This is a genomic window from Paraburkholderia sp. RAU2J, assembly GCF_003634845.1.
Classification (GTDB): Bacteria; Pseudomonadota; Gammaproteobacteria; order Burkholderiales; family Burkholderiaceae; genus Paraburkholderia; species Paraburkholderia fynbosensis.
In genome coordinates this window covers 1,948,945-2,060,983 of sequence record NZ_RBXG01000002.1, presented here as the reverse complement: position 1 = coordinate 2,060,983, position 112,039 = coordinate 1,948,945, and the positions used below count along the sequence as shown (strand labels likewise).

The 112,039-nt window shown below is 64.5% G+C and carries 104 protein-coding genes, 3 pseudogenes and 1 riboswitch (2 of these 108 running past the window's edge); of the genes and pseudogenes, 63 read left to right on the top strand and 44 right to left on the bottom strand.

Features of this window, described 5'->3' with window-relative positions; translation table 11 throughout:
• The 3 genes from B0G69_RS26665 to B0G69_RS26655 all read left to right on the top strand — a co-directional run.
• A protein-coding gene (locus B0G69_RS26665; RefSeq protein WP_121322539.1) for a chemotaxis protein CheB crosses the window boundary here: on the top strand, positions 1-12 show its end. Its footprint begins 615 nt before the window's first position; the window shows 12 of its 627 coding nt (coding positions 616-627); its start codon lies beyond the left edge, outside the window; its stop codon occupies positions 10-12.
• Positions 13-21: 9 nt separating this feature from the next.
• The gene (locus tag B0G69_RS26660) at positions 22-1,146 is read left to right on the top strand and encodes a hybrid sensor histidine kinase/response regulator (RefSeq protein WP_121322537.1); all 1,125 of its coding nucleotides are present in this window, start codon (positions 22-24) and stop codon (positions 1,144-1,146) included.
• Positions 1,147-1,255: 109 nt separating this feature from the next.
• Positions 1,256-2,074 (top strand): helix-turn-helix transcriptional regulator, encoded by an 819-nt coding sequence (locus tag B0G69_RS26655; RefSeq protein WP_121322535.1) that lies wholly within the window; start codon positions 1,256-1,258, stop codon positions 2,072-2,074.
• A 59-nt stretch (positions 2,075-2,133) separates the two neighbouring features.
• Here the strand turns inward: B0G69_RS26655 and B0G69_RS26650 are convergent, their stop codons facing one another.
• On the bottom strand, positions 2,134-3,081 hold the full coding sequence (locus B0G69_RS26650; RefSeq protein WP_121322533.1) for a LysR family transcriptional regulator: 948 nt from the start codon (positions 3,079-3,081) through the stop codon (positions 2,134-2,136).
• A gap of 238 nt (positions 3,082-3,319) precedes the next feature.
• On the opposite strand from B0G69_RS26650, the gene B0G69_RS26645 reads away from it, so the two are divergent.
• From B0G69_RS26645 to B0G69_RS26635, 3 genes are all read left to right on the top strand, one after another.
• Positions 3,320-4,519, top strand: a complete 1,200-nt coding sequence (locus B0G69_RS26645) for an amino acid aminotransferase (RefSeq protein WP_121322531.1) — start codon at positions 3,320-3,322, stop codon at positions 4,517-4,519.
• A 74-nt stretch (positions 4,520-4,593) separates the two neighbouring features.
• Positions 4,594-5,385 (top strand): class II aldolase/adducin family protein, encoded by a 792-nt coding sequence (locus tag B0G69_RS26640; RefSeq protein WP_121322529.1) that lies wholly within the window; start codon positions 4,594-4,596, stop codon positions 5,383-5,385.
• Between the two features lie 50 nt (positions 5,386-5,435).
• Entirely contained in the window at positions 5,436-6,419 is a 984-nt protein-coding gene (locus B0G69_RS26635; RefSeq protein ID WP_121322527.1) for a 2-dehydropantoate 2-reductase, read from the top strand.
• A 69-nt stretch (positions 6,420-6,488) separates the two neighbouring features.
• Here the strand turns inward: B0G69_RS26635 and B0G69_RS26630 are convergent, their stop codons facing one another.
• The 4 genes from B0G69_RS26630 to B0G69_RS26615 all read right to left on the bottom strand — a co-directional run bounded on the left by B0G69_RS26630 (position 6,489) and on the right by B0G69_RS26615 (position 12,133).
• Positions 6,489-6,680: a hypothetical protein gene (locus B0G69_RS26630; RefSeq protein WP_121322525.1), complete on the bottom strand. Its 192-nt coding sequence runs from the start codon at positions 6,678-6,680 to the stop codon at positions 6,489-6,491.
• Positions 6,681-6,701: 21 nt separating this feature from the next.
• Positions 6,702-8,441 carry an FAD-dependent oxidoreductase gene (locus B0G69_RS26625; protein WP_121322523.1) on the bottom strand — a complete coding sequence of 580 codons (1,740 nt, stop codon included), beginning with the start codon at positions 8,439-8,441 and terminating at the stop codon, positions 6,702-6,704.
• Positions 8,442-8,743: 302 nt separating this feature from the next.
• Positions 8,744-10,696: an AI-2E family transporter gene (locus tag B0G69_RS26620; protein ID WP_121322521.1), complete on the bottom strand. Its 1,953-nt coding sequence runs from the start codon at positions 10,694-10,696 to the stop codon at positions 8,744-8,746.
• A 156-nt stretch (positions 10,697-10,852) separates the two neighbouring features.
• Positions 10,853-12,133 carry a DUF445 domain-containing protein gene (locus tag B0G69_RS26615; RefSeq protein WP_121322519.1) on the bottom strand — a complete coding sequence of 427 codons (1,281 nt, stop codon included), beginning with the start codon at positions 12,131-12,133 and terminating at the stop codon, positions 10,853-10,855.
• Between the two features lie 248 nt (positions 12,134-12,381).
• On the opposite strand from B0G69_RS26615, the gene B0G69_RS26610 reads away from it, so the two are divergent.
• Positions 12,382-13,524, top strand: a complete 1,143-nt coding sequence (locus tag B0G69_RS26610) for a DNA repair exonuclease (protein WP_121322517.1) — start codon at positions 12,382-12,384, stop codon at positions 13,522-13,524.
• Positions 13,521-16,145, top strand: coding sequence for an AAA family ATPase (locus tag B0G69_RS26605; protein ID WP_121322515.1), 2,625 nt, complete (start codon positions 13,521-13,523; stop codon positions 16,143-16,145). Before B0G69_RS26610 ends, B0G69_RS26605 begins: the two co-directional genes overlap by 4 nt.
• A 266-nt stretch (positions 16,146-16,411) precedes the next feature.
• On the opposite strand, the gene cobJ is transcribed toward B0G69_RS26605, so the two are convergent.
• From cobJ to B0G69_RS26585, 4 genes are read right to left on the bottom strand one after another with little or no spacing between them, the layout of a single operon-like run.
• Positions 16,412-18,181, bottom strand: coding sequence for a precorrin-3B C(17)-methyltransferase (gene cobJ, locus B0G69_RS26600; RefSeq protein WP_121322514.1), 1,770 nt, complete (start codon positions 18,179-18,181; stop codon positions 16,412-16,414).
• A complete protein-coding gene (locus tag B0G69_RS26595) occupies positions 18,178-18,909 on the bottom strand; it encodes a precorrin-2 C(20)-methyltransferase (RefSeq protein WP_121322512.1) in 732 nt (243 codons plus the stop codon). The genes cobJ and B0G69_RS26595 overlap by 4 nt, the downstream gene beginning before the upstream one ends.
• Positions 18,910-19,536: a precorrin-8X methylmutase gene (locus B0G69_RS26590; RefSeq protein WP_121322510.1), complete on the bottom strand. Its 627-nt coding sequence runs from the start codon at positions 19,534-19,536 to the stop codon at positions 18,910-18,912. It abuts the gene before it with no gap.
• A complete protein-coding gene (locus B0G69_RS26585; RefSeq protein ID WP_277873564.1) occupies positions 19,529-21,214 on the bottom strand; it encodes an oxidoreductase in 1,686 nt (561 codons plus the stop codon). Before B0G69_RS26585 ends, B0G69_RS26590 begins: the two co-directional genes overlap by 8 nt.
• A gap of 89 nt (positions 21,215-21,303) precedes the next feature.
• A riboswitch (cobalamin riboswitch) is annotated at positions 21,304-21,483 on the bottom strand.
• Between the two features lie 84 nt (positions 21,484-21,567).
• Between B0G69_RS26585 and cbiE the strand changes: the two genes are divergently transcribed.
• The 4 genes from cbiE to cobM are packed head-to-tail and all read left to right on the top strand — an operon-like array spanning position 21,568 to position 25,583.
• The gene (cbiE, locus tag B0G69_RS26580; RefSeq protein WP_241991556.1) at positions 21,568-22,986 is read left to right on the top strand and encodes a precorrin-6y C5,15-methyltransferase (decarboxylating) subunit CbiE; all 1,419 of its coding nucleotides are present in this window, start codon (positions 21,568-21,570) and stop codon (positions 22,984-22,986) included.
• Complete coding sequence (locus B0G69_RS26575) at positions 22,986-24,074, top strand: cobalt-precorrin-5B (C(1))-methyltransferase (RefSeq protein ID WP_121322508.1); 1,089 nt, start codon at positions 22,986-22,988, stop codon at positions 24,072-24,074. The genes cbiE and B0G69_RS26575 overlap by 1 nt, the downstream gene beginning before the upstream one ends.
• Complete coding sequence (locus tag B0G69_RS26570) at positions 24,071-24,838, top strand: cobalt-precorrin-6A reductase (protein ID WP_121322506.1); 768 nt, start codon at positions 24,071-24,073, stop codon at positions 24,836-24,838. Before B0G69_RS26575 ends, B0G69_RS26570 begins: the two co-directional genes overlap by 4 nt.
• 16 nt (positions 24,839-24,854) lie before the next feature.
• Entirely contained in the window at positions 24,855-25,583 is a 729-nt protein-coding gene (gene cobM, locus B0G69_RS26565) for a precorrin-4 C(11)-methyltransferase (RefSeq protein ID WP_121322503.1), read from the top strand.
• A 55-nt stretch (positions 25,584-25,638) separates the two neighbouring features.
• Here the strand turns inward: cobM and B0G69_RS26560 are convergent, their stop codons facing one another.
• Positions 25,639-27,132: an MDR family MFS transporter gene (locus B0G69_RS26560; protein ID WP_121322501.1), complete on the bottom strand. Its 1,494-nt coding sequence runs from the start codon at positions 27,130-27,132 to the stop codon at positions 25,639-25,641.
• Positions 27,133-27,315: 183 nt separating this feature from the next.
• Here B0G69_RS26560 and B0G69_RS26555 point away from each other — a divergent pair, with 183 nt between their 5' ends.
• The 3 genes from B0G69_RS26555 to B0G69_RS26545 all read left to right on the top strand — a co-directional run bounded on the left by B0G69_RS26555 (position 27,316) and on the right by B0G69_RS26545 (position 29,246).
• Positions 27,316-27,576 (top strand): DUF1488 domain-containing protein, encoded by a 261-nt coding sequence (locus B0G69_RS26555; protein ID WP_121323900.1) that lies wholly within the window; start codon positions 27,316-27,318, stop codon positions 27,574-27,576.
• 313 nt (positions 27,577-27,889) lie between these two features.
• On the top strand, positions 27,890-28,198 hold the full coding sequence (locus B0G69_RS26550; protein ID WP_121322499.1) for a DUF4148 domain-containing protein: 309 nt from the start codon (positions 27,890-27,892) through the stop codon (positions 28,196-28,198).
• 412 nt (positions 28,199-28,610) lie between these two features.
• On the top strand, positions 28,611-29,246 hold the full coding sequence (locus B0G69_RS26545) for a carbonic anhydrase (RefSeq protein ID WP_121323899.1): 636 nt from the start codon (positions 28,611-28,613) through the stop codon (positions 29,244-29,246).
• 145 nt (positions 29,247-29,391) lie between these two features.
• Here the strand turns inward: B0G69_RS26545 and B0G69_RS26540 are convergent, their stop codons facing one another.
• The gene (locus B0G69_RS26540; protein WP_121322497.1) at positions 29,392-29,973 is read right to left on the bottom strand and encodes an alpha-ketoglutarate-dependent dioxygenase AlkB; all 582 of its coding nucleotides are present in this window, start codon (positions 29,971-29,973) and stop codon (positions 29,392-29,394) included.
• A 132-nt stretch (positions 29,974-30,105) separates the two neighbouring features.
• On the opposite strand from B0G69_RS26540, the pseudogene B0G69_RS42105 reads away from it, so the two are divergent.
• Positions 30,106-30,693, top strand: a pseudogene (locus B0G69_RS42105) (class I SAM-dependent methyltransferase); the annotation flags it as partial.
• Positions 30,694-30,750: 57 nt separating this feature from the next.
• Here the strand turns inward: B0G69_RS42105 and B0G69_RS26530 are convergent.
• Together B0G69_RS26530 and B0G69_RS26525 are read right to left on the bottom strand one after the other, a co-directional pair.
• Positions 30,751-30,999: a DUF1488 domain-containing protein gene (locus B0G69_RS26530; protein WP_121322495.1), complete on the bottom strand. Its 249-nt coding sequence runs from the start codon at positions 30,997-30,999 to the stop codon at positions 30,751-30,753.
• 17 nt (positions 31,000-31,016) lie between these two features.
• Positions 31,017-31,202: a hypothetical protein gene (locus B0G69_RS26525; RefSeq protein WP_121322493.1), complete on the bottom strand. Its 186-nt coding sequence runs from the start codon at positions 31,200-31,202 to the stop codon at positions 31,017-31,019.
• 502 nt (positions 31,203-31,704) lie between these two features.
• On the opposite strand from B0G69_RS26525, the gene B0G69_RS42100 reads away from it, so the two are divergent.
• The 3 genes from B0G69_RS42100 (at position 31,705) to B0G69_RS26515 (ending at position 33,138) form a co-directional block, all read left to right on the top strand.
• Positions 31,705-31,971 carry a transglutaminase N-terminal domain-containing protein gene (locus B0G69_RS42100; RefSeq protein WP_241991475.1) on the top strand — a complete coding sequence of 89 codons (267 nt, stop codon included), beginning with the start codon at positions 31,705-31,707 and terminating at the stop codon, positions 31,969-31,971.
• Complete coding sequence (locus B0G69_RS42095; protein WP_241991474.1) at positions 31,895-32,191, top strand: transglutaminase-like domain-containing protein; 297 nt, start codon at positions 31,895-31,897, stop codon at positions 32,189-32,191. The genes B0G69_RS42100 and B0G69_RS42095 overlap by 77 nt, the downstream gene beginning before the upstream one ends.
• Before the next feature lie 137 nt (positions 32,192-32,328).
• Entirely contained in the window at positions 32,329-33,138 is an 810-nt protein-coding gene (locus B0G69_RS26515; RefSeq protein ID WP_121322491.1) for a transglutaminase family protein, read from the top strand.
• 134 nt (positions 33,139-33,272) lie between these two features.
• On the opposite strand, the pseudogene B0G69_RS26510 reads toward B0G69_RS26515, so the two are convergent.
• From B0G69_RS26510 to B0G69_RS26495, 4 genes and pseudogenes are all read right to left on the bottom strand, one after another.
• A pseudogene (locus tag B0G69_RS26510) lies at positions 33,273-34,079 on the bottom strand (LysR substrate-binding domain-containing protein); the annotation flags it as partial.
• Between the two features lie 38 nt (positions 34,080-34,117).
• Positions 34,118-35,386, bottom strand: coding sequence for a DUF6596 domain-containing protein (locus tag B0G69_RS26505; protein WP_121322489.1), 1,269 nt, complete (start codon positions 35,384-35,386; stop codon positions 34,118-34,120).
• Entirely contained in the window at positions 35,383-35,751 is a 369-nt protein-coding gene (locus tag B0G69_RS26500; RefSeq protein WP_121322487.1) for a YciI family protein, read from the bottom strand. Before B0G69_RS26500 ends, B0G69_RS26505 begins: the two co-directional genes overlap by 4 nt.
• A gap of 220 nt (positions 35,752-35,971) precedes the next feature.
• Positions 35,972-36,289 (bottom strand): hypothetical protein, encoded by a 318-nt coding sequence (locus tag B0G69_RS26495; RefSeq protein WP_241991555.1) that lies wholly within the window; start codon positions 36,287-36,289, stop codon positions 35,972-35,974.
• Between the two features lie 180 nt (positions 36,290-36,469).
• On the opposite strand from B0G69_RS26495, the gene B0G69_RS26490 reads away from it, so the two are divergent.
• Genes B0G69_RS26490 through B0G69_RS26480 form a run of 3 tightly spaced genes read left to right on the top strand, consistent with a single transcriptional unit; the run spans position 36,470 to position 38,152 of the window.
• Positions 36,470-37,048 carry a sigma-70 family RNA polymerase sigma factor gene (locus B0G69_RS26490; RefSeq protein WP_199731406.1) on the top strand — a complete coding sequence of 193 codons (579 nt, stop codon included), beginning with the start codon at positions 36,470-36,472 and terminating at the stop codon, positions 37,046-37,048.
• A 12-nt stretch (positions 37,049-37,060) separates the two neighbouring features.
• Positions 37,061-37,387, top strand: a complete 327-nt coding sequence (locus B0G69_RS26485) for a hypothetical protein (protein WP_121322481.1) — start codon at positions 37,061-37,063, stop codon at positions 37,385-37,387.
• A gap of 48 nt (positions 37,388-37,435) precedes the next feature.
• Positions 37,436-38,152 carry a class I SAM-dependent methyltransferase gene (locus tag B0G69_RS26480; protein WP_121322479.1) on the top strand — a complete coding sequence of 239 codons (717 nt, stop codon included), beginning with the start codon at positions 37,436-37,438 and terminating at the stop codon, positions 38,150-38,152.
• A 177-nt stretch (positions 38,153-38,329) separates the two neighbouring features.
• On the opposite strand, the gene B0G69_RS26475 is transcribed toward B0G69_RS26480, so the two are convergent.
• Positions 38,330-40,642, bottom strand: coding sequence for a PA14 domain-containing protein (locus tag B0G69_RS26475; protein ID WP_241991473.1), 2,313 nt, complete (start codon positions 40,640-40,642; stop codon positions 38,330-38,332).
• A 349-nt stretch (positions 40,643-40,991) separates the two neighbouring features.
• Here B0G69_RS26475 and B0G69_RS26470 point away from each other — a divergent pair, with 349 nt between their 5' ends.
• Both B0G69_RS26470 and B0G69_RS26465 read left to right on the top strand, forming a co-directional pair.
• Positions 40,992-41,891, top strand: coding sequence for a DMT family transporter (locus tag B0G69_RS26470; RefSeq protein ID WP_121322477.1), 900 nt, complete (start codon positions 40,992-40,994; stop codon positions 41,889-41,891).
• A 327-nt stretch (positions 41,892-42,218) separates the two neighbouring features.
• Positions 42,219-43,205, top strand: coding sequence for a hypothetical protein (locus B0G69_RS26465; RefSeq protein ID WP_147440776.1), 987 nt, complete (start codon positions 42,219-42,221; stop codon positions 43,203-43,205).
• 113 nt (positions 43,206-43,318) lie between these two features.
• On the opposite strand, the gene surE is transcribed toward B0G69_RS26465, so the two are convergent.
• Entirely contained in the window at positions 43,319-44,098 is a 780-nt protein-coding gene (gene surE / locus B0G69_RS26460) for a 5'/3'-nucleotidase SurE (RefSeq protein WP_121322473.1), read from the bottom strand.
• 264 nt (positions 44,099-44,362) lie between these two features.
• A complete protein-coding gene (locus B0G69_RS40735; protein WP_147440775.1) occupies positions 44,363-44,617 on the bottom strand; it encodes a hypothetical protein in 255 nt (84 codons plus the stop codon).
• Positions 44,618-44,637: 20 nt separating this feature from the next.
• On the opposite strand from B0G69_RS40735, the gene B0G69_RS26455 reads away from it, so the two are divergent.
• Positions 44,638-45,783 (top strand): porin, encoded by a 1,146-nt coding sequence (locus B0G69_RS26455; RefSeq protein ID WP_121322471.1) that lies wholly within the window; start codon positions 44,638-44,640, stop codon positions 45,781-45,783.
• A gap of 53 nt (positions 45,784-45,836) precedes the next feature.
• On the opposite strand, the gene B0G69_RS26450 is transcribed toward B0G69_RS26455, so the two are convergent.
• Positions 45,837-47,165, bottom strand: a complete 1,329-nt coding sequence (locus tag B0G69_RS26450) for an IS4 family transposase (protein WP_121322469.1) — start codon at positions 47,163-47,165, stop codon at positions 45,837-45,839.
• 284 nt (positions 47,166-47,449) lie between these two features.
• Between B0G69_RS26450 and B0G69_RS26445 the strand changes: the two genes are divergently transcribed.
• Positions 47,450-48,613 carry an epoxide hydrolase family protein gene (locus B0G69_RS26445; RefSeq protein ID WP_121322468.1) on the top strand — a complete coding sequence of 388 codons (1,164 nt, stop codon included), beginning with the start codon at positions 47,450-47,452 and terminating at the stop codon, positions 48,611-48,613.
• A 133-nt stretch (positions 48,614-48,746) separates the two neighbouring features.
• Here the strand turns inward: B0G69_RS26445 and B0G69_RS40730 are convergent, their stop codons facing one another.
• Entirely contained in the window at positions 48,747-48,953 is a 207-nt protein-coding gene (locus B0G69_RS40730; RefSeq protein WP_147440774.1) for a hypothetical protein, read from the bottom strand.
• 145 nt (positions 48,954-49,098) lie between these two features.
• The gene (locus B0G69_RS26440) at positions 49,099-50,184 is read right to left on the bottom strand and encodes a TIGR03118 family protein (protein WP_121322466.1); all 1,086 of its coding nucleotides are present in this window, start codon (positions 50,182-50,184) and stop codon (positions 49,099-49,101) included.
• Positions 50,185-50,566: 382 nt separating this feature from the next.
• Between B0G69_RS26440 and B0G69_RS26435 the strand changes: the two genes are divergently transcribed.
• From B0G69_RS26435 to B0G69_RS26400, 8 genes are all read left to right on the top strand, one after another.
• On the top strand, positions 50,567-50,902 hold the full coding sequence (locus B0G69_RS26435) for a metalloregulator ArsR/SmtB family transcription factor (protein ID WP_121322464.1): 336 nt from the start codon (positions 50,567-50,569) through the stop codon (positions 50,900-50,902).
• Positions 50,902-51,357: an SRPBCC domain-containing protein gene (locus B0G69_RS26430; RefSeq protein WP_121322461.1), complete on the top strand. Its 456-nt coding sequence runs from the start codon at positions 50,902-50,904 to the stop codon at positions 51,355-51,357. The genes B0G69_RS26435 and B0G69_RS26430 overlap by 1 nt, the downstream gene beginning before the upstream one ends.
• Positions 51,358-51,554: 197 nt before the next feature.
• Positions 51,555-51,719 (top strand): hypothetical protein, encoded by a 165-nt coding sequence (locus tag B0G69_RS41490; RefSeq protein ID WP_199731347.1) that lies wholly within the window; start codon positions 51,555-51,557, stop codon positions 51,717-51,719.
• Positions 51,720-51,815: 96 nt separating this feature from the next.
• A complete protein-coding gene (locus tag B0G69_RS26425) occupies positions 51,816-52,454 on the top strand; it encodes a glutathione S-transferase family protein (RefSeq protein WP_121322459.1) in 639 nt (212 codons plus the stop codon).
• Between the two features lie 406 nt (positions 52,455-52,860).
• Positions 52,861-53,856 carry an aldo/keto reductase gene (locus B0G69_RS26415; protein ID WP_121322455.1) on the top strand — a complete coding sequence of 332 codons (996 nt, stop codon included), beginning with the start codon at positions 52,861-52,863 and terminating at the stop codon, positions 53,854-53,856.
• Positions 53,857-54,435: 579 nt separating this feature from the next.
• Positions 54,436-56,601, top strand: coding sequence for a M1 family metallopeptidase (locus B0G69_RS26410; RefSeq protein ID WP_121322453.1), 2,166 nt, complete (start codon positions 54,436-54,438; stop codon positions 56,599-56,601).
• Positions 56,602-56,789: 188 nt separating this feature from the next.
• Positions 56,790-57,734 (top strand): metallophosphoesterase, encoded by a 945-nt coding sequence (locus B0G69_RS26405; RefSeq protein WP_121323896.1) that lies wholly within the window; start codon positions 56,790-56,792, stop codon positions 57,732-57,734.
• Between the two features lie 44 nt (positions 57,735-57,778).
• Positions 57,779-58,123 (top strand): cupredoxin domain-containing protein, encoded by a 345-nt coding sequence (locus tag B0G69_RS26400; RefSeq protein ID WP_121322451.1) that lies wholly within the window; start codon positions 57,779-57,781, stop codon positions 58,121-58,123.
• A 24-nt stretch (positions 58,124-58,147) separates the two neighbouring features.
• Here B0G69_RS26400 and B0G69_RS26395 read toward each other — a convergent pair whose 3' ends face one another.
• Positions 58,148-59,215, bottom strand: a complete 1,068-nt coding sequence (locus B0G69_RS26395; protein ID WP_121322449.1) for an FUSC family protein — start codon at positions 59,213-59,215, stop codon at positions 58,148-58,150.
• A 484-nt stretch (positions 59,216-59,699) separates the two neighbouring features.
• Between B0G69_RS26395 and B0G69_RS26390 the strand changes: the two genes are divergently transcribed.
• Together B0G69_RS26390 and B0G69_RS26385 are read left to right on the top strand one after the other, a co-directional pair.
• Positions 59,700-60,569 carry a hypothetical protein gene (locus B0G69_RS26390; RefSeq protein WP_121322447.1) on the top strand — a complete coding sequence of 290 codons (870 nt, stop codon included), beginning with the start codon at positions 59,700-59,702 and terminating at the stop codon, positions 60,567-60,569.
• 43 nt (positions 60,570-60,612) lie between these two features.
• Positions 60,613-61,689: a GGDEF domain-containing protein gene (locus B0G69_RS26385; protein ID WP_241991472.1), complete on the top strand. Its 1,077-nt coding sequence runs from the start codon at positions 60,613-60,615 to the stop codon at positions 61,687-61,689.
• A 7-nt stretch (positions 61,690-61,696) separates the two neighbouring features.
• Here B0G69_RS26385 and B0G69_RS26380 read toward each other — a convergent pair whose 3' ends face one another.
• On the bottom strand, positions 61,697-61,903 hold the full coding sequence (locus B0G69_RS26380) for a DUF1289 domain-containing protein (protein WP_121322442.1): 207 nt from the start codon (positions 61,901-61,903) through the stop codon (positions 61,697-61,699).
• A 310-nt stretch (positions 61,904-62,213) separates the two neighbouring features.
• On the opposite strand from B0G69_RS26380, the gene B0G69_RS26375 reads away from it, so the two are divergent.
• The gene (locus B0G69_RS26375) at positions 62,214-63,089 is read left to right on the top strand and encodes a phytochelatin synthase family protein (RefSeq protein WP_121322440.1); all 876 of its coding nucleotides are present in this window, start codon (positions 62,214-62,216) and stop codon (positions 63,087-63,089) included.
• A gap of 319 nt (positions 63,090-63,408) precedes the next feature.
• Here B0G69_RS26375 and B0G69_RS26370 read toward each other — a convergent pair whose 3' ends face one another.
• Both B0G69_RS26370 and B0G69_RS26365 read right to left on the bottom strand, forming a co-directional pair.
• Positions 63,409-64,881, bottom strand: a complete 1,473-nt coding sequence (locus B0G69_RS26370; RefSeq protein ID WP_121322438.1) for a sodium:solute symporter — start codon at positions 64,879-64,881, stop codon at positions 63,409-63,411.
• Positions 64,878-65,093: a DUF3311 domain-containing protein gene (locus B0G69_RS26365; protein ID WP_121322436.1), complete on the bottom strand. Its 216-nt coding sequence runs from the start codon at positions 65,091-65,093 to the stop codon at positions 64,878-64,880. Before B0G69_RS26365 ends, B0G69_RS26370 begins: the two co-directional genes overlap by 4 nt.
• A 372-nt stretch (positions 65,094-65,465) precedes the next feature.
• On the opposite strand from B0G69_RS26365, the gene B0G69_RS26360 reads away from it, so the two are divergent.
• From B0G69_RS26360 to B0G69_RS26350, 3 genes are all read left to right on the top strand, one after another.
• On the top strand, positions 65,466-66,143 hold the full coding sequence (locus B0G69_RS26360; RefSeq protein WP_121322434.1) for a MarC family protein: 678 nt from the start codon (positions 65,466-65,468) through the stop codon (positions 66,141-66,143).
• 228 nt (positions 66,144-66,371) lie between these two features.
• Positions 66,372-67,205, top strand: a complete 834-nt coding sequence (locus B0G69_RS26355; protein ID WP_121322432.1) for a class II glutamine amidotransferase — start codon at positions 66,372-66,374, stop codon at positions 67,203-67,205.
• Between the two features lie 146 nt (positions 67,206-67,351).
• A complete protein-coding gene (locus B0G69_RS26350) occupies positions 67,352-68,212 on the top strand; it encodes an MBL fold metallo-hydrolase (RefSeq protein WP_121322430.1) in 861 nt (286 codons plus the stop codon).
• Between the two features lie 22 nt (positions 68,213-68,234).
• Here the strand turns inward: B0G69_RS26350 and B0G69_RS26345 are convergent, their stop codons facing one another.
• Together B0G69_RS26345 and B0G69_RS26340 are read right to left on the bottom strand one after the other, a co-directional pair.
• Positions 68,235-69,998, bottom strand: coding sequence for a cobalamin biosynthesis protein CobT (locus tag B0G69_RS26345; RefSeq protein ID WP_121322428.1), 1,764 nt, complete (start codon positions 69,996-69,998; stop codon positions 68,235-68,237).
• A 14-nt stretch (positions 69,999-70,012) separates the two neighbouring features.
• Entirely contained in the window at positions 70,013-71,251 is a 1,239-nt protein-coding gene (locus B0G69_RS26340; protein ID WP_121322426.1) for an AAA family ATPase, read from the bottom strand.
• 468 nt (positions 71,252-71,719) lie between these two features.
• Between B0G69_RS26340 and B0G69_RS26335 the strand changes: the two genes are divergently transcribed.
• A complete protein-coding gene (locus B0G69_RS26335; RefSeq protein WP_121322423.1) occupies positions 71,720-72,826 on the top strand; it encodes a porin in 1,107 nt (368 codons plus the stop codon).
• 228 nt (positions 72,827-73,054) lie between these two features.
• Here B0G69_RS26335 and B0G69_RS42090 read toward each other — a convergent pair whose 3' ends face one another.
• Positions 73,055-73,351: a hypothetical protein gene (locus tag B0G69_RS42090; protein ID WP_241991471.1), complete on the bottom strand. Its 297-nt coding sequence runs from the start codon at positions 73,349-73,351 to the stop codon at positions 73,055-73,057.
• 183 nt (positions 73,352-73,534) lie between these two features.
• Between B0G69_RS42090 and B0G69_RS26325 the strand changes: the two genes are divergently transcribed.
• Positions 73,535-73,780, top strand: a complete 246-nt coding sequence (locus B0G69_RS26325; RefSeq protein ID WP_121322421.1) for a DUF6723 family protein — start codon at positions 73,535-73,537, stop codon at positions 73,778-73,780.
• 100 nt (positions 73,781-73,880) lie between these two features.
• Here B0G69_RS26325 and B0G69_RS26320 read toward each other — a convergent pair whose 3' ends face one another.
• Complete coding sequence (locus B0G69_RS26320; protein ID WP_121322419.1) at positions 73,881-74,117, bottom strand: hypothetical protein; 237 nt, start codon at positions 74,115-74,117, stop codon at positions 73,881-73,883.
• Positions 74,118-74,293: 176 nt separating this feature from the next.
• On the opposite strand from B0G69_RS26320, the gene B0G69_RS26315 reads away from it, so the two are divergent.
• The 4 genes from B0G69_RS26315 to tkt all read left to right on the top strand — a co-directional run bounded on the left by B0G69_RS26315 (position 74,294) and on the right by tkt (position 78,073).
• Complete coding sequence (locus B0G69_RS26315) at positions 74,294-74,557, top strand: hypothetical protein (protein WP_121322417.1); 264 nt, start codon at positions 74,294-74,296, stop codon at positions 74,555-74,557.
• A 68-nt stretch (positions 74,558-74,625) separates the two neighbouring features.
• Positions 74,626-74,796 (top strand): hypothetical protein, encoded by a 171-nt coding sequence (locus B0G69_RS41485; RefSeq protein ID WP_199731345.1) that lies wholly within the window; start codon positions 74,626-74,628, stop codon positions 74,794-74,796.
• A gap of 311 nt (positions 74,797-75,107) precedes the next feature.
• Entirely contained in the window at positions 75,108-75,653 is a 546-nt protein-coding gene (locus tag B0G69_RS26310; protein WP_121322415.1) for a cupin, read from the top strand.
• Positions 75,654-75,988: 335 nt separating this feature from the next.
• Positions 75,989-78,073: a transketolase gene (tkt, locus tag B0G69_RS26305; RefSeq protein ID WP_121322413.1), complete on the top strand. Its 2,085-nt coding sequence runs from the start codon at positions 75,989-75,991 to the stop codon at positions 78,071-78,073.
• 150 nt (positions 78,074-78,223) lie between these two features.
• Here the strand turns inward: tkt and B0G69_RS26300 are convergent, their stop codons facing one another.
• The 5 genes from B0G69_RS26300 to B0G69_RS26280 form a co-directional block, all read right to left on the bottom strand.
• Positions 78,224-79,318, bottom strand: coding sequence for a hypothetical protein (locus B0G69_RS26300; protein WP_121323894.1), 1,095 nt, complete (start codon positions 79,316-79,318; stop codon positions 78,224-78,226).
• A 518-nt stretch (positions 79,319-79,836) separates the two neighbouring features.
• Positions 79,837-80,928 carry a cell division protein ZapE gene (gene zapE / locus B0G69_RS26295; RefSeq protein ID WP_121322411.1) on the bottom strand — a complete coding sequence of 364 codons (1,092 nt, stop codon included), beginning with the start codon at positions 80,926-80,928 and terminating at the stop codon, positions 79,837-79,839.
• Positions 80,929-81,080: 152 nt separating this feature from the next.
• Positions 81,081-83,411 (bottom strand): PAS domain S-box protein, encoded by a 2,331-nt coding sequence (locus B0G69_RS26290; protein WP_121322409.1) that lies wholly within the window; start codon positions 83,409-83,411, stop codon positions 81,081-81,083.
• 4 nt (positions 83,412-83,415) lie between these two features.
• The gene (locus B0G69_RS26285) at positions 83,416-84,219 is read right to left on the bottom strand and encodes an alpha/beta hydrolase (RefSeq protein ID WP_121322407.1); all 804 of its coding nucleotides are present in this window, start codon (positions 84,217-84,219) and stop codon (positions 83,416-83,418) included.
• A gap of 170 nt (positions 84,220-84,389) precedes the next feature.
• On the bottom strand, positions 84,390-85,292 hold the full coding sequence (locus B0G69_RS26280) for a YihY/virulence factor BrkB family protein (RefSeq protein WP_121322405.1): 903 nt from the start codon (positions 85,290-85,292) through the stop codon (positions 84,390-84,392).
• Positions 85,293-85,547: 255 nt separating this feature from the next.
• Between B0G69_RS26280 and B0G69_RS26275 the strand changes: the two genes are divergently transcribed.
• The 3 genes from B0G69_RS26275 (at position 85,548) to B0G69_RS26265 (ending at position 89,242) form a co-directional block, all read left to right on the top strand.
• Entirely contained in the window at positions 85,548-86,630 is a 1,083-nt protein-coding gene (locus tag B0G69_RS26275; RefSeq protein ID WP_121322403.1) for a ligase-associated DNA damage response exonuclease, read from the top strand.
• Positions 86,627-88,321: an ATP-dependent DNA ligase gene (locus B0G69_RS26270; protein WP_121322401.1), complete on the top strand. Its 1,695-nt coding sequence runs from the start codon at positions 86,627-86,629 to the stop codon at positions 88,319-88,321. Before B0G69_RS26275 ends, B0G69_RS26270 begins: the two co-directional genes overlap by 4 nt.
• A 480-nt stretch (positions 88,322-88,801) precedes the next feature.
• The gene (locus B0G69_RS26265; RefSeq protein WP_199731404.1) at positions 88,802-89,242 is read left to right on the top strand and encodes a response regulator; all 441 of its coding nucleotides are present in this window, start codon (positions 88,802-88,804) and stop codon (positions 89,240-89,242) included.
• Between the two features lie 277 nt (positions 89,243-89,519).
• Here B0G69_RS26265 and B0G69_RS26260 read toward each other — a convergent pair whose 3' ends face one another.
• Positions 89,520-89,924, bottom strand: coding sequence for a PRC-barrel domain-containing protein (locus B0G69_RS26260; protein WP_199731343.1), 405 nt, complete (start codon positions 89,922-89,924; stop codon positions 89,520-89,522).
• Between the two features lie 317 nt (positions 89,925-90,241).
• On the opposite strand from B0G69_RS26260, the gene glgX reads away from it, so the two are divergent.
• The 3 genes from glgX to B0G69_RS26245 all read left to right on the top strand — a co-directional run bounded on the left by glgX (position 90,242) and on the right by B0G69_RS26245 (position 95,089).
• Entirely contained in the window at positions 90,242-92,458 is a 2,217-nt protein-coding gene (gene glgX / locus B0G69_RS26255; protein WP_121322399.1) for a glycogen debranching protein GlgX, read from the top strand.
• A 167-nt stretch (positions 92,459-92,625) separates the two neighbouring features.
• Positions 92,626-92,805 (top strand): DUF2934 domain-containing protein, encoded by a 180-nt coding sequence (locus tag B0G69_RS26250; protein WP_121322397.1) that lies wholly within the window; start codon positions 92,626-92,628, stop codon positions 92,803-92,805.
• A gap of 259 nt (positions 92,806-93,064) precedes the next feature.
• Entirely contained in the window at positions 93,065-95,089 is a 2,025-nt protein-coding gene (locus tag B0G69_RS26245; protein WP_121322395.1) for an AI-2E family transporter, read from the top strand.
• 135 nt (positions 95,090-95,224) lie between these two features.
• Here B0G69_RS26245 and B0G69_RS26240 read toward each other — a convergent pair whose 3' ends face one another.
• Together B0G69_RS26240 and B0G69_RS26235 are read right to left on the bottom strand one after the other, a co-directional pair.
• Positions 95,225-95,407, bottom strand: a complete 183-nt coding sequence (locus tag B0G69_RS26240) for a hypothetical protein (RefSeq protein ID WP_121322393.1) — start codon at positions 95,405-95,407, stop codon at positions 95,225-95,227.
• A gap of 21 nt (positions 95,408-95,428) precedes the next feature.
• Positions 95,429-97,030 carry an FAD-dependent oxidoreductase gene (locus tag B0G69_RS26235; protein ID WP_121322391.1) on the bottom strand — a complete coding sequence of 534 codons (1,602 nt, stop codon included), beginning with the start codon at positions 97,028-97,030 and terminating at the stop codon, positions 95,429-95,431.
• A gap of 341 nt (positions 97,031-97,371) precedes the next feature.
• Between B0G69_RS26235 and B0G69_RS26230 the strand changes: the two genes are divergently transcribed.
• The 3 genes from B0G69_RS26230 (at position 97,372) to B0G69_RS26220 (ending at position 101,242) form a co-directional block, all read left to right on the top strand.
• On the top strand, positions 97,372-99,516 hold the full coding sequence (locus B0G69_RS26230; protein ID WP_199731341.1) for an ATP-binding protein: 2,145 nt from the start codon (positions 97,372-97,374) through the stop codon (positions 99,514-99,516).
• Between the two features lie 143 nt (positions 99,517-99,659).
• Positions 99,660-99,959: a hypothetical protein gene (locus tag B0G69_RS26225; protein WP_121322389.1), complete on the top strand. Its 300-nt coding sequence runs from the start codon at positions 99,660-99,662 to the stop codon at positions 99,957-99,959.
• Between the two features lie 260 nt (positions 99,960-100,219).
• Positions 100,220-101,242, top strand: a complete 1,023-nt coding sequence (locus B0G69_RS26220) for an alpha/beta hydrolase (protein ID WP_121322388.1) — start codon at positions 100,220-100,222, stop codon at positions 101,240-101,242.
• Between the two features lie 95 nt (positions 101,243-101,337).
• Here B0G69_RS26220 and B0G69_RS26215 read toward each other — a convergent pair whose 3' ends face one another.
• Together B0G69_RS26215 and B0G69_RS26210 are read right to left on the bottom strand one after the other, a co-directional pair.
• On the bottom strand, positions 101,338-101,757 hold the full coding sequence (locus tag B0G69_RS26215; protein ID WP_121322387.1) for a secondary thiamine-phosphate synthase enzyme YjbQ: 420 nt from the start codon (positions 101,755-101,757) through the stop codon (positions 101,338-101,340).
• 152 nt (positions 101,758-101,909) lie between these two features.
• A complete protein-coding gene (locus tag B0G69_RS26210) occupies positions 101,910-102,230 on the bottom strand; it encodes a thioredoxin family protein (protein ID WP_121322385.1) in 321 nt (106 codons plus the stop codon).
• A gap of 241 nt (positions 102,231-102,471) precedes the next feature.
• Here B0G69_RS26210 and B0G69_RS26205 point away from each other — a divergent pair, with 241 nt between their 5' ends.
• From B0G69_RS26205 to B0G69_RS26185, 5 genes are all read left to right on the top strand, one after another.
• Positions 102,472-102,768 carry a DUF2628 domain-containing protein gene (locus tag B0G69_RS26205; RefSeq protein WP_121322383.1) on the top strand — a complete coding sequence of 99 codons (297 nt, stop codon included), beginning with the start codon at positions 102,472-102,474 and terminating at the stop codon, positions 102,766-102,768.
• Between the two features lie 116 nt (positions 102,769-102,884).
• A complete protein-coding gene (locus B0G69_RS26200) occupies positions 102,885-103,370 on the top strand; it encodes a hypothetical protein (protein WP_121322381.1) in 486 nt (161 codons plus the stop codon).
• Positions 103,371-103,563: 193 nt separating this feature from the next.
• Positions 103,564-104,910 carry a sugar efflux transporter gene (locus tag B0G69_RS26195; RefSeq protein WP_121322379.1) on the top strand — a complete coding sequence of 449 codons (1,347 nt, stop codon included), beginning with the start codon at positions 103,564-103,566 and terminating at the stop codon, positions 104,908-104,910.
• 460 nt (positions 104,911-105,370) lie between these two features.
• Entirely contained in the window at positions 105,371-106,411 is a 1,041-nt protein-coding gene (gene gnd, locus B0G69_RS26190) for a phosphogluconate dehydrogenase (NAD(+)-dependent, decarboxylating) (protein ID WP_121322377.1), read from the top strand.
• A 71-nt stretch (positions 106,412-106,482) separates the two neighbouring features.
• Positions 106,483-107,175 carry an HAD family hydrolase gene (locus tag B0G69_RS26185; protein ID WP_121322375.1) on the top strand — a complete coding sequence of 231 codons (693 nt, stop codon included), beginning with the start codon at positions 106,483-106,485 and terminating at the stop codon, positions 107,173-107,175.
• Positions 107,176-107,289: 114 nt separating this feature from the next.
• Here the strand turns inward: B0G69_RS26185 and B0G69_RS26180 are convergent, their stop codons facing one another.
• Positions 107,290-107,826, bottom strand: coding sequence for an ankyrin repeat domain-containing protein (locus B0G69_RS26180; RefSeq protein ID WP_199731339.1), 537 nt, complete (start codon positions 107,824-107,826; stop codon positions 107,290-107,292).
• A gap of 94 nt (positions 107,827-107,920) precedes the next feature.
• A complete protein-coding gene (locus tag B0G69_RS26175; RefSeq protein WP_121322373.1) occupies positions 107,921-108,490 on the bottom strand; it encodes a hypothetical protein in 570 nt (189 codons plus the stop codon).
• 40 nt (positions 108,491-108,530) lie between these two features.
• Between B0G69_RS26175 and B0G69_RS26170 the strand changes: the two genes are divergently transcribed.
• Positions 108,531-110,924, top strand: a complete 2,394-nt coding sequence (locus B0G69_RS26170; protein WP_121322371.1) for a phosphoketolase family protein — start codon at positions 108,531-108,533, stop codon at positions 110,922-110,924.
• Positions 110,925-110,936: 12 nt separating this feature from the next.
• Positions 110,937-111,230 (top strand): annotated as a pseudogene (locus B0G69_RS26165) (acetate kinase); the annotation flags it as partial.
• A gap of 30 nt (positions 111,231-111,260) precedes the next feature.
• Here B0G69_RS26165 and B0G69_RS26160 read toward each other — a convergent pair.
• On the bottom strand, positions 111,261-111,554 hold the full coding sequence (locus B0G69_RS26160) for a BON domain-containing protein (protein WP_121322369.1): 294 nt from the start codon (positions 111,552-111,554) through the stop codon (positions 111,261-111,263).
• Between the two features lie 177 nt (positions 111,555-111,731).
• On the opposite strand from B0G69_RS26160, the gene B0G69_RS26155 reads away from it, so the two are divergent.
• Positions 111,732-112,039, top strand: partial view of a PaaI family thioesterase gene (locus B0G69_RS26155; RefSeq protein ID WP_121322367.1) — the 5' portion only. Its footprint extends 88 nt past the window's final position; 308 of the gene's 396 nt are visible here — the first part of the coding sequence; it begins with the start codon at positions 111,732-111,734; its stop codon lies beyond the right edge, outside the window.

Here is a 112,039-nt window from a genome sequence, read left to right as displayed (position 1 = left end):
GCCTCTCTCTGATTCGATGCCATGACGAACTCACCTGTGAACATCCTGATCGTCGACGACATCGTCCACAACATTACCGCGCTCGAAGCGTTGCTCGCGCGGCCGGACATTGCCGTGCTGGTGGCCGATTCGGGAACCGCGGCGCTCGACCTGCTGCTCAAGCACGAGGTCGCGCTCGCCATTCTCGACGTCAACATGCCCGGCATGAACGGCTTCGAACTCGCCGCGCTGATGCGTGGCAGCCCGCGCACGTCGCACGTGCCGATCATCTTCCTGACGGCGACCGCACAGGACGCCTCGCGCACGTTTCGCGGCTACGAAGCCGGCGCGGTCGACTTCCTGTACAAGCCATTCGATCCGCGCATTCTGCAATCGAAGGTCGACGTGTTCGTTCAGCTCGAACAGCAGAAGCGCCAGCTTGCCGCACAACTCGTCACCACGCGGCAGATGCTGGAAGCCAACGAAATGCTGATGGCGGTGCTGAGCCACGATTTGCGCACGCCGCTCGGCGCGGTGCTGGCGTCGGCGGAATACCTGATGCGCACGGCGGCCGACGAACAGTCGGTCACGGTGGCGGCTCGTGTGAAAAACAGCTCGCTGCGCATGGCGCGCATGGTCGATCAGCTGCTCAACCTCGCGCGACTGCAGGGTGGCCGTCTGCCGTTGCAGCCGCGCTCGATCGAACTGGCGACGCTGTGCCGCTCGGTGATCGATGAATTCGCCTCGCAAAAGAGCGGCAAGCGGATCGTGTTCGAAAGCCGTGGCAACACGGCCGGCGCGTGGGATACGGACCTGGTCTGGCAAGCCGTGTCGAATCTGGTCAGCAACGCGCTGCATCACGGCGCGCCGGATGGCGACATCGGCGTCGAGGTGGACGGCGACGCGGTCGAGTCGGTACGTCTGAAGGTCTCCAATCGCGGCACGATTCCGGCCGAGGTGTTTCCGCATCTGTTCAAGGCGTTTGGGTCGAACGGCAGCGGGCGTTCGCGCGAAGGCCTGGGGCTCGGGCTGCATATCGTGCAGGAGATCGCGCGGATGCATGGCGGCAACGTCAGTGTCGATTCGAACGAAGCGACCGGGACCCTGTTCACGATCGAATTGCCGAGGATGGTGACCTTGCAGCGCGGCTCGTTCACGCGCAAATAAAGGCGCGCTGCGGCGCGTGAATCGCCGTGCCGCGCGAACGGCCGGCTCCCGGTCCCGCTCTGCTACGCTTGCCGGACCCGACTCCACGCAGCGCGACCCGAATCCCATCATGCGTTCCTGGCGCATCGCTCCACCTCACCGAAGCGGACAGATCAGCACCGCGCGCGCGACCGAGCTAGTCATGTCGATCTCGCAGCCCGACGCGGATGCGCTCGCCGCGAGCATGCTGAAAACCGTGGGCGATGCGCTACCGGTTTCGCAGTGCACCATCTTTGCATACGAATTCGACGCGCGTCCGCGCACCGTGTCGGCCGCGGATCATCGCGGCGGCCGCTTTCTGCGCGACGTGGCCGACCGCTACGCGACGCATTTCTACGCGCTCGACGGCAATCGCGCGATTATCGGCCGCGCGCCGCGTGCGCAGGCTCGCGACGCGCTGGTGCTGCATCAGCAGCGCAGCGAAGAGATCGAAAACGAAGCCTACCGCGCGGCCTGCTATGCGCAGCCCAACGTGTCCGACCGCCTGTCGTTGCTGATGCGGCCGGTGGACAGCGTCTGGCTGTCGATCAATCTGTATCGCGACAGCGCGTACGGCAGTTTTGCGGCGGGCGAGCTGGAGTACGTCGAGAGCGTCGCGCATCTGTTCGCCCATGCGGCGAAAAGCCATTACGCGCTTAACGGGCAGCATCAGCAAGGCCCGGCTGCCGCGATGCTGGCGCGCGTTCGGCGCGCATGTCCGCAACTCACCCCGCGCGAACTCGACGTGCTGCGCGGCACGCTCGAAGGCGCGAGCGCCGTGGAAATCGCGGCGCGGATGGGCGTGAAGCCCGCGAGCGTCGTCACGTATCAGAAGCGCGCTTATGCACGGCTCGGTATCTCCAGCCAGCGGCAGTTGTTCGCGTTGTGCATGCAGCCGGAACGGGCCTGAGCCGCCCTCGGTTCGTCCTGCGTCGGCGCATGTCGACGAGATCACAGCCCCGGCCATGCTCAGCGCGCTGCGCGCTTTGCACGCGCATCGGCCTGAGTTTCGCGGTCCCAGCGTTTCAGCCAGGACATGAGGAAGTCCGCGAAACCGTCGGCGGGCGGTGACAGCGCGCGTTCCGTCGAACGGTACACGCAAACCTCGCGAATCGTTTCCGGATCGACGATGCGCTTCATCACCAGCCCGAACGTGCGCGCGAGCGGCGCGACGTAGGCCGGCGCGAGCGTGACGGCGAGCCCTTGCGACGCGAGGCCGAACGCGGTGGTGACGTTGTCCACCACGTCCACCGGAATGATGCGGGCTTCGACCGGCAGGTTGGCGAGCATCTGCCCGACGGCGCGCTCGTGGTCGCGGCCAGTGGCGACGATCGGCACGTCGCGCAGATGCTGCCACTGCACGCGGCGCCGCGAGCTCAGTGGATGGCTCGGCGCGCACCACATCACCCACGGGCTCGCGAACGCGGGCTCGCAGCGCACGCGCGTGCCGCTTTGCCGGTCCGGGCCGATGGCGAGGTCCACGTCGCCGCTCTCGACGCGCTCCACCAGTTGCTCGACCACGGTGTCGCAAATCCGCACGACCACCTTCGGCTTGTCGTGCGCATAGTCGGCGATGGCCGCGGGCAACGCGGTGGCCGCGAGCACCAGCGGCGCGCCCACTCTGACGATGCCGGCGGCGCGGTTGCGGATGTCGTCGGCAGATTGCGCGGCCGCGCGCACGTGGCGCAGCACCGATTCGGCCGACGACAGAAAATCCTGCCCCGCGCTCGACAGATTGACGCGCCGCGTGGTCCGGTCGAACAGCCGGAAGCCGAGTTCCGTTTCGAGTTCCGCGAGCAACTGGCTGACGGCGGACGACGTGAGCCCGAGCCGTTCCGCCGCCGCGCCGATGCTATGCAGATCGACGATGGCGAGAAACGCTTCGAATTGCCGGAGAGTGACGCGTGTGAGTGGCATCTGGCGATTCTAAAGAAAAACTTACGAATCGTGAAAAATCGATTGATTGTGCGTAGCGGCCTCGTGACCGACACTTGCCGGATCGACGCACGAACCGAAAGCCGCTTAGACTTCCGTTTGACCCTGTCGTGCGCCACGCGGCGCATCATCCGTATCGGATCAGGCCACATCGAGGCCATTCGAAGAGCATTCGAAGCGCATTCGAAGCGCCATTCGAGGCCGCATTCAAGGACTTGCCATGTTCGACCACATTCCGCCCTACCCAGGCGACCCGATTCTCAGCCTGAACGAAGATTTTCAACTGGACCCCCGCCCCAACAAGGTCAACCTGAGCATCGGCATCTATTTCGACGACGCCGGCAAGCTGCCGGTGATGGACGCCGTGCGCCGCGCCGAAACCGCGCTGCTCGACTCGATCGGGCCGCGCTCCTATCTGCCGATGGCGGGCCTGCCGCAGTATCGCGAGGCGGCGCAGGCGCTGGTGTTCGGCGCCCGGAGCGAGGCGCGCGCGGCGGGCCGGATCGCGACGTTGCAGACCATCGGCGGGTCGGGTGCACTGAAGGTCGGCGCCGATTTTCTGAGGCGCTATTTCCCCGCCTCGCAGATCTGGATCAGCGACCCCAGCTGGGAAAACCATCGCGTGGTGTTCGAGGGCGCGGGGCTGACCGTCAACACCTATCCGTACTACGACGAGCAAACGGGCGGCTTGCGTTTCGCCGACATGATCGACACGCTTGGGCGCCTGCCCGAGCGCAGCGTCGTGCTGCTGCATGCGTGCTGCCACAATCCGACCGGCGTCGATCTGAACCCTGCGCAATGGGCCGAACTGGTGCCGGTATTGCAGCGCCGCAAGCTGATCGCGTTCGTCGACATGGCCTACCAGGGTTTCGGCGCGGGTCTCGAAGAAGACGCCGCGTGCGTGCGTTTGCTGGCCGACGCGGGTGTGCCGTTGATCGCCGCGAATTCGTTCTCGAAGAACTTCTCGCTGTATGGCGAGCGCTGCGGCGCGTTGAGCGTGGTGTGCCAAAGCGCGGACGAGGCGACGCGCGTGCTCGGCCAACTGATGTCGGCGGTGCGCGCGAACTACAGCAATCCGCCCACGCACGGCGCGCGTGTGGTGGCCAATGTGCTCGCCGATGCGTCGTTGCGCGCGTCGTGGGAAGCCGAACTCGCCACCATGCGGGAGCGGATTCTCGCGATGCGCGGCACGATCCACGCGGGACTCGCGGGCCGTGTCGATGACGTGATGCGCGCGCGTTACGTCGCGCAGCGCGGCATGTTCACCTATACGGGTTTGAGCGAAAGCCAGGTCGAACGTCTGCGCGGCGAATTCGCGGTCTATGTGCTGCGCTCGGGACGCATGTGCGTGGCGGGCCTGAATGAACGCAACGCCGGTTATGTGGCGTCGTCGATCGCGGCGGTGGTGGCGGGCGCATAACGGCGACGGCATCACGGCAATTGCATCACGGTGTGACTGCACGCACCGGCAGAACGACAACCATGGAGACCCTGATGACGACCGTTGAACAGCAGTCGGCCAGTCCGTCGAAGACCCCTGTCATGCATCCGGACGAGTGGCACGCGCGCGTGCAACTCGCCGCGTGCTACCGGATCTTCGACATGCTCGGCTGGACCGAGATGATCTACAACCACATCACGCTGCGTGTGCCCGAGAGCGTGAGCGGCGGCGAGCGGCAGTTCCTGATCAATCCGTTCGGGCTGCACTACGGCGAAGTGACGGCCAGCAATCTCGTGAAGATAGATGCGCAGGGGCGCGTGCTCGACCGCTCGCCGTATCCGGTGAACCCGGCCGGGTTCGTCGTGCATGCGGCGATTCACCAGGGCTTACCCGGTGCGCACTGCGTGATGCACACGCACACCACGGCGGGCGTCGCGGTGGCATGTCTGGAAGATGGCCTGCAGCAAACCAACTTCTACAGCGCGCAGTTGCATGAGCGCGTCGCGTATCACGACTTCGAAGGCATCACGGTGCACGCCGAAGAAGGTCCGCGCCTCATCGAACATATCGGCGACAAACAGGCGGTGATCCTGCGCAATCACGGCCTGCTTGCGTGGGGCCACGCCTTGCCGCAAACTTTCGCGGTTCTGTGGACGCTCAATCGCGCGTGCGAAATCCAGATGGCGACGTTTGCGATGGGCCGCGCGCGGCCGGTGCCGGAAGCGGTGGCAATCCGCTGCTCGCGCGATGCGTTGCAGTTCGATCCGAAGCACGGCGCGGGGCAGGATGTGTTCGACGCGCTGGTGCGGCGGGTGGATCGCATCGACGCGAGCTACAAGGATTGATGCGGGACCGGTCCACGAACTCATGCACGACTAAATCAGGAATCGAAGCGATGAAAGTTGTTATCTACGGCGCAGGCGCGATCGGCGGATGGATGGGCGTCAAGCTCGCGCAGGCCGGCCACGACGTCGGCGTGGTGGCGCGAGGCGCGACGCTCGCTGCGTTGCGCGAACAAGGCTTGCGTCTGATGGAAGCGGGCGTCACGCATACGGTGAAGGTCACCGCGAGCGACACGCCGGCCGACCTCGGCGCACAGGATCTCGTCGTGGTCGCCGTGAAAGGACCGGCGATGGCGTCGGTCGCCGCGCAGATCGCGCCGCTGCTGGGCCCGCAAACGATCGTGCTGACGGCGATGAACGGCGTGCCGTGGTGGTTCTGCGCAGGCCTCGGCGGCGACTTCGCCGGTCGGCGGCTCGAGTCGATCGATCCGGACGGCGCGATCGCCGCCGCGATTCCGACCGCGCAGACCGTGGGTTGCGTGGTGCATGCGAGCTGCCTCGTCGAAGCGCCGGGCTTGATCCGGCATCACCAGGGTAATGGCTTGATCGTCGGCGAGGCGAGTGGCGAGGCGAGCGAGCGCGTCGCGGCGCTGACCGAAACGCTGGTCGCGACGGGCTTCAACGCGTCGATGTCGGCGCAGATTCAGCGCGACGTCTGGTACAAGCTGTGGGGCAACATGACGATGAATCCGGTCAGCGCGATCACCGGCGCGACGACCGACCGGATTCTCAGTGACGAACTGGTGCGCGGTTTCGTGACGAGCATCATGCTGGAGGCGAAGGAGATCGGCGCGCGGTTTGGTATTCCGATCGATCAGGCGCCAGCGGACCGCCACGAAGTCACGCTGAAGCTGGGCGCGATGAAAACGTCGATGTTGCAGGACGTGCAAGCGGGGAAGGCGGTCGAACTCGACGCGCTGGTGGGGGCCGTGCGCGAACTGGGGCAACTGACGGAGGTGCCGACGCCCTACACGGATGCACTGCTCGGTCTCGCGCGCCTGCATGCGAGCACGTTGGGTCTGTATCCGCGGAAGTGACGCGGCGCGCTTGAAAATCAGGCCGCCGTGCGTCTGGCGCACGGCGGCTTTTTTGCGTCTTGCCGCGCGTTATGCGGCGACCGTAGAAGAGACCGGCAGGCGCGCCGCTTCGATCAGCGACAGCGCGCGCCGCGGGTCGTCGAGTTCGGTCATGCACAGCAGCACGAGCCGCGCCAGATAAAGCGGCGTCTGCGCTTCGCCTTCGGCCGCGAGGGTTTTGCAGAGCGTCGTGTAGACGAGGTCGAGATCGCTATCGGTCATGATGATGTCGTTCCTGCTTCGTTAGATCGTCAACACCGCGCCCAGCGCGCGCTGCGTGTCAGCCGCGCTGCCGTCGCGCCAGCGCGCCAGCACGTGGCCGTCGGGGCGGATCAGATAGACGGTGCCGGGCCGCGCGTCGAGCATGTCGTGCAGATGGCCGGTTGGATCGATCGCGCACGGCTCGGCTGAACACGGCGCGTCGCTCCTGTCCAGCGTGATCGTCCCGAACGGGATACGCCGTTCAGCGAGCGTGCGTTGCAACTGCTGCCACGCGTCGTCTTGCGCCGGGTCCGGGCCAAAGCGCAACGCGGTGAAGCCGGGTTCGAGCAGATCGGTCAGATGGATCGCCACGCTTGCGCCGTCGCCGGTGCGCTTGAGCAAGCGGCATTCGGGTAACACCGTACCGGGTGCAGGACCACGGCTGAACGAGTCGGACGCGGCGTTGCCTGCGGCGTCATTAAGCGGTGAGCGCAGATACGCAATCGCGTGCGTCTGCCGTGGATTGATCAAGGGCCGCACGGCCGCGTGCTGATCCGCGAGACCAAGCACGGCAGTACGCATCAGATCGAATGCGAACGACGGCGGCGCCATGAATTCGGTGCTCTTCATCCCATAGCTGAGATTCTCGCGCGCGGCGAATACGCGTTCATCGCTATAGCTGTCGAGCAGATCCGGCGCCGCCATACCGTTCACCACGCAGCCGAGTTTCCAGCCCAGATTATCGGCGTCGTCGATGCCGGAATTGGCGCCACGCACGCCGAAGATCGGCACGAGATGCGCGGCGTCGCCCGCGAATAGCACCGAGCCGTGCCGATAGCGTTCGAGCGTCAGTGCGTTAGCCTTGTACACGGTGATCCAGATCGGCGACCACGCGCCCGTTTCCCCCATCGCGTCGAGCACACTCTGCACGCGCGGCATCACGTTCTCGGGCTGCACGGCGGCGTCGGGGTCTTCGTCGTCGCGCAGTTGATAGTCGATGCGCCAGACGTTGTCCGGCTGCTTGTGGACCAGCACCGTCGATCCCGGATTGGACGGCGGGTCGAAATAAGCGAGACGCTCGGTGGCGCGAGCGCTGTCGAGTTCGATATCGACGATGACGTAGCGGCCTTCATACGTGGTGCCGGTGAGCTTCAAGCCGAGCGCCTCGCGAATCGTGCTGCGCCCGCCGTCGCAGGCGGCGACCCAGTCCGCGCGCATTTGCCAGGCCGTGCCGGTGTCGCCGGTGTCGCCGGTCTGGCCGGTGCGCAGCGTGAGCAGGGCGCCCCCGTCCGGCAACTGTTCGATAGCCGTCACGCGGGTTTGCCAGCGAACCTCGATCAGATCGGCGTGCCGTTCAATCTCGTCGAGCAGCAATTGCTCGATTTGATATTGCGCGATGTTGATCATCGGCGGCAGGGACTGCTCGTCGTCCTGGTGCATCGTGAAGCGGAATACTTCGGTGTCGCGGTAGAAGCTGCGGCCGCCGGTCCACGGCAAGCCTTTTTGCAGGAAACCCTCGACGACGCCGAGGCGCTTGAAGATCTCCAGGCTGCGTCGCGAAATGCAGATCGCCCGGCTGCCGGTGCACACGCTGTCGTCGGCTTCGATCAGCACCGAGCGTACGCCCTGTCGCGCGAGAGCCAGCGCCAGCGTCATGCCGACCGGGCCACCACCGACGATGGCCACGGCTTTCGTTGCAGGGTCGCGTCCGTCGACGAGCGCAGGCACTTCGCCTGGGTAGTGGCGAGGCGAGAACGGATAGGGGGCGAAAGGGCGGGTCATGCGTGTCTCCTTGCTCGGGTCCCATGCAAGCTGGCTGCTGGGGCTTCAATGCCGGCAGATTGCCCGCCGCGGCTGGTTGGCTCTGCAAAGGCGGTGCGAATCGATACGGAAGTATGCAGGAGGGCGCGCGTGAGGCTGTCCTCATTTTGGGTACAACCCGTGCGGGCTGACGACCTCGGCCGCGCCGCAAAAAGCGGCGCAACAAAACAAGCCGCGAGGCGCTCACGCGCCCCACGGCTTCATTCATTCATTGCCTCACGTGCTCACGCACCTGCTTCACCCGCCGTGGTATGTCTCGCCCCTCACTCCGCCCGCGCCACATGCGCCGGCTGACGCATATGCTGCGTGCTCAACGCGGCCTGGCATTCCTCGATCATCGCGCGGAAGGTCGGCGACGTGTGCGACGCGCCGGTCGCACCGAGCTCCGTGCCGCCCTCCGGCAGGCCGCCGACGCCCAGCACCAGCGTCGCCCGCGGCCGCCATTCGCGCGTGCGCCGCAACATATTGCGCAAGTACGGCGGTGACTCGGGCGCGTCGAGCGAGACGATGCAAATGATCGGCGCGTCCTTGAAGCTCGGTTCGTCGGCGCGTGCGCTGCGGTAGCCTGAGTGCGTCGCCATCATCGGGGCGAAGCCGTGGCGGCCGAGCAATTGCACGGCGATCGCGGTCGTCACTTCGTCGAACGCGCCGCGTCCGGGCACGCACAGCACGGACGTTCTGTCGATCTCCTGCGTCTCCCGCTGGCGAGTCGACACGTGGCTGTCGTGGCGCTCCGAAAGATCCGCCGACGCCGACGCGAGCAACGCGCTGGCGCTGTCGGCCGCTTCGGCGCGCGACAGACGGTCTGGCAGGCCGTCCGCGATTTCGAGGTTCTCGACGATATCGACCAGCGCCTCGTTGACCCGCTGCAACTGCTCCGGCATCAGCACGCCGCGCATCGCATCGTTGCGCGCGAGCTTGAGGCCCTCGAGCGCGACCTTGTCGTAGTAGTCGATCAGCGACATCTCGCGCAGCAGGCGCTCCGCCTGCACGATGGCCTCATGCGGATCGTCCGCGAGCAAGCGCTGATAGAAAGTCTGCGCGGGTGTCAGCGCGGGCTGATCGCCGAGCAGCACGGTCAGGAAGTTCAGCCGGTCGGCGTAGCGTCCGAGCGTGACGACACACAACGTGAGCGGCGTCGAGAGCACGAGGCCGACCGGTCCCCACAGCCAGCTCCAGAAGATCGCCGCGACCACCACCGCGAGCGGCGACAGACCCGAGCGATGACCGTACAGCAGCGGCTCGGCGATCTGCCCGGCCACCACGTCGACGACGATGAAGAGGATCAGCGTATAGACCGCCATGGTCCATTGCGGCTGGATCGCGGCGGCGAGGAACACCGCAAGGATCGCGGCGATCCAGATCCCGATGTACGGCACGAAGCGCAGCAACGCCGCGATCACGCCGAACAGCAGTGCGCCCGGCACGCCGATGATCGCGAGCCCGATCGCGATGACGCCGCCCGCGCTGAGATTCACACCCAGTTGCGCGACGAAATAGCGGCTCAGCCGCACGGCCGCGTCGTTGATCGCGGTGGTGGTGCGGTGCAGATCGCGCGAGCCGAACAGGCTGATCAAACGGTCGCGCAAATCCTCGCGCTGCAGAAGAATGAAGATGGTCACCACCAGCACGATGAAGGTGGTCTCGATCGGCGCGATGGCCGGCGACAGCGCGCGCTGCGCCAGTTGCATCGGCGTGGGTGATGGCTCGTGCACCTCGACCGGTTGCGGCACGGCGGGCGCGTTGCGCGCGGCGCGGCCGGTCGGGCGCGGCGGGTTCGGCTTGGACGGCGCAACCCGCTGCAGCGTCGCGGCGGCGCGGCTCATCAGCGAGTCCGCGCGGCCGATGGTCTTTTGCTGCACGGTTTCGATCTTCTGCTCGATCGCCTCCTGATACTGCGGCAGGTCGCCGGCCAGCTGCACCAGTTGCGCGCCGATCAGCGCGCCGATCGCGAGCAGCGAAGCGAGCGCGAACAGCACGGCGATGAAGATCGACGGCAGTTGCCCCATATGCAACCGCCGCAGCGTCTGGACGAGCGGGGCGAGCAGGAAACTCAGCAGCACCGAGAGCGTAATCGGGATCAGCACCGCGCGGCCGAAGTACAACGCGCACACCACCACGACACCGGTAATCACCGAGGCGAGACCATGCAGAGTCGGCGTGCCCGGCGGGTAGACGCGGTTCGGCCGCGCAGGCGGCGGTAACGATATTTTCATGAACAGACTTTCCCGGTGAGAAGCGCTGTCTTTTTTGCAGGCCGCGAGATGACGCCCATCGTGTTGGATGACGTGGGATTGCGTCGACGGCGCACAGCGCTTCAGCAAGACACATGCCCGAATTGTAGGCGTTTTGGCGGCCCGCGACCCGATTCTCTAGCCGATGTGCAACCGCAGCAACTCGAACAGTTGCGAACTCGCATAGAGCAGCAGGCCGATGAAGCCGCCGACGATCGTCCCGTTGATGCGGATGTACTGCAGGTCCTTGCCGATGTTCAGCTCGATCTGCCGCGACATCTCGCGCGAGTCCCAGTTCTTGACGGTGTCGCTGATATGACGTGTGAGGAATCGGGCGAAGTCCGGCGCCATGCTGCGCGCCGCTTCTTCGAGGTGATCGTTTAGCGATTGACGCAGCGCCGGATCGTTCGCGAGCTCGCGGCCCACCCATTGACCCATGGCGGCGACGCGCGCATGCAACGCGGAGTCGGCGCTCTGCAGATCACGCTTGAGCCACGCGCGCAATTCGCCCCACATGTCCTTTACATAGTTGCTGAACGCGTCGCCTTCCACCAGATAGCGTTTGAGCTCCTCGCCCTGTTGCAGGAACGCCGGGTCGCTCTTGAGTTTGACGATCAGCTTCTGCGCGGCCTCGTCGAACTTGTTGCGCAGCTGATGTGTGGGGTTTTCGCTGATCTGTTCGAGCACGCGGTTCACCGCGTTGGCGATCGCGTCGGCGCCTTTCTCGCCGAGCCAGGCGGACGGCAGGATCTTCTCCATCTTCGGATACTCGCCCTTCACCCACTCGACGATGCGCTCGGCGATGAACTCGCGCGCGGGCGGTTCGCGCAGCAGCGTTACCACCTGATGGATGCCCGCGTCGAGCAACTCCTGATGACGGCCGTCACGCGTGAGCGTGTCGAGAATGGCGCCGAGCGATTGCGACAGGTCCACTTTCGCGAGCACGTCGCGCAGCGCGTCCTTGATGAAGACCTGGACGCGCACGTCGTCGGTCAGTTCGAGAATGCCGCTCGTCAGCCTCACGACGTAGTCGCCCAGACGCGCGGTATTGGCCGGCTCGCTCAGCCAGCCGGTGATGCTGCGCGCCGGGTCGTGCTTCTGGATCAGACCGACCAGCGACGGCACGTCGAGGAACTTGTCCTGCACGAAGACGGCGAGGTTGTCGGCGATCTTGTGCTTGTTCTTCGGAATGATCGCGGTGTGCGCCGAAACGAGCGGGATCGGCACCCGGCGAAACAGCGCGGCCACCGCGAACCAGTCGGCGAGCGCGCCGACCATCGCGGCCTCGGCGACCGCCTTGATGCCATCGACCCAGAGGCCGCGCGGCATGAACGCGGTGATCACGAAAACGCAGGCGGCCGCGAGCAGCAATAGCAAGGGCGTGCGCTTGGCCTTCTTCAGTTCGACGGTCTTGTTCATCGGGGGCGGGCGATGGGTTCGGTTCGATTGAAACGATGCGGTGCGCTTACGGCGCTTTGGGCGCGCGATCAGCAACCGCGAGTGTAGCGCCGCTGACCGGGCGGCGCGCCGTGCAGATAGATGAGGCTCGCTTTAGCGCGCCCGCGCGGTAACATCTACGGTTAGACTGCGAAGCCGCGCCTCGCGCGCGCAGTGGCAATGAACCGCAACACCATGGTAATGAGCGCAATGAACACATTGGAGGCGCAGTGATCAGGTTTCTGCACACAGCGGACTGGCAGATAGGCACGCAATTCGGCCAGTTCGAGCCGGACGAGGCGGCGCATCTCGCGCAGGCGCGCTTCGACACCGTGCGCCGCATCGCCGACGAAGCGGCTGCGCGCAAGGTCGACGCCGTGCTGGTCGCGGGCGACGTGTTTGATCTGCAAACCGTCTCCGACACGGTGATCCGCCGTTTGTTCGCCGCGTTGCAGGCGTTCTCCGGGCCGTGGATCATGTTGCCGGGCAATCACGACGCCGCGCTGGTCGAAAGCGTGTGGACGCGCGCGCAGCGGCTGAACTGCATCGGCCCGAACGTGCGGGTCGCGCTCGAACCCGGCGTCGTGCTGCTCGACGCGTGCCGCATGGCGCTGCTGTGCGCGCCGCTCACGCAACGCATCACCTACGACGACACGACCGGCTTCTTCGATAGCGCTGAAACGCCGCCGGGCTATCACCGCATCGGTCTCGCGCACGGCAGCGTCAGCGGAATTCTGCAGGAAGGCATCGACTCGTCGAATCCGATCGCGCCCACGCGTGCGCTCAGCGCGCGGCTCGACTATCTTGCGCTGGGCGATTGGCACGGCCACCTGCGTGTCGACGAACGCACGTGGTATGCCGGCACGCACGAGCAGGACCGCTTCCGCGCGAACGATCCGGGTTTCATGCTCGACGTCACGCTCGGTGAGCCGGGCGCGTTGCCGCAGGTCGAAGCGGTGCGGGTCGGTCAATATCAATGGCATCGCTGGGATGAAACGATCTCGGTGCCGACCGATGTGGACGCGCTCAAGGCGCGGCTCGCGGCACTGAGCCATCGCGACGTGCTGCGTGTGAGCGCGAGCGGCACGGCCGCGTTGGCCGATGCCGAAGCGCTGCACGTCGCGGTCGAGGAAACCCGCGCGCGCGTGCGGGCGCTGCGCGTCGATCTGAGCGGCCTGCAGGTGCTGCCCACCGCCGACGACCTCGCCGAACTCGGCGCGCAAAGCGGCTACCTCGCGAAAGTGGTGGCGCGGCTGCGCGGCTTGCAGGAAGACCCGCAAGCCGACCCGCAGGAGGTCAGGCGCGCGGCCGAGGCGCTCTTGCTTCTGGCGCGTTTTCAACGTGAATTGCCGCGCGAAGCGAGGTCCGCATGAAGTTGCAAAGCATTGCGATTCAGGAGTTCAAACAGTTCAGCGAACGGCTCGTCATCGACGATCTGCAGCCCGGGCTCAATCTGTTCACCGGGCCGAACGAGGCGGGCAAGAGCACCGTCGCCGAAGCGGTGCGCGCCGTGTTTCTCGAACGCTACAAGGCCTCGCATCTGAAGGATCTGCTGCCTTGGGGCAAGGCGAGCGGGCAGCCGTCGGTCGAGGTGAGCTTCGAGCTGGACGGCGTTCAATGCAGGTTGTCGAAGCAGTTCGTCACACGGCAGCGCTGCGAGTTGCGAATCGGCCAGACTGTCTTCGGCGAAGATGAAGCCGAGGACAAGCTCGCGGCCCTGCTCGGTTTTTCGCGCGCCGCACGCGGGCCGCTGAAGGCCGAGAACGCGGGCGTGCCGGGGCTTTTGTGGGTGCAGCAAGGCGGCACGCACGAGGTGCGCGACTCGACGGGGCACGCGGCGCAGTATCTGCGTGATGCGCTCTCGCAATTGTCGGGCGGCAGCGAATCGGCCGGCGAGGACGCGCTGATCGCCGCCGTGCAGCGCGAGTTGCGGCAACTGCTGACGGCGCGCACACAGAGATCGACTGGGCCGCTCGCCGAAGCCGAAACGACGCTGGCCGCGTTGATTGCCGAGCGCGACGAACTCGAGCAGCAGCGCCAGCAGTTCGATGAAAACATCGCGCGGCTCGCCTCGCAGCAGGAGGCCTTCGACGATACGCAGCGCAAGCGTCCCTGGGAACTCCACGAACAGAAGGCCGTGCTCGCGCAGCAGCGCGCCGATGCCGCGGCGGAACTCGAACGCAGTCTGCAGGGGCTCGCGCAGTCGTTGCAGGTGAGCGAGGCGGAACTCGCGCTGTCGCTGCAACAGGAGCAGAGCGCGGCCGAACTGGAAGCGGCCGTCGCCCGTGAGCGCCAGCAACTCGATGCGGCGCGGGCCAATGTGTCGGCGGCGCAGACCGAGCATGCGCAAGCATCGAGCAGCGTCGCGCAGTTCGAGCAGGCCTTTGCCGACGCAAGCCGTGCGCTCGAACTGGCGAACGCGGCGGTGACGGCCGCCGATTTGCGTAGCCAGATCGGCCTCTATCGTGCCGAGAGCGAGCGGCTCGAAGCGGCGATCGCCGCCGCGGGCAAGGCGAACGACGCGGTGCTCGACGCCGCGCGCGACGCGGCCGCGATCGAAATCGACGAGACGACACGCAAGCGCCTCGCCGCGCTCGATGGCGAGCTGACCTTGTTGCGCGCGCGCACCGAGGCGGCGATGACGCGCATCGAGTATCGGTTGAGCGGCGTGCTGACGGTCGATGGCGAGCAGATCGCGGGCGAGGGCGTGCTGCGCGTCGACGACGAGAAGCGGATCGGCCTCGGCGAACTCGGCGAATTGCGCGTGATTCCGGGCGTGTCCGATCTGTCCGCGCAACTGGCCGAACTCGCGTCGCTCGAAGCGCAGCATGCGCAGTTGTTGCAGGCGCTGGGCGTCGCATCGCTCGGTGAGGCCGAAGCCCGCTACGAAAAGTGGAAGACGCTGGTCGCGCAGCAGAAGAGCCAGGCAAAGATTCTCGACGTGCATGCGCCGCAGGGCATCGATGCGTTGCGTGCGGCGTTGGCGTCAGCGTCGGCGCGTTTGCAGGCATCGAACGAACGGCTCGCGGGCTTGCCCGATGTGTCCGCGGCGCCCCCGCTCGACGAAGCGCGCCGCAACGCGGATATCGCGCGCGACGCGTTGGAGGCCGCGAGAAAAGTGCTAACCCAGGCCGCCGAGAAAAGGTCGAGCGGCATGGCGACCGCCGACTCGCTCGCCGCGCAGTTGCAACGCAAGGAAGCGCAATTGAACGACGAAGCCTACCGTCGCAACCGCGCGCAGTGGCAGACGAAAATCGTCGAACAGCGCGTGCAGGTAGACGCGTTGAGAAAGCAGCGCGAGGGGCGCGAGCGCGAACTGGAAGCGGCGCGTCTCGACGATCCGGCGGCGGAGGCAAAGCGTTATCGCGCGTCGGCGGAACTCGCGCGCAGCGAGCAGCATGAGCGGCAGGTGCGCATCGCGCACCTGCGCAGCCAACTGGAGACGGTCGGCGCGTCAGGGCTTGGCGAACGTCTCGCGGCGCTCGACGCGCGGGTCGAGCAGGCGACCCGCCGCAAGGACGAACTCGGCTTGCGGGCGAGCGCGTTGAGCCTGCTCGACGAAGTGCTGGTCGACGAACGCGACGAGGCGGTAGCGCAACTGCGCGCGCCGCTGACCGAGCGGCTAGGGCAGTATCTGAAGCGGATTTTCCCGCAGTCGACGATTGCGCTCGGCGACGATCTGAGTCCCGCGACGCTGGATCGTCATGGCCGCGCGGATACGCTCGACGCGTTGAGTTTCGGTACGCGTGAACAGCTCGGCATCCTGACGCGGCTCGCTTATGCGGACCTGCTGAAGGCGTCGGGGCGGCCGACGTTGCTGATGCTCGATGACGCCGCCGTGCATACCGATGCGGCGCGGCGTGATGCGATCAAGCGCGCGTTGATCGATGCGGCGACGCGCCATCAGATTCTGGTGTTCACGTGTCACCCGGAGTTGTGGGACGACCTGGGGGTGAGGCAGAGGGCGATTGGGGATTTGAGGGTGGGGGGATAAGAGGTGCTGCGAGACGGGAGTGGCTAACGCAAGTCAAACAGGATCGCCGGCTCGCGCACAACGTTATCTCCGCTCCGGCGGCCTTTTTTTGGAAATTCCATTCACGAGACTCAATGGTCCGGAAATTCCATGAAGGAAGTCCGTACTGGTATGAGCCGCGGGAGGGTGGAGGATTGCTTAAGATGACGCACGCCGCCGACTATATAGGAGATTCCAGATGGCTTCTGGTGGATCTGCAAGTTGAAGCAGCTTTCAGTCATCACATCTCACTCATACCACCGCGGCGTATACACCCACTCAGCACCGCCGCTACCACGCCCAAATCTGCGCGTCATCGACGACCCCACGATCACCATCGTCCGCCTATCCACATCGGACGATTTCAGCTCACCCAGCGTGAGCGTGCGCAGCGTGCCGCCAGACCGGCCGATGTCGCGCCCCAGCACCACCTGAGTCGTGGCCGCGCGATATTCCCGCACGATGTCCAGCGCTTTGTCCAGTTGCCACGGACGTGCGCGCGAAACCGGGTTATAGAACGCCATCACCAGATCGGCTTCGGCCGCGTGCCGCAGACGTTTTTCGATGATCGTCCACGGCTTCAGGTTATCGGACAGCGACAGCATGCAGAAGTCGTGACCGAGCGGCGCTCCCGCTTGCGCGGCGGTCGCGAGCGCCGCCGACACGCCCGGCACGATCGTCAGTTCGACCGCAGCCCATGCCGCGTCTTGCGATGCGTCGAGTGCCTCGAGCACCGCGGCCGCCATCGCGAACACGCCAGGGTCCCCCGACGACACCATCACCACCGACCCTCCCGCGCCCGCCAGTTCGAAAGCGTGCCGCGCGCGTTGCATTTCCTCGCGATTATCGGTGCCGTGAACACGTTGATTGGCGCGCAACGGGCCGGCCATTTTCACGTAGGTGTCGTAGCCCAGAATATCGGTGGCTTCGTCTAGCGCCGTGCGGGCGGCGGGCACCATCAGGTCGGCACGGCCCGGGCCGAGGCCGATCACCGTCAGACGGCCGCGCGCGCGGCCAATCGTGCCGGGGTCGATGGCGAGCGGCGCCAATGCCAGGGCAACGCCTGCGGAGGTGTCGTTGTGCAGCGTTTCGCAGGGGATGCGCAGTGCGGCATGTAACAGGCCGGCAGGCGACTTGTCACCGTCGGGACCGGTTTGCGCGAAGCGCAACGGCACGTTGAAACTTGCGGCGGCTTCGGCAAGCGCCGGGTCCGTCATGTCGTCGGATGAGGCGAGCAGCGCCGCGAGCGACAGCGGAGCGAGACCGTGGGCACCCAGTGCCTCGCGCACGCATGCGACGATCTGCGCACCCGCACCCGCACCCGCACCCGCACCCGCACCCGCACCCCTCACCGCCGCGACCACGCAACGCGGATGAATCACCAACTCGTCCTCACGCCCATCCCACGCGTGCGGCGTCACGCGAATCGCGAGCCGCGCCGAAGCGGAACGCGGCAAATGCGCATCATCGAGCCAAGGCGCATCGCCTTCGATGCGCGTGCTTTCGCCCGCCAGCAGATCCGATACGAAACGCTTGCCTTGCCCGATATCGGCCAGCATGTAGCCGTCGGGCGGATTGAGTACGCAGGTGCCGAAGCGCAACTCGCCGCTCGTCGTGATCGCGGGCGGCACCGCCAAAACGGCGGCGATCTCGCGGGCCATCACGTTGGCGCCCGTCAACCCGCCGAGCAATGGCACGACCGCGCTGCCGTCCTCGGCGACGGCCAGCACGGGTGGCTCGACGCCCTTGTTCGACAGCAGCGGCGCAACGCAACGAATCACGATGCCGGCCGCGCACAACGCGACGATCGGCGTGCCGCGCGCATACAGTTCACGCAGATGCGCGCCGAGTTCGGTGTAGGACACGTCGGCTTCGACGCGTGCGTGCAAGCCGTGCACCTGGCAGCCTGCGCCAGCGGCACGATCCACAGCAGCCGCACCCTCGGCATACAACGCCTGAATCCTTCGCGCGGTGTCCAACGCCCCCGCGCCGAGAATCACGATCGCGGGCGCGCTCATCCTTGCCATTTTTTCCCCGGCACGACGAGCAGCGAAAAATACGGTGACGCCATCGGGTCCACTTCGGCGAGCGGCACGATGCGTTGATTGCCCATCGTCGCGCGTTCGACGTACAGGGCGCGCTGTGCGAGGCCGAGTTCGCCGAGCACGCGCCGCACCTTGTCGAAATTGCGGCCGAGCTTCATCACGACGGCGGCGTCGGCATCGGCGAGACGGCGGCGTAACTCGTCCTCGGGCAGCACGCCCGACAGCACCGACAAACTCTGATTGCGATACACGAGCGGCGCGCCGAGCACCGCAGCGCCGCCGAGCATCGAGCACACGCCGGGCACCACTTCGCTCTCGTAGCGCGCCGCGAGCCGGTCGTGCAGATACATGTACGAGCCGTAGAAGAACGGATCGCCTTCGCAGATCACGGCGACGTCGCGGCCCGCATCGAGATGGCCGGCGACGATCTCGGCGGCGGTGTCGTAGAAGTCGGCGATGATCGCCTCGTACGAGAGCGGCGGTTCGAGCGCTTCGGTCGTGACCGGATAGACGAGCGGCAGATGCGCCTGAGCCTCATGCAAATGCGCCTCGATGATGCCGAACGCGTTGCCTTTCTTGCCCTTCGCGACGAAGTACGCGACCACCGGCGCCGCCTTCAGCAGACGCAGCGCCTTCAGTGTGATGAGTTCGGGGTCGCCGGGGCCGACGCCGAGTCCGAGCAGTCGTCCTTGCACGCTCATTTATTCGACCTCCGTGGCCAGTGCGTTGACGGCGGCGGCGGCCATCGCGCTGCCGCCGCGCCGGCCGTGCACCACCACGTAAGGCACGCCGCGGCTGTCCGCGGCGAGCATCGCTTTCGATTCGGCCGCCCCGACGAAGCCCACCGGAAAACCGAGAATCAACGCGGGTTTCGGTGCGCCGGCATCGAGCATGTCGAGCAGATGGAACAGCGCGGTCGGCGCATTGCCGATCACGACGACACTGCCGGCGAGTTGCGGACGCCACAATTCGAGCGCGGCGGCCGAGCGCGTATTGCCGATTTCGCGCGCGAGCGCCGGCACGTCCGGATGCGTGAGCGTGCAGATCACGTCGTTGTTCGCGGGCAGCCGCGCGCGTGTGATGCCCTGCGCGACCATGCCGGCATCGCACAGAATCGGCGCGCCTTGCGCGAGCGCCGTGCGGCCTGCCGCACCTGCGTGCGCGGAAAACTGCAGCGCGTCGATCACGTCGACCATCCCGCACGCGTGGATCACGCGCACCGCGAGTTTTTCGAGGTCAGCGGGGATGCGCGACAGGTCGGCTTCCGCGCGGATCGTCGCGAAAGATTGGCGATAGATCTCCTGACCGTCGCGAATGTAATCAAGCATCTGTGTCACTCCGGGACAGGTGGGCGAGCAGGTCGGCGGCCTGTGCGATCGTTAGTTGGTGCGCGACGCAGTGGCCGAAGCCGGCGCCGCCGTTGCGTCGATAAAGGTCATAGAGGCCGGGCGCGGCGGCCAGCAGCGTGTACGGCGCGCAATGCGCGGCGGCGCACGAGCGCATGCAGCCGCTCAGGTGCACGTCGACATTGGCGGGCAGGCGGGCGGCGAGGCGCAGCGCGTCGGCTTTGGTGTCGGCGAGGCTCTTTGCGCAACCGCTCGAACCGGCGCACGCGATCAAACGCGTGATGGGTTGTGCGGGATCGCAGGCGAGCCCGAGGGCGCTCAGTTCGGCCAGCGCGGCGGGCAGTGCGTGCGTCGGGATGTCGGGCAGCAGCACGCTTTGCCAGGGTGTGGCGTGCAGCGTGCCGTTGCCGTGGCGTTGCGCGAGCGCGGCGAGGCCGTGCAGCGCGGCGGCGTCGAGGCGGCCGAGCGGCGGCTGGCCGCCCACGTGCCACATGCCGGCCTCGCGTTGAGCGTGCGCGCCGAGACGTAGCGCGGCATCGGCTGTGGTACTGCGGCGCCATTCGGTGAGCAGGGCGTCGCGTGACAGCGGGAAGTCGACGTAGCGTTGGGCGTGCTGCAACAGCGCGTCGGCGGAATGCGTGGCGAGCAGGTCGCGCATGCGGAGGGCGTCGGCTGGTGCGAGGTCGAGGAACGTGTGCAGCAGCGCGCGCACGAGCGCGGGGACTTGTGAGGGGAGGACGGTGGCTAAGGGGCGGTGGTCGTGGGTGTGCGTGGAGCGGGTGCGTGAATTCCGCATGACCGTGCTGCCGGTCAGCGTAGCCGAAAGTGCATGGGCAGCAACGACAACAGCCGCAGCCGCGGTGGTTCGCACGTTCGTAGCCGCGTTCGCTTTTACGCCAACATCAGCACCAGCACCAGCATCGTCGTCCGTAACCGCGTTTGCGTTCTCCTCCACCTCGACACAAGGACACCCCGCCAACCCGAACACGAACCGCACACCGTCACGGCTCGAAGTCGCCGCGAGCCACACATCGTGTGGATGATCGACCCTCGCCAGACGTTCGCCGCCATCCAGCAGCAGCGCGAATTTCGGCGACAGCGCCGTAAAGCGCGTCTCGCTTTGTAGCAGCGTGAGCAATTCCGCGCATAGCGGGGCGGTGTCGATCAACGCGAACGGATCGCGTCCCGCTGCGGGGCTGATCATCACGTTGCGCACGTCGTCCGCGGCGCTCACGGCCACGGCATTCAAAGCGTCGGTGGCGTTCGGTGCATCTGATATGTCGGCGACACTCGCCGTAGCGGTGTTCGAAATCTCGGCTGCGTCCACAGCGTTGGCTGCGTTCGCGCCTGCCCGAGGCTTCGTCATCGGCCCAAGCCCGGCCTCGACCAGCGCCGCGATCAACGCGGCTTCATGCCCCGTGCGCACGCCACGCACCTGCAGGTTCGCCCGATTGGTCAGCTCGATCACGCCGGCCGCGTGCCGCGTGCTCGCATCGGCGATCACTCGCGCCTCGTCCGCGCTCAACTCGCCACCTGGCAGCTTGATCCGGCAGATGCCACCATCACGCGCGGCAACGATGCGCAGCAGCCCCGGACACGCCGAGGGGCGCGGTGTCGAAGCCGCGTGGGGCAAAGCAGTGGAGGGCGAAGCTTGAGTCAAGACGGACACCGGTTTAGCGTCGCGCGACGGCCCGAGCAAGCCGCGAGGCGGATTGCTGCGGCATCGGTACACCCCGCCCGATGTTGGCTGGCACGAACAGTCTCGCCGGCAGGTCTCCTGGCTGGCAGGTCATCGTCCACCGCAGCCTTCCCGGTCAAACCAGTGGCGCGTAGCGCAGGCGGACTCGCTGCATACAGTTGCGGGGGCAGCCACAGTGGCACTGTGTTCCCTCTTCGGCCCGGAAGGGCACCGGCGGCTGTATTATGCCTTTTTTCGAACCGCGCAACGAGGCTGGACGCTTTGACCGGCGTGGCGCGGCGCATTGATTGAAGACTCAGAATGAGGATGGTGGCATGCCGGCGTGGCTGACCGTGGTGGGCATTGGCGATGACGGCTTCGCCGGTTTGGGACGGCCCGCGCGGCGTGCGTTGCTGACGGCGTCGGTGGTGTACGGCGGCGAGCGTCATCTGGCGATGCTGCCCGCGCGCCTCGCCGCGCGCCGCGCCGCGTGGCCGCGTCCGTTCGATCTCGCCCCGCTGCTCGCCGAACGCGACGGTGCCGTGTGCGTGCTGGCGAGCGGCGATCCAATGCTGTTCGGCGTCGGCGCGATGCTGGCGCGGCAGTTGCCCGCGGAGCAATTGCGCGTGCTGCCTGCGCCGTCGTCGTTGTCGCTGGCGGCTGCGCGGCTCGGCTGGCCGTTGCAGGACGTCGCGACGGTGTCGCTGGTGGGCCGTCCGTTGGCGGCGCTGAACGCGTATCTGCACGACGGCGCGCGCGTGTTCGTGCTGAGCGCGGACGGGCGCACGCCCGCGGCGCTTGCCGGTGTGCTGAACGCACGCGGCTTCGGCGCGACGCGCATGAGCGTGCTCGAACATCTTGGCGGCGAACGCGAGCGCCGCATCGACGGTCGCGCGGATCAGTGGAGCGCGGGCGAGGTCGCCGCGCTGAATCTGATCGCGCTCGAATGCCGGGCGACGGCAGGCGCGCCGCGTCTGCCGCTGACCTGCGGCTTGCCCGACGACGCATTCCGTCACGACGGTCAGTTGACCAAGCGCGACGTGCGCGCGATCACGCTCGCGCGCCTCGCGCCGACGCCCGGCGAATTGCTGTGGGACGTGGGCGCGGGCAGCGGCTCGATCGGTATCGAATGGATGCGCGCGCATCCCGCTTGCCGCGCGATCGCGATCGAAGCGCATGCGGAGCGGCAGCGCTTCATCGAACACAATCGCGATGCGCTGGGCGTGCCTGGGCTGCAACTCGTCGCGGGCCGCGCGCCTGCTGCGCTGGATGGGTTGCCGGTGCCGGATGCGGTGTTCATCGGCGGTGGGGTGACGGTGCCCGGTGTGCTGGACGCGTGTTGGGCCCGATTGCGTGACGGTGGACGACTGGTGGCCAATGCCGTCACGTTGCAGGGCGAGGCGGCGCTGGTTGGGTGGCGCGAGCGGTTTGGCGGCACGCTCACGCGTATCGCGCTCGCGGACGCGCAACCGCTCGGCGGCTTCGATACGTGGCGGCAGACGTTGCCGATCACGTTGCTCGAAGTGACCAAGGCGGCTTGCGGCAATGGCGAGGCAAACGGCCTGCGGGCAACGGAGAGTGGCAGCGGTGAAATTGCAATGAAGGATGCGAAGGTCGAAGACAGCACGAACAGCACGAACAGCACGAACAGCACGAACAGCACGAACAGCACGAACAGCACGAACAGCACGAACAGCACGAACAGCACGAACAGCACCGCCGCCCATCACTCCGCTTCACCCCACCAACCGTAATGCGCGAAGAATCTCCCGAACACGTCGCGCCGCTGCGTAGCGGCTACACGACCGGCAGTTGCGCCACGGCGACGTCGCTCGCGGCGGCGCGTCTGCTGCTCGCGGGCGTGGTCAGCGAGGTCGCGGAGATCGTGTTGCCGAAAGGCCAGCATGTGCCGATGCCGCTCGTGTTCTGCCGCCTGCTCGCCGACGGTGCTGAGGCCGGCACCATCAAGGATGCCGGCGACGACCCCGACGTGACCCACGGCGCGCTCGTGTTCGCTCGCGTGCGCCTCATCCCCGAGCCGGGCGTCATTTTTCGCGCCGGACCGGGCGTCGGCACGGTGACGCGCGCAGGCCTCACGCTGCCGGTCGGCGAGCCCGCGATCAATCCTGTGCCGCGCAAAATGATGGCCGAGCATCTGACCGACCTCGCTGCGGAGCACGCGTATGGCGGCGGCTTCGAAGTGACGATCGGCGTCGAAGCCGGCGAGGAGCTCGCGCTGAAAACGATGAACCCGCGCTTGGGCATACTCGGCGGCCTGTCGATTCTCGGCACTACCGGCATCGTGCGGCCGTTCTCGTGCTCCGCGTATATCGCGTCGATCCATCAGGGCATCGACGTTGCGCGCGCGAACGGCTACACGCATCTGGCCGCCTGCACGGGCAACGCGAGCGAAGACGCGATGCGCGCGCGTTATGCTCTGCCGGATATCGCGCTGATCGAGATGGGCGACTTCGTCGGCGCGGTGCTCAAGCATATGAAACGCGCGCCCGTCGACCGGCTCAGCGTGTGCGGCGGCTTCGGCAAACTCAGCAAGCTGGCCGCGGGCCATCTCGACTTGCATAGCCGCCATTCGAGCATCGATCTCGAACGGCTCGCGACATGGGCCGCGGAGCAGGGCGCCGATGCCGCACTGCAGGCGGCGATTCGCGCGGCCAACACGAGTCAGCAGGCGGTGGCGCTCGCACACGCGCAGCAGGTGCCGCTTGCCGATATCGTCTGCGGGCATGCGTTGGCAGTGGCGCGCGCGATCGTGCCGCCGCAGGTGAATGTCGAGATGTTCGCGATCGACCGTCAGGGCAATGTGATTGGAGCGGCGCGATGATGCGGCTCCTGTTGCTCGGCGGCACCGGCGACGCGTTGAAGATCGCGCGCCAACTCGGCACCGCGCACGTGTACAGTCTCGCGGGTCTCGGCAAGGTGCCGGACGATCTGTCGTGCACGCTGCGCGTCGGCGGCTTCGGCGGCAGCGAGGGCCTCGCACGTTACATCGCAAACGAAGGGATCGGCCTCGTGATCGACGCGACGCATCCGTACGCCGCGCGCATCAGTGCGAACGCGGTCGACGCGTGCCGCGCGGCACGCGTGCCATGCTGGGCGCTGCGTCGTCCGGGCTGGCGCAGCCAAGCCGGCGACGACTGGCGCATGGTCGACGACTGGAACGAACTGATCGGCGCGCTCGCGCCGTTCAGGCGGCCGCTCTTCACGCTAGGCCGCGAGCCGCTCGCACATCTCGACGAGATTCCGCCGCGGCAGTTCTGGACGGTGCGCTGTCTCGATGCGCAGCCGGACACCGCACGCTCGCGCATCCTCGCGGCGCGCGGGCCGTTCACACTCGACGGAGAGCGCGCGCTCTTCGCACTGCAAGCGTTCGACGTGGTGGTGAGCAAGAACAGCGGCGGCAACGCGACCGAAGCGAAGCTGCAGGTGGCGCGTGAACGCGGCTTGCCGGTCATCATGCTGCGTCGTCCGGCCTTGCCGGGGGTCGATCGGGAATTCGACAGCATCGCCGGTTTGCTGGATGCGTTACGCGCTCATCAGGTGGAGCTGCGGGCCGAACAGCACGCCCCCGGCACGACGGGTAATTGAATCTCTGGAGTCTTGAATGACGGTGTTTTTTATCGGCGCCGGTCCTGGCGACCCGGAACTGATCACGGTAAAAGGGCAGCGTCTCGTGCGCAGTTGTCCGGTGATCCTGTACGCGGGTTCGCTGGTGCCGGCCGCGGTGCTCGAAGGGCACAGCGCGGAGCAGGTCGTCAATACGGCCGAGCTCGACCTCGATCGGATCGTCGCGTTGCTGCAGGCCGCGCACGACAAAGGGCACGACGTGGCGCGCGTGCACTCGGGCGATCCGTCGCTGTACGGCGCGATCGGCGAACAGATTCGCCGCTTGCGCGAGTTGCGCATTCCATACGAGATCGTGCCAGGCGTGACCGCGACGGCCGCATGCGCGGCAGCGCTCGGTTGCGAACTTACGCTGCCCGATGTGTCGCAGACGCTGATCCTCACGCGCTACGCGAGCAAAACGACGATGCCCGAAGGCGAGCAACTCGCCGACCTCGCCCGGCACCGCGCGACGATGGCGATTCATCTCGGTGTGCGGCATCTCGCGCGCATCGTCGATGAATTGCGGCCGCATTACGGCGGCGCGTGTCCGGTCGCGGTCATCTATCGCGCGAGCTGGCCGGATGAGGAAAAACTCACCGGCACGCTCGACGACATCGTGAGCAACGTGCAATCGAGCGCGATCGAGCGGACCGCGCTGATTCTGGTCGGCGAGGTGCTCGCCGCCGAAGGTTTCGCGGACTCGACGCTGTACGCGAAGGGCGGTTGAACAGCGGCGTGTGCAAGCCCATCCGTGGATGGGTTGCATCACTTTCACCAACTCGTCAATCCTCGAGCGGCGACAACACCTCGACCGGCATCTTCTTTTCCGAGCCGATGTGAATCGCCGGCACGAACGCGAGCAACGCCACCACGAAGAGCGCGATCACGAAGATCGAAACGAACGTCAGATGCAGCGACTGATGCAACACCAGACGGATCATGTCGCTATCACCGAGGCTCGCTACCTGATTCTGCAGCAGCGCTTTCAACTGGTCCGACGTGACCACCGCCATGCCCTGCGAATGACTGAGCCCGAAGTTGAGCACCGCGCCGAACAGCGTCGCGCCGAGCGTGCTGCCGAGATTGCGCGAAAAAATATTCGACGCGGTCGCGCTGCCGCGTTCATCCGTCTTGACGATTTCCTGGATCAGCACCAGCGAACTGACGCTCGACGTGCCCATGCCGAAGCCCATGATCAGCGAGCCGAACGCGGCGATCAACGGCGAGCCGCCAGGCGACAGGAACAACAGCAGCGCAGCGCCGAGCGGCACGAACGCGCTGCCGCCGATCAGGATGCGGCGCAAGCCGAGGCGGTGGAACGACTTCGCCGCGAGCGTCGCGCCGGTGGGCCAGCCGACCATCATCATCGTGAGCGCGAGACCGGCGACCACCGGCGAGCGATGCAGCACGCCCTGCACGTACATCGGCAGGAAGGTGGTCGCGCCCATCAGGATCATGCCCGACAACAGGGTCGAGCCGTTGCACGCGGCAATCGGCCGGCGGCTCCAGAGCGCGAACGAGATCATCGGCTCGGCGGCGCGCCGCTCCTGCAGCACGAAGAACAGCACGCACAGCAGGAAGGCACCGCCTGCGAGCGATGCCATGGCGAGCGCGTCGTCGCCCGCATAAGTCAGCGCCATCATCAACGCGGCGATCGCCGCCATGAACAATGCCGCGCCGCCAAAGTCGATCGACGGGCGCGCGTGCCGCTCCGATTCGCGCAGGAACGCGATGAAACCCGCAGCCGATGCGAGGCCGATCGGTACGTTCATCCAGAAGATCCACGCCCACGACAGGTTGTGAATGATGAAGCCGCCGACCATCGGCCCGACCACCGCCGACACCGCCCATACGCTGGCGAGATAGCCTTGCACCTTGCCGCGTTCGCGCGCCGGATAGAGATCGGCGACGATGGTCAGCGTGACCGGCTGGATCGCGCCCGCGCCGACGCCTTGTATCAGGCGGAACACGATCATGGCCGGCATCGACCACGCGAAGCCGGCGAGCACCGAGCCGAGCAGGAAGATCGCGATGCCCACGAGCATCACCGGTTTGCGTCCGTACAGGTCGGCGAGTTTGCCGAACACCACGGTCATCGCCGTTTGCGTAAGCAGGAACGACGAGAAGACCCAACTGTACAGATGCAGGTCGCCGAGTTGCGTGACGATCTGGGGCATCGCGGTGGAGACGATGGTGGCTTCGATGGCGACCATCGCCATGGAAGCCATGACGGCGGCAATGACTAAAGCACGCGACGATTGAGGGCTGCGGGACATGGAGGCGTTAGTATCGGGGTGTTGGGCGCGTCTGACGGCTTTGCAGGGGGGCTTGCCGCGACGCATCAGCGCGGCCGCACGTGGCGGCCGATGTGGAGTATGCACCTCGCGGAGAATGCGCGCTCGCAGCGTGGCACAGGGTTTGCGCGTTCGAAGTTCACTGTCGACACATGGAGGATCATTATGAGGATCGAATTCACCGGACGCCGCGAAGTGGTGGCGGCGGCACGCGTCGCCTTCGAGGCCAATGTGGACGGGACGGACGTCTGGTGCAGCGTGTCGCTGGATGCGCTGAACGACCATTTCGGCAACCTGGGCCCGTCGGCCCACGATCTGGTGGGCACCTTCGAGGCGAACCGTGCGCGGATTGAAAATGCTACGCGGCGGGTCCTCGAAAAGAACGGTGGTCGCTCGGTTGAACTCGAGACCGGCGATTTTAATTAGGTTTCGATGAGGCCGTGGCGGTTTCCGTAAGCCGTCGCGGCAGGCCGGATAGTGAGAGCCCGGCGCCTTGCGCGCCGGGCTTTTCTATCTGGTGAGCCTGCAACCTCGTATGCGCTGCGGGCGCGCATCTCTACGGCCGTCGCGGCAGCCTTCGAACGGCGAACCCATCGGCGACTTCTCCAGATCCAAGAACAATCCCTTCGACACGTGGCCATTATTCTATGAAGACGCGGCGCCTATATTGAGTCCAGCGGTCGCGCAATAGGTCATTCGCAGCACCGCCGACCATCAATTACTGGAGCTTGTTTTTATCATGAAGTCCTTGATCAACGCTGTTGTCGTCGTCGCTTCCATCGCCGCATCGGCCACGGTGTTTGCGCAATCGAATACCCGCATCACGCGCGAACAGGTACGCGCAGAACTCGTTCAGCTCGAACAGGCGGGCTACCACGTCGGCGACGGCGATCAGACCCATTACCCCGAGGCGGTGCAAGCGGCGCAAGCGCGCATTGCCGCGCAAAACAGCAGCGCGAGCGCCTACGGCGGCAGCGTCGCCGGTTCGTCGCAAAGCGGCCGGCCGGCGGTGTCGGCGGCTGACTGGAACGCGATGTATAGCCGTTGATTCAATGCGCTGCGCCATGCAGCGCTTCGGCGACCGGCGCAACGTGTCCGGCTTCGCGCCGTGGTGCAACGGACCCTTCCAGCGCAACGTCTATATCCGCTTCGTCGACGCAGGTACAGTAGTCATGCACGCACGACTTCCGGTGTGCGAGCGAGAGAGTTGGCCCCGGCTGGAAACAGCCGGGGTTTTTTTTCAAGTGCCGCGAACGGCGCGCAGGATTCATCATGAAGGCGCGCCAGTTCGGGATTCTTTTTCTGTTCTTCACCTCGGATATCCGCCGCAGGCATTCATGTCGGCTGGGCGCAGCCCGCCGCGCGCGGCTACGGTATAGTCACGCCAATCGATAGCACGCATGCCGCGGCTCGCCCGCACATGCATGGCGAACGTAGTCCCCGATTGTCTGGAGAACATCGTGCAGGAAATCATCAAAGGGTTCATCCGCTTTCAACGCGACGTCTTTCCGCAGCAGATCGCGTTGTTCAAGCGTTTGTCGGCGGCGCAAAGTCCGAGCACGCTTTTCGTGACCTGCTCGGACAGCCGCGTGGTTCCCGAGTTGCTTACACAGGTCGAGCCAGGCGCGCTGTTCGTGATTCGAAACGCCGGCAACATCGTGCCGTCCTATGGTCCGGAACCGGGCGGGGTGTCGGCCACCGTCGAGTACGCGGTAGCGGTGCTGGGCGTGCGCGATATCGTGATATGCGGCCACTCCAACTGCGGCGCAATGACGGCGATCTCGACCTGCATGAATCTCGATCATCTGCCGGCGGTGGCAGGCTGGCTGCGTCACGCGGATGCGGCCAAGGCGGTCAATGCCTCACGCACCTATGCTTCGGACGCCGAACGTCTCGATGCGCTGGTCAAGGACAACGTGATCGCGCAGCTTGGCAATATCCGCACGCATCCTTCTGTGGCCGTCGGACTCGCCAATAAGACCTTGCAATTGCATGGCTGGATTTTCCAGATCGAAACCGGCGTAATGCTCGCGCTCGATGGGCGCACTGGGGAATTCCTGCCGCTTGTCGACAATCCGGAAATTTACGCGGGCTGAGGCGTGGATGGCGTGTGAGGTTCCGATGCTGAGTCGGAGCCGCGGGTGCAGACACATCCGGCGATGAGGTGGCATCGAAAACCTCTTAGCGGCCGCTAGCGTCGCGGGAATTCATCCCTGCTGCGAGGCACGCCTGAAGTCCCCTTCAATCGACGAAGCACTGGAACGCCAGGCTGATGCGTGGCTCGCTCTCGCCCAGCCGCTTGGGAATGCCGTGCTCATGCGTGAACTGCGCCGCATAGCTCATGACGAGGCAACTGCCCGCTTCCAGTTCGACATGGAGCACCCGGCCTGCGCCCACCTTCGGACGGATCGACATGCGGCGGCTCGCGCCGAGCGAGATGATCGCGATCGGCTGCGCAGGCACTAGCCGATCGGTCTTGTCGCTGTGGAGCGCGACGCTGTCGCTGCCGTCGCGATACAGATTGAGGCCGACCCGATTGAACGGCGCGCCGACGAGTGCGCGCACGGCCTCGAATGCCTCGGCTAACGGCGCGGGCAGGTCGGCGGATTCGCGCGAAAACGTGGCAAGCAGACGCGGTACGGCGACTTCGCGCTCGTACATCATGCGTTGCTGGCTGATCCAGCCGATGTTCTGACGCGCCTCGTCGAACCAACGCTGCGCGATGGCGGCCGGCACTGCCTCGGGCAGGTAGCGGATGCCGCCCTCCCGGTCGTGGAGAACGGACACGGGCTCTGGGGCGAACAGGCTTGGCTGGGACACCATGGCGAGGTTGGCGGCGCGGAACGGTCAGGGCATTTCATTATACTGTGTTTTTATACAGTATTTTGAGGCTGCCTCGCCGAACGGCTTACCGGCACCGGTCGCTCGCGCGGGCAGTGGCACGCCTGAACGAGGCAGCCCATGCTCGATCGTGCCGCAACGATCGGCACCCGGAGGCCGGTGGCGTGGCAACAGGCGGACGCGACCCGCCTACTTTCGAAGACGCGCGTTTCGACATCGTCGCTTGTCAGTTCGGTGTCATGTTCTTCGCGGACAATGCGCGAGCGTTTTCGAAGCTCGGCGCGTACTTCGGCGCGGTGGCGTGCTGCTGTTCAACGTCTGGGATCGCATCGAGGAAAACGAATTTGCCGATACCGTCACGACGGCGCTCGCGGGTCTCTTCCCAACGAACCCGCCACGTTTCATGGCGCGCACGCCGCATGGCTATGTCGACAGGCAAGTGATTCATGCGATCTCGCGGAGGCGGGCTTTGGTGCGGCGCCGCGCTTCGAGACGATCGCGGCGCGCAGCCGCGCGGCATCGGCTCGCGAGCCGGCCGTCGCCTACTGTTAGGGAACGCCCCTGCGCAATGAGAGTGAGGCCCGTTTTGGCGGCGGTGTGAAGGAGGCGATGTCAGCGTGCGCGACGGCGATCGCCGAGCGATTCGGCACGGGGCCGGTTGAAGGGAAGGTTCAGGCGCACGTGGTTGTCGTGGAGCACTGATGGCAGATGGTAAAGGGCGGACACTGGCAGATCCAATCGGCCGTTAGCCGCCAGGATTCACGAGATCGTGTACCTGCTCTGCGTGCCGCCGTTGTAGAGGTTTCTGGCGAATTCCAGAATCTGGATGCGGTTGCGGTCGAACGCGGCCAGCAACGCGAGCTCATCCTCAAGTATGTCTGGATTAAGCTTCTTGAGCATTTTGTCGTCGACCAGGAAGGCAACCTCGCGGGAATTGTCGTAGCCCCAGAAGCACACACCGTGTCTGGAAGCGTCATAGACTCGACTGGGATTAGGAAAGTTAAGCATTACGCCGTCTTTCCACGCTATTCACCGATGCGGGTATATCGCCACTTGCTCGCGTTGACGTCGATGCGAGCGTCGTTTTCGCACCGCTTCTGGGCGCGCTCGCTTTCCGCTTTCGCCAGTGCGGCGGCGCGCTCCTTCTGAGTCGCGATGAAGTCGCTTTGCCTCGCTGGCGACGACGAATAGGCTTTGGTTCGGTTTTGCATGGTAGTTCCAATAGGTGTTTCAGACCGCTGTGCGACTGCGACGACGGGGTCTTGTGACCGGCCTCTTGATGAGCGGTGTGAACGAATGCTTGCCAGCTTACGGTCGGCGCTGCGGATTGAACGATCGCGCACATCGAACCCTATGACAATGCGCTCTTTGCCACAGCGATGCAAGCCCAATCGCGAAGTACGCTTTCATGTGTTTCGCAGTTCATCGCATCGACACGGTGCACGGAAGGCGGTCATGTATCGTGAGGCATTCAGCGGCATGTGACGACGCGTATCCGCGAGACCCGCAATGGTTGATAAGAAAACGGAAAATAAGGACGTTTAAGGTTTTTTTTCGCCGGTGTATGCTGGGGCACGATATCTGCCAAATCGCACACCCGGGCCGAAACGTTCGGTTGAAACGCTGTGCAGTTCCTTTCTGAAGCGAAGGCCTGATTGCCCTGTCACAGCGGTCTTCGGCACCACCAGTGACCCTTTGATCAGGTGAAACGACATGAGTGGGCCGCGAGGCCTCACTGTTCACCATAAGAGCATCTATCGCTATTCGGAGCCAGTGAGTTTTGGCGAGCATCGAGCGATGTTTGGGCCGCGCTCCAGCCATGACATGCGCCTCGTGACATCACAATTGTGCATGACGCCCACACCGACCCGTCTATATTGGCTGCATGATCTATTTGCGCGCCATGACGACCGAGATCAAAGACGGATTTCTGTATGTCCTGCGCACAGGGAAAGGCGTCTACTGTCCGGCAGGCCGTAGCGGCAACTGCCACGATTTCGCCGTACTGATGATCGATGCGGCCCACTCTGCTGGCTTTGCCGTACGCTTCGTCACCGGCTACATCTTTGTCCCGGATCACGACACCACTCAGGGAGGCGGCGCCGCACAGGCATGGTTGCAGATCTTTCTACCGGGGGCGGCTGGGTGGATTTCGATCCGACTAACAGCATCATCGGGAACCGGCACTTGGTCCGGGTAGCCGTCGCGTGGGACCAGCATCAGGCCTTGCCGCTGTGGGGACCCTGGACAGGCGCGCAAAACTCGTTTCTCGGTATGGATGTTGAAGTGAGCGTCACCGAGGACCGCTGTTGAATTTTTATAGGGAAGGCTGCCGCAATGAAACTGCGTGTTGGTTATGAACTGATTTACGAGTGCGAGCAGTACACCCCGATGATGCTGATGCTCAATACGCACTTCTCACGGGCGCAAGATGTGTTGCAGCCGGATCTGCTTGTCGTCGATCCGGCAGTAACCATCCTGCAGTATCGGGATGGTTTCGGTAATCTGTGCAGCCGCCTCGTCGCCCCACCGGGTCGAATCGAAATGTCGACGAGCGCGTTGCTCGAAATTTCCGGCCAACCCGAAGAACGGGAGCCTGACGGTCACCAGCATCCAGTCGAGGAATTGCCCAACGAATGCATGGTGTTTCTACTCGGCAGCCGCTACTGCGAGACCGATCTGTTGTCCGACGTTGCGTGGCAGCTTTTCGGGCAATCGCTGCCCGGGCGCGATCGGGTGCAAGCGATCTGTGACTTCGTTCATCGCCACATTGTGTTCGGCTACGAGTTTGCCCGGCCAACCAAAACAGCGTGGCAGGTCTACCACGAGCGACAGGGCGTGTGCCGCGATTTCGCTCATCTGGCAGTTGCATTGTGCCGAGCCATGAACATTCCTGCCCGTTACTGCACGGGATACATTAGTGACATCGGCGTGCCTCCGCCCCACAGTGCCATGGACTTCGCGGCCTGGTTCGAAGCCTATGTCGGCGGCTGCTGGCAAACATTCGATCCGCGCAACAACGTGCCGCGCGCTGGGCGCGTATTGATGGCCCGCGGACGCGATGCCGCCGATGTCGCGATAAGCAACACTTTCGGGGCGGCAAAGCTCGTGAAATTCGCCGTGCATTGTGCGCCGGAGGAGGTGTGAGTGGGCCAACGGACTTTTGGCAGGCCTCACATGGGCTCGCCAGGTTGGACCGCATGCACACCTGCTTGCCGTGTCGGCGACCGTCCGACTTGAGTCACGAAGAACGATCATAGATACGCGCAACAAACTCGCACCTAAGTCGCCGTCTCCGTTAGCGAACCCATCCCCGCACGCTCGAGCCACGAGCGGAACAGCACGACCAGTTCATCGTCTGACTTCCCGTCCGGAACGTAAGTGCAATAGCTCCGCGACGGCAGACGGGGGCCATCGAACGGAGCGACGAGCCGGCCAGCCGCGAGATCGTCGGCTACGAGCGCAGTCGGTCCCATTGCGATCCCTATTCCGTCGATGGCGGCCTGCAAAGTCAAATAGAAGTGGTCGAAGGTCAGCGTCGCAGCCGGCTTCAGGGCAGGGATTCCGGCCCGCGTCAGCCAGTCTGGCCAGAGTCGCGGCAGACTCGACGTATGCAAAAACGTATGCTCCCGCATATCGTCCGGCGTTCGCAGCGGTAATCGCAGCAGGAGCGCCGGGCTACAGACCGGCAGCCTTTCCTCGGAAAGGAAAGGCCGCATCGAGTAGCCATAGAACGTGTCCGGGCCGCCCCGGATGATGACGTCAAAGGCCTGCTCCACACTCTCCACCGGTTCGTTCGACGTCTCGACCTTGACATCTACATCGGGATGCTCCGCGCGGAATTGAGCCAGTCTCGGTACCAGCCAGCGCAACGTGAATGTCGCGGGCGCGTTGACGGACAGCGTCCGCGAGACGGGTTCCGGGAAACCATATCGGGCGGTGGCTTGCGAGAGTCGCTCGAACAGAGGGCCGACCTCCGCAAGGTAGGCCTTTGCCGCCGGCGTCAGCAACACGCGCCGGTTGTGCCGTTCGAATAATGCTGCGCCGAGCCACTCTTCGAGCAGCCGCACGTGCTGACTCACCGCACCCTGAGTCGCAACCGGGCGTGGCGAACGCAACGCGCCGTCTAACTGCTCACTGATGACAGCTCGACGCGCTTGCGTTGCAGGAACCGGCGCACGGCCGGATCGCGTTCGAGTCCGATCGCCAGCTCGTATGCGCCGAGCGCTTCGGCCGTCGCGCCGGCCCGTCCGAGCAGATCGGCGCGCGCGGCCCAGTACGGCTGGTAGTCGGCCAGCCGAGGATCGTCCGCATACGGCCCGAGCGCGTCGAGCGCCGCCTGCGGGCCGTCCCGTTCCGCCAGAGCGAGCGCGCGGTTCACCGCGACCACCGGCGACGCGGCAATCGCGAGCAGCGCATCGTAGAGCTGCACGACCTCGTCCCAGTTCGCACAATGCGTCTGGCAGCGGTGCACGTGCGCCGACTGCAGCGCGGCCTCCAGCTGAAAGCGTCCGATTGCGTTGAACGTGTTCGCGCGCCGCAGCAGTCTGTCGGCAGCCTCGAGCATGGGCGCGTTCCATTTCGCCGGATCCTGAGCGGACAGCGGCACGTAGTCACCCACCGCATCGCGTCGCGCGCCGCAACGCGCCTGCGCATACAGCATCAGCGCTAGCAGACCCAGCGTCTCCGGCTCCCCGGGCAACAGTTCGACGAGCAGGTGAGCAAGAAACAGCGCCTCGCCGGTGAGATCGCGCCGCCCGCTATCGCAGCCGGCCGGGTCGGTCCACCCCTCCGCATACACGGCATAGGCCGCTTCCAGCACCGCAGCCAGCCGGCCGGGCAACTCCTCGCGCCCGGGAACGCTGAACGGAATGCCGGCTTCGCGGATCTTGTTCTTCGCCCGCACGAGGCGCTTGCTCATCGCGGCGGGCGACATCAGGAACGCGGAGGCAATCGTCTTCGCTTCGAGCCCGAGCACCACCTGCAGCATCAGCGGCGTGCGAATCGCGGCCTCGAGCGCAGGGTGCGTGCACGCGAACAGCAACGCCAGCCGCCGGTCGGGCAACGCGCCCGCTTCACGCTCGTCGACCTCGTCAGCGAGGATCGTGAGCTGATTGACCACGTCGTCGCCGACGCGGCGATGGCGCGCGCCGTCGATCGCCCGCCGGCGCGCGACCGTCATCAGCCATGCTTCGGGATTCGCAGGGCAGCCTCGCGCCGGCCAGTCGGCGAGCGCGGCTGCAAACGCGTCGGCGAGTGCGTCCTCGGCTGCCGCAACGTCGCGCGTGCGCATCGCCAGCAGCGCGACGAGCTTGCCGTAGCTGCGCCGCGCGACCGCCTCGGCAATCGAACGCGCGGCGCCGTCGGCGTCAGGGCCGCAGCCGGACGAACTCATGCGGACGGCGCGTCGTACGGGGCAGTCCACACCGGGCGCACTTCCATGAGGCCGTGCGCCGCGCCGGGACAACGCGACGCCCACGCGATCGCCGCGTCCAGGTTCGGCACGTCGATGAGGTAGTAGCCGGCGAGTTGCTCCTTCGAATCGGAATACGGTCCGTCGAGTACCTGCGGCTTGCCGTCGACGAGCCGCACCGTGGTCGCCGCGTTCGTGTTCTGCAGCCGGTTGGCGCCCAGCAGAACCCCCGCGTTTTTCAACGATTCGGTGTACGCCTGATACGCGGCGACGCCTTGCTGCCGCTCGCTGTCGGTCATCTGGTTCCAGCCGTTTTCTTGGGAATAAATCATCAGCAGGTATTGCATATGAGCCTCCGTCATGGGTTGAGGCGGGTGAATGACATCGAGCCGCCATCACAATGACGCGCGGGCGGCATGCCGACGGACAGGCGGCCTCGAAAAAATCGAGGACCGCGCGCCGCTTTATTGGTTTGCCTCCACCGAGGAACCTGCGCGAGGGCGGATGGGGGCAGCCCGCCGCCGGCTCCGCGCGGCCTTCAATTTCGGCGGACCACTGCAGACTGCATTAAAGCCCTGTTTCCGCAGGTATCGCAACAACCCCAGCGAGGATGGCTTTCAATTGTCGTGGCCTTGTCTTCCACGCGATGACGGCAGCGAAGCACCCGCCGGCCGTCCGCTTCCTCGCGCCGCCAGATTTGCGACCGGCCGCCGTCGCGTCGACCACCACTCCAGCGCCCGTCGCATACCACGCGTCGTCGGCGGCGAGGAAAAGGGCGGTTTTAGCCACGTTCCCGATCCGCTTGAACGGCACCGTGGCGGCAAGGGCTTCACCGGACTGGCGCAGTTGCTTTTCGGGCAGCCCAGGATTGCTCGCGAAAGGCATGTCGATCGGGCCGGGGCTGACCGCATTGACGCGAACGCAGCGCGGCGCGTCTTCGCGATCCAGAAGAGCGCGCTGTATCTGCGCGACGCCAGCATCGTCAGGTATGCAGCCGTCCACGGCCAAAGAAAAAATATTTCAAACCCGCCACAATATGCGCCTCCCTCAAACGTCTTCAGACGCATGGAACCGCCACCCACCTCGGACACGATGACCGAACGAGACAGCGACATCACCGCGACCGTGGTGCGTGAGCGCGCGAGGCTCGTCAATTTCATCCGGCGCCGCATACGCGACCCGAACGATGCCGAGGACATCCTGCAGGATGTTTTCCAGGAATTCGTGCGGGCGTGCCGGCTTCCCGCGCCGATCGAACAGGCGAGCGCGTGGCTTTTCCGTGCCGCGCGCAATCGCATCATCGACCGTTTTCGCAAGAAGAAGGAAGAGCCGCTGGCGGATCTCTTCGAGGAGGACGACGCCGACGGTGAGTACCGCCTCGACCTTTCCCTGCCGGCGCACGATGCGGGTCCCGAAGCCCTCTACGCACGCGCCGTATTGCTCGACGCATTGCAGGAGGCGCTCGATGAGTTGCCGCCGGAGCAACGCGAAGTGTTTATCGCGCACGAACTGGAAGGGCTGTCTTTCAAAGACATGGCGACGGAAAGCGGCGTGACGCTCAATACGCTGCTGGCGCGCAAACGCTACGCAGTCTTGCATCTGCGCGCCAGGCTTCAAGCCATTTATGACGAACTGGATATTTAGAGGAGTGGACGGATGAACTTTCGAATCAGATGGGCAGGCAAGGCGCTGCTCGTGGTGATCGGTATAGGTGTGCTCGGATGGGCCGTCATGATGCTATGGAACTGGGTCGTTCCGGCGCTGTTCATGGGCGCCCGTACGATCGATTTCGCGCATGCCCTTGGCTTGCTGGTTTTGAGCCGCATCCTGTTCGGCGGATTCCGCGGACGCAGTGGCTGGCGCGAGCGCCGGCATTGGCGTAAATGGGACGCCATGACGCCGGAAGAGCGGGAACGATTCCAGTCGGCATGGTGCTCGCGGTCGGCGCGTCCGGTGCCTCCCGCACGACGCGCGGAAGATTGAACCTATGCAAACAAGCCGGATAAAAAACCGGCTGATCCGGGAGAACGTATGACATCTACGGCCACCACGCTTTTGCATCGGCTTCACGAACAGAGTCAGACTGAAGTGATGGCCCGCGCCCGCGCGCGGTTCCGTGGATCGAGTGAAGAGTTTCTGACGCTCGCGGAGGAATACGACACGCTCGCCCCTCGTCTGCGTGGACGATTCCTCGAAACGCTCGGGCTCTCCAGCGAAGATTTCGAATCTTCGCAAGACACGGCGCTGTCGCTGGCGGTGTCCGCGGAAACGGGGCGATTTTTACGCAACATGGCGCTCGCGCACAAGCCGGCTCGAATTCTCGAACTCGGCAGCTCCTGCGGTGTATCCACGCTGTATCTCGCCGAAGCGCTTCGTATACTCGGCGGCGGCGTGGTTGTGGCGACCGAACTCGATCCTGCGAAGTGCGCCCAGCTTCGGGCTCATGTTCGAACGGCGGGTGTGGCGGCATACGTCGATCTTCGGGAGGGCGATGTCTTCCAGACCGTTTCCGAACTGCACGGCACGTTCGACATGGTGTTCATCGACGTCTGGGCCGATACGTATCTGGATCTGTTCAGGCAGACCGAGCGCCTGCTACGTCCGGGAACGATTATTCTCGCCGACAACATGTACACCGCCGAAGACGCCGTTCGTCCATACAAGCAGTACCTCGACGGCAATCCGCGCTTTGCAACCACGACGCTGGACTTCGAATCGGGGATCGAGTTTACGGTCGTCGTTTCGTAGGTCGACAAGCAGGGCGCTCTTCTTCGGAGAACGACAGATCCGCGCTCTCAGGCGCCCACGCCCGACGCAGCAGACAAAACTCACCCACCAACGAAAACGCGGCGCATCGAACCCGATGCGCCGCGCGCCACAACCGACAGTCCCGAAAGACCACCGGTCACGTGCCTTTACCCTCCATCAATTCGACGTCACGAGCGAATCGGACGGCACGATGCGAAGCGCGCCCGGATTATCCGCCGCCGGATTCGACCAGCGCAGATGCATGCTGGCCGGCCCCGTGCCGTGCACATACTCGACCTTGATCGACGCGCGCTGCTTGGCCGCAAGCCGGGCCTTGCCGCTGACGGTCGATTGCGACGCGCTCTTCTTGTCGATCACCTTCACGCCATTGATCCACAGACGCGCCACGTTGTCGCTGTCGATCGAGAACGTGTAGGTGCCTTCCTTCGCTGCCTGGATCGCGCCGGTCCACCGCACGCCGTAGCCGGTCGCGTTGACGCCCGCCGAGGCGTCAGGCGAATCGGTGCCGCGCTCGGTGTTCAGATCGAAATCGATCATCGGCGTAATCGACGTCTTCACCGGCGCGCTCGCGAAGGTCGGATCGTTGTAGTAGCCGACCTGCAGCACCGGCAGCTTGACGTTGAAGCCGCCCGTCAACGCCTGGGTCTCCGACGTTTGCCACGGATGGCCGTCCGGATAGATCGTCCCCTGGAACGGCGTCGCCGGCTCGACCGAGGCGGGTGCGCCCGGCACTTCGCCCCAATGGAAGCGCGTGTTCGTGCGGCCGATCATCAGCTCCCACACGATGAAGCCGGTCGTCCCGCCGTAGTTGGCGACGATGCCCGGCATGGTTTGACCCGCGGTGCCCGTGAAGCCGCGTTGCAGCGTCTCCGAGTTCAGCGCGCTGACATTGCTGCCGTTCGCCGGTGCGCCATACGGATTGCCGTACGGGTGGAATGCGTAAAAGTCCGAGAAGTACGTGCCTGCATCCTCCTGCACTTGTGGCGAATTGATCGGCTGCGTCGCGCCCGCATTCAGGATCGCGATGCGCGCGTCGTTCATCATGACCGCGCGCGTGTTCTGCAGCGAGCCGTTGCCGCTGCAGCCTGGCTCGTTCATCGGCTCCCAGAAGATGATGCGCGGGTCGTTGCGGTGCGGCGCCACGAAGTCGGTGATGTAGCTCGCGAGGCTCTGCTTGTACGTGACGGCGGAGTTGGACGCGCTCGGCTGGAAATACGCCTGTTCGACCGGCGTGCCCGGCGACTGCACCCACCGGCTGTTATGCACGCCCCAGACCGGCGCCGCCTGCGGACCGTACTGCGGCGTCGCGTTCCAGCAATCGTCGTAGAAGATCGGCGAGACCTTGATGCCGTGGCGCGCGGCAATCTTCAGCAGGTTTTCGAACTTGCTCAGGAATGCCACGCGATCGTTGGCCCACACGAGGTAGTGCAGGTACACGGCGATCGTGTTCATGCCGTAGGTCTGCGCGTACGTCAGCTCGCGGTTGACGATCTCGGGGTCGTAGTTCTCCCAGAAGTCGATCGCGTTGACCGCGTTCGACGGCGTGTAGACCGCGCCGACCACCTTCGAAAAATCGAAGCTCGGCGAAGTCACGCTCGGATACGTGTGGATCGTGATGTTGCTGAACGTCGCGCCGACGCCGAAACGCCGCAGCCCGAAGCTGCCCGACCTGAACACCGCGGGCAGGGCATTGGTGGCGTCGTTGACGCTGATCACGCGCTGCTTGTCGAGGTCGACGGTGATTGCCGTGCCGCTCGTCGTCACCTTCAGATGGTGCGTGCTGCCGCCGACGACCGTACTCACCGGGTACGAGATGAAGTTCGTCCAGTTGTTGTTCTGGCGTCCTACGACGACCGAGTGCGTGCCCGTATCGAGGCCGATGAAATAGCCGGTCAGGCTGTCGGGGCCGCCGGCCGTCGGGTTGGTCGTGCGCACGATGAAGCCGGCGTTCGCGGCGCCGCTGCCGACCGGCGCGCTGACCGTCACGTCCGCTTCGTACGACGCGGTGGCATAGGTGCTGGCGAGCGCGACGGTCTTGTCGCCGGCGCCGGTGCCGTTGGTGGCCGGCGCGGGAATCGTGATGCTCGCGTTGCTCGTGCCGGGGCGCCAGCCTTCGGTCGAGCCGGGCGCGAGGTAGTTCGTGAAGTCGCCGAACGAGAGCGTGGTCGTGGAGACCGGCGTGGGCGGTGCCGGCGGGGTGTAGGGCGGCAGGTCGAGGGTGGGATCGGCGATCACGAGCGGCGGTGTCGTCGTTTTCATGCCGAGCGGCACGCTCTTCGCGGCCTTGAATTCGCTCTGGACGTTGGCCGCGTCGGCCTGCGCCGCGGCGGAGGCCGCGGCTGCCGCCGAAGCCGATGAATCGACTGCGTTGACCTGCTTGTCCGCCGACGCGGACACATTCGGCGACCCGTCATTACCGCCGCAAGCGCCCAGCATGGCGAGCGTCGCCAGCACAAAGTAATTGCGCACCTTTATCTCCTGATGTCCCCGCTTAATTGATGGTCATAATTATTATTAAATCTGCATGCGGCCGTGGATGGTGGCACCGGACGCATCGATGCGGAAATAGATATGAATAATATTATTAGTTTGGCCGGGCTGTATCAGTACATACCCGCAATTGTCGAATGAACGCCACCGGGATACGCGCGAGGGGGACGGGCGGCAGATCATGCGCAATGGATTAACCGCGGCTGCCGCTGTCGATCGGTCACAAGGCGGCAGGCATAATCCGTTTTCCAGCCGCTCGCGCGAACAATGCGATGTAGTGTTCGCGCGATCCGGCGATGCACTGCTTCGCTCGCCCTCAGGACAACCTATGCTGCCTTCCGTCGCCATTCGCCCGAGCGCCGTGCCCCTGCGCAGCGTGGCGCTGATCCTCGTCTCGATGTTCTGCTTTGCGGTCGTCGATGCGCTGGCCAAATCGGTGGCGCTCGCCTATCCGGCCAACGAGGTGACGTTCTTCCGCATGCTATTCGGCCTGTTTCCGGCGGTGGCGGTGTGCCTGCGCGGCAAGCCGCTCGCCGCACGCCTGAAGCATATGGATGTGCGCGGGCAAACCCTCCGCTCGCTGACCTTGCTCGGCGCATCGGGCCTGTTTTTCGCGGGCCTGCCGTACATGCCGCTCAGCGAAGCGGTGGCGATCGTGTATTCGGAGACCTTGCTGGTCATCGTGCTCGCGCCCCTGCTGTTGAAGGAAGCGCTCAAGCCGCGCGATGCGCTTGCGGCCGCAATCGGTTTTATCGGCGTGCTGTTCGTGGTGCGCCCGGACGGTGCGCATTCGAGCTGGCTCGGTCCCGTTCTGCTGATCGCGAGCGCGTTGTTCGGCGCGCTGTCGATCATCCAGATCAAGCGCATTCGCGCCACCGACGATTCGGCCACCACCGTGCTGTACTTCACCGTGGTCGGCACGCTCGTCATGGGCGCGTCGCTGTTTTTTGCGTGGCGCACGCCGTCGTTCAACGCGCTCGCGGTGATGGCGTTGCTCGGCGCGTTCGCCACCGCCGGCCAGTTGCTGATGACGATGGCGTTCCGTCAGGCCGACGCCGGCGCGCTCGCGCCGTACAACTACACGAGCATCGTGTGGGCCGCGCTATTTGGCTACCTCGCGTGGGGCGAGACGATCGGCGCGATGTCGCTGCTTGGCATCGCGCTGATCGTCGGCAGTTCGATTGCGGTCGCCATGCGCCGGAAACCGGAAGAGGGGCCGCTGGTGTAGGCGTGCGCGGTTCTGCTCTTTTTGCGGCCGAAAATGGCTGGCGTTTGGTTCGGAGTCCACCCATTCAATCGTCTTAACAGAACTGGCTCTTCCCGCCATACGGCCTGCCTGATCCGCCGATTCGACATCCGCCAAACATAAACAGAAAATTGGATGCATCCAGTGCGCGTGCGCTTTCGTACGTGGATTGATCGGTCGGAAGTTGCGGCCGTGACGGCGGCATCCATCGTATCGATCGTCGCTGACCCTCTGATCAATCCGGGCGCGTTGCGCGCGCCGTCATAGGGCACGCACGGCGCCATGTCCATTATTGGAAGGGGATACGTTGTGTACAGCGAACCTGGAAAGGTGGTGTTCACGGGCATCGTCATGGGCGTCCTTGCGATCGGCGCTTTGTTGTACGTGTCGGAGTCTGAAGACGACGGGTCGCCGGCGGATGAACTCGACCTCGCAAGTCGTGACGAGCTGGCGCATTCCGCGCGCGGCGACGTCACAAGTGGAGCGGTCACGTACGGCGCCGTCAAATCTCGCAGCGATTCGGCCGCAAGCGCAACGGATCGTTTGCACGCGGCGCGCAGAAGTCTGCTGCGCGACGATGTCGCCGCCGCACGCGCGCAACCGGATGCGATACGTGCGACGCGCCAGGATGACGGCCCGGTGCTCGAGGTGAAGAAGCGGGCGCAGGCGGATCAGGAGCGGCGTGCGCTTGCGGTATCGCAAGCAGAGAAGGCTGCGCGAGCGGTGGAGAAAGCGGGGCGAACGCCGGCCTCTTCGCAGGTGAAAAGCGCTCACTCGCGCGATAGCCGCATTGCCACGCGCGCGCATTCGAATCATGTGCCGAGCTATACGAAGAACCCGCGTGCGGCCGAAACCGTGACGGCGGTTCCTGGCGGTTATAGCGCACGGAGTGGGAGCGTGTCGGCGGCGAGCGCGCTGCCTCATGCAAGTGAGTCGGCCGATGTGCCGCGTACGATGAAAGCGGTGGAGAACGCGCCCGCGACGCACGATGCACCCATTGTGCCCATCGCGCCGCTTGCAGAGGCGCCGTTGCAACAGCCGCAGCTTGATGTGCAACCCGCGCTGTCGGCACCGCAGACCGAACCGGTCGCGCAAGCCCTGGTGTCGCCACCGCTGGTTCAGACCATGCCGTCAGGCGGCGTATTACCGAAGCTGGACGGCGGACCGAAATCGCGCGCGCAGGTACGCGCGGAGATCGTTCACGCACGGGAGGACGGCAGCCTTCCCGCGTTCGGCAATCCCGACCCCGCCGGCCCGAGCGGCGCGCCGAATCTGACGGGTGCGCCGCGTCCGTGAATGCGGGCGCTGCGCGGTGCAGCGTTTCGCATCGCGATGTCTGCATCGCTTCGCCACTGTGCGTCGAGGCACACGCCGGCCAGACACGATCGCACGCTCCGGACCGGCGACGCTCAGCGCAGTGACTCGGCCAGCCGCGCGAAGGTCGGCTCGTCGGTGCGATCGAACGCGAGCGGGGTGACCGACACGCGCCCCGAGGCGACCACGGCGGTTTCGCTATCGAGATCGTTCGCACGCGTGCCGCGTTGAAAACGTAACCAGTGATAAGCCATGCCGCGAGGGTCGACTTGCGGTAGCACGTCGATATCCTCGACGAGGCCGACGCCTTGCTTCGTTGGCGTGAGCGGACCAGCGGCGGCCGCGTCGACATCGGGGAAATTGATGTTCAGGCAGGTCGGCGCGGCATGCTCGATCGCGAGCAACTGACGGATCACCCCGGGGGCGAGCGCGCGTGCGGTATCCCAGCGCACCTTGTCGCGATTGCTGAAGGTCTGGCTCAGCGCGAACGACGGCAGCCCGAGCAGCAGGCCGGTCATCGCCGCCCCGACGGTGCCCGAGAACATCGTCTCGACGCCGAGGTTGCCGCCGCGATTGATGCCGGAAAGAACCAGCGTGGGCGGCGCGTCGCGCATCAGATGGCGCACGCCCATCACGACGCAGTCGCCAGGCGTGCCCGTCACGCCGAAACGCCGCTCGCCCTGACGGCTCACGCGCAGCGGCGAATGCAGGCTGATCGAATGCGAGGTGCCGCTCTGATCGTGTTCGGGCGCGACCACCCAGACTTCGTGCGCGAGTTCGGCGGCAACGGCTTCGAGCACGGCGAGGCCGGGCGCGTCGATACCGTCGTCGTTCGTCAAAAGCACTCGCGGCACTTTGGATTCGTAGGTGGACATCGCAGCAAACTCCTCTTGGTGGATAAGGAAACGGAAGACTCATTATCGGACTATCGGGGCTCGCGTGTCGCGAGCGGCGACGCGGCGCGCATTCGTTGCGGATATCGAGCGGCTATGCAAAGGTTTATCGTCGGGTTTTAAAATGAGCAAAGACTATTTGCTGTTCAGGCAATAATGGTGGAAATGCTCGATGAGCTGACATTTCATTACTATTGGTTCCGATCGAAACTAAATGGAATGAAAAGTAGTTGCGCGGGCGCTGTGTCAGGCAGCAGGGTGGATAGTTATGTGCCGCGCCAGAACCCGTGAAAAACCAATAAAATCAGATGTTTTTTGCAAGCGGTGAAGGGCGGCGCAGCTGTTTTTAATTCCTGCTCTGTCCAAAAATGCTTGTCCTGGTCGGTGAAATAAACGGAAAGCAAAAAAACGTCGAAGTCGTAAAAACACAACGCCGTGATCAACTGAAAAATAGTTTTTCAATTTGTCGGCTATTCTCCGCCGCTCGATGGCATCCGCCATTCGAATCTGGAGAGAAATCAATGAAAAAATTCGTACTGTCGAGCCTCTCGCTCGCGCTCGTCAGCGCTGCGGGCGCCGCTCACGCGCAAAGCTCCGTCACGTTGTATGGCCTGATCGACACGGGTCTTACCTACACGAACAACTCCGGCGGCAGCAAGAACTTCCAGCAGGCGAGCGGCCTGCTCAACGGTAATCGCTGGGGCCTGCGCGGTTCGGAAGATCTGGGCAACGGCCTGAAGGCGATCTTCGTGCTTGAAAGCGGCTTCAACCTGTCGACCGGCAAGATGGGCCAGAACAGCCGACTGTTCGGCCGCCAGTCGTTCGTCGGTCTGTCGAGCGATCAGTATGGCGCGGTGACGCTCGGCCGTCAGTACGACAGCGTGGTCGATTATCTCGGCCCGCTCGCGCTGAACGGCACGCAGTACGGCGGCACGCTCGCCTCGCATCCGTACGACAACGACAACCTGAACAACTCGGTACGTATCAACAACTCGGTCAAGTACCAGAGCGTCAATTACGGCGGCTTCAAGCTCGGCGCGCTGTACGGCTTTTCGAACGCGGCGGGCAGCTTTGCCGACAGCCGCGCTTACAGCGTCGGCGCGTCATACACGTTCGGCGGCCTGAAAGCGGCGGTCGGTTATCTGCAACTGAACGGCGCGGGCTCGACCACCAATTCGAGCGGCGCGGTGGCCGCGGGCGACTCCACCTTCACGGCGGCGCGTCAGCGTACCTATGGCGCGGGTGTCAACTACGCGTTCGGCGCGGCGAATGTCGGCCTCATGTTCACGCAGACGCAACTGAGCGACGCGAGCGCGATCGGCACGTCGGCATCGGGCACGACGAGCGGTCTGACGCTCAATGGCGGCAGCGCGCGTTTCACGAACTACGAACTGAACGGCCGTTACGCATTGACGCCGGCGTGGACGGTCTCGGGCGCGTACACGTTCACCGACGCGCGTCTGAACGGGGCGAGCCCGAAGTACAACCAGCTCACGTTGCAGACCGACTACGCGCTGTCCAAGCGTACCGACGTCTATGCTGAGGCGGCTTATCAGCATGTCGGCAGCACGGGCAACTCGGGCGTCACGGCCGATATCGTCGGCGTGAGCGCATCGTCGACCGATACGCAGGTGGTCGGCACGGTGGGTATCCGTCATCGCTTCTAAGCGGACGCTTTAGCGTCACGCTGCGAAAAAGCCCGTCACTGACGTAATGCCGTTCAGTTAAGGTCTTTTCTAAGATACCGGACGGAGTAACGTGAAGGGCGGGATTTGACGACCCGGTCGCATGCGCGCCCGGGTCGTTTTTCATTCGGAAGAGACTTGAGCCGTTCGCGCAGGCGCCGAAGGCATGCGGGCAACTTTGCATAGGCCGGCGTGAGGGCGGCCCACATGAGTTCGTGCTGGATCGTATGGAGGGCGCGCACGAAGCTGATGTCGGTCGGTGCGAGTTTCGCCTCCCATGCGGCGCTGGCGATCTCACGGCGAATCAGGTTGTAGGCGATCAACGCCCCCCATATCTCCTGATACCCCCCTTCGACGGTGCGGCTGCGCAGGGTCAACTCCGAACCCAGCATCGATTGCTTGAGCTCCCCGTAGCTGGTTTCGATCTGCCAGCGACGCTCGTAGCAGGCAACGATATCGGCAGGTTTGAAGCGTCGGCGATCCCCGAGCGAAGTCAACAGCACGCGTTCGCGTCCACGCGCGTCGATGGTTCGGATCGCCCGCGCATTCCAGTATTCGGGCAAAGCCGGACACTTTTTGCGCGCCTGCGGCGAGACGCGCATGCGCACCGTCGCATCGTCAGCGGTACCGGAGATCACTTCCCAGCAGGTATTTGCTTTGGCCGGAATCAGGAAGTGACGATTGGGCGCGTTCATCGTCAGACCACACAGGATTTCTGCGGCCAGAAAGCCCTTGTCGAACACCGTCAGCGAGTCTTGCGGGATCTGCGGCAGCAGGCTTTTGGCGTACACCATTTCGTTGGTGTCGTAGCGACCGAAATTGATATCGGCCACCAGATGCGTTGGAATCGCCGTGAGCGTCACGGCGCGCACCTGCGGATAACTGGCCACCTTGCCACTGGCATAACCTTGCGCGCCAAAGTGTTCACGGTTTGCCGGACTGTCGGGTACGCGCAGCGTGGTGCCATCCATCGCCCAAAGACTTAATCCCTTGAACGCATGATGAGCCGCGTCCTGAGTCGTCCACGCCCGCGCTGTCTGCTCGAACAGCCAGGCCATCGGCGCCTCGCCCACGCGCTGGCGCGCCTGCGCCACTGCGCTCTTGCTGACAAACGGCGCGGCCTCGTTGGGCAAAGCCAGATCGAGACTGTCGAGTACTTCGCTGATCGACCAGTGCCGGTACATCGCCAGCGCGATTACTAACCACACCACCTGTTCAGCCGGCAGGCGACGGCGCCGGATGCTCGCCGTGCCGGTTGCCTCGACCGCACGTTTGATCCACTCGTAGGGCAGATGCTCGGCCAACCGTCGCAGATCGGCCGGCTCCTGTGCTTCGATCACGTATGTGAGGTGGTTGGCAAGCATCGCGCCGACAAGTTAACAGCTCAGCGCAACGTTTACAACCACTTCCTACACCAAAAATAAAATGCCGTTCAGTCGCTTAACTGAACGGCATTACCGTCACTGACGGGCTTTTCTCACTTCTTTCTTGCGTCTTCTGATTTTGTTGCCGGGCGCGTACCATGCAGACTGCTTCGTGCGCCGCCCGGACCCTGACTCCCACCCCGACCGGCCACAAACGGACTTCGTCGGCGCGTGATCGAGCTGGCCGCGCGCGTCACCCATCACCTCGTGCCGGATGTACAGACATGCAGATAGAACCGTTTGAGATCGCCATTCCCGATCGTGACATCGACGATCTGCGCGAGCGCATTCGCGCCACGCGCTGGGCGCCGGGCACGCCGTCGCCTGCATGGCAGCAAGGCGCCGACCCCGCGTGGTTGCGTGAACTGGCGACGTATTGGGCCGAACATTTCGACTGGCGCGAGGCCGAACGCAAGTTGAACCGGCAGGCGCAGTTCATGACCGACATCGGCGGCCAGAGCGTGCACTTCGTTCATCGGCGTGGCGAGGGGCTCTCGCCTTATCCGCTGGTGATCACGCATGGCTGGCCCGGTTCGTTCTTCGAGTTTCACACGTTGCTCGACCAGCTCTGCGACCCGGCCGCGTTCGGCGCCGATCCCGCCGACGCGTTCGATGTCGTCGTGCCGTCCCTGCCAGGCTTTGCGTTTTCGCCCGCGCCCGCGCAGCCGGGCACGTCGGCGTTTCAGGTCGCGGACCTGTGGGTGTCGCTGATGCGCGGTCTCGGCTACGAACGCTTCGGTGCTCAGGGTGGCGACCTCGGCGCGGGCGTGTCGATCGCGCTCGCCGCACGGCATCCGCAAGCCGTCGACGGCATCCATCTGAACTTCCTGCCCGGTTCGTATGAGCCCGCGATCGGCGCGGCCCGGCAGCCGCTCACGCCCGACGAGGAAAAATTCCTGCGCGATAAAGCCGAATGGGCCGCGCTCGAAGGCGGTTATGCGCATATGCATAGCACCAAACCGCAGACCGCGGCCGCCTCGCTCAACGATTCGCCGGTGGGGCTTGCCGCATGGATCGGCGAAAAGTTTCGCGCGTGGAGCGATTGCGACGGCGATGTCGAGCGGGTGTTCTCGAAAGACGAACTGCTCACCAACATCTCGCTCTACTGGCTCACGCAGAGCATCGGGTCGTCGATGCAGATGTATTGGGAGAACCGCTTGCAGCCGATGCGTTTCATCGACGGGCAGCGGGTCGTGCCCCCGGTCGGCTACGCGCATTTTCCGAAGGAACTGAGCCATCCGCCGCGCAGCTGGCTAGAAAGAACCTTCGATGTGACGCAATGGACCGACATGCCGAGCGGCGGGCATTTCGCGGCGATGGAAAAGCCCGGTTTGCTTGCGACCGAGATCAGGCAGTTTTTCAGGCCGTTGCGGGAGAAGAAAGGCTAGCGAGGCGGGAGGCGCAAGTACGCCGCCTGCTTTGTCAGCCCCGCATAACCCAAGCATGGAAGCGCGGCAGCACGCTCGCCAGCACCCCGCGCGCGTCCGCATAAGCATGCGACGCGGAACGCGCCACGCTGGACTACTTCGAGACGAACTCCGCAGCGCGCGCCGTCGTCTTGGCAGGCAGGATCAGATGGGCGGGCGCTTTGCGTTGTACCGAGGTACATGCCGGTAAGCAGGTTATCAAGTCACCCTTATCAATTCGATCGACAAGATCTTCAACCACGTCAGCATGATGCAACGGCGCGTTGCTCGAAAAGAGGCCCGCTTCGGTGACTTTTTTCACCGAACCGTTTCTGGCGCCGCCTGTGCGTCGCGCGTCTGCGCGGCGGGCTGCGGCGCGTGATGAAGCGCGTGATGAAGCGGATCGTCAGGACGTTGAACGTCGAAACCCCTCGCTGTCCGCCTGGAAGGTAAACGCGCGCCATGCTTCACATTTTCACGTCGATGCGTCCGTAGACTCCGTTTGTTTCGTCATTCGGCCCGGCGGCGAAAAACAGTGTGTTGACCGGCTGATTGTCGAGCCCATTGCCGAACGCGATACCCCATAAGCCGCTTTGTGAGAACGCCGAGCCGTTTGGCAGATTGATCGGGCCGTGCGGCTCGCCGCTCGCGGGATCGAATGCGTTGATCGTGCCGTCGCCGAAGTTGCCGATCAGCACGTCACCGCTGAAGCGGCCGAAATTGGCCGGCGCTTGCGTCACGCCCCACGGCGCATTCAGCGGGCCCGCCGACGCGAAGCGCTGCATCAGATTGCCCGCCGTATCGAAGACATCGACGAAACCGAGGCCGGCGCCGTCGACGTTGTCGTGGGCGGCCGCATCCTGTTTCGCGTAAGTCACGAAGAGCTTTGTGCCGATCGCCTGAATGCCGAACGGCGCGAAGCCGGCGGGCAGCGTCGAGTCCTGAAACTTGCCCGGCATCGCCACCTTCGCGAAGCCGCGGTCGAACACGTCGATTCTGTTGTTATGAAAGTCGGTCGCATAGAGGAAGTTGGCGCCGCCGTTGTTCGCCAGTGCGAGTCCCTTGTAGACCGCGCCGGCACTGCCGCCGTCGAACATGACGAATGCGACGGTGGGCGCGACCGCGGGCGCCCACGCAGCGATCGTGCCGCCTTCACCTGCGAAGATGAATGCGCCGACGCCGGTTTTGCCGCCTTGTGTGACGCTGAAATCGCTGGTGCCGTTGAACACGATGCCAGTCGGACTGGCAGGTCCGGCGGTTCCATTCGGAATACTGACGACAAGCGATTGCGGCGTGCCGTTGCCGTCATACAAGGTCGCCAGCGAGGTAGCGTTGTCGGCCACCCAGACGAAGCCCTTCGGGTTGAACGCGACGCCCCACGCGTTTTTCAGGTTTGAGTCCGTGTGCGCTGCCGCGACCGAGCCATCGGACACCAGCATGGTCGAAACAAACGACTGCGTGCTGAGCGAATCGGAACTCCCTCCGCACGCGACAAGGCTCGTCAACGCTGCGCCGCCCACGACGGCGCTCAATACCTTAAGCACGGACTTCATGGCTGCACCTCCCTGATGACCGACGGTCATTGCGCCTATTGAACGCATCGGGTCGCGGCTTTATTCCGCGGTTCGAAGGGATTTTTTGAATGGCGTTGGCGAGGCGTTGGCGCGAGCTGCGCGACTTGCGTGAGTAGCCGGTTGTTGACCGATCGCATCGGTTTATCGGAATCCGCCTGTAGTTCGAATGTTCGGTTCGCAGGCTTACTCGTGCGCAATGTGAATGACGCGATCGCCAGCGGCGTACAAGGACACAGGTTAGCCAGTGCCGCCCCCTTCGCGGATGAACTGCCGCGTCACGCCGTTGAGATTGCGTGGCTGTTCACGATCGCCCGCGCAAAAAAAACTTGACGCTGTGCGTCCATCGCTTATAGTTCACCATATGGCGAAGTCTCCAGTCAGTCAACTCGATCGTACTTTTTCCGCCCTCGTGGACCCCACGCGGCGGGCCATCCTCGCGCGTCTGGAGCGTGAGCCCGGCCTCTCAGTGACGGAAATCGCGCGTCCGCTGCCGCTCAAGCTGCCGGCGGTCATGAAGCATCTCGACGTGCTCAGCGACGCGGGTCTGATCGCTCGCACGAAGAGCGGCCGAACCGTGTCGGTCGAACTCGTCGCCGCGCCGATGGAAGAGGTGATGGCCTGGCTGCGGCGCTATGAACGTTTCTGGTCCGCGAGTCTCGACCGGCTCGCCGATTTTGTCGAAGGGGAAGAGCAATGATGGAAGAGAAGCCGAGCCTGACGATCGTGCGGCGCCTGAAGGCGCCCCCGGCGAAGGTCTACGCGGCATGGACGCGCCCCGAGTTGATGGCGCGCTGGTGGGGACCCGACGCCGGGCCGGTGCTGAGCGCCGAAGCCGATCCGCGCGTAGGCGGCCGCTTTCGCGTGGTGTTTCAGACGCTGGATGGCGAGACGCACGATTGCCGCGGCGAATACCAGCAGGTGGAAGTGGATCGCAAGCTCGTCTTCACGTGGCAGTGGGTCACGCTGCCCGAGCGGCGCTCTCTCGTGACGATCCAGTTTCGGCCGATTGACGCAGGCACCGAAATGACCTTCACGCACGCGCAATTCTTCGACGAAGCCGCGCGCGATGGTCATCAGGCCGGCTGGAGCGGTGCGTTCGAGAAGCTGGACAGTCTCATCGCCGAACTGGAAAGCGCAGTCGATAGCGATTAAATGTACTGCTTGCCAAACCCGCACTATGGCATTTGTTTTGGACAGGCACCCGCGAGCGTGCCGTTATGCGAAGCATTTCGTTTGCAAATTGAATGCAGCGGAGTCTGACCTTTAGCCGGCGCGTTTTTTTTTGAAGGTTTCGGCCCGTAGTGCTTTGGGAAAACGATGGCAAATGCGGCAACCAACCGGGAGTCACCATGAGCTTTATTTTTGCCCTGCTCCAAAAGATCAGCGATCTCTTTGCGTCACCCCATCTGCCGCTGGATTCGGACTACTCGTTCGAGGCGCGTAGCCGCGAATCGAAGCGCATGCGTAAGGCACTTGCTACGTTGTTCCGCATTGAGCAGAGCGACAAAAACTAGTTGAACCGACCCTCGCGCGGACCACCGCGTGAACGGGCGCACTTCAGGTGCGCCATGTCGGTCACCCCATGATATGAGTGCATACCGAGGTAGAACATGAAGCTCTACTATGCTGAAACGCTCGCGCCCCGCAAGGCATGCGCGGTTGCCAGATACTTAGGGATACCAATCGACTATGTGTTCGTCGATCTGCGAAAGGGCGAGCAAACGCGTCCTGACTATCTCGCGATCAACCCGAACGGCAAGGTGCCGAGCCTCGTCGACGGCGAGAAAAAACTCTGGGAAGCCGACGCGATCATCTGCCATCTCGCGCAGCGTGCGGAATCGGGACTCTGGCCACGCAGCGCGCAGCAGCAGACCGACGTGGTGCGCTGGCTGAGCTGGAACAGCCAGCATCTCTACCGGCAGGGAGGCTCGCTTTATTTCGAGCATCTGGTCAAGCCGTGGCTCGGGCTCGGCGAGCCCGAGCCGTCGAACGTCGCGCAAGCGCAGGGATTTTTTCGGCAGCACGCGAGCGTGCTCGATCAGCATCTCAAGGGACGCAAGTGGCTGCTCGGAAACGACCTGTCGATCGCGGATTTCTCCGTTGCGGTGACGCTGCCGTACGCGAAAAGCGCCGCGATGCCAGTGGACGAATTCCCGGAGGTGCAGCGCTGGCACGATCAGTTGAACGCATTCGACGCATGGCGCAATCCGTTTCCCGCGCGGCCTGCGCACGCTGCGACACAAGCGTGAACGCTGGATCATGTGCTGCGCGATCCTCGCACTGACGATGACTTTGCTGACCGGCTGGCGAAGCGTTTCGCGCACGCTCGACGGCCGCGGCGCACGAGTGCGCCGGACGGCGATCGTGGTCGTCGCAATCGGCGCCGCCGCTGGGTCTGCAATGGCGACGGATCGGTTCGCGGCGGCCGGTCAAGCGCCGTCGTGGCCCACGCGACTAGCCGGCATGCCGATCTGCGGTGTGCATTTCATCCGGTAGCGGCTGGGGCTGACGCGTTGCAAAAGGAGGGGTCTTCCACAGCGCACAGTGCGCAAGCCGCAGGGCCCGGTTCGAGCGCGGCTCCCGAACCCGAACACATCTCGCCGAATTGCCGTATCGTACGAGCTCACGTGTCTGATTGCGGATCGAGGGTACGTCATGGCACTTTCGTCGAAAAACGATGGACGTCGCATCGACAGGCGCAGGTTTCTGCGCGCGGCGAGCGGTGCTGCAATCGGCTTGCCGGTTTCGCTTTCGCTGCCACCACTGGCCTCAGCGCAATTGCAAACTCAACCCCAAGCCCAATCCGAGCCCGCCACGCCGCTGCCGCGCATGACGCAACGCGTGATTCCCGCTTCGGGCGAACGTCTGCCGGTGGTGGGCTGCGGCACCTGGCGCACCTTCGATGTCGGCGACGACCCCGCCGCGCGCGCACGACTCGCCGACGTGCTGCGCATCCTGTTCGAAGCAGGCGGTTCGGTCATCGACTCGTCGCCGATGTACGGCTCGTCGGAAGTCGTCGCCGGCGCGCTGCTCACCCAACTCGGCGCGCACGGCAAAGCCTTCGTCGCGACCAAAGTCTGGACCGAAGGGCGCGACGCAGGCATCGCGCAGATGGAAGAATCGCTGCGCCGGTTTCAGCAGCCACGCATCGATCTGATGCAGGTTCACAACCTGCTCGACTGGCGCACCCAACTCGCGACGCTGCGTGACTGGAAAGCGCGCGGCCGGATTCGCTATATCGGCATCACGCACTACACGTCGAGCGCATTCGGAGAGGTCGCGTCCGTGATGCGCAGCGAAAAGCCCGACTTCGTGCAGATCAACTACGCGGCCGACGACAGCACCGCCGAAGAGCGCATCCTGCCGCTCGCGGCGGAGCAAGGCATCGGCGTGGTGATCAATCAGCCGTTCGGCGGTGGCGGCTTGCTCGCGCGCGTCGCCAAAACGCCGTTGCCCGCATGGGCGGCGGAAATCGGCTGCACGAGCTGGGCGCAGATTCTCCTGAAGTTCGTGCTCGCGCATCCGGCGGTGACGGTGGTCATTCCGGGCACCGGCCGTCCGCAATACATGGCGGACAATGTGCGGGCCGGTTCGGGGCCGTTGCCCGACAAGGCGATGCGCGCACGGATTGTCGCGGCGGTGAACGGCTAGTGAGCCGCTTTCGCCTGATCCGGCCGTGAACTCAATAGCTAGTTAAAATTAAATCCATTCGAATGCCTATTGGCAATGGCGCCGCGCCTTAGCACAATCGCGTGGTAAAGAAAAATAAAATTTCCCGTAGTAAATCTCTAAATCGCGTTTCCGGAAGCATTGAACTCCGTCGATTACCTCTTCCATTCGAAGTGCATACACAAAGCACGTCCACCGGAAAGATTGTGAAAGGAAGTTGACACGGGAACGTTTGCCAAACTAGGCTACGCACTGTCGTCCAAACCGACCTCCATGTGCTCACCGGCCTGAAGACGCAGGTGTGGTGTCGTTTTGTCGGTCGGCCAGGCGTCACATGGATGTCCTGCCAGACGATTCAGACATTCAATTTGAAAGCATTGTAATAAAAACGGCGTGTAATTAAAAAATCAGCGACAAGTGCTGAGGCTTCAACACGCTTATTCATTCTCGCTAGCAATCCGGTGCTAGTGCGGGAGACCTTTTTCGCTGAAAAAACAGAGAAACGCAGCAGAAGCACTCAACGCACTTTCTTTAAGCCGATATTGTCCGTCGAGGATTAAAATGCGTATAAATTTCCGATTGCAGATACAGTGCCTGACGCTAGCCGGAATCGTGGTTCTGGCGGGCTGCGGCGGCGGTGACGGCTCGTCCGCCTTGTCGAGTAAGTCCGCGCAGACGCCGACAGCCGCTTCCGAACCCGCGCTCGCGCCGCCGGCCGCACCGCCCGTCGCGAATACATCGATCGACAAGACCGTGCCGCCAGTCGAATTGCCCGACACGGTCACACCGGTCAACTACAAGCTCTGGTTCCGGCCGAACCCGGCGCTGTCTTCGTTCGACGGCCGCGCGGACGTGCAGATCAAGGTGCTGAAGGCGGTCAACGCCATCACGATCGCCGGGCATCGCATCAAGTTCACCAACGGCACGATCACACTTCAGCCAGGCAACATCCAGTTGATCGCCACGCCGCAGGACGACGGCGATTTCTATCAACTGCGTCCAGTGAGCGGCCAGATCGCCGCGGGCAACTACTCGCTGCACATGGAGTGGAGCGGCATCATCAACTTCAAGACCTATGACGACCCGGTCGCAAAGACCGGCGGCAGCTGCGGCGACGATCACTATCCGGGATGCTCCGCGGCCGAAGGCGTGTTCCGCGTCGATCTGAAGTCGACGGACGGCACCACGAGCGGCGCGATTCTCACGCAAGGCGAATCGAACCTCGGCCGTCAATGGTTCCCAGGCTGGGACGAACCGGCTTTCCGTCCCACCTACGAGGTGAGCGCGGAAGTTCCGCAGAACTGGAAGGTCGTATCGAACGCGGCCGAGAAACCGGCGGTGAACGTGGATAGCGGCTACAAGCTGGTGTCGTTCGAAAAGACGCCGCCGATGCCGTCGTATCTGCTCTTTTTCGGCGGCGGCCAGTTCGACATTCTCGAAGACGATTTCACGAGCCCGCTGCCCGACGGCAAAGGCCTGCATCTGCGCATCTTCACGCCGCCCGGCATGCGCGACTGGGCCAAGCCCGCGATGCAGCAGACCAAGCAGGCACTCGACTACTACTATCGCTACACCGGCATCGCGCTGCCGCTCACCAAGTTCGACACGATCGCCGCCAACGACGCGTTCAAGGAGCAGAAGGACCTGAACTTCGGCGGCATGGAAAACTGGGGGGCGATTCTCGAATTCGCCGACGACATCCTGCCGGCGCCGGGCACCACGATGTCCGACTACGGCGTGACCGTGCTCACGCACGAAGCTGCGCACCAGTGGTTCGGCGATCTGGTCACGCTCGACTGGTGGGACGACGTGTGGCTCAACGAATCGTTCGCGACGTTCTTCGAGAACAAGACCAGGGTGCGCTTCTTTCCGGACCGCTTCAGCTGGGTCGACGACGTGAAGAACAAGTACGCGGTGATCAACGCCGATCTGAAGTCGACGGCGTTCCCGGTGCAGCCGAACTTCAACGGCTGGGCGTCGAACGACTTCGTGCTGAGCGCAAGCGCCTTCACGTACGACAAGGGTGGCCACGTGCTGAAGATGATCGAGAACTATCTCGGCGAGGAAACGATGCGCAAAGGCTTGCAGTCGTATCTGGCCGATTACTCGCTCGGCAACGTCACGCCCAGGCGCCTGTGGGACGAACTGGCGAAAGCGAGCGGCGAGCCGATGGTGGCGATCGGCGACAGCTTCGTGCGGCAAACCGGTGTGCCGCTGATCTCGCTCGACACGCAGTGCGACCTGACGACGAACCAGACCGTGGTCACGCTGAAACAGTCGCCGTTCCCGAATCAGAACGCGTATCCGGGCACGCAGTGGACGATTCCGTTGACGCTCGCGTACGGCGACGGGCTGAGCTCACGCAAGACGATCGCGATGAAGGACATGCAGACCCAGGTCCGTCTGAACGGCTGTTCCGCGGTGCTTGCCGATCCGAGCGGGCTCGACTACTACGTGACCAACTACAGCAACAACGCGTGGAGCCAGTTGCTCGCGCAGGGGAGCGCGCTGCAGGATCCGGTGCTGCTGGCCAGTCTGCAACTCGAAGCGAAGCTGCTGGTGACCAACGGGCTGGCTGACCCGTCGCGGCAAACCAGCATCGGCTCGCTAAGTCCGGCGCTCACGCCGCTCGCGCGGCAGTTGTTGAGCACCGTGCCGACGACGCAATCGCTGCGTCCGGCGATCCGTTATCAGGGCAAGCTCAAGCAGAAGCAGCAGGCGCAGTGACGTAGTGGATGGCAGTCAGGCGGCCCGCATCGCAGGATCATGCGATGCGGGCCGTTTTTTTTCGAGGGCGGCTGCACGACCCAGGAATAAATCCGGCGCAACACCAGTCATGCCTCATGAACCGAGTCGCAAAAGGCGCGCCGCGCGATTGCGCGGCGCGCCTGCGAATCCTTATCGTGAGGTCACCCATGTCGTCACATCATCCAATCGATCCGGCGCGTCGCGGCGCGCTGAAATGTCTTGCGTTCGGCGGCCTCGGCACCGTGTTCATGCTGGCGGGCGGCGTGCTCATGCCGGTGGAGCTGGCGCTCGCCGCTGACGGCAAGACCCCGGCCGCCGCAATGGGCACGCCGCTCTTTCTGCAGATCAGCGACACGCATATCGGCTTCAACAAGGAAGCCAATCCGGACGTGGCGGGCACGCTGAAGCAGACCATCGAGTTCGTCAATGCGATGCCGCTCAAGCCCGCTCTGACCATCCATACCGGCGACATCACGCATCTGTCGAAGGCGTCGGAGTTCGATCTCGCAGCGCAGCTGATGTCGGGCCTGAGCATCACCGAACTTCACACCGTACCCGGCGAGCACGACGTGACCGACGGCCCCGGCACCGAATACTTCAGGCGATTCGGCCAGGCGTCGGACAACCGGGGCTATTACAGCTTCGACCACCAGGGCGTGCATTTCGTCGGCCTCGTCAACGTGATGCACTTCAAGCCGAACGGCCTTGGCGGTCTCGGCGACGAGCAGCTCGCCTGGCTCGAAAACGATCTCAAAGGACGCTCGTCGAGCACGCCGATCGTCGTGTTCGCGCACATGCCGATGTGGACCATCTACGAGCCGTGGGGCTGGGGCACCGGCGACGCCGGCGCGGCGATGAGCTATCTGAAGCGCTTCGGCTCGGTGACGGTGCTCAACGGGCACATTCATCAGATCGTATCGAAGGTGGAAGGCAACATCACCTTCCACACCGCGCGTTCCACGGCCTATCCGCAGCCGAGCGCCGGCAACGGCGAGGGCCCTGGGCCGCTGAAAGTGGCCAGCGATCAGCTTCCCAGAATGCTCGGCGTCACCAGCATCAGCATCGCGCAACATCCGCTGAAGGCGACGCTGGCCGATGTGACGCTGGTTTAAAGCTCAATTCTTCTCACGTACGGGATTCACTCAGGAGATCAGTCATGCAAACTAATCGGCCAGGCCGCGCGCTTTCGATTCTGTTCGGCAGCGCCGCATTGATCGTGGCGTCGGCGGGGTTTTATGCAGCGCACGCCGAAACGCCCGGCACGGTAGTCATCAAGAACTTCATGTTTTCGCCGATGACGCTCACGGTCAAGGCCGGCTCGACCGTGACCTGGAAGAACCTGGATGGCGAGCCGCACACGGTCGTCAACGATGCCGGCATGTTCCGTTCCGCGGCACTCGATCAGAACGACTCGTATCAGTTCAAGTTCGACAAACCCGGCGTCTACCACGTGTTTTGCGGTATCCATCCGAACATGAAAGAGACGATCACCGTGCAGTGACCGCAGCGAGCGAGGGGCGGGTGTTCAGGCGGTATGCAGCTCGCTGAGACGGCAAAGCAGAATGCCGTAGCCGCTCAGATGGCCGAGATACACGCTCGTGAAGACGGTGGAACCGGGCAGGTCTTCGATCAGATGCCGCAGTTCTTCCATGTGCAGCGGCGGCATCGACAGCGGCGGCCGTTCCTCGCGCAGGTCGGCCGCTTCGGCCAGTTGCCGGTGCGCCGCGACCAGCTTGCCGAGGCGTTGGAGGAAAGCTTCGCGCCACGACGCATCGAGTGCGGCGAACTGATCGTGGAACGTATTCATGGTCTCCAGAAAGTTGACGAGCGAATCGAAGACTTCCTGATAACACGCGAACAGCGGCAGCCGGGCCCGATTGCGCTTCAGATGCGGCGAGACCCATGCCTGCTCGATATCCGTTTTCAACAGCTGGTGCGCCTGTTTGAGGTTGGTGCTCAGCGCGCGCAGTCTGGCGGTCGCGGGTTTGATCTGTGCGCGGTCCAGCTTGCCCGCGGCCAGTTGCGCAAAAGTGTCGGTGGATTGCGCGTTGCCGTCGTTCACGAGCGTGTTGGCCCAGTAGCCGTGATCGGGCGGAAAGGCCACCTGCTGGAGGATAAAGCCGAGCAGCATGCCCAGCACCACGCCGATCAGACGCTGCTCGAGCAGCGGAAGATGCTCGCCGGTGTAGAGCACGAGCGTCATCGGCACTGTGACGCTGGTCATCTGGAACAGCGACGGCCTGAGTCCGACGATGCCGAAGATCAGCACCGGCAGCAGTAACGCGCCTAGCCAGAGGTGGGGTGCGGTCAGCCAGATCAGCAAGGTGCCCAGCGGCATGGCGACGACGTTGGAAAGCACCCGCTTGTAGAAATAGCTTCTGGCCGCCGAAATCGAGCTTCCCAGCGCCAGCGTCAGCATGGCCGAACCGGCGAGCGAGACGGCGGCGTCGGGATAACCGAGCAGGGAAGGGATGAAGAAGCCGATCCAGAGGCCCAGCGTCAGCTTCGTGTATTTCGCCGTTTCGGACAAAGAGAAGCGTGCGAATGCGCGGCGAAACGGCGTGAGCGGCTTGTGGGTGTAGACGTTGGACATGTTGTTGGTGGCCCGATGACGTTAAGCCCGATGCGGTAACAGGTGGACGTGACCTTATCACCGCCCCCGCACTATGTCGGGAATCAGAACAGTAGCAGGTACGCAAGGCGAGACGTGGCGTCCAGCGCGTTTCAAACGGCGCTCGCGCGGCGCACTGCGATGGTCTGATGGGCGTGGTTGTTGCGTGACAGAGGCCACGAAAGCTGGCTACGTTGCAGACCCTCGACAGACGTTTGCGCGAACGCCCGCGCACACGGCAGCCCGGGATCGTGGGAGGGGCGCCCGGGCCATGCGCTCTTGTATCTTTTACCTGCTTCAACGCTGTGAGCACGGCTTGGCGCAGCGGCGCTTAAAGCGGCGGCGTGTTGTCGACGGGCGAGGAGCGGCGTACATTCTCTTCTTGCATCGACCTTGCGACGTCGTGTGATCGAAGTCTGATGATGGCTTGCGAGCCAGAAGTAGCACGTACTCCGGAGCAATTGCGATGGCTAACGATTCCGACTTTCCTCAATCCGAAGCGGAGGGCCAGGATCGCCGCTTCGACATTCGCGGCGCGCACCGGACGAGCGCCCCGCCGCCCGGCTTCGGCCGTTTCGCGCTCTGCATCGCGGCTGCGGGCGCATTGGCGTTCGGCGTGCTGGCCACCGTCGCTTACAGCGTCTGGTTCAATCACGATCAGCAGGCCTATGCCGAGGCCATCGCGAGCGCGCGGCAGGCGCTTGGGATGCAGGTCTCGTCGTCGGCCGTGGCGTTGGGAGCGGCGGTGAGCGGTCCGATGAAACCCGTCGCGTTGATGGAGCCGGCAGTGTCGGCGGCTGCGCCGGGCGCTGCTGCGACGCACACCATAATGACGGCGCCGGCCACGACCGAAGCTATCGGGTCCGCGGCGCCTGCGCTGGCAACGACGGCGCCCACCTCGAATGCACCGGCAACAAGGACGCCGTCCGGCAGCGAGACGATCGCGAGCGAGCCTTCAAGGAGTCGGGCATCGCCGGTATCGGACGGCGAGCAGGGCAGCCAGCAGGCGGTCTGGTCGGGACAGGTCGCGCCGGCTGCGGCCGAGGCTGGTCCCCGAACCGTCGTTCTCGCCGACGCCACCCCGCGCACGTCACCGTCACCGTCACCCCGTCCGATCCGCCGCATAAACAAGTCAGCCGATCCCGCCGTGCAACAGTCCGCGGCGGCACGCTCAGGCAAGCAGGCGCGGACCGCGCAAGCCGAGCACCGCGCTTCAGCGCCCAACGCGAAACACAAGGACAGCCTGTTCGCGCGAATGGGGCAGTTCTTTCGACGCGTGGACTACCGGCAACATGACGCCGGACGCCAGCAGCAAGACCTTTACTCGCGTCCCTGAGCCGCTCGGAAGTTGGCGCGCGGATCGCGAAGGTGTCCCGGCGATGCGCTTCAGACCAGGTCCCGCGACGGTCGCCGTGGCGTCGCTGCTGTGTCTGCTCATCGGCCTGCTGTATCTGGCGATGCAGATCAGGACGGTCTTTTCCGATCAGCTGAAACAGGAGTACGCCGCCCTCGTGCTCGATGCGGCTGCCCATGCGCAAAGCGCGCGCGATCAGCTCGGCATGTGGCAGCGGGCGCCGGGCGACAGTCCCGCCGACGCGCAGAACTATGGGCGCGAGCGCGCCGAACTCGCGCAGCGCCTCACGTCGCTCGCGGCGCTGGTCAACGCGAGTCCGTCAACGGCGCCACACATTCCGCCCGCCACGCTGAGCCCGGCAGCCAGCCTCGACGACACCGACGCGTTACTGCGCAACGTGTCGACGTATTGGCGCGAGCAACGCGACGCCGATAGCGCCGACGTGCGCGTGCGGATCACTCACGTCGCGCGCACGTTGATCGCGCTGGCGGCGCTGCTGTTCTGCATGCTGATCACGGCGGTGGGCATGTACGCCCGACGCAATCGCCAGTTGGCGGGTCAGTCGCACGAGTTCGAGCATGCGTCGCTGCATGATTCGATGACCGGCCTGCCGAACCGGCGCAAGCTGCTGGCCGAGCTGGAGCAAGCCGCGGCCCGGGCGCGCGCGACGTCTACGGCTCACCGGCTTGCGGTGCTGTACATCGATCTGGACGGGTTCAAGCAGGTCAACGATTCGCTCGGGCATCGCGCGGGCGATGAATTCCTGATCGCGGTGTCGATGCGCTTTCGCGAATCGGTGCGCAAGACCGATCTGGTTGCGCGGATCGGGGGCGACGAATTCGCGGTCCTGGTGCGCACGTTCGCGAGCGACGCGGAACTCGCCGAGATCGCGCGGCGGCTGATCGCGTGCGTGGTGCGCACCGATGAGCAGAGCGGCATTGGGGTGGTGCGCGCGAGCATCGGCATCGCGAGCTTTCCGGAACCGGTGGATGACTATCGCCGCCTCGTCGCCTCCGCCGATGACGCGATGTATCAGGTCAAGCGCAGCGGCAAGAATGGCTACGCATTCGTTGCGCCGGCGGGACGGGCGGCTGTCTCGTGAGTTGGTTTCATGAGCTTCGCGGCGCCGTGGTGAGCGTTGCCTCGGAGGGCAGCTTCACTGCGCGTTGCGCCAGTTCGTCGAGCACTTCCTGACGCCGCTCATCGGGCATGCCTTTCCATTCGCGGATTTCCGCGCGGGTACGCAGGCAGCCGACGCAGAACCCCGAATTGCCGTCGATTCTGCAAATGTCGACGCACGGTGACTGGATTGCCATGTTCAGATCTTCCCTCCGGTGGATCGATGTCGATGGTCATGCATGAACGGCCATCGGATCGTTATATCAAAGCGTGATAGAAAGCGCGAGTTGCGGCGGACTTGAGCGGTCGCAGCGTGGTCGAGGTTGTGCATAGGCGATGACCTCGACCCGCGTTCCGGGCATCGCGAGGGCGACGAGTATATCCAATCCGCCAGCAAGGCGAACGTACGCGGCGCTTTGTTTCGTGTTAAAAAATGTAGCCCGCCGAGACGGCACGAGATGCTCTGGCGGGCTTCGTTATTCCGATTCATCCGCAGCGGAAGGGGCAATGTCCAGATATTCGTCGATGCGCGCCGTCGGGCGCATAAGCCGGGCCGTGGGGCTCGTCACTGTCGCGACGGCGGCGTTGGCGGCCTGCGCGCCGTGGTCGCCGGACGCGAACCACGGCCTCGCCCAGACGCGAAGCGCCGCGCAGGTCTCAGGCCAAAGTGCCGCGCAAGCCACGGCGCCACAAGCGCCACAAGCGCCACAAGCGGCACATTCCGCCGACGGCCCGTTGCCCGTCCCGCCCAACCTGATCCCGTTGACGCTGACCGCGGGCCAGAAGCGCCTGATGTCCACGCCATACAGCCAGTCGTACTGGCCGCTCTCGCAGTACTTCGAGACGCAGCGTAGCGAAAGCTGGTGTTCGGTCGCGGCCTCGGTCATGGTGCTCAACGCGTTGGGCGTTCGTCGTCCCGAGTCGAGCCTGTATCCGGACTTCCCGTTTTTCTCGCAGCAGGATTTCTTTCGCGGCATCGACCCGCAAGTGGCCGACCCCGCGCGGGTATCGAAAGAGGGCATGACGCTCGATCAACTCAGCGCGGTGCTACGCACGTTCCCGCTCGACGTGACGACATGGCGCGCGAGCGACATGACGCTCGATCAGTTCCGCGAGCGCATTCGTGACACCACGGTTCGTCAGGATCGCTTTGCGTTGCTGAACTTCCGGCGCGTGGAGATCGGCGAGAAGGGCGGCGGGCACTGGTCGCCGCTCGCCGCCTACGACGCCGCGAGCGATAGCGCGCTGCTGCTCGACGTTGCGCGGTACAAGTACCCGGCCGTGTGGGTGCCGGTCGCGCAACTGTACGCGGGCGCGCTGGCGGTCGACCAGGTAAGCGGCCTGTCGCGGGGACTGGTGATCGTCAGCGCGCGGTCGAACTGAGGCGCGGACGCTATCGCACTTGCACAGTGCGAGGCGGTTCGCAAGCGCGAAGCATCAGCAAGGGGTGTGCCTGTCGTTCAACGTTTTTCGAAGCGTGTTGGCGCGGGTTTGTGTTGCAGTGCGCGGAGACTGGGCAAAGGCGCGAGTGGCAGCCGGCGCGCGTGTTGCACGCAGGCGTTTTTTTCATTCATATGTAGATTTGACCTTGGCGCACGGCGCGCCGTTTGCGCGCGGGATGCTGGACATAAAACAGCGAAGGGGTCGCCGCTCACGCGGGCAACCCCTTCATGCACTCGGACTGAACGAAGCCGGTACGTGCTCAGTGCACCGATGCGCGCGTCTGTTCGACCGGCCTCGGCTGCGTCACCGCGCTCACCACCACGAACACGACCACGTTCACCGCCAGCGCGAGCAAGCCGATGTTGACGTCCTTCAACGCGTCGGGCAGGAACGGCATCAACTGGCCGACGCTCCAGTGCAGCGTGGTTGTCAGCGTGACCACCGTGACGCCGGCCACGATCCCGCAGAACGCGCCCTGCCTCGTCGCGCGGTTATGCGGGAACAGGCTGCAGATCACCGCGGGGAAAAGCTGGGTCACGAAGCTATAGCCCATCAGCAGCAACGCGACGATGGTCTCGCCGCCGTTCAGCGTGAAGCCGACCGCGACCAGCGCCACAACCGGCACCAGGAAGCGCGCGAGCGTGGCGACCGAGGCGTCCGATGCGTTGCGGTTCACCATGCCGCGATACACGTCGTTGGCGAGCAGCGTCGATGCCGAAGTGAGGATCATCGAGCCCGGTACGAGTGCGGTCAGAATGCCGGCCGCGCCGATCACGCCGACGAACCACGGGTCGAAGGTCTGCAAGGACAGGCGGAACAGCGACAGGTCGATGTCGCCGCCCTTGAGGCCCGGCACCCGCAGTGTCGCCGCGAAGCCGACGAAGAACACGAACAGCAGGATCAGCTGATACAGCGGCAGCACCATCGCGTTGCGGCGGAAGATGCGTTCGTCCTTCGCGGTGAAGATGGAGCCGAACGTGTGCGGCCACATGAAGAAGCCGAGCGCGGTCAGCAGCACGGTCGACTGGAACCACGTCACGCTCGAGCCGCGCGCCGGGAAGGCGAGGAAGCCGGGGCGGGCGGCGTCGATCGCGCGGAACATGTCGCCCAGGCCGCCGTAGTAGTGCAGCGGCAGGTAGATGCCGAGGAACAGCACGATCGCGAGGATCAGCAGATCCTTCACCACCGAGTTCCATGCGGAGCCGCGCACGCCCGAGACGATCACGTAGGCGGTCACGACGGCGGCGCCGATCCACACGGCCGCCGTCGACGAAATCGCGCCATACGAGGCCGTCGCGACGATGATGCCGAGCCCCTTCAGTTGCAGCACGAGGTATGGAATCAGCGCGGCCACGCCGACTAGCGCGACCAGCGTGCCGAGCGCGGGGCTCTCGTATTTGCGCGAGAAAAAATGCGGTTGCGACACGAGGCGGTGCTTCTTCGCGTAACGCCAGATCGGCGGCAGCATCCAGTACGAGAGGATGTACGCGAGCGTGCCGTACGCAAGAATGTAGTAGACCGGCGCGCCCTTGCCGTACGCGAAGCCGCTGCCGCCGAGGAAGGTGAAGGTCGTGTAGATCTCGCCCGCCATCAGCAGGAACACGAAGGCGGTGCCGAAGCTGCGCCCGCCCACGCTCCACTGTTCGAGGTTCATGTCGTGGCCGCGCCGCGCGCGCACGCCGAGATAGAGGGCGAACAGCGTGACGGCCGCGATGATGACGAGTGCGCTCATGAGCCGGCCTCCTCGGCATCGGCCACGAAGTTGCGGTTGGCCGGGTCCAGACGGTAGACGACCGCCATCAGGATCGAACTCAGCACCACCCACATGACGATCCAGGCGAGCACGAACGGCATGCCGAGCACCAGCGGCTCGACGCGATTCACCAACGGGACGCCGAGCAGAATGCCGATGAACGGCAACGCGGCGAGTACACGAAGCAACATGGGGGCAACTCCTCGAACCGGTTAAGTACGTCTCGTTGAAAGTGCGGCTTCGCTGAGGACTGTATGCCGGATACTTTGGTTACGTAAAGGTGGTCAAAAAAGTGTAGGCTTTCTGAAAGTTGCGGGTACATCTTTCGGCCGGTGCTTGTTGCGCTGCAAGGCGCTGCGCGGACGGCGGCACGCCACGCGATACCTCGTGTTGTGAGGCTTTTTGCGGCCTGGGCTGACGCGCCGCGATATGATTCTCGCCACGCAGGGCGAGCATGGTCCGGGTAGCGCACGACGCTCCGGCTTCATCAACATGACGCGGCGTTCCGGGTGCGCGGGCAGGACGTCCAGCCACCGGGGGCTGCCGCCCGACACGGGTCGCATATGGTCGCCAGTCTGATCTCGGACATTCTGTTTGGCTTTACCGGGCTCATTAGCATCATCAATCCGATCGGCATTGCTTTCGTGTTCCTCGACCGGACCGCGGCGCTGACCACCGAGGAGCGCACCGCGCTCGCGCGGAAAATTGCCATCAACGTGGTGTGCGTGCTGCTGGTGGCGTTCTTCATCGGCACGCCGATCCTGCATTTCTTCGGCATCTCGATGGAGGCGTTGCGTATCGGCGGCGGACTCGCCGTGGCGGTCGGCGGCTGGCAGATGCTCAATGCACCGGACACGCAGCCGGCCGAGCCGACGGCCGTCAAGCGCGTCGATGCGGACAACGCAATGTCGAAGGCATTCTTCCCGCTCACCATTCCGCTGACCACCGGGCCGGGCTCGATTGCCACTGCGGTCGCGCTGACCGCGAACCGTACGCACAAGCTGTCGGAGTTCGTGGTGTCTAGCATCGCGTCGGTGGTGATCTCGTTCGCGGTGGCCGCTACTGTCTATCTGATCTACAGCCGTGCGGTGATTTTTGCGAAGTATCTCGGCGTCGAAGGAACCAAGGTCGCGATGCGTGTATCTTCGTTTTTGCTGCTGTGCATCGGCGTGCAGATTATGCTGACTGGATTTTCCGAATTCCTGATTCCGATTGCGACCATGCAGCCGGTGGGCAAATAGTGTGGGGCGGGTGAGGTGGTGCCGGGGAGGTTGGTTGTCGCTGGGAGCAAGTGTCTTGCATGGGACCAGGGCAAGCGCTAAAGGGCCAATTCTGATCTGGTCGACCGCAATGTCTTGCATGGGACCCGAGTAAGCGCTAAAGCGCTAACTCGGGTCGACCGCAAGTATCTTGCATGGGACCAGAGTAAGCGCTAAAGCGCTAACTCTGGTCGACAAAGGAGAGCATTCATGTGTCGCTGGCTCGCTTATACCGGCCTTCCGCTTCAACTCGAAACGGTGCTGTTCAACGCCAAGCATTCGCTCATCGACCAGAGCCTGCATTCCCGGCTCGGTCACACCACCACCAATGGCGACGGCTTCGGAATCGGCTGGTACGGGCATCCGACCGACATCCCGTTTCGCTACCGCTGCATCCAGCCCGCGTGGAGCGACCGAAATCTGCGCGAAGCCGCCCGGGCGATTCGAGCGCCGATGTTCGTCGCCCACATTCGCGCCGCGACCGATACGCCGTCGCAGGAAACCAACTGTCATCCGTTCCGTCATGGCCGCTGGCTGTTCGCGCACAACGGCCTGGTGCGCAACTATCCGGCGGTGCGCCGCGATCTGATGGTCGCGATCGACGCGGACCTGTTCCCGTCCATCGAGGGATCGACCGATTCCGAAGTGATGTTCTTTCTCGCGCTGAGCTTCGGCCTGGAGTTGGCGCCCGTCACCGCGCTCGAACGGATGGTCGCGTTCGTCGAGGCGACCGGCCGCAAGCACGGCGTCGACGAGCCGCTGAACATGACCGTGTGCGCGACCGATGGCGAACAGATCGTCGCCGTGCGCTATTCGAGCGAAGGGCAATCGCGTTCGCTATTTCACAGCACGTCGTTTCGTCACCTGCTGGAGCTGTATCCCGACGATCCGCGCATCAAGGCGGCCGGCGAGGATGCGTTTCTGGTGTTGTCGGAGCCGCTCGCGGACTTGCCCGGCTGGTGGCAGGAGATTCCCGAGAGCACGGCGGTGGTCGCACGCGGCGGCGAGATCGAGCACTATCCGTTCAAGCCGCAACTGGCCTGAGCGGCGTAGCGGGGAGGGCGTTCACAACCTACGAACAGCGGTGCGTGAAGGCGCCGATGGTCTGCAACGAGGAGCGCGTGTGTTGTATCGCCTCGCAGCGTCGCTATCTCTGATGCAGGATTGCGTGGACCGACCTGGAGACGACCATGACACCTCAAATAGAAGCGTTCTACGATGTCACCACCGGCACCTTCACGTACGTGGTCCACGCGGGCGACGGCTCGGCCTGCGCGGTGATCGATCCGGTGCTCGACTATGACCCGAAGTCCGGCCGCACATCGACGGCTGGTGCCGAGCGCGTCGTTGCGTTCGTGCGGGAGCATGGCTTGCGCGTGGTGTGGCTGCTGGAAACGCATGCGCATGCCGATCACCTCTCGGCGGCCCCTTATCTGAAGGAGACGCTGGGCGGCCGGATTGCGATCGGCGCGAGCATTCGCATCGTGCAGGGCGTGTTCAGGGGCATCTTCAATCTCGGCGACGATCTGCCGACCGATGGCCGTCAGTTCGATCATCTGTTCTGCGCCGGCGAGCGCTTCAGCATCGGCGAATTGAGCGGCGAAGCGCTGCATGTGCCGGGCCATACGCCCGCTGACATGGCGTACCGGATCGGCGATGCGGTGTTCGTCGGCGATACGCTGTTCATGCCGGACCTCGGCTCGGCGCGCTGTGATTTTCCGGGGGGCGATGCGCATACGCTATATGAGTCCGTGCGCAAGCTGCTGACGTTGCCGCCGGACACGCGCCTGTGCATGTGCCACGATTACCCGCCGCCGTCGCGCGAGCCGCGCTGGCAGACCACCGTGGCCGAGCAACGCCGCGACAACATCCATCTGAACGACGCGGTGAGCGCGGCCGAATTCGTCGCGATGCGCACCGCGCGCGATCGCACGCTCGGCATGCCGACGCTGATCCTGCCGGCGATCCAGATCAACATTCGCGCGGGCGCGTTGCCGGAGCCGGAAGACAACGGCGTGCGCTATCTGAAGATTCCGTTGAACGCGTTCTGAGGCGGCGGTGAAGGCGCGCGGCTCAGCGCGTCAGCAGCATCGAGCTCAGCACCGAGAACACGATCGACGGCAGTTCGGCGAGACGGCTCACCACCACGTTGCGCGGATAGAGGTCCTCGACCGCGTCGGTCAGCACGCCGACGCCTACCAGTTCGATGCCGCGCTTGCCGATCGCCGCCACGCGTTCGCGCAGATCGCGGCGCAACAGCTGCGGGTCGCCGTCGCCGGTCGAGGGATAGCCGTCGGAAAACACCATCAGAATGCGCCGCGCGGCCGGATGATCGGCGAGCCGCGTGGCGGCCCACGCGAGCGCTTCGCCGTCGGGGTTCTCGTGACCGCAGTCGATCGCGGTGATACCGCTCAGATCCGTCGCACCAAAACGTTTGTACACCTTCAGATCGAGTCGCTCGACGAAGCGGTTATAGCGCCGCAGATCCGCGCCGGCGGCAAGCTGGCGTTCGTAGAGCTCGCGCATCGGCGCGGATTCGAGCGAACAATAGCCGAGCACTTCGCAATCGAACGACAATTGCGTGAGTGCGTCGCACAGCGCGCTCGCGCACAGGCGCGCGAGTTCGATCTTGCGCCCGGCCATCGAACCGCTGCGGTCGATTAGCAGCGTCACCGCGACGTCGCGCCCTTTAGCTGCGCGCTGCGTGCGAAACGGCGTGCGGTAGCCGGGCGAGGTCGCGAGTCTGGCCAGCGCGGTGCGGTCGATTTCGCCGCGCTCCTGCTCGCGGCGCCAGCGGATGCGTTCGTCGGCGCTCAGCGCGCGTTCGAGCTTCTCCTTCAGCGGCGCGGTGTCCGCGCGGGCTTGCGCGCGCAGCGCGCGCCACGCGGCGCTGTTGCCCTGGCCCGTGAGGTCGGTGATCACGTCGAATTCGGTGGCGAGCGGGATCGACAGCGTGGCCGGCGAGGCGTGCGCGGCCGCCGTGCCCGCTGCGCCGTCGGCGTCGCTGGACGGCTGTTGCGCGTCGGCGAGCGAGTGCCCCATGCCGGGCGCGTGGTCGGCCTGCGCGCCGCCGCTCTGCTCGGCGGGTGGCGCGGCCTTGTTGTCGTGATCGGGCAGGGCGGTGTCGTGGTCGAAGGACGAGGACGCGGCCTCGGACGTTTCCGTCTCGATGTCCTCGACCGGATCGGCGGTGAACATCATGCTGTTCACGTCGCCCGCCGACAAGGCCCGCACGCGTGCCACCAAAGCTTGCGCCGTCGCAATGCTCCGCGCGGTCGAGCCGCTCGCGCGCGCCTCCCGCAGCAGATCCTGCGCGGCATGCAGCGCGGCCAGCAGCGAATGGCTCGCTTCAGCGCGGCTCGGCGGCTCGTCCCACAGCGCGCGCTCGATCAGCCACACGAGCCGCTCGCGCCAATGTAGTTTCGGCCAGCGTTGCGCGACCCGCTCGGCGGCATGCGCGCGCAGTTTGCCGATGAACCAGTGCGCGCCCGGATATTCGTCGAGCAGTTGGCCGCACACGCGACGGTCTTCGATCACCTGGGCGAGATTCGATACGACGCCCGCGGGCAATGCGTCGAGCTGCGCGAGCGACGCATGCTTCGCGCGCGCCACCAGCAGATCCAGATAGCCGATCAGCACGTCGCGTTCGACGCCGCCGCTCAGCTCATAGTCTGGAATCACAATGCGGCCGGGTTCGACGCGCGGCCCATCGGGGCTGAACACGACCGTCACCCCATATTGCCCGGTGAGCACGCGCGCCACCTTGCCAAGCGTCGATTCGAACGCGAAGCCGCGCGTGTCGCGTGCAGCGCCTGGCCGGCGCGTTCTCGCGTTCACGTGTGCGCTCCCGCTCAGCCGTCCGGTGCGATGCGATGGCGAACGATACCGCGAATCAGCGCGGCGTCTTCCGGGCTCACCTTCGCGTAGATGGCCGGCGCGGCGGCGCGTTCGGGGTCGCCGGTGCGCAGCATCAGCTCGGCCCAGTCGAGCAGGCGGCGCGTCGAGAACGCGCTCGACAGGTCCTCGCGGGCGAACGCCGCGCGGCAGTCCGCGGCGATCGCGGCGAGCGTCGTGGCGAGTGCGCGCGTCATATTCGGCGCTAGCGTTCGCATCAGCACGTCGGCTTCTTCGGCGGGCGTCAGATAGTCGAGCAGGTACACACGCCAGCGATCGAGAAACGCCTCGTTCATCAGATTCGCGCCCTGATACAGATGACGGAACTGACTCATCGCGCCCACTGCGTTCGCCGTCGCGAAGAGCCGGAACGACGGATGCGGCGCGACGATCTCGTTGCCTTTCTCCTTCAGCACGAGGCGGCCGTGCGGTTCGAGCACGGCGGTGAGGGCGGCGAGAATCGACGGCTCGGCAAAATCGATTTCGTCGACGATCAGCCACAGGCCTTCGCGCATCGCCGTGGGCAGCACGCCGTCGACCCACAAGGTCTCGCCGCCCTTGACGGTCCAGAAGCCGACGAAATCGCCGACCGTGGTCTGCCCGTTCATGTTCGAGCGCAGCACGCCGTGGTGCGAGCGTGCCGCGACCTGTTCGATCAGGCTGGTTTTGCCCGCGCCGGTGTGGCCGATCAGCATCACGCGGCGATTCTCGGCGATGTCTTCGACGATGTCGTTAAAGCGCGCCGCGAACAGATACGCGGGATTGACCGGCGGCACCAGCGCACCGCCGACGCCGCACGGCACTTCGACCTCGACAATACGCACGGTCTCGCCCGTGCCTTCGCGCGGCCTTTGCTTCGCCGCCGACATCAGCGCCGCGACCCGCTGCAACTCCGGCATGAAGGCGATGCGCGCATTCGCAGCGCAATCGTTCGCGGTATCGTCAGCGTCGATCGCGAAGCCTTCACGACGCCATTTCTTTAACTTCGCGCGCAGATTCTCCGCGTCGACCACCAGATCGATATCCACCGTGCCCGCGCCGCGGGCATCGTCGGAACCATGTTCGAGTCGATAGGTTTCGGGCCGGTCGGCCACGCTGACGCGCCACCATTCCACGCCGGTTTCCGTGGCGCGTTGATAGAGGCCAAGGTGTTCGTCCTCATTGTCGTATCCGGTCAGCTCGGGCGCGTCGTCCATGGCATAGAGGAATGGTCGATAAACGGAATTGCATTTCGATTTGGCTCAAACCGAATGACCGACTATCTTATCTTGGGCGGCTTTCGATCTCCTGTGAATATCGTGAACGGCGCGCAATGTTTTTTCGGGTGTGCATGTCGAGCTTGCGCGGCTCGCAACTATTTATTGCGTTAAACGGATAGGCTGCCCGGCGCGTATCCCCCTATAGTTCCGACGCGTGGCGTGTGTAGTTTGACAACATTGCAGGTGCGGCTGCGCGTGAATCCGCGGCATGCAGCGGCTGACCGGGCAGACGGAGACACTGGAACGGTTATGCGCGCGCAGCGAAATGATGACGATGCTTCAGGCAGTCCCGTTCGCGGTTCACGCAGAAAGATGCGTCCCGCACCTAGGTAGTTTTGATTCATCCGTAGTCCGCTTTGCCACCGCTTTAGCCCCTATCGCGACAGACAAAACCACGGCAAAACAATGAGACTCTGCACCCAATTAGTGAGCGCTCTGGCGCTGGTCAGCCCGCTGGCATATGGCCAAACCAGCGTGTCGTTATATGGCCGCCTCGACGGCGGCGTCGAATACCTGAATCACATCAACGACGGCGCGGGCGGCAGTGCAAGCCGCTGGCGCGCGGAGGGCGGCAACTGGGGCACCAGTATGCTGGGCCTCAAAGGCAACGAAGATCTTGGCGGCGGGCTCAATGCGATCTTCAACCTCGAAACCGGTTTGCAGGTGATGGACGGCACGACCAGTGGCGGGCGGTTGTGGTCGCGGCGCGCGTTCGTCGGCTTGAAGAGCGGGCAGTGGGGCACGCTGCAGGCCGGGCGCAATCTGTTCATCGACAGTGACGGCGTGTGGGAATTCGATCCGTTCGTGCAGCAGGCGTTTTCGTCGGCCTCGCTCGTGCGCGGACGCAACTGGCAGCAGACCAACAACAACATCGAATATAAAAGCCCGGTGTTCTGGGGCTTCGATGTGCAGGGGCAATATTCGCTCGGCAATCAGGCGGGTGCGTTCAACAGCGGCGCGCCGGGCGAATTCGGCCGCTCGAACGGCATCATGCTGACCTACCACTCGCCGCTCTTCGACGTGCGCGGCATCTACGACGAACTGCGCGACAGCAACGGCCACTTCAGCAACATATTCCAGGCGTCGCGTGAATATTTTGTCGGCGCGAACGTGCATTTCGATGCGATGAAGATTCAGGCCGCCTATACGCATTACTCGGCGCCGGACTCGCCGGCTGGCGTCGCCGACACCGCGGATCACTACTGGCTTGGCGCTACCTACAACGCGCAATCGCGCTGGGCGGTGACGGCGGGTGGCTACTACATCAAGGTCGGCGATGGCGCAGGCGACGTCGCGCACGATCCGTCCGGGCACGCGATGATGTATGTGCTCGGCACTACCTACAACCTGTCGAAGCGGACCTTCCTGTACGGCACGGTCGGCTATGTGCGCAACGGCAGCAATTCGAACTTCTCGCTCGAAGCCGCGCCGCGCGATTCGACCAGCAACACGAATCCGCTCGTCGGGGAGTCGCAAACCGGCGCTTATGTCGGGATGCTGCATCAGTTCTGATGCGGGTCAACGGCGCGTTCTCGGCGCATCGCCGCCGGTTGGGCGGCGATGCGGGTGAAGCGGGCGGCATGGCACAAGAGGACCACGAGGCGCGCGGTTGTAAAAGGTGAATGCGCGCCTAAGCGTGCGGCTGTCAGCGGCCATCCGCGGCGGTTCCTCGACATCGCGAACCACCGTTTTCGACACGCTGTCCCCTACATCGAACTCCAGCCTATCGGCATCACATCGTCAACTCGCATGGCGGTGCGATGCGCGCCTGCGAGTTTCACTGAACCCTCGACCGGCAGAGCGCACCGGCGGCGGCTTCACCGGCGGATCGCCTTCAGGTTCGTGAGACGGATCGCTCGCCGGGTCGTCGGGCTCCGGATCGGGATCGGTGGCCGGCGGGGGCGGTGCGTCGGGCTCGATCTCGGGCGGCATCGGCGTATGCAAGCGCAGCCCACGCACGCCGTGCACGTCACGGGCGTCACGGGCGTCACAGATCCGAATCCGGGTGCTCGATAAATTCATCGCGTTGTTCTCCATGCCAATGACCTACCGCTGACGCGCGCAATCCTCATGCCTCCTCTGTGGACTCCATGCCAGGCGCGGGCTCGCGTCTCGTGGAACGGCTATTGCTCGACTCCGGCACACGCGCCGCTCTTTACACCGAGGGCGCATTGCACACGACCCATCTGGCGCACGGAACGTGCAGGAACGAGGACACCCATGGCGCGACACAAGGCCGACGTCGCTGACGATGACTTCGAGATTTTTGCGAGCTATCACGGAACAGGCGACGGCCGTTACGTAGGTGGACTGAAGGTAGTCAGAAAAGCGGACAGAAAACTTCTGTTTCCATTCGACGGTGCCCCGCAAATTGGGCCCTACGCGACCGCCGACGAGGCGCGGCGGGCCGCGATCGACTATGGGCGCGAGATTGTGGCGGCTGATCGCGCGGCGCCGGAAAAGTGAGGGCGGATTGATCGCAGATGGCCTGTTGGCGCCGCCGGCAGGGAAAGCGCAGACCTCGTCACGGCTGACCGGTTCAGTGCATCCCGCTACAGCCCGCGCCTCAAGGCATGCCGCCGAGTGACGGCGAAATCGTGCTGCCACGTCCCGGATCGTCCGGAGGCTCGTCGGGTAACGTGGGTTGTGCCGACAACGGCGGGTGCGAGCGATAGCAACTATCGATCGACGTATCGACGAGGCAGCGCTGGAACGCGTCCGCGTCGCTCTTTTGCGCAAAGGTGTATCGCGTGCGTTCCACCTGCACTTCCGTATCGGACACACGAATTGTCGTGATTGTCATGACGTTCTCCTTTTTACAAAAAGCGGGCTCAGACCTGCAGCCTTGGCGCCGCAACGGCTGTGCCCAACGGGCGGCGCCCGCGCGGCCGGCGCCTGCCTTGCGCGCTCGATGCGTGCGCCGCACAGAGGGACCGGATGTTGCTGCATCAAACTTATGCCCCAATCAAGGAGAGCGCCATGCCGGACACCAAACCCGCCGAAAGCCGCGATGCATCGACTGTGTCGCCGGAAACGAAGGCGCGCAACACGCCGAGCGGCACGCACTACGTCGAGCCAAGTCCGCTCGGTATCGAGCCGGTTGAGCAAACCGGCGTGGACGAGCAAACCAATCCTCCACGTTCGAGCGAACGGCCGGCGCAAACGGCCGAAGTGCCGCTCGGCACGGGGGCGCATGCCGAGCCCCCGGGTGGTGGCGGCCGCGAATCGCAGCGTAAAAGCTGACGCGGCGCGCGCGTCGCTCGCGTTCATGCACCGCAGTCAATGTGCAAAACCGAAACGAGGAGAACTGTATGCAAGCAGATAACGAAGCAACCAACCCCGGCGACGAAGGGCCCCCCGACGCGCCGGGAGTCGGCGAAGATCTTTGCGCCGCGTGTCACGGCACGGGCAAAGTGGAAGGCAGCCGCTGCGTCGTTTGCGGTGGGACGGGCAAGGTGCTGCAAGGGATCGGCGGCGGTTGAGCGCTCACTGACGGCACACCGCTTCGTCGCAAGCGATATATCCAGCGACACCGCACGCGATGCGCGACGGGCACTGAGCGAAGCCGCAGCGTGGTGTGGGAAAGCACGCGCGCTGCGCTCGCGTGCCAATGCATGAAAGTCCGCGCGCAGCCGCTCGCGCCGGGCAGGCGCGCTTTGTGCTGCAAGCATCACTTCAGGACGGACTGGCGCTGGCGCGGGCCGCGAGGCATGCACAACCCACGCGCGAGGTTCCACCACGTCCACGACGAGAACCATCGGCGCCGCAAGTCTCATCAAACAAAGGAGCCAACATGTTCAATGATTCGAAACACGGATTCGATAAGGCTCAGACCCGGTACGAAGTGTTCATGCTCGAGCCGCACGATTGGGTGCCGAACAACCGCAAGCTGCCGGTCGTAATTTACCGCCGCGCATTGGCGCCGGACGGCGGCAATCTGGCCGATGCGTTCGAAATGCTGTTCGAGCGTAACGACTGGCCGCCGCAGTGGCGCGACGGTATTTTCGATTACCACCATTTCCACGCGACCGCGCATGAAGTCCTTGGCGTATGCGGTGGATCCGCTCAGGTGATCGTCGGCGGGCCGGGCGGCAGGGTGGTGACGATATCGGCGGGCGATGCGCTATTGCTGCCGGCTGGCACCGGCCATTGTCTGCAATCGTTCGAGCGGCATTTTCAGGTGGTGGCCGGGTATCCGGACGGGCAGCAATGGGACATTCGTCGCGAAGCGCTGTCGCCGGAAGAACGCCGGACGATGGAAGCATTGCCGTTCCCGCCGCTTGATCCGATCGACGGCAAGCAGGGACCGCTAGTCGAACACTGGCTGCATGCGGCTTGAGGGTCGATGCCGATGCGAAGGGCTGCGCGCGTGGCGCTTTGTACGCGTTTTGCTGCGCCTGCGCCTGCGCCGTGAGGCAAAGCGCGCATGCCGTCGACAACACGCGCGATAAGCGAGCCGCCCTCGCAAGCCCTCTGAAAGATCCGCCGCCTCCCGCGCAACCGCATACTCGATCCCGCATGTAAAGCCCCGTGCAGAGTTGCGCACATCGGTGCATCATCGGTAGGCCTCGCTGCGGTTCCTCATGCGTCATCCTGTTCCATCCCCACGGTTCGCCGGCACGCTCGGTCAGTGCGTCGCGGCCTTTTTCCTAACCGCCGAACAAGGAGTGTTCCATGCAAAACGATCCCGCCCTCGATCAGCTGTGCATCAACACGATCCGCACGCTGTCGATGGACGCTGTGCAGAAGGCCAATTCCGGGCATCCCGGCACGCCGATGGCACTGGCCCCCGTTGCCTATCATCTGTGGCAGAACCATTTGCGCTACGACCCGGATGAGCCGCTGTGGCCGAATCGTGACCGCTTCGTGCTGTCGGTCGGACATGCGTCGATGCTGCTGTATTCGCTGCTGCATCTGGCGAGCGTCAAGGCCGTGGACCACGACGGCAAGCCGAGCGGCGCGCCCGCCGTTTCGCTCGACGACATCGAGCATTTCCGCCAGATCGACAGCAGGACGCCGGGCCATCCCGAGTTCCGGATGACGACCGGCGTCGAAACCACTACCGGTCCGCTCGGCCAAGGGCTCGGCAACAGCGTCGGCATGGCGATGGCCGCGCGCTGGCACGAGAGCCACTTCAACCAGCCGGATGCGCCGCTATTCGACTACCGTGTCTATGCGCTGTGCGGCGATGGCGACATGATGGAAGGCATCTCGCATGAAGCGGCGTCGCTGGCCGGTCATCTGAAACTGTCGAACCTGATCTGGATTTACGACAGCAACCGCGTGACGATCGAAGGTCACACCGACCTCGCGTATAGCGACGACGTGGAAAGCCGCTTTCGCGGCTACAACTGGCACACGCTGCATGTGGACGACGCGAACGACGCCGCCGCGCTCGAAGCGGCCTTCGTCGAAGCGAAGAGCATCACCGACAGGCCCACGCTGATCGTGGTCCACAGCATCATCGGCTGGGGCGCGCCGCACAAGCAGGACACTTCGGCGGCGCACGGCGAGGCGCTCGGCGTCGAGGAAGTCGCGCTCGCGAAGAAAGCCTACGGCTGGCCCGAGGACAAATTCTTCTACGTGCCCGACGGCGTGCATGAACGTTTCGCCGCGGGCATCGGTGCGCGCGGCAAGGCGGCGCGTGCCGAATGGCAGGCGAAGTACGACGCGTACAGGAAAAAGTATCCGGACCTCGCGCGCGAATTCGCGCAGATGCAAGCACATGAATTGCCGGCGGGTTGGGACAGCGACATCCCGGCTTTCGACGCGGACCCGAAGGGTGTCGCCTCACGCGAATCGTCGGGCAAGGTGCTCAACGCGATCGCCGCGCGCGTTCCGTGGATGATCGGCGGCGCGGCGGATCTCTCGCCGTCCACCAAAACCAATCTGAAATTCGAAGGCGCGGGCAGTTTCGAAGCCGATAACTACGGCGGCCGCAATCTGCATTTCGGCATTCGCGAACATGGGATGGGCGCGGTGGTGAACGGGCTCGCGTTGTCGAACCTGCGGCCATACGGCTCGACCTTTCTGATTTTCAGCGACTACATGAAGCCGCCGATCCGGCTCTCAGCGATCATGGAAGTGCCGGCCATTTACGTGTTCACGCATGATTCCATCGGCGTCGGCGAAGACGGTCCGACGCATCAGCCGATCGAACAACTGGCATCGCTGCGCGGCGTGCCGGGGCTGACCGTGTTGCGTCCGGGCGATGCGAACGAAGTCGCCGAAGCATGGCGCGTGGCGCTGTCCGACCCGAAGCGGCCCGCGTGCATCGTCGTGTCGCGTCAGCCGTTGCCGACGCTCGACCGCAGCCGCTATGCCGCCGCAAGCGGCGTGCGCAAGGGCGCCTACGTGCTCGCCGATGCGCCCGCCGGGCAGAAGCCGCAGGTGATCCTGATAGCGACGGGCAGCGAACTGTCGCTGTGCGTCGACGCGTACGAGAAGCTCAAAGGCGAAGGTATCGCGGCGCGCGTGGTGTCGATGCCGTCGTGGGATGTGTTCGAACGTCAGGACGAGGCGTATCAGGAGTCGGTGCTGCCCGCCGACGTGGACGCCCGGGTGGCCGTCGAACAGGCGGCCACGCTCGGCTGGGATCGCTATGTCGGCAGGCTCGGCGCGCAAGTGGTGATGCATACGTTCGGGGCCTCCGCGCCGCTTGCCGACCTGAAGAAGAAATTCGGCTTCACGCCGGAGAAGGTGTACGAGGCGGCGAAGCAGCAGATTGCGCGGGTCCAGTCGAAGCTGGGTTCGGCGTAACGTGCGAGCGGGTGTTTGAAGCGGGATGAGTGGGGAGAAGAACCGGCGGTGTACTAACCAACCGCCGGTTCTTTATGTTGCAGCCGCCTGCGGCCGCACTTTCCCTATCGCGCGCTCAGGTCCACGATCCGCTACCCATTCGACACCCCGTCAATTCGCCGGAATCGTCACCACCGGCGCTTTACTGCTCGTCTCGGCTTCCGCGAGCGCCATCAGATTCTGCACGACCGTGAACGCATATTTCGAGTCGAAGTCGTTACGCTCGACCCAATACATCGACGAGCCATAGGCGATCGTCACATACGCATTGTCGGGCGCGTTCTTGCCGGAGTGGATGATGATCGTCGGCCGGGTCTCGCCGCCGATCAGCCCGACGGTCGGCTTGGTCGAGCCGTCGCTGATGCGCTCGAGCGGCACCTGCACCTGCGCGCCGAGATCGGTCAGGATGCCGAGCACCGAGCGCGTCACCATCGGAATGCGGTCGCCCTTTTGCGAGGTCGAGGACGGCCCGTAGACGATCTGATAGGTGCGCGTATTCGACGACAGGCGCAGCAGCTTGCGCACGCGCGCCACGTCCGCGGCGGTTTGCGACGACTCGCCGCTGGTGGTCGCGCCCATCACGAGGAACACGCCCATCGGGCCGCTCTTGCCGTCCTTGCCTTCCGCCTGACGTGACTCGACGTTCAGTTCGCCCGCCAGTTGCAAACGCCGCAGGGCCTGCAGCAATTCGAAGAAGCCCGGCGCGCCTGCACTGTTCTCGCCGCCGAGCGCATTGCCGTTCTGCAGTCCGCCCACCGACTGGGCGGTGATGCGCAACAGCAGATCGATCGGAATGCCGCCTTCGGCAAGCGGCAGTACCAGCGCCGGCGCGAGCGGCCGGATGTACGCGGAGGCGAACGCTTCGCCGGTGGTCGGCGTGAAGGTGAAGGTCGGGTGGTTCGAATAGGAGACGCTGCCGGTCGCAAGCGCATAGTTCGGCATGCTGCCGGAACCGGCGTTGGCGGTGGCGCCGCCGGTGGTGTCGAACGTATAGGCGGCAATGATGTTGCTGACGGTCAGAAAGGCCGGCGCGTCGCCGTAACGCAGGCCGATCACGGCCGCAAGTATCGTGCGTTTCTTCGCATCGCCGAGCGCGCGCGCGTAGTCGACCTGGTCGGCCTTGAGGCGGGAGGGTCCGATGTGCACGCACGCGGAAGTGAGGCACGCGGCGCACAGCGCAACGGCGACGGAAGCTGATCTGATCATGGCGACGAGAAAGGCGGACGGCAATCCGCTGAAGAATGGACCCGCAACGGCGGTAGCAGATCGCATTCCCGCGTCAGCGGCGCGCGGCGCCGTCTTTCCGGTCCAGCCGATGAACAGGCGGCTTGCGCTCGCATACGGCGCATGAGGCGCCGCGCAGGAGTTGCCGCTGGTGTGCAAGATTTGCACGAATGCTCTTCGGATACATCGTCGTGCCCGCCAAGGACACCACTTCCGATGCCGAACATAGGGCGCGCGGATTCAAAGAAAAGAGCGGTGCGCAACGCTTACGAATAAGCACGCCGCATATCCGCGGCAGTCGACGATTGAGCACACGTTGAATATTTGCTAGCTTGTCCGGTTCCGAGCGCCCCCGCGCGATCTTCAGTTGAAGCCGTCAGGGCCGTTGATCACGCCGGTCTATTACGCGGAATTCCGGACAATGGCGCGCGCGGTGAAGCGGGATGTGAGAGCGCAACTGGTGTATCAGGCGCGAATCGGCCGGCTTTCGCGTCATCGCATCAAGACCCGATCGCGTCGTTCGTCGCGGCGTGACCGCCGCCTTCAAGCGTGCTGTGATACGCGCGCGACTGCATTTCCGCAAGCCGGCTCAGCGTGCGCGACAGATCATGCGCGCCTTCGAGTCCGCTGAGCGCCGCCGCGAGCGGCTGATCGGACGCGATGAACAGCGCGCGTTTGCGGTCGTAGAAGATATCGATCAGCCAGACGAGCCGCTGCAGCGTATGCGCTTGCGTGAGCCGCGAGGTGTGCAGATTGTCCAGAATCAGGCCGCGCCACTGCTCGGCGAGGTCCAGATAGTCGAGGTGCGAGCGGCTCGCCACGCACAGCGCGTCGAAGTCCGCCCACAGCAGCGCCGCGCCCGCCGCGCGTGCCGCGAGCGGCCGGCCCGCTGCGCTCAGCGTGACCGGCTCGACAGTTGGATTGCCTTCGTGGTGCGTGAAAATGCGCCGCAGCGCGTGCTGGCTCGTCGTGTCGAGCGGCGCGAAAAAACGCGGCACCTCGGCCTCTTCTCCACCGAAGCGGTAATCGAGCGCGCCGTCGAAATGAATCACCGTGAAGCAGCGTTCGATCTGTGCGATGGTCGGCAGGAAACGCTCGTGAAACTCGGGGTCGGGCAGCAAAGCATGGGGCGCGTAGTTCGACGTGAGCACGATGCGTGTGCCCTGGGCGATCGCGGTATCAAGAAAGCGGCCCATCAGGAACGCGTCGGCGATATCGTGCACGTGGAATTCGTCGAAACACAGCAACTCGACGCCGTCGAGCCATTGCCGCGATACCGAGCCGAGGCGGTCTTCGCCGCGCGGCTCGCTGACGAGCCGCCGGTTCATCTCACGCAAAAATTCGTGGAAATGCAGTCGCCGCTTGCGGCACTTCGCCAACTCGAATGCCGTATCGACGACGAGACTCTTGCCGCGTCCGGGCAGTCCGTAGCAATAGACGCCTTGTGATGCGGATGCACTGCCGGCCTTCGCTTGCCGTGCTCGCTGAGTGCCGGCTAATGAGACGAGTGCCGCAATCGCGTCGCGCTGGCGAGCGTCAGGCGTGATGCCGCGAGCGGCCAGCTTGCGTGTGATCCGGGCTTCGTCAAGCATGGGCGAGGGTGCCGGTTCGCAGCGAGGCTAATGGTGCGGACAGCCGCGTGGCGGCGGGTGATCGAAAAACTGCGGCGATGTCGTTGAGCATGACGTGACGGCGGGCAATGAGCGCGCCATTTTAGCAGTCATGTCCGCAGACACCTGCCGCCTCAAACCTGCTGCCGGCTCAACACGCGCTGCAATTCGCGCGGATCGACCGGCTTCGTGAAGTGATGATCGAAGCCGGCGTTGATGGCAGTCTGCTTGTCTTGCTGCTGCCCCCAACCGGTGACGGCAATCAGCAGAATGCCGGCCTCGTGGTGATCGTGCCGCACGCGCCGCGCCACTTCATAACCGTTCAGGAGCGGCAATCCGATATCGAGAATCACCGCGTGCGGCGCGAATCCGGCGATCAACGCCAGACCGGCGATACCGTCGCCCGCGGTGCGCACTTCGTGGCCTTCGAGTTCGAGCACCATCGCGAGGCTGTCGGCGGCATCGGCGTTGTCGTCGACGATGACGACACGCATGCCGGCCGCGTGCGTGGTTTCGGGCGCGGGGTTGTCGGCGGGCGCCGCCGCGGCTGTCGATAGCGGCAGCCGGATCATGAACTCGCTGCCCGTGCCCGGCCCGGCGCTGAATGCCGCGACGCTGCCGCCATGCAATTCCGCGAGTCCGCGCACCAGCGCGAGGCCGATGCCGAGACCGCCTTGCGAACGATCCAGCGCGGGCGCCAGTTGCGAGAACATTTCGAACACGCTGTTCAGGTGTTCGCGCGGAATGCCGATGCCGGAATCGCGCACGACGATCACGGCTTCATTGCCTTCGCGCTCGGCCGCGAGCGAGATGTCGCCGCCGGCCGGCGTGTATTTGGCCGCGTTGTTCAGCAGGTTCAGGATCATTTGCGATAGACGGGTGGGGTCGGCATCGAGATAGAGCGGCTCGCGCGGCAGTGTCACGCTCAAGTGGTGCGACAACGCGTGCACGGTGGGGCGCGCCGCTTCCATCGCGGACTGCATCGCGCGCGAGAGTTCGAGCCGCTGCTTGCGCAGTTCGAGCTTGCCTTGCGTGATGCGCGACACTTCCAGCAGATCGTCGACCAGATGCGTCATGTGCTGCAATTGCCGGTCGAACACGTCGCGCGACCAGCTCAATTGCGGATCGGCGAATTCCTTCAGGCGCAGAATTTCGAGCACGTTGCGCATGGGCGCGAGCGGGTTGCGCAGTTCGTGCGCGAGCGTGGCGAGGAATTCGTCCTTGCGCCGGTCGGCCTTCGAGAGTTCGAGATTGAGCCGCTGTAGTTGCCGCTCGGCGCGCCGGCGCTCGGTGATGTCACGGCTCACGCAGACCGCGCCGTAGATGTCGCCGCGCGCATTCGCGAGCGGCTTGACGACGGTGTCGCACACGCCGCGCGTGCCGTCGCGCCGCACGAAGGTGAGTTCGCCGCGCCACGTACCGTCGGCGGAGAGTGCGGCGAGCGCTTCGCGGCGGATGCGCAGCGCGTCTTCCGGCGGATGGAAGATGGCGATGGGCTTGCCGAGAATCTCGCGCGTGCGATAACCGAGCATGCGCTCGCCGCCGACGTTGAAGTCGGTGATATTGCCGCGCAGATCGGTGATGACGATCGCGTCGCTCAGATGCTCGAAGATCGCGGCCTGGCGCAGCAGCACGGTTTGCGCTTCCTTGCGCTCGGTGATGTCGAGGCCGAGCCCGTAGATCGTCAGCGGTTCGCCGTTGCGGTCGTAGGTGGCGCGCCCGCGGCCTTCCATCCAGCACCAGTCGCCGCTCGCGTGCATGAAGCGGAATTCGGCGACGTAGTCGTCCGCGCTCGCCACCGCACGATCGACGGCTTCGTTGAGTCCGGCCAGGTCGCCCGGATGGATCAGTTCGAAAAAGCCGCCGGCCATGTTCGCGAAACGGCCTTCGGCGTAACCGGCGAGCGCTTCCAGTTCGCGGCTCCACCAGAATTTGCCCGACTTCGGCTCGTGCGACCACGCACCCATGCGCGCGCCGCGCATCGCGAGACTGAGCACGTCGCGGCTTTCCTGCAGGGCTTTCTGCGCCAGTTGATGCGCGGCCACCGACGCCTCGGCATTGCGCCGCGCGAGCAGCAGTTCCTGTTCGTACTTATGACGATCCGCGACGATCAGCACCGCCACTTCGAAGTAGCTCGTCTCGCCATGACGGCGGCTCACCGCGTTGAGCAGCATCGGCACCGTCTGGCCGTCGCGGTGGATCATGCTCAGCTTGACTTCGGCCACCGAGCCCTGCATATGCAGCAGCGGCGCCCAATGGGTCTGATAGAACACCTTGCCGCCCGCGCTGAGGAGATCCTGAATGTGCTTCACACCCGCGAGTTCCGTCGCGCTATAGCCGAGCCAGCCGCAGAAGGTCGCGTTGACGCGTTGTATACGGCCGTTGGCGTCGGTCACGAGCAGGCCGCACGCGGCGTGCTCGTAGAGCGTGTCGGCTGACAGCTGCAGGTGGTCCGTGCTGGGCATCGTGTTACAGGCTCAGCGGCTCGAGAAAGGCGCTCATGGCCGCCGAACTGGCGCCGGGCGAACTGAGATGCGGACAGTGGCCGACGTTCTCGATCACATGCAGCGTGCTGCGCGGCATCACCCGGTGCATGTATTCGCCGACCGCCTGCGGCGCGATGATGTCGTCGCTGCATTGCAGGATCAGCGTGGGCGCGGTGCTGCGCGCGAGCAGCGCGCGGTGATCGGACAGAAACGTGACGCGTGCGAATTGCTGCGCGATTTCCGGGTCCGTGCGGCAGAAACTGTTGGTCAGTTCGATGCCGAGCTCCGGTTGCTCCGGCGTGCCCATGATGGCCGGCGCCATCGTGCTCGACCAGCCGAGGTAGTTGCTCTCCAGGGTGTGCAGCAGGTCGTCGATATCGTCGCGCGTGAAGCCGCCGATGTAGTCGCCGTCGTTCACATAGCAGGGCGACGGTCCGACCATCACGTGAGCGGCGAAGAGTTGCGGCGCCTTGAGACTGGCGACGAGGCCGATCATGGCGCTCACCGAATGGCCGACGAATACGACCGGCTCGTCGGCCACTTCGCGGATGATCTCGATCAGGTCGTCGGCGTAGCCATCGAGCGAGTCGTATTTGTCGACGTTGTAAGCGGCCAGGTCGGACGAGCCGCTGCCGACGTGGTCGAACAGCACGGTCCGGTAGTCGTCATGAAACGACGGCACGAAGTATCGCCACATGGTCTGGTCGCAGCCGAAGCCGTGCGCGAGCACAATGATCCGTTTGCCGTGACCCGAAATATGTACGTTGTTGCGCTGGATGATGCTCATTATCGAGTCCTGAGGTCTGCGGGGAATGACGCGGCGAAGGAGCCCGCGATGGCGCCGGGCCCACATCCACGGATGTTACCGCAGTCTCGCCGTCAGACCCAGTGTGAAAGGCGTCGCGGATGCACTTCGCGTCGCCCTGCACGCGGTGCTCCGGCTTGGCGGGCGCGGACTCAACCGGTTTTGATTGTCGGCGGCTGCGCCTCGAGCGGTTCGCGACCGAATCGTTCGTATTGCGAAATCACCTGAGCGCCGAACAACAGAAGTGTAGCCAGCCATTCGAGGCTGAGCAGCAGTACGATCGCCATGGTCAGCGACCCGTATACCACACTGACCTGAGACAGTGTCGCGAAGTACCAGACCAGCACGTGCCGCGTAATTTCCCACAACAGGGCGGCGACCACGCCGCCTAGCAGCGCGTGTTTGACCGAAGGCCGCCCGACTGGCATGACCAGATAGATCGACGTCAGCACGAAAATCTCGCCGGCGAGTCCGAGCAGATACAGCGCCACCCGCGATGGTCCTTGCAACGAGACATGCAGGCCCAACAATTCGATGCCCTCGGCGCCGAGCGACTCCAGCGCACTCGACACGAATGTAACAATCAGCAGCCCGATGCCGAGAAACAGGATGTAGCAGTACGGCAGTAGCGCCGAGATCAGAAAGTGCCTGCGCCGGACCACGACGCGGTGAACGAAGATCAGCGACATCGCATTTTCGAGGACGGTGAAGGCCAGCGAGCTGAAGAAGATCATGGTCAGCAACAGCACCCAGCCGATCACCGCGCGATGGTCGAGAAAATTGGCCAGCTCCTGCACCAGCGCATTCGACTGCCCTGGCACCAGCCATCGCAGCAGGTGGGCGAGCGACGCCAGCAGCAGGTGTTGCGGCACCACCCGTGAGAGCGCGATGACGATCAGGATCAGCAGCGGTACGATCGACAGCAAGGCGTAATACGCGACCGCGCCCGCAAGCAGCAAACCCTGGTTCGCCCGGAATGCCTTGAGCGTTTGCAGGATGAAGCGGCCGGGATGTTTCGCGATATACAGCGCGTGCGGGTCGAGAATGATGCGCATGGGGCCTCGCGGTACGAGTCGGGCTCTGCCGGCTGGCAGCCAGTATCGACGCGCCTGCTTGCGTTATATACCGTAAGCGGGCACGCAGCGCAAACCATGCGCGCGTCGGGCGCGTGCCAGGAATGCAGTTTGCTTCGAGTTCGGGCCAACGTGAGCCAACGTGAGCCGACGCGAGTCGACGCGCACGATGGCGCTCATTGCTCTTTATATCAGCAAGAGACCGGCCCGCACTCGCCGCACTTCAGGAACTGCTCGATGAACCTGCCGGAATATCAATCGAACATCGGGTTGAACAAAACGGACCTCGTCGTGGCGCGGCCGGAAGGGCTCTATTGCGAGGCCGGCGATTTTTATATCGACCCGTGGCGGCCGGTTGAGCGGGCGGTGATCACGCATGCGCATTCCGATCACGCGCATTTCGGGCATCGGCATTACCTCGCCTCGCAGGCGGGGGCGAACGTGCTGCTGTCGCGCTTGCCCGGCATCTCGCTGCAGACGCTCGCGTATGGCGAGGCGCTGGTTATCGGCGGCGCGCGCGTGTCGTTGCACCCGGCCGGGCATGTGCTGGGCTCGTCGCAAGTGCGGATCGAACACGCCGGGCGCGTGTGGGTCGCATCGGGCGATTACAAGCTCGATGCCGATCCGACCTGCGATGCGTTCGAGCCCGTGCGTTGCGATACCTTTATCACCGAATCGACCTTCGGCTTGCCGATCTATCGATGGGACGCGCCGCAAACCGTGTTTGACGGCGTCGATTCATGGTGGCGTCACAATGCGTCCGAAGGACGCGCGTCGGTATTGTTCTGCTATTCGTTCGGCAAGGCGCAGCGCGTGCTGGCGAGCGTCGATGCGGCAATCGGGCCGCTCTTCTGCCACGGCGCGGTGGAGCCGCTCAATCGCGCGTATCGCGCGGCCGGTGTGCGCTTGCCGCCGGTCGGCCTCGTCGCCGAGATCCCCGCCAAAGACAAGGCGGTGTTCAGGCAGGCGTTGATCGTCGCGCCGCCTTCCGCGCAAGGCAGCGCGTGGCTCAAACGCTTCGGCGACTACAGCGACGCGTTTGCCTCAGGCTGGATGCGCTTGCGCGGCGCTCGGCGCAGACGCGGTGTCGATCGCGGTTTTGTGCTGTCGGATCATGCGGACTGGCCGAGCCTGCAAACCGCGATTCAAGCGACCGGCGCGCCACGCGTGATCGTCACCCATGGTTCGGTCGAGCCGATGGTGCGATGGTTGCGCGAGGAGGGCCTCGAAGCGGGCGCGTTCGACACGCAATACGGCGACGACAGTGTCGAAGCCGATGCCGCGGGCGCCGACGAAACCGCTGCGGCGAGCAGCCCATGAAACGCTTCGCCGCCCTCTACACCGCGCTCGATGCCACCACGTCCACGCATGACAAGCTCGAAGCGCTGACCAGCTACTTCGCCGTGGCCGACCCGGAAGACGCCGCGTGGGCGTCGTATTTCCTCGCCGGCGGCAAGCCGCGTCAGTCGGTACCGACGCGCCTTCTGAGCGAGATTGCCCGCGAGCGCGCCGGCTTGCCGCCATGGTTGTTCGAGGAGTCGTATCACGCGGTGGGCGACCTGGCGGAGACCATCGCGCACATCCTGCCGCCCGCGCAACGCACGTCGGAGTTGGGCCTCACGCAATGGATCGAGCAGCGCGTGCTGACCTTGCGGGGCGTCGCGCCGGAAGAGTTGCGCACGCGCTTGGTCAGCTATTGGGACGAACTCGACTGGGGCGGCCGCTTTCTGCTGACCAAACTGATCGGCGGCGGATTCCGGGTCGGCGTCGCGCGGCAACTGGTGGTCAGGGCGCTCGCGGAAGTGGCGGGCGTCGATCACAAACGGATCGCGCAACGCATGGTCGGCTGGACCGATTCGCAGCAGAAGCCGGACGCGGCGCGTTATCTGCGACTCATCGCGCCGGAAGCCGGCAGTGGCGATCAGCACGACGCGCAACCCGGCGAGCATGCACCCGCGCAGCGTGACAGCGATCTCGGCTTGCCGTATCCGTTCTTTCTCGCACATCCGTTGCAGGCCGATCCGGCGACGCTCGGCGATCCGTCGCAGTGGTTGATCGAATGGAAATGGGACGGCATTCGCGCGCAACTCGTCAAACGCGGTGGGCATGTCTGGTTATGGTCGCGCGGCGAGGATCTGATCACCGATCGCTTTCCCGAAGTAGCGGCATTGGGAGAAGCATTGCCGGACGGTTATGTGATCGACGGCGAAATTCTCGCGTGGGAGCCGGGCGCCATCGCGCCATTGCCGTTCGCGCGTCTGCAACCGCGCATCGCCCGTAAAACGCTGACGAAGAAAGTACTCGCGGATTCGCCCGCCACGTTGCTCGCTTACGATCTGCTCGAAGCGCAAGGCGAGGACTTGCGCATGACCCCGCTCGCGGAGCGGCGTGCGCGACTCGATGCATTGGCCGCTACCGTCGACGGCACGCTCGCGCGCGATCTGTTGAGGGTGTCGCCGCTCGTCAGCGCGCCGGACTGGCAGACGCTCGCGGCGTTGCGTGAAGAAAGCCGCGCACGCGGCGTTGAAGGGTTGATGGTGAAGGAGCGCGAATCGATGTACGGCGTGGGCCGCACCAAGGCATCGGGCACATGGTGGAAATGGAAAGTCGATCCTTATGCGGTCGATGCGGTGCTGGTTTATGCGCAACGCGGTCACGGCCGCCGTGCAAGTCTTTACACCGACTTCACGTTCGCGGTGTGGGACGAAGCGAATGGCGTGCGCACTCTCGTGCCATTCGCCAAGGCTTACTCGGGTCTCACCGACGAAGAGATGCGCGAGGTCGATGCCATTGTCCGTAAGACCACCATCGAAAAGTTTGGCCCGGTGCGTAGCGTGACGCCTACGCTCGTGTTCGAAATCGGCTTTGAAGGGATTCAGGCAAGTTCGCGCCACAAGTCCGGCGTGGCGGTGCGTTTTCCACGCATGCTGCGCTGTCGTACCGATAAACAGATCGACGATGCCGATACGTTGAGCATGCTCAAAGGCTTCATCGACGATCGTGCGGGATAACCCGCTGAGCGCAAACCCCTAAAACGCTGCCGCTTTTTCGGCGCGCTTCCTCGCTTATTCTGTGTGTATGCCGACGCTGGCGCTGTGAGCTACAAGCACACAGCGATTTTTCGTAGAGGCAGCAGCGTCGATTCAGCCGAAAAAATCAAACGGCAGAAGAAGTGTCGTGCGATGCACGCGCCATGGGCGGCATGCACGAGAGAAGTGCGCTGCATCGACGGCGCGCACGTGAGATGTACGTGTGCTCGCGTCGGATGGGCCTGATCGAATTGTCAAGCGCTGCCAGGCATCATGAGCGATGACAAGCGCCAAGCCGTCTGCAACGGCGCTTTGACGACAGCGCGGCATCGATCGTGGCTCTCGCGTGACAAGCGATGCGTTTTATTCGTGCCGTGGGAGCGGATCTTGCACCGGCGTTCCGACGTGCTCATCGGTGGCACACGAAAAGCCAAGGAGAACAGGTTGAAGGTCGACGACAGAATGGACGAAAACGACGATGTCGTAGTGTGGCGGACTATTCAGTATGCAATGGCGTCGCATCGTCGTGTGCTGGTGGTGGACGACTATCGCGAAGCGGCTGATGCATTGCAGATGCTGCTCACCGCCGACGGATTCGAATGCCGTGCGCTCGACGATCCGTTTGCTGTGTGCGAGATGGCCTGCGAGTGGCAACCGTTCGCCGTGGTGCTGGACATCAAGATGCCGGGACTGGACGGGCTCGAATTGGCGCGCCGTTTGAGGGCTCATGCGGCGACTTCGCATATGCTGCTGGTCGCCTGTACGGCTTTCGCCTCGCGGGACGACCGTGCGCGAGCCAGAGCCGCCGGTTTCGATGCGCATTGCGCCAAGCCGTTGACGCCCGAGCGCCTGTTGCGCGTGCTCGAATCGGCGGCCGCGTTGCATGTTGCCGGACCGCCGTAACGCTTACCGGGCAGTTGCACAAGTACTTAATGCAGTGTACCTCGCCTCTTCAACGCATCGCCTGATATGCGCGAAGCTAACAAAATGGGCATACGTGCCCGCTATTTTTCAATTCCCGCCTGCAACTTCCGATCCGGAAAGCGCCTTCTTCACGCCATTTCCTGCTTGTCTGCACAACCTCGCGATGGTCACCGTTGGATATAGCGGGACCGTGAGTCAACATCAAGCGTTTCTGCGCGAAAACCCGAAGCTTTCCCGGCCATGCAATAAAGCTCGCTTACTCCGGCGCGTACTTGAACTCCGGCAGCGCAGCGAGCGACTTTTTGGTCGCATCCGGTAAGACGATGCGGCGGTTTTCGATTTTCAGATCATTGAACGGCACCGCGACCAAGTGCTTGCCCATGCCGAGAAAACCACCCACGGACAGAATCGCATACGTGCCGCGATCGCCACCCGGCGAGACGATCAGATCGTCCAGTGTGCCGATGGTGTCCTTGTTCCTGTTGTACACGTCGGCGCCGCTGAGTTTCGACGCACGATAACCGCTCGCGAGCTGGACCACGTCCGTGCGTTTCTCCGTGATTGCCTGAGGGGCGCCTTGTGCATACGCGTTGCCGTTTGACGTCAGCGCGGCAAGAAGCAGGGCGGTTGCGACGAAGGGTTGGATGGTTAAGTTGCGCATGATGTTCTCCCTGTTGTGTCTGACACGGTGGCGCGTGGCCGTTGCGAGTCCATGGGTCAGCGCACGAGTCCCGGTCAAGTTTCAGCTTGCAGGCTGCAAGAGTTGTGCCGCGCGCTTGACGATCATGCCGCCGCACCGCCCAAGGCTGCGCGTTGATCACCTCAGGTCCGGATTTTGCTAATTCAGCGGGCCGATTGTTCGTCGGCAGAAACGGACAGGTCGGGACCGGGCGCCGCTCAAGCGAACGTCCAGCATGTCCCATCCACTGCCTACACTAGAAGATGCGCGCAAGCGCCCTTGCTTCCACAGGAACCCCTATGTCTACCCAGGCCAGCTACTCAACGCGCATTTCGGAAGGCACGCCTTTTCCGCTTGGCGCGACATGGAACGGAAGCGGCGTCAATTTCGCGCTGTTCTCGGCGCACGCCACGCGGGTCGAATTGTGTCTGTTCGATGAAACCGGCGAGAACGAAATAGAACGCATCGAACTGCCGGAATACACCGACGAGGTCTGGCACGTGTTCGTGCCGAATCTCAAACCGGGCGCGATCTACGGTTACCGCGTGCATGGTCCGTACGAGCCGGAAAACGGTCATCGTTTCAATCCGAACAAGCTGCTGCTGGACCCGTATGCGAAAGCGCACATCGGCGAACTCAAATGGGCGCCTGAAATATTCGGCTATACGCTCGACTCGGAAGAGGGCGATCTGTCGTTCGATGAACGCGACAGCGCGCCCTTCGTGCCAAAGTGCAAGGTCGTCGATGCCAATTTTTCGTGGACCCATCCCGAACGCAACGCGTTGCCGTGGGAGCGGGTGATTTTTTATGAAGCCCATGTACGCGGGTTGACGAAACGTCATCCGGAGGTGCCCGAGAATCTGCGCGGCACTTTCGCGGGACTTGGGCAGCAGGTCGTGCTCGACTACATCCGCAACCTCGGCGTGACGTCGGTCGAATTGATGCCGATCCAGACTTTCGTCAACGACAGCTATCTGCTCGACAAAGGCCTCACCAACTACTGGGGCTACAACACGATCGGCTTCTTCGCCGCCGATCCGCGCTTTTTCGCGTCCTCGACCGACTCGGTAGCCGAGTTCAAGGAGATGGTGGACCGCTTTCATCAGGCGGATCTGGAAGTCATTCTCGACGTCGTGTACAACCACACCGCCGAAGGCAACGAACGTGGTCCGACGATTTCGTTCAAGGGCATCGACAATGCCTCGTACTATCGGCTGATGCCTGACGAGCCGCGCTACTACATCAACGACACGGGTACGGGCAACACGCTGAACCTGTCGCATCCCCGCGTGCTGCAAATGGTGACCGACAGCCTGCGCTACTGGGTCACGGAAATGAAGGTCGACGGTTTCCGTTTCGACCTCGCGACGATTCTGGGCCGCGAAACGCACGGCTTCGACGAAGGCGGCGGCTTTCTCGACAGTTGCCGGCAGGACCCCGTGCTCTCCAGCGTGCGGCTGATTGCCGAGCCATGGGATTGCGGCCCTGGCGGCTACCAGGTGGGCGGTTTTCCGCCCGGCTGGGCCGAATGGAACGACCGCTTTCGCGACACCGTGCGCGAATACTGGAAAGGCGACGAAGGCAAGGTCGCCGATCTGGCCACGCGCCTGACTGCGTCGGGCGACAAGTTTAATCATCGCGGGCGGCGTCCATGGGCGAGCGTGAACTTCATCACCGCGCACGACGGTTTCACGCTGAACGATCTCGTCTCATACAACGACAAGCACAACGAAGCCAACGGCGAGGACAACAACGACGGCCACTCCGACAACAAGTCCTGGAACATGGGCGTGGAAGGGCCGACCGACGACCCCGAGATTCGCCAGCAACGCGAGCGGCAGAAACGCAATCTGCTAGCCACGCTGCTGCTCTCGCAAGGCACGCCGATGCTGCTCGCGGGCGACGAATTCGGCCGCACGCAGCGGGGCAACAACAATGCGTATTGCCAGGACAACGAAATCAGCTGGGTCGACTGGGAAGCAATCGACGACGACGGCCGCGCACTCACCGAGTTCGTCAGAAACCTCACCACGTTGCGTCACCGTCTGCCGGTGTTGCGGCGCGGGCGCTTTCTGATCGGCGAATACAACGAAGCGTTGGACGTAACGGACGCACGCTGGCTCTCGCCCGACGGCACGGATATTTCGCCCGAACAATGGGACGATCCGTCGATGCGCTGCTTCGGCCTCGTGATCGACGGACGGGCGCAGGCGAGCGGCATTCGCCGCCTCGCCTCCGACGCGACCCTGTTGCTGATGCTGAACGCGCATCACGACGTGGTCAATTTCACGCTCCCCGAGGTGCCCGAGGGCGCGACCTGGACCTGTCTGCTCGACACCAACATGCCGGTGCGCGCCGAGTTGCCGCAGTTCAGCGCGGGTGACGCGTACCAGGTGACAGGGCGCTCGCTCCTGCTGTTCGCACTCGAAGCGCCGAGCCGCGCGACGCAGCGCGTGTTCGACCGGCTTGAAGAGCAACTGACGTCCGACGAAGGCGAATCGCCCGTCAGTTCCTGATGACTTTTGACGAAGCGCCGGCATCGAGCGCGCGCTGCCGCAATAGTCAGGTATAGCCAGGTACAGGGCTTGCTCGATCGCTGATGGCTGCGCGCGAAATTGCCACGGCGATGAGCGCGCGGCACAGCCGATGTCGGTCTTCGCGAGGTCTAACCAAGGGTGATCAAATGGAACACGAAACAACCGCTCAAGAGGAACAGATTCGCACGCGTGCCTACTATCTGTGGCAACAGGCTACGGACCCCAAGGGCACGCCTGACGAGTATTGGGAGCAGGCACGCGCCGAGATAGAGAAGGAAGCGCCGCCGATCGAAAGCGGGCCCATTGGCGAAGACCCCGCACGCTAGGCATGTGACGAGCGGGACAATGCGGCGCGTAAAACTGGACGTGGGGAGGTAAGCGGTAACGGAACTACGTGCTCGCTCCGGGCATTGCGCGCGAGTCATGAAACACGAAACCGCCGGCATTGAAGCAGCCGACGAAGCGCCGAAGTCCAGTAGTCAATCGTCATGCCGATGCTCCCGCGCCCTGCATGCCGCGAAGCCATCGGCGTGCGCCGGACTCCTGAGCTTATCGAATATCCCCGCAACCGGACAGATCCGCCACATGAAGGACTTACCCGACCCGCGCGGCACGAGACCCGCCACGCGCATACAGGCGCCGCCCGCCGCATTCGGCATCGACGGACTGGTCGCGCTCGGTGTCGGCGTCACCGTGGTCGCGTGCCTGTATTTCGCGAGCGCCGTGCTGATTCCAATCACACTCGCGATTCTGCTCAGCTTTCTCGTCGCGCCGCTGGTCGATTCGCTGGCCCGGCTAAAGCTCGGCCATGTCGCGTCCGTGTTTGCGGCCGTCGTCATGTCGGTGTCGGTCATCGCGATGCTTGCCGCCGTGATCGCCACGCAATTGACCGATCTCGCCGCCGGCATGCCGCGCTATCAGGCCACCATCGAACGCAAGATGGAAACGGTGCACAGCGTAACGATCGGCAAGCTGGACCGCATCGCCGGCGCGGCCGGTCAGGCTTTGCAACGCGCGACCGCCGAACCGCCGCAGCCCGCTGCGCCGCGCGGCGCGGCGGCCGCCTCCGGCGCTCATGCACCGGCTGCCGTGCCCGTCGAAGTCCGCGAGCCAGTACCCACCCCATTCGAACTCGCGCGGCGCGTGCTGTCGCCGGCCATCAGTCCGCTCGAAACCGCGTTCATCGTTTTCGTCGTGATGGTGGTGATCCTGCTGCAACGCGACGACCTGCGCGACCGCGCGATTCGTCTGTTCGGCTCGCGCGACCTGCACCGCACGACCACGGTAATGGACGAGGCCGCGCGGCGTTTGAGCCGGTACTTCGTGTCGCAACTCGGGCTGAACGCGGGCGTGGGCGTGGTGATCGGCAGCGGGCTGTTTCTGATCGGCGTGCCGAGTCCGATCCTGTGGGGCATTCTCGCCGCGTTGTTGCGGCTCGTGCCGTATGTCGGCATCTGGATTTCGGCTACGCTCGCGACCGCGCTCGCCGCCGCCGTGAGTCCCGGCTGGGCGATGGCGATCTGGTCGCTGGCGTTGTTCGTCACGGTGGAGTTACTGGTGGGGCAGGTGGTCGAGCCGCTGCTCTACGGACGCAGCACGGGGCTGTCGCCGTTCTCGGTCGTGGTGGCCGCGATTTTCTGGAGCTGGATCTGGGGGCCGATAGGGCTGATTCTCTCGACGCCGCTCACCTTGTGTCTGCTCGTGCTCGGCCGGCATGTGCGGCGTCTGGAGTTTCTCGACGTATTGCTCGGCGACCAGCCGGCGCTGACGCCCATCGAAAACTTCTACCAGCGGGCGCTGGCCGGCGATCCGGACGAAGCGGTCGAGCAAGCCGAGACGTTGCTGCGCGATTGCTCATTGTCGTCGTATTACGACGACGTGGCGATCAAGGGCCTGCAGCTCGCGGCGAACGACGTGATGCGCGGCAGCGTGACCGCGCCGCAACTGGCGCGGATCGAAGCGACGATCAACGATCTGGTCGATGGTCTGGACGGCTACGAAGACCGCGAGCCGGTGCCGCTCGCGGTGGAGGAAAACTGGAGCGCGGTGGGACCGATGGCGCCCTCGGATATGGAGGCGCAGCCGAAGCTTGAAACGCAGCGCACGCTTGCCCCTGTCGGGACGGCGCGAACGTCGCCGGACAGCAGCGCGGCGAACGAGCCTCCTGCGGCACGTCACGCCGTCAATAGCCGCGTCTTGTGCATTCCCGGACGCGGGCCGCTCGATTCGCTGGCGACGACGATCCTGTTGCAGTTGCTGGGCAAGCATGGGTTTGCAGCACGTTCGCTGCCGCACGAGGCCGCATCGCGTGCGTCGATCGAAACGCTCGACGCGGACGATGTGGGGATCGTCTGCATTTTCTATTTGCAGATCGATGGCATTCCTTCGCATTTGCGCTATATGGTGAGGCGCATTCGCGCGCGCATGCCGAAGGTGTCGATCGTGGTCGGTTTGTGGCCGGCGGAGGACACGGAGAAGTGGAGCGCCGATCTGCAGAGCGCGATAGGCGCGGCGTGTTATGCGACATCGTTGCAGGAAGTGCTGGCGGCTTGCCGGCGGATCGATGCGGCGAAGGTGGTGGAAGAGGAGGTGGTGATGGCCGATGGTTGACGGCCTGTTGCGCCCGCCGCGCCCGGCATGGACCGGAAGAAGCCAAACCGCAAATGCATAAACGCAAGAAAATGCCCGCCGACAGAAGGCGGCGGGCAGTGACGATGCGCTACGTCGAGACCGACGCGCACCGTCTCAACGGCGAGCTGGTTTGTCTGCCGACGATTTGTCCTTGGCAGCCGCCTCCTTGTCAGGAACGATTTTGGTGGTGCCGCCGGTGGACGGCGGATCGCTGGCCGGAAAGCTGTCCTCGACCTCTGTGTCGATCTGCTTTTCGCTCTTGTCGGCGTGCGGGTGCTTTTCCTTATGTGCTGTCATAACGGCTTCTCCTTCAGGTAATCAATCCAATGCCGGAAGTGGCGCGGCATCGCGGTCATCGACGCGCGACGCATGCTCCGCCGCGATCATCGCAAGCGCGGCTTCACGCGACAATTCCCGCCCCATCGCGTCGATCAAACGCGCGGTGAGCGCTTCGCGTTCGCAAGCGAGCACGGCGGCCACCTTGCCGTCTTTCAGATACAACGCGACGAATTGCTGACGCTCCATTTCGCCATCGACGACGATCTCGTCCCACTCGTTGGCATGGCCAAGATAGTCGAAGCGCTTGCCGTAGTGATAGGTCCAGAAATACGGCACGCCGGCATAGCCGTTGCGCGCGCCGCACATGTTCCCGGCAGCGATCCGCGCGTGCTGCTGCGCGACGCGCCAGTGTTCGACACGCAACGGCTCCTGATTCTCGTGCAACGAAAAGACCGCGATATCGCCTGCCGCATAGAGACCCGGCGCGGCCTGCATGCCCGCATTGACGATCACACCGCCATCCTTTTGCAACGGCAAGCCCTCGACAAAGCCGGTGGCCGGTGCGACGCCCGTGCCCAGCAGCACCACGTCGGCGGCGACGTGCTCGCCGCCTTCGAGCATCACCTGATGCACGTTGCCTTCCTCACCTTCGAGCGACGCGACCTTCGCGTCGAGATGAAACACCACGCCATTGTCTTCGTGCAACGTGCGGAACATCGCGCCTGCGCGCTCGCCGAACTGTTTCGCGAACGGCACCTTGTCGGGCGAAATCACGGTTACCCGCGTGCCGCGCTTGCGCAACGCGGACGCCGTTTCGAGGCCGATGAAGCTGCTGCCGAGGATCGCCACCTGGGGCTGTTGCGCGTCGTCGCCGAGCGCGTCGATCAATGCGGCAGCGTCGTCGAGATTGCGCAGCACGTGCACGCCGCCCAATTCGCAACCGGGAATCGCGGGGAGCTTCGGCACGCTGCCGGTGGCGAGCAATGCGGTGTCGTAGGTAAGCGATCCGCCGGTTTCGAAATGGATCGTGCGCGCCGGTACATCGAGGCGCGCAACCCTCGCGACGATCCGTTCGATGCCGTGCTGCTCCAGCCAGTCGGGTGCGAGAAGCGGCGGCACATCGGCGGGCGCCATTTCGGACGACGGTACGAACTTGCTCAGCACGGTGCGATCGTACGGCGCATGCGGCTCGTCGCCGATCAGCGTGATGCGGCCGTCGAAGCCGCGTTCGCGCAATGCAGCGCAGGCCGCGGCACCCGCCGCCCCCGCGCCGATTACTGCGTAGTGCGGCTCGCGCGCGGCGGCGCGCCGTACCGGTTGCGAGAGTTTGTGCGGCGTGACCATCACGTCGTCGCCGCTCACCGCGACCGGATAGCGATCGAGCGCGACGAGCGCGGGCGGTTCGAGCAAGTTGCCGGTGGCGGCATCGAAGCTCGCCTTGTGCCACGGACAGATGATCCGCCCGTTGCAAAGCGCGCCTTGTTCGAGCGGACCGCCCGCGTGCGGGCAGTCGGCTGCGTACGCGTGTACCGTGTCGCCGTCGCGCACCAGCAGGATGGCCTCGCCATCCACCTCGACGCGCTCGGCTCGATCCGCGCGCAGTTGCGATAACTGGGCGACGTGGCGGGCAGTCGTGGACATGGTCGGGTCTCTCCCGGAACAGGTTGGGCCCCACGTGCTGGGCATCGAGTGTCTGCATGCGAGGCGAAGCCGGGCGAGTGCCTGCCGCGCCGCGCTGCGAAATCCCCTCGAATGCGTGGGATGCAGGGGGTTCAGCAATCCACGTGCCCGCTGCGACGCTCACTCAGTGACGCCCGCCGCGCCATCAACACGCTTTGGAAGAAGCACGGAAGTGCGGTAAATTCCAGACAAAGGGACATAGCGCTCGATCACCTGCGCGGCCGATCGCGTGAAAAAACGCCTGTACGACGCGCATGGTCATTATGCTTTTGGACTGTTTTCAATTTCATGGAGATCGTGCCGTGCAGCGTGTGGAACGTGTTGCAGTCGATTTCCCGATGCCATCACGCAATTTCGCGGCGACGCGGCGCATGCTACTGATCGTGCTGGCCGTGTCGATTGTGTTTCCGCTGGCCTGCCTCGCGGGTTACGGCTACTTCGACTACCAGCGCCGCATTGCCGATTCGAACAATATGATCGACCGGCTCGCGCGCGTGACCGAAGAGCAGGCCGTCAAGGTGATGGACCTGAATCGGCAAATGGCTGCGCGCATCGTCGAATTGCTCGGCAGCGCGGACGACGCGCAGATCCGCGCGCGCGAAGCCGAATTGCACGAACGCCTGCGCGAAGTCGGCGGCGACTTTCCGCAGGTGTCGTCGATCTATGTGCTCGGCGCGCGGGGCGACCTGCTGGTGTCGAGCCTCGCGTATCCCGCGCCGGCCATGTCGATCAGTCAGCGCGAAGATTTCATGACCGCGAAAGCGATGCGCCCGCAGCCGTATTTCTCGCTGCCGATGTTCGGGCCGGTGTCGAAGACTAACGTGTTCACCACGATGATCGGCCGCTCGGGCGCGGACGGGCAGTTCATCGGCGCGGTGTCGGTGGCGCTGCGTAACGAGTACTTTTCGCGCTTCTACCGCGAACTGACTGAGGGCGATCCGTCGCTCGTGCTGGCTCTGTATCGCCAGGACGGCAGTCTGCTGGTGCGCTATCCGCCGTGGCCGGCGGGCGCGAACCCGACCTCGCGCAGTGCGTTCAGCGCGGCGCTGCGCGACAAGCAGCTGTTCGGACACGTCCGTTTGCATTCGACCGTGGATGGCGTCGAGCGGCTGCTTGCGTTTCGCCGCGTCGGCGACTATCCGCTCTATGTGGTGAGCGCGTATGCGACCTCGTCGATCGCGAGCGCATGGCGCCGGCATTTCGTGCTGATCGCGGCGCTCACGGCTGTGCCTTGCTTCGCGATCTGGCTGCTGGTGTTCTATTCGCTGCGGCAACTCGCCGGCGAGCGGCGCGCGTGGGAACGCTGGCAAGGCGAAGTGGCAATGCGCCTGTCCGTGGAGGCGTCGAGCCGTCAACTGCAACGCATGGGCGCGCTCGGCAATCTGGTCGCCAACGTCGCGCACGACTTCAACAACCTGCTGATGGTGGTCTCCGCGAACACGGAGCTCGCGCGGCTCAAGCACTACAACAACCTCGAAAAGGAAGTGCTCGCGGTGGAGCGCGCCACCGCCACCGCCGAAGCGCTGACGCGGCGCCTGATGAGCGTCGCGCGCAAGCAGCCGCTCAAACAGGAGGCGATCGACCTCGCACGCTGGCTGCCTACCGCTGCGCCGCTGATCGACGCGGCGCTCGGCGACACCGTCGAGCTCGCGTTGAACATGGTCGACAACGTGTGGCCGGTGCTGGCCGATCCGACCGACCTCGAATTCGCGATCATGAACCTGGCCGTCAACGCGCGCGATGCGATGCCACACGGCGGCCGCTTCGTGATTCGCTGCCAGAACAACCGGCTGGTCGGCAGCGATACCTTGCTGCCCGATGGCGAATACGTGGTGATCGCCTGTTCCGACGACGGCGAGGGCATGCCCGAAGCCGTCGTGCGCCGCGCGTTCGAGCCGCTTTTCACTACCAAGCTGCGCGGCTCGGGCACCGGGCTCGGTCTCGCGCAGGTGCTGTCGATGTGCGAACAGGCGGGCGGCACTGCGAAGATCGACAGCGTGCCGGGCAGCGGCACCACGGTGCGGCTTTATCTGCCGCGTTATCGCGAGCGCAAGGCGACGGCGGACGAGCTGCTGCAGCAGCCGGCGCAGACACCGTCCGGCGTCGTGTTGCTGGTGGAAGACAACGAGGACGTGGCAGCCGGCGTGACGGCGGTGCTGGAGACCTTCGGTTGCGAAGTGCGCCACGAGCCGACCGCCGATCAGGCGCTCGATGTGTTGAACGGCGGCGCGCGTTTCGAACTCGTGCTGTCCGATATCCAGATGCCCGGCAAACTGAACGGCATCGATCTCGCGGAAAAAGTCCGCAGCGCGTGGCCGTCGCAGAGGATCGCGCTGATGACCGGCTACGCCGACGAACTCGAACGCGCGCGACGCCTCGGCGTAGCGATTCTGGCGAAGCCGTTCAACATCGACGAACTGCACGCGCTGGTGGCTTGCGAACCGTAAGGACTCGCGCGCCGCGCCGCGCGCGGCATGTTCGAAACGACTCATGACTTGCGGCATAGCCCTTGCTGAAAAGAAATCGAGGCCCGCGGATCCGGTTGGCGCAACCGGCGCGGCCCACTCACTTTTCGGACAGGAGAACAGTCATGAAGATCAGACACGCACTACTCGTTTCGACGATGCTCGCCGCTTCCTCTCTCGCGATGGCCCAGGCAGGAGGTGGCGCTGGTGGTGGCGGTGGCGGTGGCGGTGGCGGCCCGGCGGGCAACGATCCGAGCGGCGGCACCACGGCCGGCAGCACGCGCGAAGGTGGCGACATGCAGACGCCCGGCACCACCACGCATTCGAAGAAGCATCAGATGAAGCATTCGAAGACGACCAAGCCGGCGACCGACTCGACCAACATGCCGGGCGCGGATGCCAGCAGCGACACGAAGGGGCAGTAAAACCGGCAGCGCGGCGAAGACGCCTACCTGAGGGGCGGTGCGGTGGCCGGTTGCGGCTGATCGTTGCTCGTGGTGCGAGGCGCTCTTCGCCTTTGCTGGTTGTTTGCATGGTGCCGGGTCTGACGGACCCTCGTTGCCGCGCCGCTGCGGCATGTTTCGACGGGTATAGCGCTTGCTGAAATCGCTCACATGCACGGCGTCGAGCGCAACCTTCAAAGCCTCCGATGGGATCGTGCGTTCTATCCATCAGGAGCTTGTCCATGACACTCGGTGACACCATCAAAGGTATGGTCGGGCTGGACCCCACGGGTCACGCCGATCCCGACATGAAAGCCGTGCTCGACGCGCTCAAGAGCCTCAAACCGAAGCCGATCGAAGAATGTTCGGTCGAGGAAGCAAGGCAGCAGCCCACGCCCGCCGACGCCGTGCGCAAACTGATGACCGATCCCGCGTATAGCGCGAGGCCGTCGCTGGAACTGGAAGCAGTGCGCACGACGGACATCGAGATTCCCGGCGCGGTCGGCACGAATCCGGCGCGCGTGTACACGCCGCAAGGCGCGGGACCGTTTCCGCTGATCCTCTATTTTCACGGCGGCGGCTGGGTGATCGCCGATCTCGATACCTACGATGCCACGCCGCGCGCGATGGCCGCGCAAAGCAAGGCCATCGTCGTGTCCGCGCATTATCGTCAGGCGCCCGAGCACCGCTTGCCGGCCGCGCACGACGATGCGTTCGCCGCGTGGCGCTGGCTGGTCGGCAATGCGGCGAGTCTCGGCGGCGAGCCGGACAGGATCGCGGTCATGGGCGAGAGCGCGGGCGGCAATCTGGCGATCAACGTGTCGATCCGCGCGCGCGAAACGGGCACACGCATGCCGCTTCATCAGGCGCTGATCTATCCGGTGGCGAGCAACAACATCGTATCGATCTCCTACGAGGAGAATCGCAACGCAAGGCCGCTGAACAAGCCGATGATGCTGTGGTTCGTGCGTAACGTGATCAACAGCGAGAGCGATCTGACGAGTCCGCTGATCGATGTGGTCAGCACCGATCTGTCGGGCCTGCCGCCGACGGCGATCGTGACCGCGGGCATCGATCCGCTGCGCTCCGATGGCGAGAAGCTCGCGCAGAAACTGCACAGCGCGGGCGTGGCGGTCGAGTACCGCAACTATCGCGGCGCGACGCATGAGTTCTTCGGGATGGCGGCGGTGGTGCAGGCGGCGCGGGACGCGCAGGCGTTCGTGTCGCTGACGCAGCGGCAGGCGTTCGGTGGGGCGCCAATCTAGAAGCAGGGAGGTCCGGCTTTCACGCGGCAACTCGCTATTGCCGCTAATTGCCGGCGATTGTGATTCGATCGCTTCGGCCTGCGATTCATGCGGGTTCACTCACCCAGCAGATGCAGCACGACATCACGATGCTGCGTCTGCCGGCGATGTTCGAACAGATACAGCCCTTGCCATGTGCCGAGCACCATGCGTCCGTGCTCGACCGGCACCGACAGTTGCACCTGGGTAAGCGCCGTGCGCAGATGGGCCGGCATGTCGTCGAGGCCTTCGGCGTCGTGTTCGTAACGCTCGGCGTCCTCGGGCGCGAGGCTCGCGAAGTAGCGCTCCAGATCGCGCTGCACCGAAGGGTCGGCGTTTTCCTGAATCAGCAGCGACGCTGACGTATGGCGGCAAAACAGCGTCAGCAGCCCGGTGTGGATGCCTGTGCCGGAGACAAAGCGGCGCGCTTCGTCGGTGAACTCGGTGAGGCCGCGCGTGCGGGCCTTGATGCTCAGATGATGGATCGCTTGTCGCATGATGGGTGAGCGAGGTGGTTCGTGTGGCGGTGCGAAGCGCTTGAGGCGCTCCGGCTTCGGTGCAGTGACGGGCGCGTGAATCTGAAGATACGTGAATCAGACAAGCGGGCGCGAACTCAAACTCGACCGCCAGTCACACGCTGCCCGCAGCTTCAAATCGACGTCAATACCTCCTCGATTTGCGCAGCGCCGGTTGGCCGAACCACGCGCGCGACTTCGGCGCCGTCACGCATGACCACCAGCGTCGGCCACAGCTTGACCTTGAACGAGCGGCCGAGGGGCCGTCCGGGACCATCTTCGATCTTCAAATGACGGAGGCCGGCATGCGGCGCCAGCGCCTTGACGATCGATGGCTGTGCGCCCTGGCAGTAACCGCACCAGTCGGTGCCGAATTCGACGACGGTGACGCCCGGCAGCGCGTCGAGTTCGGCGCGCGAAGGCGCTTTGGATGAATAGGCTGTCTGGGTTGCCATGCGTGCTCCAATGCTGTTCAGTGCAGGGACGTTGACCGGTGCGGCGGTCCTTGCGCGGGGATTCGCCAAGAGTAGCAGCAATGCCTGGGATCGTCAGCGAGGCCGGCTTGCCGCGCAGGAGCCGCAACGGCCAGGCCGATCGCGCGGTTTGCACGCGAATTCACATATGTGGCGCGTTGACGTGTTAAACATCTTTCCTGCGCCGTCACGAGGCGGCGCGTCATCGCGTTTGGGAAGGGAAATGGGAGCAAGGATCTATCTGCAACATCCGGCCACGGACGACACCGTCGCGGTCGCGACCGGCTTCAGTTGGGGCGCGTGTCTGCTGGGTTTCATCTGGGCGTTATCGAAGAAGATGTGGTTTGCCGCCTTTGTCATGCTGGGCGTCAGTCTGATCCTGTTCGGCATGGGCTTATGGGGCGAAACGGCTGACCTGGTCGGACTCCTGCTGTCGATTCTGTTCGGCGTCGCCTGTGGCGCTTATGGGAATCGGTGGCATCGCTGGACGCTTGAAAAGCGCGGCTACGTCGTGCTATGAGGCGGCGAAGGCGCGATGACTTCGCGATGCGCAGCGAGTCGCCGAAAGGATTTCATCGGATTACCTCAGGGAGGTTTTTCATGCACGTTGCATTTTCAACCGCCGTAAGCAGATCGATGGGAAGCGTCAGGAGGTTTCGCCGGGGCGCGCTGTGCGTGGCGCTGGCGGTGTCGCTCGCCGCCACGCCGTTGGCGTGCGGCGCGCAGTCCGCCGCCGCGCCTGCGGCCGGCGCATCCGGCACACCCGCCATAGCGGGCGCTCCAGGCCCCTCGGCCGCACCGTCGACATCCGCTGCCGACGATACCTTTCTGCTCACCATCTTCCTGCGCCACGACGAATCCAAACCGCTGCCGAAGATCAACGACCAGCTCCGCGCGCAAGGCTTCTTCAAGACCTTTCCGCCGCCGGGCATCGAAGTCGTGTCGTGGTACGTAATGATGGGCATCGGCCAGGTGGTCACGCTGCGCGTGCCCGCGAGCCGGCTGCGCGAAGTCAACCGTGCGATCGAGTCGACCGCGTGGGGCGGCTATCGCACCGAGTTTTATCCGACCTACGACTACAAGGCGCAAGCGCAGCAAATGCGCGCAACCGACGGCAAGTAGCGGCGAGCGTGCACTCAGTTGGTCGTCAACGCGCCGCCATCGTTCTAACGACGCGGTGCAACATGCATGTGGGACGGCGCGCTGCGGGTTTACGCGCCCGCGAGCTAGGTCGATAATGCCCCGGTCGTTCCGGCCCCGAACTTACGGCGCACGTTGCGCCGACCCGGCTCGCTCCATCTGACCCACCGCCCTCGTGTTGAAAACTTCGCGTTTTTTCGACCTGCTGCGTATCCCTGGCTTCAAGCCGCTGGCCGCCGCCACCCTCATGCTCGGTGTGGCGATGTCGTTCACCGCTCCGTATCTATCGCTGTTCGGCGTCGAGCGCGCCGGCATGACGCCGTTCAGGCTCGGCGTCTTCATGACGCTGATCGCCGCGAGCGGGGTGCTCGCCAGCACGCTCGCCGGCCGTTGGACCGATAAGAGCGGACAGCATCGGCCTTTGCTGCTGGCGGCGCTGGTGGCCGCCGCGCTCGGCTATCTGTGCCTGTGCGTGGTGCGCGATTACCGGCTGCTGCTGCTGGTCGGCATCGTCTTCATCGGCGCGGGCGGCTCGGCCATCTCGATGGTGTTCGCGTTCAGCCGCGCGGCGCTGCCGGTGCCGGACTCCGGCGAGCGCGTGTTCGCGAGCGCGACGTTGCGGACCATCCTGTCGGCGGCGTGGGTGTTCGGGCCATCGGTGGGCGCATTGGTGCTCGCGGCCACCAGCTTTTATGGACTCTTTCTGTTCGCGGCGGCGAGCTTCGCGACCTGCGCGTTCATCGTCTGGCGGATGCGCGAGCCGCAAGGTCATCTGGGCGACCACACGGTGGAGGACACCGCGTCCGAGCCGTCGGCGTCGATCACGGTGCCGCCGCTGACCGCGCCGGGCGAAGACGCGCACGAAGACCTGCCCGGCGTCGCATCGGCCAACGACATCGGCCGCGCGGTGGCCGCGCTCACGCTGCTCGGCCTCGCCGCGAACGCGACGATGATCGTGCTGCCGCTCTACATCGTGCATGGCCTGAACGGCTCGCATCTGGACGTATCGGTGATGCTCGGCCTCGGCGCGCTGATGGAAATTCCGATGATGCTTGCGCTCGGCGCGAAGTCGTCGGCGCTGCACAAGCCGAACTGGCTCGCCGCGTGCGCGGCGGTGCACGCGGTGTATTTCGTCGGGATGTCGCTGGCGGGCAGCGTCAACGTGCTGATCCCGATGCAGATGCTCAATGCGTTCGTCGTCGCCGTGACGTCGTGTCTCGGCATGACCTATGTGCAGGATCTGATGCCGCACTCGCCCGGGCGCGCCACCGCGCTGTTCTTCAACGCGGCGCGGGTCGGCTCGATTCTGTCGGGCGTGTTGTCGGGCCTGCTGGTGCAGGCGTTCAGCTATCGCGGCACGTTTCTGTTTTGTGGCTTGCTGGCGCTGTGCGCCTTGGTGCTGTTCGCGGTGCCCGGGTATCGGTATCCGTTGATGTGGCGTGCGCTGAAGCGCTTCGCGCGCGAGCAGTATGCCAAGCTGCAGGCGAAGCGGCGTCAACGGGTGACGGCGCGTGGCGAGTGAGGTGAAGCACGCGAGCGCGATGCGGCACATCGGCAGCCGCATATGTGGCCGCCAGGCACCGCCAGGCATATATACGTGCATAACACACACGCCAGGAACTTTACGTCACGCCATGTCTCTGCAAAGAGGCGTATCGTCTTTTGACGCGCGCGGCGATGCGCGCTGCGCGTGCCGGAATGAACCAGACGGCTACGGTGTGTCCTGCATTCTTGCATCGACGCGACTAAAGTGGTTTGCGCGGGCCATACTATGCCGCCTGCTTCACCGCTGAATTCGCGACTGAGTTCGCCGTTGAGTTCATCACCGAGTCAACAACCAGGCAACAACCAGGCAACAACCCGGCAACGACGAAGCAACAACCAGAGCCGCCACCGGCATAACACCCGGCGCAACAACCGCATCGCCGCAACACGCCGAACCGACATCGGGCAGTGCAACGAGCCACCTTCCGGAGCGAGATATGCAGCTAGGCATGATTGGATTAGGGCGCATGGGCGCCGACATGGTGCGACGCCTGACCAAAGGCGGTCAGCAATGCATCGCCTACGACGTGCAGTCCGCGGCGGTGGACCGGCTGAAGCAGGAAGGCGTGGCGGGCGCGGCGTCGCTGCAGGACCTCGTCGCGCAACTCGAGAAGCCGCGCGCCGTGTGGCTGATGGTGCCGGCCGCCGTGGTCGACGCCACGCTCGAAAAACTCGTGCCCTTGCTGGAACCCGGCGACGTCGTGATCGACGGCGGCAACTCCTACTATCACGACGACATCCGCCGCGCCAACGAACTCGGCGCACGCCAGCTTCACTATGTGGACGTCGGGACGAGCGGCGGCGTCGCGGGCCGCGAGCGTGGCTACTGCCTGATGATCGGCGGCGAGCCTGAGGTCGTGAAGCGGCTCGAACCGATTTTCGCGACGCTCGCGCCGGGCGCCGCCGCGGCGCCGCCCACCCCGGGCCGCACCGCGACGAGCGGGAGCACTGCCGACCAGGGCTTCCTGCATTGCGGACCGCAAGGCGCGGGGCACTTCGTGAAGATGGTCCACAACGGCATCGAATACGGAATCATGGCCGCCTATGCGGAAGGCCTGAACATTCTGCGCCACGCCGACGCCGGCAAGCACGCGCGCGAAGCCGACGCGGAAACCTCGCCGCTGCGCCGTCCCGAGCTGTACCAATATGATCTGAATCTCGCCGAGGTCACCGAAGTCTGGCGGCGCGGCAGCGTGATCGGCTCGTGGCTGCTCGACCTGATCGCGGGATCGCTCGTCGGCGACGCCGATCTGCAGAACTACACCGGCCGCGTCTCCGATTCGGGTGAGGGCCGCTGGACGGTGGCGGCTGCGATCGACGAAGGCGTGCCCACGCCGGTGCTCAGCGCGGCGTTGTTCGCGCGCTTCAGTTCGCGCGGCGAAGCGGACTTCGCGAACCGCGTGCTATCGGCGATGCGGCACGATTTCGGCGGCCACGTCGAAAAAACGGCGGAGCCGGGCAGTGCGCCAAAGGGCTGAACGGGCCGCCCACCGAAGAGCTCACTGCAATCCTTACCGAAGCGCTCCCACTTTCAGCCAAGGACCCCGCGATGCCAGCCACTCCCTCCACGCCGCACGACGTCGTGTTTCTGTTCGACTGCGACAACACCCTGCTCGACAACGATCACGTGTTGGCGGATTTGCGCGCGCACATGACCCGGGAGTTCGGCGCGGAGAACAGCACGCGCTACTGGGAGATCTTCGAGGACCTGCGCGCGGAGCTGGGCTATGCCGATTACCTGGGCGCGCTGCAGCGTTACCGGCTGGAGCATTCGCGCGACACGCGACTGCTGTTGATGGCGTCTTTCCTGATCGAGTATCCGTTTGCGAACCGGCTGTATCCGGGCGCGCTGGATGCGCTACGGCATCTGGGCACGCGCGGGCCCACGGTGATTCTCTCCGACGGCGACGTCGTGTTCCAGCCGCGCAAGATTGCGCGTTCGGGCTTGTGGGACGAAGTCGAGGGACGCGTGCTCATATACATCCACAAGGAGTTGATGCTCGATCAGGTGATGGAATGCTACCCGGCGCGCCACTACGTGATGGTCGACGACAAGCTGCGGATTCTCACGGCCATGAAGAAGGCCTGGGGCGGAACGCTGACAACGGTCTTTCCACGCCAGGGGCACTATGCTTTCGATCCGAAGGAGATTGCAAGCAATCCGCCCGCCGATGTGAGCATCGAGCGGATTGGTGAGCTGGCCGATTTCGACGTCGATGCGTTGATGGGCGCGCAGGGGTAGGCGGTTGGGCGGAGCGCGAGCCCCGCCAGCAGATACAGGAACCTGCGGGCGGCGCGCACGCAGACCGAGAGGCAAACCGACACGCAGACGCGCAGACGCGCAGAACGCAGCGCGTCAGGCGCCCAACGCCTTCAAGCGCGCCTGCGCATCGCCGGCTCCCATGCGCGCGGCTGCGTCGCTGGCCGTCACCCCGTTCGCATCGTGAGCATTCGGGTTCGCGCCGTGCGCAATCAGCAAGTCCACGATCGCGGTGCGATTGAACATCGTGGCCACCATCAACGCGGTGCGGCCGTCCGGCGACGCGCCCTCGACGTCCGCGCCGTGCGCGAGCAACGTCTCGATCACCTTGTCGAAGCCCTTGAACGCGGCACCCGCGATCGGCGTTTGGCCGTTATCGTTGCGCAGATTCGGATCGGCGCCGCGTTCGAGCAGCACGCGCACCGCATCCACGTGACCGTGGTAGCTCGCGAGCATCACGAGACTGTCGCCCTTGTCGTTACGCAGATTGGGCGGCACGCCTTTTTCGAGCACTGCGGCGAGCATCGATGCATCACCGCGCCGCGCGAGGTCGAAGACCTGCTGGGCAAGTGCGAGCAGGTCGGGATCGATCTGCGCCCGGGACGGCGGGGCGGTATTGGCGGGGTCCGTCAATGAAATCTCCTTGCTGTCGATGAGGGCGCCGCGGCGGCGCCAGGACAGCATCAGGATACACATTTTGTCCCGCGGATGCCCGCCCGGCGGTGCGCTAGCCGGCGCCGAACAGCTTGACCAGGACGCCGAACAGGCCGATCAGGACAGCCAGTCCCGCGCTCAGCAACACGATCGACAGGACAAGGGTCACGAGCACTTTGGCGGGGCTGCGTTTGGACATGGCGGTCGTATTCGTCAAAGATGAGGGCGGCGGGACGTGCAAGACGCTTGCCGCCGCTGCGCATTCGGTTCGGGTGGTGTCGAACGAACGCGCCAGTTCAGTCAGCTCGCCGGGTTCGATCGGGACGTGTTCGGAGTCTAGCGCAACACGGCGTTCGCGCATCTCTCCACCGGCGCTTGCGGCGCATTGCGCGAAAACGTCGAACCATGGCGCGCGCCGTCTGTCACACTCGCGTGACGAGCGCGGGCGACACTCGGGAAAGAGCCGTGAATTCCGCCTGATGCAGTTGCGCAGAGCGGCCCACGCCACTTGCGCCGCGCATGATGCAGCGGCCTCGCCGTCGCTTTCACGGGCCTTTCCGACGGCATCGACGGCATCGACGCCATCGACGCCATCGACGCCATCGGCATAACGACGCCTCATCACGAGCACCCACTGCAGCACCCGCTAACCTGCCTGACAGTCCTTTTCAAGGAGTGACGCCATGGTTGAAGCAAGCTCGCATCCCGCTCCGTCCCAAACGCTGGACCCCGACACGCTGCGCAAGATGGATCGCTATTGGCGCGCGTGCAATTATCTGTCGGTGGGCATGATCTATCTGCGCGACAATCCACTGCTGCGCGAACCGCTGAAACCCGAACACATCAAGAACCGGCTGCTCGGCCACTGGGGCTCGGACCCGGGCCAGAGCTTCGTGCTCGTGCATCTGAACCGGCTGATCCGCAAGCTCGATCTGGACGTGATCTATCTGTCCGGCCCCGGACATGGCGCGCCGGCGAGTCTTGCGCACTGTTACCTCGAAGGCCACTACTCGGAAATCTATCCGGACCGCAGCGAAGACGAGGCCGGCATGCGGCGCTTCTTCCGGCAGTTCTCGTTTCCCGGCGGCATCGGTTCGCATTGCACGCCGGAGACGCCGGGCTCGATTCACGAAGGCGGCGAACTCGGCTACAGCCTGTCGCATGGCTACGGCGCCGCGTTCGACAACCCCGAGCTGATCGTCACCGTGATGATCGGCGACGGCGAGGCGGAAACTGGGCCGCTCGCCACCTCATGGCATTCGAACAAATTCCTCAACCCGATCCGCGACGGCGCGGTGCTGCCGGTGCTGCATCTGAACGGCTACAAGATCGCCAATCCGACCATCCTCGCGCGGATTCCCCGCGAGGAACTCGAAGCGCTGCTGATCGGCTACGGGCACAAGCCGTATTTCGTCGAAGGCGACGATCCCAACGTGATGCATCAGCAGATGGCTGCCACGCTCGAACAGTGCATCGGCGAAATTCGCGCGATCCAGCAGCATGCGCGCGCGAATCGCGACGTGACGCGGCCGCGCTGGCCGATGATCGTGCTGCGCTCGCCGAAAGGCTGGACCGGCCCGAAGGAAGTCGACGGTCACAAGGTGGAAGGCTCGTGGCGCGCGCATCAGGTGCCGGTGCTCGATCCGGTCACCAATGGCAAGAGTCTGAAACTGGTCGAGGGCTGGCTGCGCAGCTATGGGCCCGAGTCGCTGTTCGACGCGGGCGGCCGTCTGGTCGACGAACTGCGCGAACTCGCGCCCGAGGGCGCACGCCGCATCAGCGCGAATCCGCATGCGAACGGCGGCTTGCTGTGCAAGGCGCTCGACATGCCGCCGTTTCGCGACTACGCCGTAACGGTGAAAAAGCCGGCCGCTTCGTACACGTCGCCGACTGGCGTGCTGGGCAAGTTTCTGTGCGACGTGATGCGCAAGAACATGACGAACTTCCGCCTGTTCGGTCCCGACGAAACCGCGAGCAACAAGCTCAACGCGGTCTATGAGGCGTCGCCGAAAACCTGGCTTGCCGACACCGAACCCGGTGACGCGGACGGCGGCGAGCTGTCACCCGACGGCCGCGTGATGGAAATGCTCAGCGAACACACGCTCGAAGGCTGGTTCGAAGGCTACGTGCTGACCGGCCGGCACGGCCTGTTCGCGACCTACGAGGCGTTCGTCCACGTGATCGACTCGATGTTCAACCAGCACGCGAAGTGGCTGGAGAAAGCCAAGCGCGAGCTGGGCTGGCGCCAGCCGGTGCCGTCGATTAACCTGCTGATCACGTCGCTCGTCTGGCGTCAGGATCACAACGGCTTCACGCATCAGGACCCAGGCTTTCTCGATGTCGTTACCAATAAAAGCCCGGACGTGGTGCGCATCTATCTGCCGCCGGATGGCAACTGCCTGTTGAGCGTGGCCGATCATTGCCTGCGCTCGCGCGATTACGTCAACGTGATCGTGTCCGACAAGCAGCCGCATCTGCAGTATCTCGACATGGACGCGGCCGTCACGCATTGCACGAAGGGCATCGGCATCTGGGACTGGGCGTCGACCGATCAGGGTGTCGAGCCGGACGTGGTGATCGCCTGCGCGGGCGACATCGCGACGATGGAAGCGCTCGCCGCCGTGCAGATTCTGAAGGAGCGCTTCGCCGCGCTGAAGATCCGCTTCGTCAACGTGGTCGATCTGTTCCGCTTGATGCCCGAGCGTGCGCATCCCCACGGACTGTCCGACCGTGATTTCGATTCGTTGTTCACCACCAGCAAGCCGGTGATCTTCAACTTCCATTCGTATGCGTCGCTCGTGCACAAGCTCACCTATAACCGCGCGAATCACGAGAATCTGCATGTGCACGGCTATCACGAGAAAGGCAACATCAACACGCCGCTCGAACTGGCGATCGTCAACCAGGTCGATCGCTTCTCGCTCGCGATCGACGTGATCGATCGCGTGCCGGCCTTGCGCGGCGTCGGCGATCATGCAAAGGAATGGCTGCGCGGGCAGGTCATCGAGCATCTCGCGTATGCGCATGCCGAGGGTATCGACAAGGAAGAGATCCGCAACTGGACCTGGAAGAGCTGAGCGAGGGCGACGATGCACACCGAGGACGCTGCGGCGGAGCAAACGATTCTGGTGCTCAACAGCGGCTCGTCGTCGCTGAAGTTCGGGCTGTTCGCACACGCGGACGACGATGAATCCCTGCCGCTGGAGGGCAGCGCCGAAGGGATCGGCCGCAGCGACGGCAGCTTGCGGATCGGATCGCCCGACGGCGGCGTGCTGGTGCAGCAGGAGCACGTGCTGGAGTCGCAAACCGATGCGTTGCGCAAGCTCTCGCAGGCGCTGGCGCAACAGCATCATGCGCAGCCGGCGGCGCTCGGGCATCGGCTCGCGGCTGAGGCCATTGCCGTTTAGTCCGCTTTATTTCGCTTTGACGACGGTATGATCCAACACGCCTGTCACGCCGAACAGGCGCGCCACGTCTTCCAGCGCGGCGGTTTTTTGCTGCAGTTGCAGCTCGCCGTGCAGCGTGATGCGGCCACGTGAGACTTTCACCTTGACGCTATGTTCAGGGACGGCCGAGTCCCAGGCCAGGCGCCGGGTTGCTTCCACGGCGATTTGCGCATCGCTCAGGCGGGCGTCGGCGCCGGATCCTTCGCCCGTCTCCCAGCCTGCGTCAGGTAGCTTGCGTTTCGCGGCGCGAGCGGATGACATGGGTCCTCCACGGAATGAACGGCAATTGAACAACACTAGCAGATGCGTGGAATCTTGCAGGCGGGGCGGCAATGCTTACGGCCGCGCCGGACCCGACCCCGCTCCTTTGAATGCTGACGGCTCATCACCGGCGCGCCCGCCGCACCTTCCTCACCCTGAACAGCAAAGGCTTCGACCATGTCCGACTTTCCCATCGACAACCCGTTTCTCGAATCGCTCGGCGTGCGACTGACGCAATGGCGCGACGGTTACGCGGAGCTGGTCATGGCGATCGACGCGAGCAAGCTCAATCGTCAGGGCGTGCTGCAAGGCGGCGCGATCGCCACGCTGCTCGATGCGGCGGCGGGCTATGCGGGTCTGCATGCGCCGGCGGGACAACCGGCTCGGCATGCATTCACGTTGTCGCTGACCACCAACTATCTCGACAAGGGACTCGGCGAATCGGTGACGGCGAAGGGCTTTCTGGAACGCCAGGGCCGCTCGAT

What these genes read in the sequence shown, in the direction of transcription:
- B0G69_RS26660 (WP_121322537.1), top strand. Translation starts at nt 22, where the DNA reads ATGACGAACTCACCTGTGAACATCCTGATCGTCGACGACATCGTCCAC.
- B0G69_RS26655 (WP_121322535.1), top strand. Translation starts at nt 1,256, where the DNA reads ATGCGTTCCTGGCGCATCGCTCCACCTCACCGAAGCGGACAGATCAGC.
- B0G69_RS26650 (WP_121322533.1), bottom strand. Translation starts at nt 3,081, where the DNA reads ATGCCACTCACACGCGTCACTCTCCGGCAATTCGAAGCGTTTCTCGCC.
- B0G69_RS26645 (WP_121322531.1), top strand. Translation starts at nt 3,320, where the DNA reads ATGTTCGACCACATTCCGCCCTACCCAGGCGACCCGATTCTCAGCCTG.
- B0G69_RS26640 (WP_121322529.1), top strand. Translation starts at nt 4,594, where the DNA reads ATGACGACCGTTGAACAGCAGTCGGCCAGTCCGTCGAAGACCCCTGTC.
- B0G69_RS26635 (WP_121322527.1), top strand. Translation starts at nt 5,436, where the DNA reads ATGAAAGTTGTTATCTACGGCGCAGGCGCGATCGGCGGATGGATGGGC.
- B0G69_RS26630 (WP_121322525.1), bottom strand. Translation starts at nt 6,680, where the DNA reads ATGACCGATAGCGATCTCGACCTCGTCTACACGACGCTCTGCAAAACC.
- B0G69_RS26625 (WP_121322523.1), bottom strand. Translation starts at nt 8,441, where the DNA reads ATGACCCGCCCTTTCGCCCCCTATCCGTTCTCGCCTCGCCACTACCCA.
- B0G69_RS26620 (WP_121322521.1), bottom strand. Translation starts at nt 10,696, where the DNA reads ATGAAAATATCGTTACCGCCGCCTGCGCGGCCGAACCGCGTCTACCCG.
- B0G69_RS26615 (WP_121322519.1), bottom strand. Translation starts at nt 12,133, where the DNA reads ATGAACAAGACCGTCGAACTGAAGAAGGCCAAGCGCACGCCCTTGCTA.
- B0G69_RS26605 (WP_121322515.1), top strand. Translation starts at nt 13,521, where the DNA reads ATGAAGTTGCAAAGCATTGCGATTCAGGAGTTCAAACAGTTCAGCGAA.
- cobJ (WP_121322514.1), bottom strand. Translation starts at nt 18,181, where the DNA reads ATGAGCGCGCCCGCGATCGTGATTCTCGGCGCGGGGGCGTTGGACACC.
- B0G69_RS26595 (WP_121322512.1), bottom strand. Translation starts at nt 18,909, where the DNA reads ATGAGCGTGCAAGGACGACTGCTCGGACTCGGCGTCGGCCCCGGCGAC.
- B0G69_RS26590 (WP_121322510.1), bottom strand. Translation starts at nt 19,536, where the DNA reads ATGCTTGATTACATTCGCGACGGTCAGGAGATCTATCGCCAATCTTTC.
- cbiE (WP_241991556.1), top strand. Translation starts at nt 21,568, where the DNA reads ATGCCGGCGTGGCTGACCGTGGTGGGCATTGGCGATGACGGCTTCGCC.
- B0G69_RS26575 (WP_121322508.1), top strand. Translation starts at nt 22,986, where the DNA reads ATGCGCGAAGAATCTCCCGAACACGTCGCGCCGCTGCGTAGCGGCTAC.
- B0G69_RS26570 (WP_121322506.1), top strand. Translation starts at nt 24,071, where the DNA reads ATGATGCGGCTCCTGTTGCTCGGCGGCACCGGCGACGCGTTGAAGATC.
- cobM (WP_121322503.1), top strand. Translation starts at nt 24,855, where the DNA reads ATGACGGTGTTTTTTATCGGCGCCGGTCCTGGCGACCCGGAACTGATC.
- B0G69_RS26560 (WP_121322501.1), bottom strand. Translation starts at nt 27,132, where the DNA reads ATGTCCCGCAGCCCTCAATCGTCGCGTGCTTTAGTCATTGCCGCCGTC.
- B0G69_RS26555 (WP_121323900.1), top strand. Translation starts at nt 27,316, where the DNA reads ATGAGGATCGAATTCACCGGACGCCGCGAAGTGGTGGCGGCGGCACGC.
- B0G69_RS26550 (WP_121322499.1), top strand. Translation starts at nt 27,890, where the DNA reads ATGAAGTCCTTGATCAACGCTGTTGTCGTCGTCGCTTCCATCGCCGCA.
- B0G69_RS26540 (WP_121322497.1), bottom strand. Translation starts at nt 29,973, where the DNA reads ATGGTGTCCCAGCCAAGCCTGTTCGCCCCAGAGCCCGTGTCCGTTCTC.
- B0G69_RS26530 (WP_121322495.1), bottom strand. Translation starts at nt 30,999, where the DNA reads ATGCTTAACTTTCCTAATCCCAGTCGAGTCTATGACGCTTCCAGACAC.
- B0G69_RS26525 (WP_121322493.1), bottom strand. Translation starts at nt 31,202, where the DNA reads ATGCAAAACCGAACCAAAGCCTATTCGTCGTCGCCAGCGAGGCAAAGC.
- B0G69_RS42100 (WP_241991475.1), top strand. Translation starts at nt 31,705, where the DNA reads ATGAGTGGGCCGCGAGGCCTCACTGTTCACCATAAGAGCATCTATCGC.
- B0G69_RS42095 (WP_241991474.1), top strand. Translation starts at nt 31,895, where the DNA reads ATGACGACCGAGATCAAAGACGGATTTCTGTATGTCCTGCGCACAGGG.
- B0G69_RS26515 (WP_121322491.1), top strand. Translation starts at nt 32,329, where the DNA reads ATGAAACTGCGTGTTGGTTATGAACTGATTTACGAGTGCGAGCAGTAC.
- B0G69_RS26505 (WP_121322489.1), bottom strand. Translation starts at nt 35,386, where the DNA reads ATGAGTTCGTCCGGCTGCGGCCCTGACGCCGACGGCGCCGCGCGTTCG.
- B0G69_RS26500 (WP_121322487.1), bottom strand. Translation starts at nt 35,751, where the DNA reads ATGCAATACCTGCTGATGATTTATTCCCAAGAAAACGGCTGGAACCAG.
- B0G69_RS26495 (WP_241991555.1), bottom strand. Translation starts at nt 36,289, where the DNA reads ATGCCTTTCGCGAGCAATCCTGGGCTGCCCGAAAAGCAACTGCGCCAG.
- B0G69_RS26490 (WP_199731406.1), top strand. Translation starts at nt 36,470, where the DNA reads ATGGAACCGCCACCCACCTCGGACACGATGACCGAACGAGACAGCGAC.
- B0G69_RS26485 (WP_121322481.1), top strand. Translation starts at nt 37,061, where the DNA reads ATGAACTTTCGAATCAGATGGGCAGGCAAGGCGCTGCTCGTGGTGATC.
- B0G69_RS26480 (WP_121322479.1), top strand. Translation starts at nt 37,436, where the DNA reads ATGACATCTACGGCCACCACGCTTTTGCATCGGCTTCACGAACAGAGT.
- B0G69_RS26470 (WP_121322477.1), top strand. Translation starts at nt 40,992, where the DNA reads ATGCTGCCTTCCGTCGCCATTCGCCCGAGCGCCGTGCCCCTGCGCAGC.
- surE (WP_121322473.1), bottom strand. Translation starts at nt 44,098, where the DNA reads ATGTCCACCTACGAATCCAAAGTGCCGCGAGTGCTTTTGACGAACGAC.
- B0G69_RS40735 (WP_147440775.1), bottom strand. Translation starts at nt 44,617, where the DNA reads ATGGCGGATGCCATCGAGCGGCGGAGAATAGCCGACAAATTGAAAAAC.
- B0G69_RS26455 (WP_121322471.1), top strand. Translation starts at nt 44,638, where the DNA reads ATGAAAAAATTCGTACTGTCGAGCCTCTCGCTCGCGCTCGTCAGCGCT.
- B0G69_RS26450 (WP_121322469.1), bottom strand. Translation starts at nt 47,165, where the DNA reads ATGCTTGCCAACCACCTCACATACGTGATCGAAGCACAGGAGCCGGCC.
- B0G69_RS26445 (WP_121322468.1), top strand. Translation starts at nt 47,450, where the DNA reads ATGCAGATAGAACCGTTTGAGATCGCCATTCCCGATCGTGACATCGAC.
- B0G69_RS26440 (WP_121322466.1), bottom strand. Translation starts at nt 50,184, where the DNA reads ATGAAGTCCGTGCTTAAGGTATTGAGCGCCGTCGTGGGCGGCGCAGCG.
- B0G69_RS26435 (WP_121322464.1), top strand. Translation starts at nt 50,567, where the DNA reads ATGGCGAAGTCTCCAGTCAGTCAACTCGATCGTACTTTTTCCGCCCTC.
- B0G69_RS26430 (WP_121322461.1), top strand. Translation starts at nt 50,902, where the DNA reads ATGGAAGAGAAGCCGAGCCTGACGATCGTGCGGCGCCTGAAGGCGCCC.
- B0G69_RS41490 (WP_199731347.1), top strand. Translation starts at nt 51,555, where the DNA reads ATGAGCTTTATTTTTGCCCTGCTCCAAAAGATCAGCGATCTCTTTGCG.
- B0G69_RS26425 (WP_121322459.1), top strand. Translation starts at nt 51,816, where the DNA reads ATGAAGCTCTACTATGCTGAAACGCTCGCGCCCCGCAAGGCATGCGCG.
- B0G69_RS26415 (WP_121322455.1), top strand. Translation starts at nt 52,861, where the DNA reads ATGGCACTTTCGTCGAAAAACGATGGACGTCGCATCGACAGGCGCAGG.
- B0G69_RS26410 (WP_121322453.1), top strand. Translation starts at nt 54,436, where the DNA reads ATGCGTATAAATTTCCGATTGCAGATACAGTGCCTGACGCTAGCCGGA.
- B0G69_RS26405 (WP_121323896.1), top strand. Translation starts at nt 56,790, where the DNA reads ATGTCGTCACATCATCCAATCGATCCGGCGCGTCGCGGCGCGCTGAAA.
- B0G69_RS26400 (WP_121322451.1), top strand. Translation starts at nt 57,779, where the DNA reads ATGCAAACTAATCGGCCAGGCCGCGCGCTTTCGATTCTGTTCGGCAGC.
- B0G69_RS26395 (WP_121322449.1), bottom strand. Translation starts at nt 59,215, where the DNA reads ATGTCCAACGTCTACACCCACAAGCCGCTCACGCCGTTTCGCCGCGCA.
- B0G69_RS26390 (WP_121322447.1), top strand. Translation starts at nt 59,700, where the DNA reads ATGGCTAACGATTCCGACTTTCCTCAATCCGAAGCGGAGGGCCAGGAT.
- B0G69_RS26385 (WP_241991472.1), top strand. Translation starts at nt 60,613, where the DNA reads ATGCGCTTCAGACCAGGTCCCGCGACGGTCGCCGTGGCGTCGCTGCTG.
- B0G69_RS26380 (WP_121322442.1), bottom strand. Translation starts at nt 61,903, where the DNA reads ATGGCAATCCAGTCACCGTGCGTCGACATTTGCAGAATCGACGGCAAT.
- B0G69_RS26375 (WP_121322440.1), top strand. Translation starts at nt 62,214, where the DNA reads ATGTCCAGATATTCGTCGATGCGCGCCGTCGGGCGCATAAGCCGGGCC.
- B0G69_RS26370 (WP_121322438.1), bottom strand. Translation starts at nt 64,881, where the DNA reads ATGAGCGCACTCGTCATCATCGCGGCCGTCACGCTGTTCGCCCTCTAT.
- B0G69_RS26365 (WP_121322436.1), bottom strand. Translation starts at nt 65,093, where the DNA reads ATGTTGCTTCGTGTACTCGCCGCGTTGCCGTTCATCGGCATTCTGCTC.
- B0G69_RS26360 (WP_121322434.1), top strand. Translation starts at nt 65,466, where the DNA reads ATGGTCGCCAGTCTGATCTCGGACATTCTGTTTGGCTTTACCGGGCTC.
- B0G69_RS26355 (WP_121322432.1), top strand. Translation starts at nt 66,372, where the DNA reads ATGTGTCGCTGGCTCGCTTATACCGGCCTTCCGCTTCAACTCGAAACG.
- B0G69_RS26350 (WP_121322430.1), top strand. Translation starts at nt 67,352, where the DNA reads ATGACACCTCAAATAGAAGCGTTCTACGATGTCACCACCGGCACCTTC.
- B0G69_RS26340 (WP_121322426.1), bottom strand. Translation starts at nt 71,251, where the DNA reads ATGGACGACGCGCCCGAGCTGACCGGATACGACAATGAGGACGAACAC.
- B0G69_RS26335 (WP_121322423.1), top strand. Translation starts at nt 71,720, where the DNA reads ATGAGACTCTGCACCCAATTAGTGAGCGCTCTGGCGCTGGTCAGCCCG.
- B0G69_RS42090 (WP_241991471.1), bottom strand. Translation starts at nt 73,351, where the DNA reads ATGGAGAACAACGCGATGAATTTATCGAGCACCCGGATTCGGATCTGT.
- B0G69_RS26325 (WP_121322421.1), top strand. Translation starts at nt 73,535, where the DNA reads ATGGCGCGACACAAGGCCGACGTCGCTGACGATGACTTCGAGATTTTT.
- B0G69_RS26320 (WP_121322419.1), bottom strand. Translation starts at nt 74,117, where the DNA reads ATGACAATCACGACAATTCGTGTGTCCGATACGGAAGTGCAGGTGGAA.
- B0G69_RS26315 (WP_121322417.1), top strand. Translation starts at nt 74,294, where the DNA reads ATGCCGGACACCAAACCCGCCGAAAGCCGCGATGCATCGACTGTGTCG.
- B0G69_RS41485 (WP_199731345.1), top strand. Translation starts at nt 74,626, where the DNA reads ATGCAAGCAGATAACGAAGCAACCAACCCCGGCGACGAAGGGCCCCCC.
- B0G69_RS26310 (WP_121322415.1), top strand. Translation starts at nt 75,108, where the DNA reads ATGTTCAATGATTCGAAACACGGATTCGATAAGGCTCAGACCCGGTAC.
- tkt (WP_121322413.1), top strand. Translation starts at nt 75,989, where the DNA reads ATGCAAAACGATCCCGCCCTCGATCAGCTGTGCATCAACACGATCCGC.
- B0G69_RS26300 (WP_121323894.1), bottom strand. Translation starts at nt 79,318, where the DNA reads ATGATCAGATCAGCTTCCGTCGCCGTTGCGCTGTGCGCCGCGTGCCTC.
- zapE (WP_121322411.1), bottom strand. Translation starts at nt 80,928, where the DNA reads ATGCTTGACGAAGCCCGGATCACACGCAAGCTGGCCGCTCGCGGCATC.
- B0G69_RS26290 (WP_121322409.1), bottom strand. Translation starts at nt 83,411, where the DNA reads ATGCCCAGCACGGACCACCTGCAGCTGTCAGCCGACACGCTCTACGAG.
- B0G69_RS26285 (WP_121322407.1), bottom strand. Translation starts at nt 84,219, where the DNA reads ATGAGCATCATCCAGCGCAACAACGTACATATTTCGGGTCACGGCAAA.
- B0G69_RS26280 (WP_121322405.1), bottom strand. Translation starts at nt 85,292, where the DNA reads ATGCGCATCATTCTCGACCCGCACGCGCTGTATATCGCGAAACATCCC.
- B0G69_RS26275 (WP_121322403.1), top strand. Translation starts at nt 85,548, where the DNA reads ATGAACCTGCCGGAATATCAATCGAACATCGGGTTGAACAAAACGGAC.
- B0G69_RS26270 (WP_121322401.1), top strand. Translation starts at nt 86,627, where the DNA reads ATGAAACGCTTCGCCGCCCTCTACACCGCGCTCGATGCCACCACGTCC.
- B0G69_RS26265 (WP_199731404.1), top strand. Translation starts at nt 88,802, where the DNA reads ATGGACGAAAACGACGATGTCGTAGTGTGGCGGACTATTCAGTATGCA.
- B0G69_RS26260 (WP_199731343.1), bottom strand. Translation starts at nt 89,924, where the DNA reads ATGCGCAACTTAACCATCCAACCCTTCGTCGCAACCGCCCTGCTTCTT.
- glgX (WP_121322399.1), top strand. Translation starts at nt 90,242, where the DNA reads ATGTCTACCCAGGCCAGCTACTCAACGCGCATTTCGGAAGGCACGCCT.
- B0G69_RS26250 (WP_121322397.1), top strand. Translation starts at nt 92,626, where the DNA reads ATGGAACACGAAACAACCGCTCAAGAGGAACAGATTCGCACGCGTGCC.
- B0G69_RS26245 (WP_121322395.1), top strand. Translation starts at nt 93,065, where the DNA reads ATGAAGGACTTACCCGACCCGCGCGGCACGAGACCCGCCACGCGCATA.
- B0G69_RS26240 (WP_121322393.1), bottom strand. Translation starts at nt 95,407, where the DNA reads ATGACAGCACATAAGGAAAAGCACCCGCACGCCGACAAGAGCGAAAAG.
- B0G69_RS26235 (WP_121322391.1), bottom strand. Translation starts at nt 97,030, where the DNA reads ATGTCCACGACTGCCCGCCACGTCGCCCAGTTATCGCAACTGCGCGCG.
- B0G69_RS26225 (WP_121322389.1), top strand. Translation starts at nt 99,660, where the DNA reads ATGAAGATCAGACACGCACTACTCGTTTCGACGATGCTCGCCGCTTCC.
- B0G69_RS26220 (WP_121322388.1), top strand. Translation starts at nt 100,220, where the DNA reads ATGACACTCGGTGACACCATCAAAGGTATGGTCGGGCTGGACCCCACG.
- B0G69_RS26215 (WP_121322387.1), bottom strand. Translation starts at nt 101,757, where the DNA reads ATGCGACAAGCGATCCATCATCTGAGCATCAAGGCCCGCACGCGCGGC.
- B0G69_RS26210 (WP_121322385.1), bottom strand. Translation starts at nt 102,230, where the DNA reads ATGGCAACCCAGACAGCCTATTCATCCAAAGCGCCTTCGCGCGCCGAA.
- B0G69_RS26205 (WP_121322383.1), top strand. Translation starts at nt 102,472, where the DNA reads ATGGGAGCAAGGATCTATCTGCAACATCCGGCCACGGACGACACCGTC.
- B0G69_RS26200 (WP_121322381.1), top strand. Translation starts at nt 102,885, where the DNA reads ATGGGAAGCGTCAGGAGGTTTCGCCGGGGCGCGCTGTGCGTGGCGCTG.
- gnd (WP_121322377.1), top strand. Translation starts at nt 105,371, where the DNA reads ATGCAGCTAGGCATGATTGGATTAGGGCGCATGGGCGCCGACATGGTG.
- B0G69_RS26185 (WP_121322375.1), top strand. Translation starts at nt 106,483, where the DNA reads ATGCCAGCCACTCCCTCCACGCCGCACGACGTCGTGTTTCTGTTCGAC.
- B0G69_RS26170 (WP_121322371.1), top strand. Translation starts at nt 108,531, where the DNA reads ATGGTTGAAGCAAGCTCGCATCCCGCTCCGTCCCAAACGCTGGACCCC.
- B0G69_RS26160 (WP_121322369.1), bottom strand. Translation starts at nt 111,554, where the DNA reads ATGTCATCCGCTCGCGCCGCGAAACGCAAGCTACCTGACGCAGGCTGG.